This is a genomic window from Actinomycetota bacterium, assembly GCA_009923495.1.
Taxonomy (GTDB): domain Bacteria; phylum Actinomycetota; class Actinomycetes; order S36-B12; family UBA5976; genus UBA5976.
Genome location: RFTJ01000005.1, coordinates 1 through 107279, shown reverse-complemented (window position 1 = coordinate 107279; position 107279 = coordinate 1). Strand labels below are relative to the sequence as shown.

The following is a 107279-nucleotide window of genomic DNA, read 5'->3' as shown; positions in this document are numbered from 1 at the left end:
CCCAGCCAATTGGCTGGGCACTTTTTATTGGAAGATCAATTGTCTATACGTGAACTGGTGGAATCACACCCATGCGACCAGCCTGAAAATCTTCAACTGCTTGCACAAGTTCCGCATGCGTATTCATAACGAATGGGCCGTAGTGAGCAACTGGCTCACCAATTGGTTTTCCACCTAGAACCAGCACATCGAGTTTCTTGGCAGCGCCATTCTGGGAATTGTCCGCCTGAATCGTGATGGTGTCACCGGTTCCAAAGATTGCCAAAGTTGATTCGGCCAGAGGCGCTTGCTCAACGCCGACAGTTCCGCTGCCGTTTAGCGAATAGACCATGGCATTGAACTCTGGATTCCACGGCAAGTCAACGCGAGCGCCAGGCGACAAAGTTATGTGAGCGTAGGTAATCGGCGTGAAGGTACTGCCCGGACCGACATGACCCGCTAAGTCGCCAGCGATTAATCGAATTACTGCGCCGCCATCGGCACTGGTTAAAAGCTTCACACTCTGTGCCTCAATGCCCTGATACTTGGGCGGGGACATTTTGTGAGCAGCGGGCAGGTTCACCCACAATTGCACTCCATGCATCATGCCACCGTGACGCAGTAAGTACTCGCTTGGTTGTTCGATGTGCAAGATGCCCGAGCCAGCGGTCATCCATTGGGTAGAGCCGTCGGTGATTGTGCCACCGCCACCTGAAGTGTCCTGATGAGATAGTTGGCCATCCATCATGTAAGTCACGGTTTCAAATCCGCGGTGTGGATGCCATGGCGTGCCCTTTGCTTCTTCGGGCTCGAGTTCAAATCCACCCATTTGATCTAGTAACAAGAACGGATCAACATCGCGCATACTGATGCCACCGGGGAATGGTCGACGCACCATGAAGCCTTCGCCCTCAAAAGTTGTTTTTGCCTTGACCAACTTGGCAACTGGCCTTGCAATCGCTAGCGGATTGCCGACACTTACTCTTGGCAGAGTCAATACATTTTCTGGCTGGATTGCAGGCATTTTTACTCCTAGGTTTACTTTCATATTAGTTCAACTTTCAACTACTTGCACAACAAGAAGTATTCCCACTATCAGCGTATATTTGGCAATCACCATGACAGTTGTACTTTTACCCCCTTCTGAAACCAAGAAATCATCGGATTCTGGCCCGAAATTGCGGCTGACTAGCCTGGCCCACCCGACATTAACTGCCAAGCGCGAAATCTTGACCAACCAGCTACAAAAGGTGAGTGCTGGACCGCCGAAAAAGGCCAGAGAGATTTTAGGACTCAGTGCTAAGCAGGATTTTGAATTGGAGCGCAATCAGCAATTGTTTAGCATGGGTACCGCTCGGGCATGGCAGATTTACACTGGCGTGCTCTACGAAGCGCTTGATCCAAGTTCGCTAACCCAGACGCAACTGCAGAAAATTTGTGACCTGACCTTTGTGCAGTCCGCTCTCTTTGGGTTAATTTCGCTAGCTGATGCAATTCCTGCGTATCGACTGTCCGCTGATTCGGTTTTGCCCCAAAAATTCTGCAACGCATGCCATCTGGGCCGCCAAAAGTTGTTTCACATCACAACAAGGCAACTAAAGGCAGAATTCTTCGAGCAATTGCGAAGTCACAAAATTCAATTGACTCGGTTATGGATCTCACCAAAATCATAGGGGCGCTAGGTTTGGATGTCTCGATTCGAAATTCAAGTGCACGACCGAATTGTCAAATACTGGACATAGAAGTAGACATAATCTGAATTTTAGAAGTCGATTTTTCTTGCCGGTTAACCGTGAGAATGAACATCAAGTGGCCAGAGTTGGACATGCCAGCTCATAGTGGAAAGAGGGACTCTTCAGGAGTCTGTTGCTCTGTAATAGTAGCCCCATCATCTCGAAGGACTTTGTCGTAGGCTTCGATAATGTCGGACTTAGCCAGACTCATGTGTGCCACATTCATGCCACTAAGGGAACTAAAGTCAAGGCGGCTAAAGCGTTGGCGAACTTCAGGTACCTTGGGAGAAATGAACCAATAGCTTCCTTGTGTTAGTTGCCAAGGATCTTTTGGTTCAAAATTAGAGCCAACCTGTGCGATGGCAAACTCATGATTTTCCCTGAGATTAGCCATCTCTATTTCGGAAACCCTAGAAAGGTGAGCATGCTTCATTTGAAAATGAGGATGTTCATTTTTCCGTCTAGTTTTCTCCCGGGGTTCATTCTTAAGTTCCCAGATCTGAAAGACAGTGTTGACCTTAGTCTGACCGCTCGGTGTGCGAAATGAATCTGAACAGTTGAAGGATTCCACTAGATGAAACATAGGTGAAATTCGATCTTGAAATGTGTACTTATTAAAACTCATAGGCAAGATGAATGCTATGACATCCGAAAACGAAGCTGCATGATTCATGAACTTCACGGCAACTGCTGCTCGCGCACCAAATGGAGGATTGCCAATAGTCAATATTCGCTGCTTGCTCATTCTTGTTTCGGGAGCCCATTCAAGAAAATCTCCCTTAATTATTTGAGGATTCTGTGGATCTATATCAATGCCAATAGACCTATCGGTTGGAAGAGAGTTTAGAAAAGCGCCATCACCCGCACTCGGTTCGATAATTAGGTCAAAATGGGTTAGCCCAAATCTTGAGTCAACTAAAGAAATGCATTTTTTCGCCAGTTCATTTGAGGTGAAATACTGCTCTTTTTCAACTTGTCTCTTCACTTAATGTCCTTGGCATTCAGCTTATATTGCAGTGTTCCGTCTTTCCACATGGCGAGTGATAAATTATTAAATACTACTGATTTATTTTTTAGAGTAACGTTGATGATTGAACTACCAGGCTTGTATTTTAAGAGCAATTCAACTCCTGGATTTAAGACTTTATTGAAAGCCTGATAAACCGGATGATCCAAGCTGTTGTGAATCTCGATAATCTCACCCTGCTCATTAGCAATTACATCTATGACGAGCATTTCGGGATTGCCAAGAATGAATCGAAGCGCAGAAATGAATACTTCAGCATGTTCTCCACCGGTATCAATTACAGTTTTGCCATAATTAAATAAATCCACGTAAAGCTCCGCTAAGCGATGTTCAGGCTTGTATCCGTGCAATGCAATAAAGTAATCGCCGACTTCTTTTCTTCTAAGCGGGTTGTTTACCTTTCGGGTTCCTTTTCTTGCCTCGTAGGCGTCTAGAAATGGCTTGCTAAGGTACGAGTTGTAGAAATCGTCAGCAGTCTGCTTAAACTTCTTTAACTCCTTCAAGAAGCTTGCACCTTTGTCGCCAAAGAAGGCAATGAATTCCTCGTCCGAGACCGATTCAGAATTCAAGAACATCCGACACAAGGTCGCCCGAGATGACTTACTGCCAAGACTTGATTCAGGACCTTTGTACGCTTTGAGACTGATCGCTAATGTTGTGAGAATTGAATTTCGGTGAATTTCAATTATGAGGTCGGTCGGGTCTCCACTATTTGTTTCATTTCCCACCGTTGACACCTTAATTACGTCCGTGGAACGATTGAGATGGAAGTCTTCTAATCCAATTGCCCTCGGGTCTGAGGTTAACTGTTCAAAAATGTAGACGGCCGAAGCCTCACCCTGCTTAAGTGCTCGTTCAATCTGCGAAGTAGTTAATTCATTTCCTACCCTGGCAATTGCAGCAGCTAGATTGGCTTCCAGTTCCGACTGATTTGTAGCCAGTTCAAAACCATCATTGGCTAGCAGAAGATTTAAAACAGCTGCCGATTTGTATTCCGCTATTAATCCATTGGCACCTTTTTGATTAATAGCCATTTAGCCCCCTTTTGTGCTCTGCCCTTTAGTCAGACTCGGGTTCTCGCATTCTGCGTGGAGTCAAAAGCGATATAAAGAGCAAACAGAGAAGCGCAAAGAGGCCCGTCAGCACATAACGATTTAGCGAAACTAACGGCACAATACTTGCTGGAATGCTGCTAACAACCACTGGCACCTTCCGGGAAGTAATTGTTAACTTCCATGGATCAATAACTGGATTAGCGTCTCCCTTAGTTTGCACCTGAACTGTGTTGTTGGTTCGCTCAACATTAATGATTCGGTGCGCAAACTGAGATCCTGGCTCCCCAAGAATAGGCAACACTGCAATGTCACCTTTTTCTAACGAAAGTCTGTCGACTGGCTTAACTAGCAGTAAATCTCCGCGCTTAAATTCAGGCTTCATGCTGTCGGAAAGAACACGAGAGAAATGAATCTGCTTGACCATGATGTAAGTGGCGCTGGCCACACTCGTTAAAGCTATGCCCATTAAAAGAAAAAGGGTGATTGCGGCAAGTATGGTTCTTTGTTCATTGGCTACTGCTCGCCTTCCTAGTCTTGTTTTTGTTTTTGACCTATACATATATTTTCCTTCTAGTTATGAGTTAGTTGTGATTGCCGCTCGAACCTGAGCTCTGCCAGTTAAAACATTGATTGTGGTGGTCCAGGAGATTTTGGTTGTCTTACCTACTGTGAGTCGAACGGAGAGGCGCGCGTTTGCGCCTATCACAATCGAACTGTTAACAGTTCCGCCAGTACTAGTGCCCAAGTTTGTGATGGTGCCTGAACAAGTGTCAGTCGTTGCATTCCAGGTAGCGCCTACGCATACATCGAAAGTGACCCTGGGTACGTTTTGTCGAGAACTGTTTGGCTCGACTGAACTTAGATTGAAGTTCACTCCAGATAGCGCAACGGTGTTCGGATTGAGCAAATCTAGATATGCCAATTGAGTTCCAGGGGTCGCAATCCAAGTATTCACATAAGGTCCCGGACTAGGCGTTGATCCCGCCGGTGCCAAATATGCCCCCCAGCCGGTACTGGTTACTACCTGGGCTTTACTCGAAGTACCTTTCACTGCAGCCAAACTCGGATTACAAAGCGAGGCGGTGAAAGTAAAGAGAATTGAGAATGCGAGCAACGCAAAACTATTTCTTGCGGAATCTCTCTTTGAATATTCAAACATTACTCACCTCCGGGTAGAGGCTGTGAGCAGGTTTTACCCAGCTCACAGCCTCATTGTCTATTGCAAATTAACTATTGGTTGTGGTGGAGGTTCGCTGCGCTTCGTAAAACAAATACGACAGATTCACTGAACCGTTCTGCACAGTGTTAGCTGGAGGAGTTCCATCAGTAGTGGTCTCGTCCTGATCTGGCAAAGTGACCTTGATCTGCAAATTCAGGCCTGCTAGTGAGGCCAGAGTTGGATTTGCTGCGAAATCTTGTGCTGTCGCGAATGTAGACAGCGGAGTAGCAGATATTTCACTCTGTACCGTTCCACTACAAACACCTGTAGCTACTGTCCAAGTACCCGTGCAGGAGTTAACCGTAACTGTGACTGCTTTGGTAGTTACTGGTGCTACACCATTGGTAATCAGACTTGCTGTACCAGTTGAAGTTATTTTCAGTGACAAAGACTTTGCGTCGAGACTGCCACCATTTGTGAGGTTCACATAACGATTAACTACATCACCAGGTGCGAGGTTAGACACACTCTGACTAAAGCCAACTCCACGATTTGCACTTGTCAGTGACAAGGTTCCGGCACTAGCTGAGTGACTTGCTGAAGCTGTTGCATTTAGTCCAGCAAAAGTGCCAACTCCTACAACTGCCATTAATGATGCTCCGATAAGTCCCATAAGAACTAGTCGCAGCGATCGGGTATTTCGAATGCTTGCTTTCGGCATACTGATTTTCTCCTTTTAGTTCGCAGAATTGCGATTAGTTTTCATAACACCAGTGCTGTCTGGCAAGGTGCTGAAGTTTTGCTCACAATTTGCTTGAGATTTCTGTCAGGACGCTAGCCATAGTGCTAACTCCTGTTTCTGTGAGTTTTCTGCAACACGACCGCAACTTATTCCTAAGGTGAATATTTAAAGCCGAGGTTTTCAATTCGGATGAAGTCAAAATAAAAAGAGAAAGGCAGTGCAGTGCTTCCCCAGATACTCATTGTTAATGACGATAAGGAACTAAGTTCATTAGTTGCTTCAACTTTGCAAGCCGAAGGGTTTAGCACCATTGCGGTTGAATCTGGTCGAGAAGCGATTCAGACCTTTCATAATCATCAGCCTGCTTTGGTCATTATTAGTGCCCGTAATACGGACATGGATGGCTATGAATTGTGCCGGCGCTTGAAGAGTGTTCGCAATGTGCTCATCTTGTTTCTATCCTCAAGGGTTGATGAAATTGATCAGCTAACTGGATTTGCAGCTGGGGCAGACGAATACATGGCCAAGCCATTTTTTCCCCGAGTTTTGGTTGCTCGGGTGAAGTCACTGTTGCGCCGAAATCTCGAGGAAGTATTGCCAGTTTCCCAGTTACGAGTGGGACCAATTCTGCTTGATCTGGAAGAGCGTACGGCTGCCATCTATGGACAAGAAGTGTCGCTAACCAGAATTGAATTTGATCTATTAACGGTGCTGATGGAAAAACCCAAACGCGTTCATTCGCGCGATGAGTTGATGGTACGGGTCTGGGATGGCTGGCATTGTGGTGGCCATGTACTTGAATCGCACCTTTCCCGATTGCGCAGCAAGATTCGCGAACACGGAGGTCCGACAATTGCAGTTGCCGTCCGAGGATTTGGCTACAAACTGGGAATGGAAGCCGACGAACTGGCTCAGGAATTAGTGATTGCTAGCTAGCCAGCAATCGCAATTCGAGTTTAGAAATTAATGTGTGTGAATCATTGAGTCAGTTGACAAGTCGACATCTACATTTTCTGGACCGTTGTTAAGCAATGTGTCAAGAAGTTCATTGACTTTCACCGTGGCAATTCTGGTACCGGTGTCACTAAATCCATAGGGTAAGAACAAGGTTTCATTATGGATTAGTCCGCCGCATGAGTAGATTACATTTGGCACATAACCATTTCGCTCTTCTGCGTTTGCCGATAGTAATGGGCGAGACAAACGACCGATTATTTTCGTAGGATCCTCAAGATCGAGCAGAATCGCACCAAGGCAGTATTCGCGCATCGGGCCAGTGCCATGTGTTATTACTATCCAACCTAGGTCAGTTTCTAATGGTGACCCACAATTTCCGATGTGCACGATCTCCCATGGCTGAGTTGCCACCTGAATTGTGGTCGCATCTTGCCAGTGGTATCCATCCTCTGAATAAGCGATTGAATTTGATTCTCGATCCCATCTGGATAGTGCCAGATATTTGCCACTTATTGTTCGCGGAAACAGCGCAACACCCTTATTTGTGATGGCCTTACCCGTGAGGTTTGTTGAAGAATATTTTTGAAAGTCCTCAGTTTCAAACACTCGAGTAGAAACAGATTGACCATCGTAAGCCGTATAAGTGGCAAGGTACTTAGTGGTGAAGTCCGGGTTGGTAAATTTTACCCACCTGGCATCCTCAATTCCTCTACGCTCATCAGGCGAAGTTGGCCAAAGCACTTGCTCGCTTATAGGCGTGCGCTTATCAAAGGTCAGCTCGTAACCGTTTTGCACAATATTCTGAAGCACTGAACGAACATGATCCACTGTTGATTGAGACTGTTGTGCTGGAATTACTTGGGCTAGGGCGACTTCTAAATCCGCTGGCGTGAACTGATTAGGCAACAAGCCCAATACTAAATCTAGTCGTTCTGAATCAAGTCCACTCTCTATCGCGCTTTGCCGAACCACTCGGTTATTTAAGATTGAATTTCGCAGAGCATGGGTGGTTGCGTAATGCGGGCTGGAATCAATCAGGATTTCACCAATGGGGTTGATGATGCCGCTACGAAATACCAAACTAGATATGTGACCTTCGCCAACTGCTCTCACACTCATGATGATGCGCAGGTAGCCCGAACTTAAACCTGATTGATCGGGATGCGCAACAATTGATGGATTGAAATAGGCGGCTGATTCAAATGAATATTCTTGTGTGAAGTAAGCGCCAATTAATAATTTGCGCTCTTGAGAAATAGGTGTGCCTTTGGTGTCAACCCAATTTTCAACAGCGCTGTAATGCGTTAAAAGTTGCCCCTCTAGATCTCGATGCCGATATCCATACTTGGCCAAAGTTGCAGTCAGAGTTTCTTGCACCGCTAATTCTGACAAGCTCAGACACCGGGCGACAACGTCTTTAGCTCTGCTAGTTCCAGCTATTAAGTACTCTTCACCCGGAATGAACAATCGTGCCAGTACTCGGGCTGGATTCGGTCGTAGTAATACACTCGTACGCTCAACTAAAGACATGTTGCCTCATTAACTGGCGTTGGTACTGATCCATCACGGATAGGTAGGCAATTGTCGATTCGGCTCCACGGTTATGGTTACGCCCAGTAGCAGTAAGGCCATCAAAGCCAGCGCCAGTTAGCGGGTCGTACATCATGGTTTTTGAATCATTTGACCCAGAAAACCAGTTTGCACCTCGGGCAATATAAGCCAACCACACCGGGTCGTTAGTCACTTTGTAAGCGGAACTACAGGCATCAACTAGTGCGGCAATTTCAATAGGCTGCTGATCAAAGGTACTTCGTTGTTCGGTTGGTCCGTAGCCGTTTGTTGGCGTTACCGAAAAATGTGAAGCTGCTGATTCAATTTTGAGCAGCCAGCTGAGCAACTCAATACCCAATGTCAAATAAGCCGAATTGTCCAAATGAGTTCCTGCCAAAATTAAGACTTCAGGCAAAATCGCATTGGCATATGTCAAACGCGGTTCTGGCCAGGGCCAATTTTCCTGTGGTGTAGCACTTTGGCTCAGGGCGTCTATTCGATCAGTAGTCGATCGAAGCAATCGCGTTGCTGGCTGATTGTCAGGATCAATCTCAAGTATGGTTGAAGCGCCTAATGATGCGAAAAGCATACTTCGTAAATGCGCACTGCGATTTTGAACGCCTAACTCGAATCGTTGCAAAGCTTCGTAGGCAATGTCCCGGTCTTGGTCATAGGCGAATGCTGCTCCCAACGCCCACAAGGCTCGACCCCAATGATCCGAAACTTCTGGTTCACCGTTCCAGTTGCCAGCGATGTCGCGACGATTGATGAATGCGCCATCGGGACTCTGCGCTTGTCGAAGGAAGTCAAAGTAAATGTGCCGCAGATTCAAGACAATCGAGTCATCTGGCTGATTACGCTCAATTAAGAGCAATGCTCGAGCAACATCATCAACGCAGTAACCGTGGTCCAATCTAGCTTTGTTGTATTTTGCATGTTCAAATATTCCTACGGTGTCAGTGAGCGAAATCAAATGAGAGTAGTTAAGAGCCATTAATTTTGTCTACCCAACTAATTTCTGTCCGGATTTAAGGTCAGATGAATCAGCCAGTCCTGAAAGCACATCTAGGTATCTTCGGCCGACTTCTGGCCACAGAAAGCCAGGTGATTTCCGGCGAAGTCGCGACCGCATAGCATCGGCCCGATTCTTACTAGTCAGAATGGCCCGAATCGCCAAAGCAATACCGATGGCATCCTTTTGATTTACTAATAGACCGGAATTGTCTGAAAGCACTTCGCGCGCATGTGGAAAATTTGTCGCTACTATGGGCACTCCAGCAACGACTGCCTCGACCAACACGCCAGAGGTGACCTGTTCAACCGAATCGTAGGGCAATAAGACGATATCAGCAGTGGCGATTAAATCATCAAGTTCAGGTTCTGTGAGATAGTGGTCGAGAAAAAATACGCTGCCAGTTAGGTTCTGTCGGGCGATGCGATCTCTAAGCCAGTGGCGGTAACTTTCACCACTTCGTTGTTTAACGTGCGGATGAGTTTGGCCAGCAATTATGTATTCAGGTTTGGGGTCTAAATCTGTCAGGATGGCTAACGCATCAATTGCCCACTCGATTCCTTTTCCTGGCCCAATCAAACCCCAAGTGAGAATTCGTGGTCGCTTGACTTGGTTCGCTTGCTCAACCAGTTTGCTGTGAATAGCTCGAGCGCCATGGCCGATTACGTGCACATTGGCGACGTTGGCAGCGTAGTTGGCAATCAACTTCGCTTTACCAGTTTGGGTCATGGTGATCAGGGCATCTGAATTCTTGGCAATATGGTTGAGAATTGTCCGTTGATTCAAAGTTGGTTCAGTTAAAACTGTGTGCAAGACAACCGAGACCGGCACGGACAGCCCATCAATAATGTCAGTGACTTCTTCGCCATCGTTGCCAGCAAAAATACCGAACTCATGCTGAATCAAAACGTGGTCATAACTATTAAGCAATTCACAGGTAGCTGCAAGGTCTTGCTGTCCGTTGTGATCTGCAACTACATTTGCAGGCGATGGTTTGGATTCACCATTAGTTAGCCGCACGATGTCCACCGCTTGGCCGTTTGCCAAGAGTGCTGACTCTAAAGATTTAGCAAATGTTGCTATCCCACATTCCGTTGGTGGATAAGTACTCAGGATGGCAATTTTGCCTAGATTTGGTGTGGATGTTTCGCGGGTTCTGTTAACTAGGCTCTGTGTCATAAGACGAAGTTATTTACCAGAATTCACCAATCAATCACAGTTTGCTCACGAAAGACTTACAGTAAGTGCCTACTTGGAAAGTTTGTAGAGACCGGAGCCGATTATTTGTTGGTCACCGTTTCTTCTTTGCAAAACCTTGGCCCAACTAAATTGTTTGATTCCGCAGATCTCGATTGACTGCCGAAACGACTGCTTTAAGAGACGCAGTAACAATTGACGAGTCGATGCCTACTCCCCAAAGAGTTCGACCAGAAATTGAACACTCTAGATAGGCAGCTGCTTGGGCATCGCCACCGGCGCTCATTGCATGCTCGTGGTAATCCAGAACTTTTACATCAACGCCTACTTTGCTTAACGCATCACAGAATGCTGCAATCGGACCATTGCCCGTGCCCTCAGCTTCAACAACTCCCACCAATGACTCGGTGTCGCTCATGCCAATTTTTACTCGGGTATCGCCATCCACATCACTATCGACGGCGACAGTCTTGAGTTTGAACCGACCCCAAGGAGCTGCACTGCTCGGCAAGTACTCATCAAGGAAAACGTTCCACATATCCTGAGGGGAAACCTCGCCGCCTTCAGTGTCGGTAACTTTTTGAATGACCTGACTAAATTCGATCTGTAAACGCCTTGGTAGCTCTAGGTTGTGTTCGGTGCGCATGATGTAGGCGACCCCACCTTTACCCGACTGTGAATTCACGCGAATTACCGCTTCGTAACTACGACCGACATCTTTGGGATCAATTGGCAAATAAGGAACTGCCCAAGTGATGTCCTCAATATTCTTGCCAGCGGCCTGCGCAGTCTTCTGCATTGCAGCAAGACCCTTATTGATTGCATCTTGATGCGAACCAGAAAATGCGGTGTAAACCAAGTCGCCACCATACGGATGGCGTTCAGGCACATTAAGTTGGTTGCAGTATTCAACTGTTCTGCGAATCTCATCAATGTCGCTGAAGTTAATCTCTGGATCTATACCTTGACTAAATAGATTCAAACCCAGTGTCACAAGGCAGACATTGCCTGTGCGCTCGCCATTGCCAAATAGGCAGCCCTCAATGCGGTCTGCGCCTGCGAGGTAGCCCAGTTCAGCCGCGGCTACTGCGGTGCCACGGTCATTATGTGGATGCAGACTCAACACGATTGAGTCTCGATACTTCAGGTTGCGATTCATGTATTCGATGCTGTCGGCGTAAATATTTGGTGTGGCCATCTCGACAGTTGCCGGCAAGTTAATAATGACTTTGCGTTCCGGCGTCGGCTGCCACACATCGTTGACCGCATTGCAAACTTCAATTGCGTAATCGAGTTCGGTTCCCGTGAATGACTCGGGCGAATATTCGAAGTAAATATCTGTGCCAGAAATTTGTTCGGCATACTTTTGACAAAGTCTTGCGCCGGTCACTGCAATTTCCTTGATGCCATCTTTGTCGAGCCCAAACACTACCTTGCGCTGCAATGTTGAAGTCGAGTTGTAAAGATGAACAACTGCCTGCTTAGCGCCTTCAATTGCTTCGAATGTGCGCTCAATCAAATGCTCGCGAGCTTGCGTCAAAACTTGGATAACAACATCGTCAGGAATTAAGTTTTCTTCGATAAGCATCCGGACAAAGTCAAAGTCCAGTTGACTGGCAGAAGGAAAGCCAACCTCAATTTCTTTGTAGCCCATAGACACGAGCAACTCGAACATCCGTCGTTTGCGATCAGGCGTCATTGGGTCGATAAGTGCTTGATTACCATCGCGCAGATCAACCGCGCACCAGCGAGGCGCTTTAGTCATTACCTTGTCTGGCCAGGTGCGATCTGTGAGGTTTACTGGAATAAAGGGCGCGTATCGGGCAAACCTCATTCCAGAAGAATTCTGCGGATTACGTTCATCGTGTTTAGTCATTGGAACTGCTCCAGTTAAATGTAGTGAGTTTTATGGGGACAAAGGCTCGGCACAACAAAAACTCCGCGACGAGTGGACCGACTTTTAGGCCTCGTCGCGGCTGCGAAGGAGCAGGCTCACGTACATTGGTTTTAGGCTATCAGCATTCTGGCATTTGCGAAAAATTCATTTCTAGAATCAGCGGTTTTTCAGTTCTAGCCCGCGACCGATAATCTTGAACGCATGGCACGAGACATCAAACTTGCAGTAATTCCAGGCGACGGCATCGGAACCGAGGTTGTGACTGAAGGACTCAAGGTCCTTTATGCAGTCGCTTCCTTTGCAAACTTGAGCATTAGCACCAATGAATATGACTTAGGTGCTCGTCGTTATCACGCCACTGGCGAGACTTTGCCTGATTCTGTTGTTTCGGAGCTAAAGGGCCATGACGCCATTTTGCTCGGTGCAATTGGCGATCCATCCGTTCCACCAGGAGTGCTTGAGCGCGGAGTTTTGCTACCACTTCGATTCTTACTCGATCATCATGTGAATCTGCGCCCAGTCAAACTTTTCGCTGGAGTGCAATCGCCGCTTGCTGGTAAGGGCCCGAAGGACATCGACTTTGTTGTTTGTCGCGAAGGAACTGAGGGACCGTATGTCGGTGCCGGTGGTTCGTTACGTAAAGGCACGGTACAGGAAGTCGCAACCGAAGTGAGCATCAACACTCGATTTGGTGCCGAGCGCATAATTCGCGACGCCTTCGCTCGCGCAACCAAGCGTCGTGGCAAAGTAACACTGGTTCACAAAACAAACGTCTTGGTTTATGGTGGCGATTTGTGGCAGCGCACGTTCAACGAAGTTGCTGCCGAATTCCCGGAAGTTGAAACCGACTACTGCCATGTTGATGCCGCAAGCATGTTCTTCCTTACTCAGCCCGAGCGATTTGATGTTGTTGTCACCGACAATCTATTTGGCGACATCATTACCGACATTGGCGCAGCAATTGCCGGCGGAATTGGATTGGCAGCTAGTGGCAACATTGACCCGAGTCGCACCAACCCAAGCATGTTCGAGCCAGTTCATGGCAGTGCGCCAGATATCGCGGGCCAGGGTAAAGCAGATCCAACAGCAACAGTTTTGAGTGTTGCAATGCTTCTTGACCACATCGGCGAGACTGCCGCGGCTCAGAAAGTAGAGTCTGCAGTTGCCGCTGACCTAGCCAGCCGAAGCTCCGTTAGGTCTACTAGTGCGATTGGTGACGCATTAGCCACTGCCGTTACTGCCTAAAAACTAGTAGCGTGTACTTATGACTGAAACTGTTCACTCCAATTTAGATGTCGCGGCTGCTGCTGTGGCCGCTTCGGGTGCGCAGGTTTACCCAGTTAATGACCGACTGAGCGCAGTTTCAGAAATTCAGGTAAACCCCAATCCAAATCCAGTTTCTGATCAAGAGCGAGCCAAAATTCTCGAAGATCCCGGCTTTGGTAAGTACTTCACCGACAATATCGTTCGGGCAGTTTGGACCGCCGATGGTGGTTGGCAGCAAGCTCAATTGGTTTCCGGTTCAATGCAGGTTGGTGGATTTGCACTTAACGCGTTGCATTACGGCCAATCAATTTTCGAGGGACTTAAGGCGTACCGACATGCAGATGGTGGAATTTACCTCTTTCGCCCAGAGGCCAATGCTCTCAGATTTCAGCGTTCGGCATTTCGCCTAGCACTTCCACCTGTGCCAACAGATTTATTTCTCGGCTCAATTGAAGCTTTAGTCCGACAGGATCAAGAATGGGTTCCAGAAGGTCCAGAAAAGTCACTTTATTTGCGCCCGCTTGAATTTGGGTCCGAGGATGCACTCGGCGTTCGCCCATCAACTCATGTGACGTATGTTTTGCTAGCCTCGCCCGTTGGAGCGTATTTCCCACAAGGCGTTAAGCCGGTTTCCGTCTGGATTTCAGACGATTTTGTTCGGGCCGCGCCAGGTGGCACGGGTGAGGCTAAGTGTGCTGGCAATTATGCGGCAAGTTTGGTGGCGCAAGCAGAGGCTGCTACGCAAGGTTGCGATCAGGTTGTTTGGCTAGACGCCATCGAGCGCACTTACATTGAAGAAATGGGTGGCATGAACTTGTTCTTCATTTATGGAACTGGTGCTGGAGCAAGAATCGCCACGCCGAAATTGACTGGAACTTTATTGCCAGGAGTTACCCGCGATTCGCTATTGAGTTTGGCCAGTGATTTAGGCTTTCCAGTTTCTGAAGAAGCTATTTCTGTGGCGCAGTGGCGCGAAGGTTGCGCGAGCGGAGAAATATCTGAAACCTTTGCCTGCGGAACAGCTGCTGTGATTACGCCAGTAGGCCGGGTCCAAAGTAAAAACAGCGGCTCCTGGACCATCGCCGATGGTGAGCCCGGAGAAATCACGATGAAACTTCGTCAAGCTTTGGTAGATATTCAAACAGGCAGAGCAGAAGATAAACATAACTGGATGCATCGGGTGGTTTAAGGTGCCGTTATCAGACGACTTCCATGTTTATGACACAACTTTGCGCGATGGAGCTCAGCGCGAAGGAATTACCTACTCGGTTGAGGACAAACTTGCAGTAGCCAAGTTGCTAGATGAATTTGGAGTTGGATTCATTGAAGGCGGTTGGCCAGGTGCGCTGCCTAAAGATACTGAATTTTTTGCCAGAATGGCTGCCGGTGAGGTCGAACTAAAACACGCCAAGCTAGTTGCCTTCGGTGCAACGCGAAAAGCTGGAATAAGCGCAACCGAGGATCCCCAAGTTCAAGCCTTAATTGATTCTCAGGCACCAGTTATCACATTGGTGGCCAAGAGTGACATCTGGCATGTTGAGCAGGCGCTAAAGACTACTCGCGAAGAAAACTTGGCCATGATTTCAGACACGGTTTCTTTGCTTACTTCGCTAGGTCGACGGGTATTCGTTGACTTTGAACACTTCTTTGATGGCTATAAACACGATGCCGATTACGGTGTGGCAGCAGTAATGGCTGCAATTGATGCAGGTGCTGATGTGGCAGTGCTCTGTGACACTAATGGTGGCATGCTGCCAACTGGCATTCACACAATTGTCAAAGATGTTTTGGCCCGAACTGGTGCTCGGCTCGGTATTCACTGTCAGGATGACACAGGCTGCGCAATTGCAAATACGATCGCCGCAATTGAGGCTGGGGCAACTCATGCACAGTGCACCGCCAATGGCTATGGTGAACGAACTGGCAACGCAGATTTATTCTCGGTGGTTGCAAATATTGAATTAAAGCTGGGCGTCGCGGTGCTACCCGAAGGTGCACTTAAAGAAATGGTCCGGGTTTCCCATGCAATTGCTGAAATCGCGAACCTCACCCCTGATACGCACCAGCCGTATGTTGGCATTTCTTCCTTTGCGCATAAAGCTGGACTTCATGCCAGTGCCCTCAAAGTGAATCACGAGCTCTACAACCATATTGACGCTGCAGTGGTTGGCAATGACATGCGAGTTTTGGTTACTGAAATGGCTGGTCGGGCATCGATTGAACTCAAAGGCCGTGAACTTGGTTACGACTTGTCGACAAATCCAGCGGCCATAAGTGAAGTTGTTGAGAAAGTAAAAAATCTTGAGGCACGCGGTTGGTCATTCGAAGCCGCCGATGCATCATTCGAACTATTACTGCAAAGTGCGTTAACGGGAACCGACACGCATAAGTTCACCGTCGATTCTTGGCGGGCCGTAACTGAACAACTCGCTGACGGCTCCGTCGTAAGTGATGCCACAGTAAATGTGCGCTTTGGTGATGAGATCATTAGTGAAACTAGATCTGGAAATGGCCCGGTGAATGCGCTAGACAATGCTTTGCGTTCTGCGCTAATCCAACGATTCCCCGAACTTGCATCACTTGAGCTTGTTGATTACAAGGTCCGAATCTTGGATGGCGGTCAGGGCACTGGAGCGGTCACCCGGGTTTTGATTGAAACGGCCGAAGGCACCAAGCGTTGGAATACCGTAGGAGTCCATGAGAATGTGATTGCGGCATCGTGGCTAGCGCTGGAAGATGCCATCACGTACGGACTTTTGGGCCACCAGAACTAATTCATTAGGTCAACTTGCCCGATAGGGTTAGAACATGCGCTTTGTTCGAGTGATGATTCCTAATACTGAAACCCCGGTTTACGGAGTACTTGAAGGAACCCAGGTCGCACTATTTCGGGGGTTACCATGGGGCGAACCAGATTTTGTTGGGGTAGCCGTTGAGCTTGACGAGCTGAAGGTTTTAGCCCCGACTATTCCGAGCAAAATAATCTGTGTTGGCAAAAATTATGCGGATCATGCCGCAGAAATGAATAGTTCGGTGCCAGAAGAACCGGTGATTTTTCTCAAACCAAACACCAGTGTGATTGCTGATCAAGATTCCATTGTCTTGCCCGAGCAGTCGCAAGAAGTTCACTACGAAGCAGAACTTGCAGTTGTGATTGGTGCGGTTGCCAAAGATGTTCCAGTTGAGCGAGCCGGTGAAGTAATTTTCGGATACACCTGCGCAAATGATGTAACGGCTCGTGACCTGCAGACTAAAGACAAGCAGTGGACTCGGGCCAAGGGCTTCGATACTTTTTGCCCGCTAGGCCCATGGATTGAAACCGAACTCGATCCAGACACGTTGGCTATCACCTGCGAAGTAAATGATGAAGTGAAGCAGAGTAGCAACACCAAAGAGATGATCCGAGGTGTTTACGAAATGGTTTCTTGGATTTCGAAGGTCATGACCTTAATCCCGGGTGATGTAATTTTGACTGGCACACCTGCTGGCGTTGGCCCAATTGTCGCTGGCGATAGTGTGAGTGTGACCATTCAAGGAATCGGAACGCTGACCAATCCAGTAGTTGCCCGCAACTGATAGGAAATATTTGTGACTAAGGTAAGAGTTCGATTTTGCCCTTCGCCAACTGGTAATCCGCATGTTGGTATGGTGCGCACCGCACTTTTCAACTGGGCTTATGCTCGCCACACTGGCGGAACTTTTGTCTTTCGAATTGAAGATACCGATTCAGCACGCGATAGTGAACAGTCCTACCAAGACCTTTTAGATTCATTGCGGTGGCTTGGTTTGGACTGGGATGAAGGACCTGAAGTTGGTGGTCCATTTGCACCGTATCGGCAGTCGCAGCGCATGGATATTTACGCCGATGTCGCACATAAGTTAGTTGCGGGTGGCTATGCATACCGTTGCTACTGTTCTCCGCAAGAACTTGAAGAACGGCGCGAACAAGCAAAAGCGGCCAACAAGACTCCGGGTTACGATGGCAAATGTCGCACACTCACCGCTCAGGATCAAGCTAAATTCCAGGAACAAGGCCGAAGTGCAGTTGTCCGCTTCCGAATGCCCGATACCGACTTCACTTGGATTGACTTAGTTCGTGGCGAAGTCACTTTTGCTGCTGAACATGTTCCTGATTACGTCATTGTTCGAGCAACTGGTGAGCCACTTTACACATTGGTTAATCCAGTAGATGACGTGCTTATGGAAATAACACATGTGCTTCGCGGCGAGGATTTATTGAGTTCGACGCCAAGGCAGCTCGCACTATTTGATGCGCTAGCTGCACTTGGCATCGCAAAGGGTGAACGCCCACAGTATGGACACTTGCCGTATGTGATGGGTGAAGGCAATAAGAAATTATCTAAGCGTGATCCAGAGTCAAGCTTGTTGATGTATCGCACAGAAGGCTATCTTCCCGAGGGACTTATTAATTACCTAGCGTTGCTGGGCTGGTCGTTTGGTGAGGATCGCGAGTTCTTTTCCAAAGAAGAGATGGCAGACGTTTTTGAAGTAAGTCGGGTCAATGCCAATCCAGCCCGATTTGATTTGCGAAAGTGCACAGCAATTAATGGCGAGTGGATGCGAGCAATAGCGCCAGAAGATTTGGCCGCTCGCTTGGTTCCATATTTAAAGCAGGCCGGGGTCTTCTTAACTGATCCAACTAGCGATCAACTAGACACTTTGGCCAAGGCAATTCCGCTAGTGCAAGAGCGGATGGAAACCCTTCGTCAGGGCGTAGGCATGCTTGGCTTTCTGTATTACGACGAACCGGGAAGTCCCGCTTTCGCAGTTGATCCAGAGGAAGCTGAAAAAGTTTTAACCGCCGAGGCACAGCCAGTACTTCATGCCGCACAACAAGCACTTGAACAAATTACGCTGTGGAATACCGAAAATATCGAACAGGCATTGCGGGTTGCCTTAATTGAAAAACTTGGATTAAAACCCAAGTTTGCATTCGGCCCAGTACGTGTCGCCGTGACAGGACGCAGGGTCTCACCACCACTTTTTGAGTCACTGGAACTTCTGGGTAAAGATCGGGCTCTTGCCCGCATCGGTCAGGCAGTCAGTGACTAATTTCGCACCTACTATCTCTCTCAGGTAGACTCACTAAGTCGCTAGACCAAAGCCCATGGGGTATGGGGTAATTGGCAGCCCAACTGATTCTGGTTCAGTTAGTCTTGGTTCGAGTCCAGGTACCCCAGCCCTTGGTGAGGATGGCGATGCACGCTAGGGCCCCGTTGTGTAGTGGCCTAGCACGCCGCCCTCTCAAGGCGGTAGCGCGGGTTCGAATCCCGTCGGGGCTACGAAATTCCGAATCTATTCTGGAATTTTGATTGAAGGAGTTTGAATTGGGTCGCACACTTGCTGAAAAGGTTTGGAATGACCATGTGGTCCGAAAGGCTGAGGGCGAACCCGACTTACTTTTCATCGACCTTCATTTAGTACACGAAGTCACAAGTCCACAGGCTTTTGATGGCCTTCGAGCCGCTGGTCGTCCGGTGCACCGACCCGACCTCACCTTAGCTACTGAAGATCACAATGTGCCAACGGCAGACATCTTGCTTCCGATAGCCGATCCAGTAAGTCGGGCGCAGGTTGATGCCCTTCGCAAAAACTGCGCTGAATTTGGAGTGCCAATATTCTCACTTGGAAACAAGGAGCAGGGAATTGTGCATGTGGTTGGCCCGCAACTAGGTTTAACTCAGCCGGGTATGACAATCGTCTGTGGCGACTCACACACTTCAACACACGGCGCATTTGGCGCCTTAGCTTTTGGGATCGGCACAAGCGAAGTTGAGCATGTTTTAGCAACCCAGACTTTGCCGCTAAAGCCGTTTAAGACCATGGCAATTACCGTAAACGGATTGTTGCCAGCAGATGTCACAGCAAAAGATCTGATTCTGGCCATCATTGCCAAAATTGGAACTGGCGGTGGACAAGGTTACGTAATTGAGTACCGCGGTGAAGCGATTCGGGCCCTATCAATGGAAGCTCGAATGACTATTTGCAATATGAGTATTGAAGCCGGTGCTCGCGCAGGCATGATTGCGCCAGATGAAACAACCTTCGATTACATCAAGGGTCGAGAGCATGCTCCATCAGGCGCAGATTGGGATGCTGCTGTTGAATACTGGCGGACATTGCCATCTGATGCTGATGCCCGTTACGACGCAGAAGTCCTTATTGATGCCACTGCCTTGAGTCCATTTGTTACTTGGGGAACAAATCCAGGGCAAGGCGTCCCACTGTCTAGCGTTGTTCCATCACCAGAAGATTTCGATAGTGAGACTGAAAAAGCAGCAGCAATAAAAGCGCTTGATTACATGGCTCTCACCCCAGGAACTCCAATCAAAGACATCAAGATTGATACCGTATTCCTCGGTTCCTGCACCAATGGGCGCATTGAAGATTTGCGGGCCGCGGCCGCAATCATCAGAGGCCATAAAGTGGCTGAAGGTGTGCGCATGATGATAGTTCCAGGTTCAGTGAAGGTTCGCCTAGCTGCCATGGAAGAGGGGCTAGACAAGATTTTCATTGAAGCTGGTGCCGATTGGCGTGAAGCGGGTTGTTCAATGTGTTTGGGCATGAACCCCGACAAGCTGGTACCGGGCGAACGCAGTGCCTCAACTTCAAATCGCAACTTTGAAGGTCGTCAAGGTCCAGGCGGTCGCACTCATCTGGTTTCACCACAAGTGGCAGCTGCTACTGCACTTCGCGGCACGCTTTCTTCGCCAGCAGACCTCGAAGTTAAGGTTGGTTAATTCCATGGACAAGTTCACAGTTCACTCTGGCATTGCAGCACCGCTACGAGCAAGCAATGTTGACACCGATCAAATCATTCCAGCCGAGTACTTAAAGCGAATCACTCGCCACGGTTTTGAAGACGGCTTATTTGCTGCGTGGCGCAAGGATTCAGCATTTGTTCTTAATCAACCGCAATACGCCAATGCAACCATCTTGGTCGCAGGTCCAGATTTTGGAACGGGTTCTAGTCGAGAACATGCAGTATGGGCGCTGATGGACTACGGATTCAAGGTGGTTATCTCCTCGCGCTTTGCAGATATTTTCCGTGGCAACTCAGGTAAGCAAGGCTTGCTCACAGCAGTAGTTGAGCAGGATGTCGTTGAACGCTTGTGGGAACTGGTAGAGGCAAATCCAGAAACTCACGTAACAGTAGATTTAGAAAAGTCAATGGTTACCGCTGGAGACATTTCGGCAAAATTCGAAGTTGATAGCTATGTGCGCTGGCGGTTACTTGAAGGCTTAGATGATGTAGGACTAACTATGCGCCATGTCGATCAGATTGCCGACTTCGAAACAAAGCGCCCAGCCTTCAAGCCCACAACTAGCTCCTAAGCAACTAAATGGTGGCCATAACCATTCTCGGTGAAGTCGTTTTGGACTGTGTCATGAGCGATGGGGCCATCCAGAAGGTGCCTGGCGGTTGTGCCGCCAACCAAGCTCTAGCCCTTGCCAGGTTTGGCGCGCAAGTAGATTTGCGGGCGCGGTATTCGGTCGATGAAAATGGGCAATTCTTAAAATCATTCATTGCTTCACAAGGAGTATCGGTGGCTAACAGTATTGATGCCACCCAACCAGCATTAGTAATAACCATCACCAAGGATGAAACTGGCCATCCAACCTTCAACTATGGCGAGTTACTTTCCTGCGCTGATTGGCATTGGACCGCAGATGAAATTTCTCTTCCACTTCCAAAAAATTGCGATGGCATCATGACTGGTTCAATGGCCAGCGTTTTTCCGCCAGGGGCGCAGGTCTTGCTGGACTGGGCGACTCAAAAGAAAGAACAAGGGTTGCCAATTTTTTACGACTTAAATGTTAGATCTGGCGCTTTTGCTGAACTTGATGAAGCTAAGCTCCGACTGACTTACTCAACGTGGATTGATATTGCCACCGTAATAAAAGTGTCGGACGAAGATCTGCTGTGGTGGGCGCCAGGAGCCACCGCCACCCAGGCAGCTAAAGAGTTAAGTCTGCGGGGGCCAGATCTGGTAGCACTGACCCAAGGTGCTAGCGGAGTCACAATTTTCGCCAGTGGTGAGAACTTATTCTCGATTGCCGCACCTAAAATCAAGGTTTCAGATACGGTCGGCGCAGGTGACACCTTTTTCGGTTGGCTAGCCGGTGGATTGTTGGAACTTCCACCCGAACTGCGCAATGATCGAACACTGCTTTACTCAGTAGTTCACGATGCGGTATTTGCTTCGGCATACAACTGCACTCAAGCTGGGTGTAATCCACCAACTGCCCAGCAACTAGCAGAATTTATCGCTTAGTCGTTAGGTTTTGCCCGACTGAGGATTTGCAGGAGACTGTCCAAAATCGGCAGAAAACGGTCTAAATTGCCCAAAAATCCCGAAAGTTGGCGATTTTTATCGTTTTTTACGGCGTGTTGCTGCTAAAACCCTTGTGTTTGGTGCGTAAAGTCATTCTTGAACCGGGCGGGGAAGTCCGGTTCAAGCAAGACATCGCCGGCTCCCGTCGGGGATGACCCACAAAATCGGGGCCAGGGCCTCGGGTAACTATGGAGGTTCCACGTGAACAAGGCAGAACTTATTGATGCAGTAGCAGCAGCAGCTGACATCAGCAAGAAGGATGCTACCGCAGCAGTTGACGCTGTATTCGGAAGCATCACCAATGCAGTTGCTAAAGGTGACAAGGTTTCACTCACCGGCTTCGGCATCTTTGAGAAGTCAGACCGCGCAGCTCGCACAGGTCGCAATCCGCAGACTGGCGCTACCGTCCAGATTGCAGCAACCTCAGTGCCAAAGTTCCGCGCAGGCGCAGAATTCAAGAAGAAGGTTTCAGGTAAGTAAAGCGACCTATTTAATCGGGCTCGTAGGGGTAACCCTGCGAGCCCGATTACTTTAGGTATGCAAGGATTTCACTATGAGTAAAACAAAACCACAGTCCAAGCCTGGTGCTTGGTATCAGGTTGTTAAAGCTCTATTGCGACCTCCACTGCAATTACTCACTAAGCGCGACTGGCGTGGTGGCGAAAATCTGCAGCGCCCAGGTGGCGCCATTTTGGCCATGAACCACCTTTCTTGGTTTGACCCATTTGCGGCAGCGCACTTTTGCAATGATCAGGGCCGGCCGGTTCGATTTTTAGCCAAAGCGGAAATTTTCAAAATCCCAGTAATTGGCAAGATTCTAAAAAGTGCCGGTCAAATTCCAGTGCATCGTGGCTCGGTTGATGCTGCATCATCATTGCACTCGGCTATCGCGGCAGTTAATCAAGGTGAGTGCATCATCATTTACCCAGAAGGCACGTTGACTCGCGATCCAAATCTTTGGCCAATGACGGCCAAAAATGGTGTAGCTCGAATCGCTTTGGCTACTCGAGCGCCAGTTATTCCAGCAGCGCAATGGGGGCCCGAGAAAGTCCTTGCTCCGCAGGGTGGAAAGCTTCCGAAATTTTTTCCAAGAAAGACCATGCGCATCCTTGCTGGTCCACCTGTTGATTTATCTGATCTACTAGACCAGCCAGTGACTGCTGAAAATCTCAAGCTGGCAACGGAACGAATCATGGCAGCAATCACCGAGTTGCTTTCCGAACTGCGAAATGAGCCACCTCCCACAACAGTCTTTGACCGACGCGTAGCCTTGAACAAGAAACCTTCCGACGAAAAGGGCGAGGCCTAAATGCAAGTTGCCGTAATGGGTGCTGGTTCTTGGGGAACCGTATTTTCCATGATCTTGGCGGACGCTGGCTGCGATGTGGTGCTCTGGACCCGGTCTGCTGAAATCGTAAGTGAAGTGAACGAGCAGCGAACGAATGCTCTCTATCATCCCGGACTTGTGTTGCCGCAGAATATTTGCGCAACTGATGTGCCAAGTGAGGCTTTGAAAAATGCTGAGCTTGTAGTCATTGCGTTACCTTCGCCAACTCTGCGGTCAAACCTAGAAGAGTGGGGCTCACTCATTCCAAGTGATGCGGTCGCAGTCTCGCTGATCAAAGGCATTGAACTTGGCACCTCTAAGCGCATGAGTGAAGTGATTGCTGAAGTTGCGAATATTTCAGTAGATCGCATTGCCGTAGTTTCTGGACCAAATCTGGCTCATGAAATTGCTGCTCGTGAGCCTGCAGCAACCACTGTTGCCTGTGTGAATGAAGACTCTGCTCGTAAAGTCCAAGATGCGTGCACTACAGAATATTTCCGCCCCTACTACACCACTGATGTACTTGGCGTGGAATTAGCTGGCGCACTGAAGAATGTTATTGCACTGGCAAATGGCATGGCAGTTGGATTGGGCTACGGCGAGAACTCGCAAGCGGCAATTATGACACGTGGCTTGGCCGAACTATCTCGACTAGGCGTAGCCCTAGGTGCACACGCTTACACTTTCTCTGGATTATCTGGCGTTGGTGACCTGATTGCTACCTGCCAGTCGCCGCTCTCGCGCAACCGTACCATCGGAGTTTACCTAGGTGAAGGCATGACCATCGAAGAAGCCGAGATTGCAACTAAGACCACTTCTGAAGGTGTTAAGAGTTGTGGTCCGCTACTGGAACTAGCTAAACGATACAAAGTGGACATGCCAATTACTGAACAGGTAGTGAATGTGATTCACCACGGCAAGAGTCCATCTGAAGTGTTGCAAGCCTTTATGGCTCGTTCAACTCGGTCCGAGACCGGCCATAAAGAACACGAATAATCAAACCGCACAGAAGTAGTTAGCTAGTTATGTACGCTGTAATTATGAAGCGCTCACTCGGTTTAATGACATTACTAGTCATTGCTATTTCCTGTCTGGGGCCGGCTAACAGTCAGGCCAAAACCGAAAGTCCGTGCAAGCGCATGGGTAAAAGCGTAAAAGTTGGAAAAGTTTCCGTGCCAACCTGTACCAAGTTTTATCCATCAAAGCCGGCAATCAATTTTCCTTCGGATAGCAAAACTGCAAAATACGGAATCGTAATTGTTGGCGAGTCAGGCTCTGATTCTTTAGGGACTTTATTTGATCGCAGGAATAAGCGGACATCCTTTTCAGCGAAATTGGTACCTGCAGGTCTATCCGGCAAGCCTGAGGCAGCGCAGTACATTTTTAAGGCGAAGTTAAAAAAGTCCCGAGTCGTATCTTTAACGCCAGTTCTTTATGTGCCAACTAGCACGATGGTTCAGCCATTTGTTGGGACTCAGTTCCTTGGCAAGGTCAATAATTTCTCACCCGCGGATAGCATAAATGACACTGATTTGATTCGTTGGAAGTTCGATTCTCTGTCAACTGATGGATTGGTTGCTGGAAAATTTCTGAACCTGAAGAATTCAGTAAAAATGAGCCAGATGGTCGAGCCACCAGCTCCGTGTGCTACCTCGTTATCCCAATTGGAAGGTGCAACCGGTTGGTACACCAATCTTCTTGGAACTGACGATGCCATTTATCTGGTTTGGTATCCGGCCATGCATACTCGCATGGATTCAGAGTATGTCGTCAAGATGAATGGTGGGCTCGGAGTTACCTACATGTCTGCTGCGCCAACCATCAACACTTTGCTGATCAAGAAGTTGGACATCACGCTAATCACAACTTGGACAATTCATGGAAATCCCGTGGGAACTCCATACAGTTTTGATACTCAAGGTGTCGGGGGCTTTCCGGCTGGGTTTGTACCGCAAACACCTGCCGATCCCTGTCCATTCCGATAGTCAATTCTTCGCTGATTCGATTGCCGACTAATTCTGGGAAATCCAATTAAACTAGGACCAATCGTCCGTTGAGGCATCCAAATATGGTGCCGGTATCGAGGTAAACCGTGAGAGTGCTGGTCATCGGCGCTGGTGGAGTTGGTAGTGCAGCCACGAAAATTGCACAGCGTCGAAATTTCTTTGAATCTTGGGTCCTTGCTGACTACGACCGGCAACGAGCCGAGACAGTTATTGCAGAACTGAAAGATTCCAGATTTGTGGCGGAGCAAATTGATGCTTCGAATGCCTATGAAGTGAGTTCACTTTGTAAAGCGCACCGAATAACGCATGTGCTAAATGCAGTGGATCCACGTTTTGTAATTTCCATTTTCAATGGAGCATTTTCAGCTAGCGCACATTATTTAGACACCGCAATGAGCTTGTCGAAACCACATCCGACAGATCCCTTCCATCAGACAGGTGTAAAACTTGGCGACGAGCAGTGGGAGCAAACGCAAAAATGGCAAGATGCAGGCTTGCTTGCATTGGTCGGCATCGGGGTAGAACCGGGTCTGGCGAATATTTTTGCAAAGTATGCATCCGACCATCTGTTCAGCGATATTGACGAAATTGGAATTCGAGATGGCTCGAACATAACGGTTTCTGGGTACGAGTTTGCCCCGTCGTTTTCAATTTGGACCACGATTGAGGAGTGTTTGAATCCGCCAATCATCTGGACAAGCAACCAAGGCTGGTTCACTACCGAGCCATTTTCTGAACCTGAAGTCTTTGATTTCCCCGATGGCATTGGACCTGTTGAGTGCGTAAATGTTGAGCATGAAGAAGTGGTGTCAATCCCAAGATTTATCAAGTGCAACAAGGTCACTTTTAAATTTGGCCTTGGAAGTGAATTCATCTCGATTCTGAACACTTTGCATAAATTGGGACTCGATAGCACTGAGCCAGTTACGGTCAACGGCCAAAAAGTTTCACCACGTGATTTAGTTGCTGCCGTTCTGCCAGATCCGGCAAAAATCGGGGACCGGATGTCTGGAAAGACTTGTGCTGGAACTTGGATCACAGGAATTGGCAAGGATGGAAATCCGCGCGAGGTTTATCTGTATCACGTTGCTGACAATGACTGGACGATGCGCGAATATCAAACTCAAGCCGTTGTTTGGCAAACAGCCATCAATCCAGTAATCGCATTGGAGCTTTTGCATCGTGGTGACTGGCAGGGAACAGGAGTATTGAGTCCCGATTACTTTGATGCAGTGCCATTTTTAAACATGATGGATGCTGAATATGGTCAGCCGTTCGGGATGCGTGATTCCTCGGCAAAATCTTGATTTTTCTTGAAAACACAGACCGCAAGAGTGGTGCCACTTCAGGCATTTTTCAATCTATGCGACTAAAGTTACTAGCGATGGCATAAATGGTCATCGCCTAATTCGTTGGCAGAGAAATGGAGTTCCCCGTGTCCTACACCAAACTCGAAATCCTAGAAGAAACCGGATATGTAGTCTTAGACAGTTATGACCAGTCACAGGATCCAAAAGAATGGTTGGATCTAACATTCGTTGACTGGAAGTCATCGGGTGATACCAGGTTTGCTCCGCTCGCATCCGCGTATGGAGACATGGAATGCGATGGCTTTTGGAATCACACTCCACCAAAGACCGACAAAGATGGTGTCTGGGTGCCAGACAATATTGCCGTTGCTCCAATCTTGAAAGCCCGTGCTGAAGAGCCAGGCTCGAATATTGGCCGTTGCCGAGTCATTGAACTTAAGCCAAATGCCTATGCAGACTGCATCTACAACTTGCACATCGACGACAACAACCGTCTTAATCCAGAAGGCACTGGCTGGATTGTTCGTGGCTTCTTTAACTTGACCGACAATCCTGATTCAGTGATGATTCTTCGCGAAGATCGTGACGATCCATCAACTGAAACTCGCATCCCATTGCCAGCTGGCACTCAGGTCATCATTGACACTCAGCGTTTGTGGCATGCAGTGTGGCATCAGGGTGATGCAGTTCGTTACTGCCTCATCACTTCATGGGAATCAGGCGACAATCTAGATGCCTACATCAAGAAGTACCACGGTGTTTCCAAGGTTGAGAACGCGCCACTTGATCAGGCGACGATTGATGCAGCAACTGAAGAAGTTGCTCGTCGTCGTGCCGAGCGCGCCGCTCGTTTAGCCGAGCAGGGCAAAGTGCATGTTGAGGTAATGTCCGAGGCTTAAGTCGTCTCGTAAAATTTGCAGTCGTTTAAGTTGCCGAACTTTGTTGCGGGCGCTTGTTTCCGCTCGTTAAAGGATTAGGACTTACCCTTCGATACGGCACAATGGACTTTAACGAAAGGCATTTGCCGTGGCACCGCGCAATCTAATTAACATCGAGAATGTTTCGCTCGATTATGGAAAAGGCGCTGTCCTAGATCAGGTATCGCTTGGCTTGGCCGAATTTTCTCGGATCGGTATCGTTGGCCGAAACGGTGGCGGCAAGTCCTCACTGTTGAAAGTAATGGCTGGCGATGACACTCCAAATAGCGGTCGGGTTTCGCAGGCAAACAACATTGTGGTTGGTACGTTAAATCAGGTTGATAGTGCCGATCCCGCTGCTACCGTTCGAGATGTTGTCTTAGGCGATCAGTCAGATCACGAGTGGGCAACAAGCGCTGCAGTTCGTGATGTACTGACTGGCCTCTTTGGCGGTTTTGGCGAACAAATCTTAACTCGAACAATGGGACCACTTTCCGGCGGTGAACGACGCCGAGTGGCCTTGGCAAAACTTCTAATCAGCGATTTGGATGTGCTACTGCTTGATGAACCAACTAACCATCTTGATGTAGAAGCTGTTGCTTGGTTGGCACAACATTTGAAAGCTCGGCGCAATCTGGCCTTGGCAGTAGTTACCCACGACCGTTGGTTCTTGGATGAAGTAAGTGATCGCACCTGGGAAGTGGTTAACGGGCAGGTCGAAGAGTACGACGGCGGCTACTCAGCGTTTGTTTTGGCAAAGGCCGAGCGAATGCGACAAGCCTCGGTTGAAGAGCAAAAGCGCAATAACTTAATCAAAAAGGAACTGGCTTGGCTGCGCCGAGGTGCACCGGCCAGAACCTCTAAGCCGAAGTTTCGAATTGATGCCGCAAACGAACTAATCGCCAACGAGCCACCACCGCGCAACAACGTTGAACTATTGGCATTTGCCAACGCACGACTTGGTCGCACGGTTTACGAACTGCATAACGCCCGAGTGACTTTGGGTGAACGCAATCTATTTGACCATCTGGATTGGAATGTTGGTCCGGGTGATCGAATTGGGATTGCAGGCGTTAATGGTGCCGGCAAAACAACCTTGCTTCGCGTGTTAACTGGCCAACTTGAATTATCTCAAGGCAAGTTAGTGACGGGCGTAACCGTTAAGCCGGCCTTTCTGTCGCAACATCTTGAAGAACTTAATCCCACTTGGCGCGTCCTTGAGGCAGTTGAGCAAGTTGCTGCTCGAGTTGAAATTGGTAAAGGTAAAGAACTTAGTGCCTCGTCACTATGTGAACGACTTGGTTTCGCTAGTGAAGCGCAGTGGACACCAGTAGGGGATTTATCCGGCGGTGAACGAAGACGACTTCAGTTAACGCGGTTACTTATGGGTGGGCCGAATGTCTTGATTTTGGATGAGCCGACAAATGATTTCGATGTTGAGACTCTTGCCAGCCTTGAAGACTTACTTGATAGTTTCCCTGGCACATTGCTCGTTGTCTCGCACGACCGTTATTTTCTTGAGCGGGTCTGTGACCGATTTGTCGGCGTAATGGGTGATGGGGGATTACGGGATCTGCCCCGTGGCTTGGATGAGTTTTTGGAATTGCGAGCGTTGCAAGACCAAGAATCATCTGTGGCCGATCAGTCGCCTATGAAAGAGAAACTCAGTGGCGGGGCAGTGCGTGAGCTGCAGAAAGAATTGGCCAAAATTGAACGGTCAATTGCCAAGGCTGATACCTCGATCAAGCAGTTGCTTGAACAGATGGAAGTTCACGCGACGGACTTTGTGAAAATCGGTGAACTTTCGCCACAACTAACCGAACTCAAATCCCAAAAGTCTGAACTTGAAGATAAATGGCTCGAAATTTCCGAGCAGTTATTGGATTCTTGAAGCTAGCGCTAATTACTCATTTGCGCCAAAGTAAGCTCCAATGATTCCGATGACACCACCAAGCGCAGTTTGAACCAGTGTCATCACTGCTGACGAAACATCCTGGGGCTGGCGGGTAATAGTCGTCTCCATGGCGGCAGTCACATAGTCTCCAATGATTGCCAAACACACTGCGGACATTGTGCCAATAGCCAGAATGGTCACGATTTTGCCAACCAAGGCAGCCTGTTCGGGACCTTGCTCATTATCTCTACCTGCTTTCGCGCCGAAATAGCCGCCAAGGACACCAATTACGCCACCAAGTGCAGTCTGAGCTAGTTTCATCACGTCAGAGGAAACTTCTTGGGCTTCGCCGGTAGTGCTGGTCTCGAGACCAGAGATTATGTAGTCGCCAGTTATGGCAAGGATTAGAGCGATAACTACACCGATTGATAAAACGAACATGGTTCGGTCTTTTAGGTTTTTCATTGCCATCCTGACGGTTATCTAAAACTTTTGACTGACGATATTATTCCGACAATCAAAAAGGCTCGCAACCCATTTGCTTTGTTTAGTCAATGTCTTTTCTTGACCTCACAAGAGGCGTACTTAGTTTGAAAAGAAGTCGCTGTAATTTACGAATTCGAGCCCGTTGCTTCTCAAAAAATCTGCGGCAAATTTTCCTAATTAGACAGGAAACATCGCCAAATTTAAGGTAAAACTTCGATAGCTTGCTTGAGATCAGACCACAAATCTTCAACATCCTCGATGCCGACTGATACTCGGATCAGGTTTTCGGGCACATCTTGATTTTCATGGGTCCAACGACGACGGCGTTCCAGCAGCGATTCAACGCCACCTAGCGATGTTGCATTCGCCAAGATTTTGGTTGATTCACATACTCGGTCAGCATCACTAGCCGAGTTACCGACTTCGAATGAAATGATGAAGCCTGGACCACTGGCTTGCGTTGTATGAACATCGGCATTTGGATGACTAGCCAAGCCTGGGTAGTAAACCTTAGAGACTTTTGGATGTTCAGATAGTAGCTGAGCCAAGACCTTGGCATTTGCCTCTGCGCGATCAATGCGCACGGTCAGTGTGCGAATTCCGCGAAGCGCTAAGAATGTATCAAAGACACTCGGCACTGCGCCAAGAATGGTTCGACGGCCGTGAAGTTGCTTGGCCACTTCGGCGTCCTTGGCAATTGTTGCTCCCATCAGCAGATCGGCATGACCAGACAGGCCTTTGGTGACACTATGCATTACGATGTCGGCGCCGAGGTTGAGCGGACGCTGGCGCGCGGGAGTCATGAACGTGCTATCAACTGCAAGTAGCGCACCAACTTTATGGGCGAGCTTGGCAGTTGCCGCAATGTCGCAAATTTCTAGTAGCGGATTAGTTGGCGTTTCAATCCAGACTAAATTGGCAGGCTTGTCAGGACCCGAAATCTTAGCTGCGATATCTGCTTGGTCGGTTACATCAACTAACCGCAATTCAATCTGACCGCGCTGGGCTAATTCATTTAGTCGCGTTCCAACTGCTGCGTACGAGTGTTTGCTAGCAACAATCACGCCACCAAGTGGCACCAAATCAAAAACCGCATTAGCGGCAGCCATGCCACTGGCAAAAACAGTTGCAGTGCCAGCTTCAATTGCGCCAATTGTTGTCTCAAGTGCTTCGAAAGTTTCATTGCCATGTCGCAAGTAACCAATTGGACCACCAGCATGCACAGTGCTAGACGGGACGATTGGAGGATTAATGGAACCGTCTGGGGTGCGCTCAGGGCGCCCTGCATGCACGGCGAGCGTATCAATAGTGAATTCCGGTTCCTGCGACGAATTGCTCATAGGTAAGAGAGTAGTGCCTATGAAACTAGAGCACATCGGCTAGCGTGGACTCATGGAAAATCGCACCCGCGTGGTCGTGCTATTTGGCGGAATCAGCAATGAGCACACCATCTCGTGCATTTCGGCAGGAAGTGTCCTGCGAGAGATTGACCAAACCAAGTTCGAGCCCATCCCAGTTGGCATTACCCAAGCGGGCGAATGGGTTCCCATAGAGCTATCGAGTCCGCTACTTGCAATGACCGCGGCCCAAGAACCAGTGGTTCAAGCGACCAGTCAAAGTGTCCAACTAGTTTCAGTTGCTGGCCAGCCCACACTTGAAATTAGCGATCAAGATTCGGTCGTATCGATTCCAGTTGATGTAGTTTTCCCGGTGCTGCACGGCACATATGGCGAAGATGGCACGATTCAGGCAATTTTAGAATCTGCTGGGGTACCTTATGTGGGTTCTGGTGTCTTCGCGTCGGCCGCCTGCATGGACAAGGCGTATCTAAAGACGATCTTGTACGAAGCAGGATTTTCGGTTGGTCAGTATGAGGTGATTACTGACGAACAGTGGCAGAGTGACTTCGATGGATCCATTGCTCGAGTCAATCAACTGACCTATCCGTTATTTGTTAAGCCATGTCGCGCCGGCTCAAGTGTCGGCATCTCAAAAGTTAAATCTCCATCTGATCTAGTTGTCGCAATTGAAGCAGCTCGAATTCACGACCCCAAAGTAATAATCGAGGCAGGCTTGGAGAATGCTCGCGAAATTGAATGTGGAGTTCTGGATAGTCCAACGGGTCCACGAGCAAGTGTCTGCGCCGAGATTGTGGTGCAGGGCAAACATGAGTTCTACGACTATGAGGCAAAGTACCTTGATGATTCAGCTCAGCTGATAGTCCCGGCACAACTTCCTGAATCAATTCATCAGCAGGCACAGGAGCTGGCTACCTCTGTCTTCACAATGATGGATTGCGCCGGATTAGCCCGAGTAGACCTGTTTCTCGTGGCCAACGAACTTATTGTGAATGAGGTCAATACGATGCCTGGCTTTACTGCGATTTCAATGTTTCCCAGAATGTGGGCCCAAAGTGGAATTGAATACCCGAATTTGATTGATGAACTTATTTCGGACGCTCTGCGCCGCGGCAATAACTCTAGTCAACTACTCGGCAGAAGCAGAGATTATTAGAGGCCGCAAACTCGTGGTTAAATCCACCAATGCATTTGCTTCTGGTTGAAATTCTTTCGGGACACTAACTTCGACTCGAACCGAAGTGTTCGTTGAGGTGAAGCGCCAGCCTGCGCTTAGTTCCTGTGGGAACCAGTCGATTTCATTGACCGATACTAATTGTGATGCGGGTGTCATATTTGCTGGCTCAGATACCCCACAGCGCAACGTGATTGCTGGATTGCCCCAAGCTGCAGTGAGAGCTGAATCCCCGTTGACATCACGCTTGCTTTTATCGGCAACCTTCATTGGAACTCGGCCAAGAAAATGTGCGCAAATTTCCCGCGCTTGGTTATCTGGCGTGGGTGCCGTAATTTCCACTTTAGAATCTGCGCAGGCAGTGAAAAGCAAAAGTCCAGCGATTGTCCAGACGATGCCTTGCTTCACGCTATCCACTTTATAGAAATCCGACCTAACTAACTCGTCTACCCTCGATCCCCGATACCGTTAAGGTGTGAACATCCAGCAAAGCGTTGCCGAACTTGGTGAGTTTGCGCTAATTGCAGCCATAAGTGAGCGCCTGGGCAATGTAGAAACTGACACAATCATCACACCAAATGGTGATGATGCCGCGGTGACACTTGCGGACAAGCCCGTGGTCTCATGTCTAGATGTCTTGGTGCAGGGCGTACATTTCCGCCTTGACTGGTCAACGGCATTTGAGATTGGTCGCAAAAGCGTTGCTGTTAATTTGGCAGATATTTTTGCCATGGGTGGAGATCCAAAGTATTTTTTGGTGGGCCTAGCCATTCCAGCAGAGACTAAAGTTCAATGGGTGCTAGAACTGGCCGATGGCATAAAACATGAAGCGGAACTAGTTGGCGCTTCAGTGATCGGCGGCGATGTAGTCAAAGCGGATCAAGTAATGATCACTATCAGTGCCTTTGGCGAACTCCAAGCAGCAAAGCCAATCACCCGATCGGGTGCAAAAGTTGGAGATGTAGTTGCAGTTGCCGGTCGTCTCGGATATGCCCAGGCTGGCTTGCTCATGCTTTCACGTGGATTTCGTTCACCAAAGTCAATTGTCAGTGCACATCGAGTACCGGAGCCTCCTTATGAACTGGCCAAAGCTGCTTTGGCCGCTAACTCGATGATTGATGTAAGCGACGGATTGATTGCTGATGTTGGCCACCTAGCCAGGGCATCCACTGTGGCGATCAACATTGAATCAGACAAACTTGAAGTAACCGAGGAGCTTCAGGCTATGGCCTCTGCTTTCAACGGAGATGCTCTTACTTGGGTGCTACAAGGCGGTGAAGACCATGCCTTCGTTGCAACATTTTCCAGTGCGTTGGATGTGCCACCTGGTTGGGTAATCATTGGTTCAGTCAGCACTGGAGAAGGTGTCAGTTTAGATGGCGAGGAAATCACCGCCACAGGCTGGACTCACTTTAGTTAATTTAAATTATTGTGACTTGAAATCAGCAATTAAAAAACCCCGCACGAGGCGGGGCTTTTTAAGATTTAGTAGTTATGCGCGTGCAACCTTGCCCGCTTTGATGCAGGAAGTGCATACGTTCAAACGCTTAGGGGTCTTACCAACTAGGGCGCGAACGGTCTGAATGTTGGGATTGAAACGACGCTTGGTGCGACGGTGTGAATGTGAAATGGCATGACCAAAGCCTGGGCCTTTGCCACAGACATCGCAGTTAGCAGCCATGATGAAACTCCTTGCGGATAATGATTTAACTAGCCCCACAACTGTACCTGTCGGGCAAGGGAAATACCAACTCAAGGTGTTCGCACCGAGTTGCTCATGTTGCGCCAAGCCTAGATTTCCTAAGGAAACGGTAATCTTGGTGTGTGTCTGCAAGCCCATCCGCCCATGATGTTGGTCGGATTTTGACCAGTGATTTTCTGCAGATACTGCAAATCTTTGCCGACCAACTTGAATTACGAGAGTCCGAGATTAATGCCCTGAATGTATTTCCTGTTCCTGATTCGGATACTGGAACCAATTCCTTGTTAACCGTTCAGGCCGGAATCATGGGATTGTCGGCTAATCCTGTGGACCGAGAGTCCCTCACCCTAACTGTTCGCCAGTTTGCTCAATTCGCAAGTGCGAATGCCCGTGGCAACTCAGGCACCATCTTGGCTGAGTATTTTCGTGGCCTGGCCATGGCTGTCGGCGATCAAGCTGATGTGGCTAACTGGTATGCGGGATTACAATCGGCGGCAAAATGTGCTTTTGAAGCAGTGCTCAATCCTTCTGACGGCACAATCCTGAGCGTCGCACAAGCAGTAGCTAAAGTACGGCCAACATTTGAATTGTTCGCCTATCTGGGTGATGTCACCCATGTGGCCAAATCTGCACTACTACGTACCACTAGTCAGTTGGCGCAGTTGCAGAATGCGCAAGTAGTAGATGCAGGAGCTTGTGTCTTAGTGCTATTTCATGAATCGGTTTCAAGCTTTTACAACAACCATCAGGTGAATATTTCATTCATGCACGAGCGAACCAACTTACCGCCACTGATCGAATATGTCGGCCCTAGCTTTGAGTTAACTTTTCTATTAACAACCAGCAAAGATGCGCGCGAGCAACTTCGAGTCGCATTAGCTGAGTTAGGCGAGTCGATAACTATCGCTGGGATTACGCCGGAGTTCAAAGTGCACATACATACTGATGAAGTGTCACGAGTATTAGATGTTGCAGAATCTCTCGGAGCAGTATCAATGATTACAACCACTTCATTAGCAGGTCAGTTAAGCGAATCATGACTGAATTAGCTGAACCACTTTCTACAGTAATCGGGGCAAAGACTGCTGACCTATTGAACTCTGAATTTGGCATGAACACTGTGGAAGATCTATTACGCCACTACCCGCGAAGGTATGAACAACGTGGCGCACTTACTAACTTGAATAGTTTAGAAATAGGTGAGCATGTAACCGTACAGGCGGAAGTTGTCACTTTTAAGTCTCTGCGGAATCAATCAAAGCCTGGTAATCGCCAGGAAGTTGTCATTAGTGATGGAACGGGTCAACTGACGTTAATGTTTTTCAACCAGCATTGGCGAGAAAAAGAGCTGACTCCGGGCAAACGCGGGTTGTTTGCCGGCCAAGTTTCGGTCTTCAATAACAAGCGTCAATTGACCCACCCTGATTACGAGCTATTAGGTGAATTTACCCAGATTTCGGCCGATGATTACGCAGAGCAATTCTTGCCGGTTTATTCGGCAACAAAAAAACTGCCAACCTGGACCATTGCTCGATGTGTCGAGTCAGTTTTGCTCAAACTAGGCGACCTAGACGAACCGTTGCCTGAAGATGTGTTAGTTGCTCACGATCTACTTGATCTGAAAACGAGTCTCAAGGCAATTCATAAACCAACAAGTACTGCAGAGTTGGAGCAGGCGAAGCTGCGCCTCAAATGGGATGAAGCGCTAGCTTTGCAAATCATTTTGGCGCAACAAAGGTATGAAGATGCCAAGTGGCCAGCAATAGCCAGAACTCCAAAAGTTGGCGGATTGCTTGATTCATTTGACCAAAGTTTGCCATTCTCATTAACCCAAGGTCAGGTTGAAGTGGCAGAGACGTTAGCTGCTGAACTTGCAACTGGCCATCCAATGCACAGACTTCTCCAGGGTGAAGTCGGTAGTGGGAAGACCGTTATTGCTGTTCGAGCAATGCTCACTGTGGTAGATAGCGGGGGACAGGCGGCTCTACTTGCGCCAACAGAAGTATTGGCAATGCAACATTATCGGGCCGTCACTAACTTACTTGGACCGCTTGCAAGGGCAGGCGAACTCGGGGCTGCCGAAGGCGCAACCGGAGTAACTTTGCTCACGGGATCGTTAAATACCGCGCAACGACGCAAAGCTCTGCTGGATATCACGAGCGGCCAAGCAGGCATCGTCATTGGTACTCATGCACTATTAGAAGACCGAGTAGATTTTTTTGACTTGGGCCTTGTCGTCATTGACGAACAACATCGATTTGGCGTTGAGCAACGGGCCACCCTAGTTTCTAAAGCTGGAACCGAACGCAGGCCACATGTCTTAGTAATGACCGCAACACCAATTCCGCGCACTGTTGCAATGACGGCCTTTGGCGCTCTAGCCGTCTCCACTTTGACCGAACTACCTAAAGGTCGTCAGCCAATAACCACTCACGTAGTTGCGGCGGCAGAGAAACCCGCACACTTAGAGCGAGCTTGGCAACGAATCCGCGAGGAAGTGACTCAGGGCCATCAGGTTTATATCGTTGTGCCGCGCATCGCCAGTCAGCAGGACAAGGACGCTGAAGCTAAAAGTCGCCCTGCCGTTGCTTTGGAAGATCTATTTAACGAACTAACTACAGGACCGCTTGCAGATTTGCGCGTTGGCGCCTTGCATGGACAAATGTCGCCGGCCGATAAAGATGCAGTGATGCAGCGATTTACTGCTGGACCGAGCAGTCCAGATGGAATTGAAGTCCTGATTTCAACCACTGTTATTGAAGTTGGTGTCGATGTCCCCAATGCAACAACAATGGTGATTATGGATGCAGATCGATTTGGTATTAGCCAATTACATCAATTGCGCGGTCGTGTTGGTCGTGGCTCTCTACCTGGCCTTTGCCTATTAGTTACTGAATCAAGTCAGTACAGTCCAGCTCGAGCGCGGCTTGCTGCTGTAGCATCCACCACAGATGGATTTGAATTAGCAGCGCTTGATTTAGAGCAACGTCGCGAGGGTGATGTGCTGGGTCGTGAGCAATCAGGTGTGCATTCCAGTTTGAAATTAGTGAGCATCATCGCAGATGCCCCATTGCTAGAACAAGCTCGTGAACTGGCCCAAGCGATAGTGCAGACCGATCCAAACTTGGAAAACCAACCAGCACTAGCTCGAGCAGTAACTGCATTAGTTGCGAGCCGTGCGGAGTTTGTGAAGAAATCATGACACGAATTATTAGCGGGCGACACAAAGGCCGAAGGTTGATTGTCCCGGCATCTGTTACCCGACCAACATCAAGTCGAGTTCGGGAAGCGGTATTTTCAACGGTGCAGCACGCACTTGGTGACTTTGCCGGAACAAAGGTGCTCGATTTGTATGCGGGCTCTGGTGCGATGGGCCTTGAAGCAATGTCGCGCGGTGCGCTGCAGTGCACATTTATTGAAAAGGACGCTTCTGCTGCAGATTGCATAGCGGCAAATATTAAGGAGTTGAATCAAGAGCGAGCGGTAATCAGCAAAGTGGATGTTTCGGTCTCCACTTCAAATCCGCCAAATTCTGGGCCTTATGACCTAGTTTTTTTAGATCCGCCTTATGCATTGCCAAACTCGGCATTGGTTGATGTGATTTCAGGTTTAGCCAACAACAAATGGCTTTCCCAAGAGGCATTCATAGTTGTTGAGCGCAGTGCTAAGTCGACACTGGCTTGGCCGGATTCAATACATGAATACGCGCAAAAAAGTTATGGCGATACGGGAATTTGGTATGGAGTCTATGCACCTGACAGAGTAGAGGTGTAGGAGGTCTTATGCGTAAAGCAGTTTGTCCGGGGTCATTTGACCCGGTAACAAATGGACACCTTGATGTATTCGCTCGCGCAGCCGATCAGTTTGATCACGTCACTGTTGCAGTCTTGATTAATAGCACTAAGTCTGGCTTGTTCTCAATTGATGAACGAGTAGCAATGCTTCGCGAATGCACCGCGGATTATTCAAACATTGTTGTGGATACCTTCGAAGGACTTTTGGCTGATTACTGCGCTAATCACGATATCAAAGCAATCGTTAAAGGACTACGAGCCGTTTCGGATTTTGATTACGAACTACAAATGGCGCAGATGAATTCAACACTTGGCGTTGATACATTTTTCGTGGCGACGAATCCTGAATTCAGCTTTCTTTCCTCAAGCTTGATTAAAGAAGTCGCCAAATTTAATGGTGATGTTTCAGGCTTGGTGCCAGTAGCTGTCCAAGAGGCACTAAAAAATAAATTCACCGCTCAGGCGTAGAGGACCCGAGATGACTTCATTAGACCCACATGTTCCCTTAGTACTAGACGTTCGTGATTTGGGTCGCCGAGCTGGAGCAATGAAAACCAAGACTTTTAATGTGACTTTGGTTGAGGAATTGGGAATTGGCGTAATAAGCGTGGCTCAAGATTCGGAAGTTGAATTCGACCTTCGGCTGGAGTCGGTAATGGAAGGTGTGCTTGTAACTGGCACTGCTCTAGTGACAGTGACCGGTGAATGTTCGCGATGCCTCGAGCCACTTTCATACGATTTAGAAGTTGATCTGCAGGAACTCTATGAGTACCCAGATACCGATCATCGTGGCCGGGTAGTTGAGGACGAGTTAGATAACGAAGATGTTCTCAAAGTCGAGGACGATTTAATCGATCTCGAGCCGTTACTGCGTGATGCGGTAGTTCTAGCCCTGCCAATCCAGCCACTTTGTAAGTCTGACTGCCTTGGCCTCTGTGTCGAATGTGGCCAGAATCTCAATGAACAGCCCGAACATCAGCATGAAATTACAGATCCGAGGTGGTCTGCACTTGCCGATTTGACCAGACCCGAGCCTAGAAGCCAAGATTAGAGGGGCAAAAGCCCAATTTAGGAAGAAAAGGAAGGCGTAAAGTGGCCGTTCCAAAGCGTAAGACTTCACGCAGCAACACACGTCATCGTCGTTCTGCATGGAAGACCACAGCAGCAAATCTTGCTACCTGTGATCGTTGCCGTGCACCTAAGTTGCAGCACACCGCTTGCACAACTTGTGGCACCTACGACAAGCGTCAGGTTCTCAGCGTCTAATCTCATGTCTGCGTCGTACGACGATTTATTCGCTCGGCTCGGATTATCAATTGACGAACAACTGATAGCACTTGCTCTCACCCATCGATCTTTTGCATACGAATCAGGTGGAATCCCAACTAATGAGCGACTGGAATTTTTAGGCGACTCAGTCTTAAGCATCATAATCACAGACTTTCTTTACCAAGAACATCAGGATTTACCAGAAGGTCAATTGGCCAAAATGCGCTCAGCTGTTGTTAATGCTCGCGCACTCGCTTCCGTTGCTCGCGAATTACGCCTAGGAGATTATCTTTTACTAGGTAAAGGTGAAGAGGCCACAGGTGGCCGCGACAAGTCCTCAATACTTGCTGACACCGTAGAGGCAGTGATTGGCGCAATCTACTTGAGCAATGGATTGGCTGAAGTTAAGTCATTTGTCTTAGGCAATTTTGCTTATTTACTTGAGCAAGCTCAATCACTAGGCGCGGGTCTTGACTGGAAGACTTCGTTGCAAGAACTTACTGCTGAATTAGGAGTAGGAGTACCCGCATACTCCATTACTGAACAGGGACCGGATCACGAAAAGATGTTCCATGCCCAAGTGGTTCTTGGTGAGCGTCTCTACGGTCACGGAACTGGCTCAAACAAGAAAGAGGCGGAGCAACTTGCCGCTGCTAGTGCGTACGCCGAACTCAAGGCTGAACACGCCGAAAAGTAATTTCACGGGTACATTACAGACATGCCCGAGTTGCCCGAAGTTGAAGTTGTACGCCGGGGCATCCATGAATATGTAGTCGGCAAAACTATTTCGAAAGCAACCGCCAGGCATCCCCGCGCAGTCCGCAGGCAAATCGGAGGTGCTCGAGAATTTGCGGCAAGGCTGTCAGGACGATCGATCATCGACACAAATAGACGTGGCAAATTCCTTTGGCTGGTTTTGGATAATGGCCAGGCGCTGGTGACTCATCTAGGTATGAGCGGCCAAGTGTTAATCCAACCGATAACCGCTAAGCCCGAGAAGCATTTACGGGTGCGCTGTGTGTTTACTGAAGGTGAGAACGCGGTGCACTTTGTTGATCAGCGAACTTTTGGCTGGATGAATGTCGAGGAACTAGGTCCTGATGCGCGTGGAATCATTGTTCCAGAATCTGCATTCCACATTGCCCAAGATCCATTAGACCCACTATGGGATAAGCAAGAGTGCATTGCTGCGATTCGCAAGAAGCCAACTCAAATCAAACGGATTTTGCTTGACCAAACTCTGGTAAGCGGCATTGGAAATATTTACGCCGACGAGGCACTTTGGTTAGCCAAAATTCATTGGGCTACCCCTGCCAGCTCAATAAGCAAACAAAAATTGGACCTACTTCTTACCAGTGCGCAAAGTGTGATGCGAGATGCATTGGCCGTAGGCGGCACCTCTTTTGATGCCCTTTATGTAAATGTGAACGGTGAGAGTGGCTATTTTTCCCGCGACCTTAATGCCTACGGACGAGAGGATGAGCCCTGCAGTCGATGTGGCCGGCCGATAGTTCGGGACCACTTTATGAACCGCTCATCCTTTAGCTGCCCAAAGTGTCAACAGTTATCCACAGTCAGCTAAGTGCCTGCCGTTTCTAAAGATTGACCAGCGGGCACGGTAAACTGAAAGTCGCACATCGCTAGATTCCCCGCTGGCCCGATCAGGAAGACCTGCGTGTACCTCAAGAGTCTTACCATCCGCGGCTTTAAGTCGTTTGCTTCGTCAACGACGCTAAATTTTGAGCCCGGTATTACTGCCGTAGTTGGCCCTAACGGTTCTGGTAAATCAAACGTGGTAGATGCCATCGCCTGGGTAATGGGTGAACAAGGCGCTAAGTCACTGCGCGGCGGAAAGATGGAAGATGTAATCTTCTCGGGCTCAAAGGGACGCGCTCCATTAGGTCGTGCTGAAGTATTGCTGACCATTGACAATACTGATGGCGCATTACCCATTGACTACACCGAAGTAACTATTTCGCGCACCATGTTTCGAAATGGTGGATCAGAATATGCAATCAACGGAACTGCCTGCCGACTTTTAGATATCCAAGAATTGCTTAGCGACTCTGGAATCGGTCGCGAGATGCATGTCATCGTTGGCCAAAACCGACTTCGGGAAATTTTGCTAGGAACCCCAGAGCAACATCGAGGCTACATCGAGGAAGCTGCCGGCGTTCTAAAACACCGTAAGCGCAAAGAAAAGGCATTACGCAAACTAGCAGCAATGGATTCAAACTTAACTCGGCTTGAGGATTTAACAAATGAACTTAGGCGCCAGCTAAAGCCATTGGGTCGCCAAGCGGAGGTCGCCCGTCGAGCGAATGTAATTCAGTCTGATGTGCGCGATGCACGACTGCGGCTACTTGCTGACGATTTAACCCAATTGCGTGAGGCTTTGGACGCTGAAATCGCAGACGAGACTGCTTTGCGAGAACGTCGTCGAGAGGTTGAGAGCGAACTAACTGCTGCTAAAGCACGGGAAGCGATTCTGGATGCTGCCATCACCCAGGCGAATCCCTTGGTTGAGCAGGCTTCACACACCTTCTATCAATTAGGTGCATTACAAGAACGCCTTCGCTCCACCTTGGCATTGGCCCGTGAACGGGTGCGATTAGGACAAGCACAAGAGGAAGAAGTACCTCCAGGTCGAGATCCCGAGGAGATTGATCGTGAGGCGTCCGAGTTACGCGTAGCACTTGAAGCGTTAAACGCAAAAGTTGGTGAAGAGCGGACAGCTCTTACTGCTGCAATCAATGAGCGAGTTTCTGCGGAGTCTGCATTGGCTGCAGAAGACGCACGCTTACAGCAAGCAGCTCGCACTATCGCCGATCGTCGCGAGGGACTGGCGCGACTAGCTGGACAGGTTGCTGCCGCTACTTCAAGAGTGGAAACTCGCACCTCAGAAATTGAGCGCCTTGCTAGTCGATTGGCCACTGCACGAGAACAAGCAGCGCAGGCCGCCGGAGAATTTGCCGTAATTGAAGGTCAAGTAGCCGGTCTCGATGAGGGCGAGGTAAATCTCGATGACAGTTACGAACGGGCACAGGCCGTTCTGGCAAATGCTGAATTAACTTTGGCTAATGCTCGCAGTCGTGAAGTTGAAGCCGAAAAGGAGCGAACTGCTGCAGCTGCCAGACTCGAAGCACTAGAGCAAGGCATGTCCCGTCGCGATGGCGGCGCTGCAATTTTGGCAGCTAGCAATTCCATGTCGGGAATCTTAGGCTCCGTTGCCGCGTTGATGCAGATTGAATCTGGCTGGGAACTGGCGATTTCAACTGCACTAGGTAGCGCGGCTGACGCAATTGCTGTTGCTTCGCCAGATGCAGCCCAGCAGGCAATACAAATGTTGCACCGCGATGAAGCTGGTCGGGCAACTTTAGTTGTTGTTGGTCAGGATCTGTCGGAAACTGCGGTTTGGCCTCCGTTAGCCGCAGGACAGCGTTACGCAATTGATTTAATTCGCTGCGATTCAGATTTGCATAAAACATTGGCCAACCTTTTGGCTCGAGTAGTAGCAGTACAGACTCGCGAGGAAGCAATTTCCATTACAAACAGCAATCCGAATTTGACCGCAGTCACTCGAGGCGGAGACCTTTACAGCCTTGGCTTAGTCCAAGGTGGAACGCACGGAGCGCAGTCACTTATCGAACTACAGGCTGCTGTCGATGAAGCCCGTGTTCGTTTGGAATCAGCAGCGCATGAACTTGATCGAACAAAGTTCAACGTTGCTTCAGCCCTGCAAGTTCATGCTGAAGCGGTTATCGTGGTAGGCCACGCACTGGATCGCCTGCACGAGTCAGACGCAAATATGGCTGCTATCGCAGAGCAGCTTGGCAGCCTGCAGTCTGTAGTTCGAAGTGCGACGGGCGAAGCGGACCGCTTGGCAGCTGCTATGGATTCAGCGATGAAGGCGCGCGAAGACGATCTTCGGGTAGTTAATGATTTACAAGCTCGACTAACTTCCGCTCAGCAAGAGCCAGCCGATGACTCGGCTTTGGATGAATCTGCCAGAGAGGCCCTAGCCAGTGCCGCAACTGCTGTGCGCCAGATTGAACTCGACGCGCGATTAGCATTGCGCACCGGCGAAGAACGACTTTCTGCCCTTGAATTACAGATTGAACAACTCGAACACGCAGCACATGTTGAACGCACTACCCGAGCCCGAGCAATTGAATTGCGCGAACAACGCCGTCGCCAAGCACAAACAGCTGGTGCGGTGGTCGTTGCCAGCGAGAGCGCACTTGCACTTTTAGGCGCATCCATTGAGCAAGCGCAACGGGAACGGGAGAAGGCTGCTACCGCAAAGACTGAGCAAGAGTCAGAAGTTCGTTCAGTACGTGATCGAATTCGCGTGCTTACTGCTGACTTAGAAGTATTGACTGATACTGTGCATCGTGACGAGGTAGCGCGAGCAGAACAGCGTTTGCGAATCGAAAATCTCGAGAATCGATCAATTGAAGAGTATGGCGTCTCGCCAGATGACTTATTGACTGAGTATGGCCCGACGGTATTAGTGCCACCGAGTCCACCTGCACCAGGCGATGAAGAGGTTGATGAAGATCCGCAACCTTACCCTTATGTTCGAAGTCAGCAGGAATCTCGGTTGGCCACTGCTGAACGTTCGCTAGCGTTACTGGGCAAAGTTAACCCGCTAGCACTTGAAGAATTCTCCGCCTTGGAAGAACGGCATAAGTTTTTGGGTGAACAACTTGAGGATCTACGCCGGTCTCGAAATGACCTGCTAACCGTTATAAAAGATGTTGACGAGCGGGTCCAAACAGTGTTCGCTCGAGCTTTTGCTGATACTGAAAAAGAGTTTAAGCAAGTGTTTGCTGGACTGTTCCCAGACGGTGAAGCTCGGATGCGCCTGACCGACCCCGAAGATCTGCTTAATTCTGGCGTTGAAATTGAGGCCCGACCACCGGGCAAGAATTTCCGTAGATTGTCATTGCTTTCCGGTGGCGAGCAATCGCTCACAGCGGTGGCATTCTTAGTTGCACTTTTCAAGGCTCGGCCAAGCCCGTTCTACATCCTTGATGAGGTCGAGGCTGCACTCGATGAAGTAAATATGCTTCGCCTACTGAACATTTTGGCTGACCTTAAGTCCAGTTCGCAGTTGATTATCATTACGCACCAGAAGCACACAATGGAGATTGCAGATGCTTTGTATGGCGTATCTATGCGCGGAGATGGCGTAACTCATGTCATTAGTCAGCGGATTGTTCGGGAAGAACAACCTGATGACTCCGCATTGGTGTAACAGGTTTAGTCTTTAGTTAATAGTCCTTCTGGTGAAAGCGCAGCCGAATGAACACCAACGCCCTGGTCATAATTATTGCCACAGTCGGCTTAGTTGCAGCCGTGCTTTTCTTCGTGCTTCGGGCGCGAAGCCAAAAAAGCGGTAAGACTGCAGAATCTATTCAGGGTGCTGACCATCCTGAAAGTCTGGTTGAGGCACCAGTATCGCAGTCAGTCACATCTAATTCGAGCAAGAAATCTGCCGCGGATGACTTTGGCAAGTCCCGCGGATCACTGACCAGCATTTTTCGATCAGTGTTTAATCGTTCCGCAATTGATGAAGATGCCTGGCAGGAGCTCGAAGATGCCTTGATCATGGCTGACATGGGAGCGCAGGCTGCATCCGAGTTTGTTGCTGGTCTGAAGCGAATTGTTCGCAGCGAAAACATTTCTAATGCTGACGAATTATTTAATCTAGCCCGAACCGAATTAGTGAAAGTTGTGGATGGTGGATTAGATCGCACACTCCAACTCACTCGAAGTCAAACCATTCCTGCCGTTGTGCTCACAGTTGGAGTCAATGGAACCGGTAAAACCACAACCACCGGCAAGCTGGCCAAATTCATTTCAAATCAAGACAAAGAAGTATTGCTTGGTGCTGCCGATACATTTCGAGCCGCAGCAGCCGATCAGTTAGCAACTTGGGGCGATCGAGTTGGTGCGCTTGTAGTTCGAGGCGCTGAAGGTAGTGATCCAGGTTCTGTTGCTTTTGATGCAGTAACTAAGGGCTACGAACAGGAAGTAGATGTGGTTCTAATCGATACTGCGGGTCGGTTACATACCAAACAAGGTTTGATGGACGAGTTGGGCAAGGTATATCGGGTGTGTGCAAAGCGTGGACCGATCGCCGAAGTCCTTTTAGTAATTGACGCCACTACTGGTCAAAATGGATTAATTCAAGCAAAAGTTTTTAGCGAAGTTGTGCCCGTCACAGGTGTTGTGCTCTCAAAACTAGATGGCACGGCAAAAGGTGGCATCGTAGTAGCCGTGCAGCAGGAGCTTGGTGTGCCGGTGAAATTAGTCGGCCTTGGGGAAGGGCCAGATGATCTTGCGGTATTCGAGCCAGCAGAATTTGTCGCTGGACTCCTTGCTTAACCTGCAATCGTGAAATCAGGCTAACTGATTGTGGGTAGCTGGCGAGCTTGGCAGGGCAACTTGATTTGGGTAAACCCGGTGGTACTCGCGTAACTGGCTATTGGCAGCTTCAAATTCAGCATTAGCAGTCTTGTAGAAATCTCCCAACATTGAAACAGTCGCATCAAAAGCGCCTTTGAGCGCAGATTTGATTTCCTCAACTGAGGCCTTCCCTGAAGTGTCTAGTTTGCGATCGCTCAGTTCATCTACCGCGCCGATAATTGCATTCACCATCCACATGTCTACTCTTGATGGAAATACTGCACCCCAAATCGTGGTTTTCTTACTGTCTGCAAATGTCATTCGGTCGTATTCACCTTGGGCAGCAATAAGTGATTTGAATTCGCTATGCCTTGTGTACTTGCTGCCGACAAACGAAATACCACGTGAAGTGACTATTAAAGCGCCTGAGTCAACTGATTGCACAATGTCTTCAGCTGGAGTAGTTATTGAAGTTGAATGACTAGTTGATCCACCAGCTCCACCGACGAAAAGTGGTCCGACTTTGGTTCCTATGAATGGACGACCACCAGAGCGAGTCTCACGCTGAGTAACTGTTGGCCCCTTTCGCGGTTCAAAAAGTTCGCAACCGTCGATTGTCAAAAGTGTTTCTTCGGAATCGGTATCTTGGCCGAATTCAATCTCAGGAAAACTAGTTTTGAAAGTCTCGACATCACGATAAAAGGTGTTTATGCCATCAACTCGAGCCCGTTGTGCCCGTTCAATTGCCACGACTTGAGCTTTGGCCTTAAAGAAATATGAAATTGCATTGCCGCTGCCATCGGCTTCAGGAAGTGCAAAAGAAGCTAGGTCTGAAGTTGTTTGTTGCAGATGGAACTCAACTGAAGCTTCAATTGCGGGTGGAACTAGCTGCCTAGTAAATAGCGCCATAAATCCAAGTACGACACCGAACATCACCGCGCCTTGGGTTCCGAGATTAAAGATTTTTATCATCCACAAACCAAGAAGTAAGGTAATTAAATATGCAGGTGTTTTAGCTGCCCGGCGCACACTGCCAATCAGTGGACCGAGAAAATATCCGAGCGACAAAATGGCCAGCACACCGAGTATGGATCTGCCTACCGGCCGAAACCAAAAGAGCTCTTTCTGGGGTGGTGCAATTTGAGTAGCCATGATGACCTTTCGCTTTTGCAATTCGAAACCGTATTGTTATGTCAATCCTAGATATTTCCCCCGACAAAAATGGTTTTAGGCAAGTAGTGGGCAGGGAAGTCGGCTACCAACCTCGCAACTTCCTTGCTTTGGGTCATCAAACTGGCGGATTATTAACATTGATTAATACTTTGTAACACGCGGGAAACATTTCAAGTCACTTTGCGCAACACAACCCATTAAAGATAGGCGTATCGACAGCGCTGTCGTAGTTTTATTCGTATTTAGCGCTTTAGCCACAAGGGGAAGAGTTGCTAAGCACATTAGTGGAGGACTAATGAACAATGGAGATATCGCTTGGGTTCTCGCGTCTACTGCCCTCGTACTGTTGATGACGCCAGGTTTGGCGTTTTTCTACGGTGGCATGACTCGGGCCAAGAGCACGCTCAACATGATGATGATGTCATTTGTGACCATCGGAATCGTAAGTGTCCTGTGGGTCATTTACGGTTTCGCCTTGGCATTTGGCAATGACACCAGCACAAGCCAATTTTTCGGAGCTTTCGATCTCTCTCGCTTGAGTAGCGGTATCGATGCAGTTGTGAATAACGGAGGCGAGTACACCATTCCGGTACTCGTATTTGCCGCATTCCAGTTAATGTTCGCGATCATCACACCAGCTTTGATTAGCGGTGCAATTGCAGATCGCACCAAGTTCATTTCTTGGGGAATTTTCGTAACTATTTGGGTAAGTGTTGTTTATTTCCCAGTTGCGCACTGGGTCTTTGACTTTGGTACCAAGCTAAAGGATGGCACAATCATCGGTGCTGGCTGGCTGGCTTCAGGTGCTGGCATTCTGAATGGCAAAGCTGTAGAGGACTTCGCTGGTGGCACTGCCGTTCACATTAATGCTGGTGCTGCCGCACTTGCATTGGCAATAGTGCTCGGCAAGCGCGTTGGCTGGCGCAAAGACCCGATGCGCCCACACAACGTGCCATTGGTTCTGATCGGTGCCGGTCTACTTTGGTTCGGATGGTTCGGATTTAATGCAGGCTCTTCACTGGGTGCAAACGGTATTGCTGGACTTGCATTCATGAATACGCAGGTTGCAACTTCAGCGGCCCTTCTAGGCTGGTTGATTGTTGAAAAGATTCGCGATGGTCATCCAACAAGTTTGGGCGCTGCCTCTGGTGCGGTCGCAGGCCTAGTTGCAATCACTCCAGCGTGCGCTTTCATTACTCCTTGGGCTGCAGTAATTCTAGGTTTGTTAGCTGGGGCAATTTGTGCGCTTGCCGTTGGCTTGAAGTACAAGTTTGGCTTCGATGACAGCCTTGATGTCGTCGGCGTGCACTTAGTCGGCGGTATCGTCGGCTGCTTGTTCATCGGCTTCTTCAGCACGTCTAAGGTGAATTCACTTGCATGGGATGGCGTGTTTTACGGCGGCGGGTTTGCCGGCCTTCGTTCACAGGCCATCAGTGCCGGATCAGTATTCCTGTATTCATTCACCGTCGCTCTGATTCTTGGGTTCATCATTGAAAAGACCATCGGCTTCCGCGTCGCTCGCGATGCAGAAATTGAAGGTGTTGACTTAACTGAGCACGCCGAATCAGGCTACGAATTCGAAAACCGTGGCGCAGGTGGCTTCGGTTCAGTATTGTCAGGCTCAGCTAAGGAAGGGGCATAAACATGAAGCTCATTACAGCAATTGTTAAGCCATTTAAGTTGGAAGATATCAAAGTGGCACTTGAAAACCGTGGCCTCCATGGCATGACCGTGTCAGAAGCTTCAGGTTACGGCCGCCAGCGCGGTCACACTGAGGTGTACCGTGGTGCTGAATACACTGTCGATCTCGTGCCAAAAGTTCGCATCGAAGTACTCGTTGACGATGCTGATGCAGATTCAGTCGTGTCAACAATTGTCGAGGCAGCCAACACTGGTCGAATCGGAGATGGAAAGGTCTGGGTAGTACCAGTCGACTCTGTCGTGCGAGTTCGCACTGGCGAAAAGGGTAGCGAAGCTCTTTAAGTAATTTCAGGTGGCACTCGAGACGACTGATGTCACGAGTGCCACCTGTTTTTTTGGGTCAGTTTTAGAAAGGAGTTACTGTGGGCGAGTTTTCGAATCAGCGAAAAGAGTTTTTAGCTCAGAAAATCAAGCCAAGTGCCAAGCGGCGTAGCGAACTCCTAGCTTTAACAGATAGTTGGATTAAGGAGCTAGCTCAAGCGGCTGGTGTTAGTCAGTTAGGCGGGGCTGTTGTCGCTGTTGGCGGTTATGGTCGAGGTGAATTAGCTCCAGGTAGCGACCTGGATCTAGTGCTGCTAGTGCCACCGTCAGCTAATCCAAATTTGATTCCCCAAGTCGCAAACAAATTGTGGTATCCGATTTGGGATGAGGGAATGAAATTAGATCACTCGGTGCGCACTGTTGCCCAAGCCCGCACCATGGCGGCTGATGACTTAAAGGTCGCTCTGGGCTTACTTGATGCGCGCACTGTTTATGGCGACGAATCTCTTTGCGAGAAACTCAAGGAGCAGGTTCTGGCAGACTGGCGGGCAATGGGCCAGAAGAGGTTACCGGGACTGCGAAGCTATGTTCAAGATCGAATAACTCGAAATGGCGAACTTGCCCACCTTCTGGAACCTGATTTAAAAGAATCGTTCGGTGGATTACGTGATTTAGGCATCCTCAATGGCGTTGCCGCAACAGGAATAGCCGAAGTTGACCAAACAGGTTTAGCCAGCGCTTATGCATTCTTACTCGACGTGCGTGATGCCCTGCACCTAGTCACCAGCCGACCGAGTGATCGGTTAACTTTGCAGGAGCAGGCCGCAGTTGCCGAACTTTTAGAAATTGAATCTGATGATGCTTTACTTCGCCAAGTTTCGAGTGCCGGCCGTACCATCAGTTACATTTCTGAGCTAACTTGGCACCGAGTCAAGCATCAAGGAGTAACTGAGCGCAAGGGAATACTGCGACGCAAAGTAGTTGTGCCGGTAATGAGTGATGAGACACCATTGGCACCTGGTGTTATGGTCCGCGATGGAGAAGTGGTGCTGGCTAAAACGGCAGACCCCAGTACCGATCCAGTATTGGTGCTTCGGGCCGCCGCCGCTGCTGCCCAACACGGCCTGCGCTTGCAACCAGAAACGGTGAATCGATTAGCAAGTGAATCCGCACCTATGCCAACCCCATGGCCAAGAGCTGCCCGAGAGGCTCTGGTTTCGTTAATCGGCGCTGGTAGGTTGGCGCTGCCAGTCTGGGAGGCACTTGATCAATTTGAAATCTTTAATCGTTTGATTCCAGAGTGGGCGGTTGTCAGGTCAGCACCACAACATAACCCACTGCATGTTTTCACGGTTGACAGACACTTAGTCGAAACTGCGATCAATGCTTCAACCATGACCAGACGTGTTGCTCGGCCAGACTTACTCTTAATTGGTGCGCTGTTTCATGACATCGGCAAAGCTCAAGATCGTGACCACACCGAAGTCGGTGTTGAGATCATGCCAGGGATTGCCCAGCGCCTTGGTTTCGACGACAGTGAATCTGCCACCTTAGTCAAGATGGTGGAGCATCACCTGCTGCTTCCAGACGTCGCAACTAAGCGTGACCCCGAAGATGATGCGACGATAAATTTTGTGGCTCAAATTGTGCAGGAACACGATTTCCTTGAAATGCTGCACGCTTTGACAGAGGCAGATTCACGCGCCACGGGACCAGCAGTCTCATCAGAATGGCGACTTTCGCTTATTTCGGATTTGGTTAGTCGAGTTCATGCCGTACTTAGGGGAGATGAGATTCCACCACCACCAGAACTTGATCCAGAGCGCCTCGAGGTCGGTGCGTCAGGAGACATTGAAGTTTTGCTCGATTCAATGTCCAGCCTGCCAACAATAACAATCTCGGCTCCCGATGCCACGGGTTTACTTGCTGCTTGTGCTGGGGTATTGGCGCTCCATCAGTTAAGTGTTAGAACCGCAACTACACAAACAGTTGGCGAGCGGGCGGTCAGTGTTTGGGGTGTGACCCCACAGTATGGCGACATGCCAGACATTCAGGAAATCGCTCGAGATCTTGGTTTGATTTTGAATGGACAGTTGGATGTTTCTGCCCGACTAGAGCGTCGGCGACAAGATATGCTTGGCGCTGGGTTCACCTACCCTCCAGCACAAGTAAAAATCCTCGAGGATGTTTCGGCGCGCGCAACCGTGATTGAAGTGCGAGCTCACGATTTCCCTGGCCTATTGCGAATCGTGGCTGGCGCAATCTCAGCAGTGAATGTCGACATTATCGCAGCCCGTGTTGCAACCTTAGGATCAGAAGCAGTGGATGTCTTCTATGTGATTGAAAAGACGGCAGGTGGCGCTCATCTGACTCCAGCACGCGCTCAGGAAGTGCGGTCCACTATTTTGGATGCTCTTGAGCTAAGCAATTCAGTGACTTGATGGCCTAAGCTTGTCGCCTACAGCCTAGATAGAATTGCGGTATGTTCGCATCGCTATCTGACAGATTGTCGGCAACCTTTAAGCAACTTAGGGGAAAAGGCCGACTCACCGAATCGGACATCGATGAAACCGTTCGTGAAATTCGCATTGCGCTACTAGATGCTGACGTTGCTCTTGAAGTCGTACGTCCATTCTGTTCTCGGGTCAAAGAGCGAGCACTAGGAGCTGAAGTATCCGCTGCGCTAAATCCGGCGCAACAAATAGTAAAAATAGTCAATGAAGAATTAGTTGAAATTCTCGGGGGCCAAACGCGTCGACTGCGGTTGGCAAAAACTCCACCAACCGTAATTCTGCTTGCGGGCTTGCAAGGCGCTGGTAAAACTACTCTTGCTGGAAAGTTGGCGCTGCATCTGCGCAGCCAGGGGCATCAACCGATGTTAATTGCTGCCGACTTACAGCGACCAAATGCTGTAGATCAATTGAAAATTGTTGGAGAACAAGCCAACACTTTGGTGTATGCACCAGAGCCGGGCAATGGTGTGGGCGATCCAGTTCAAGTTACTCGAGACGGTATCGCATTTGCAAAGCAGAAACTTCACGACGTTGTAATTGTTGATACAGCTGGTCGTTTAAGTATTGATAACGAATTGATGGCGCAACTAGCCAAAGTGCGTGATGAAGCTGGGCCAACAGAAACTCTGCTCGTAATTGACGCAATGACTGGTCAGGACGCGGTTAACACGGCGCAGACTTTTGCTGAGCAAATCGGAATTGATGCAGTTGTACTAACCAAACTTGATGGCGATGCTCGTGGTGGTGCTGCACTTTCAGTGGCAACCGTAACAAATAGACCAATAATGTACGCATCAACTGGTGAGAAGTTAACCGACTTTGAGATTTTTCATCCAGATCGGATGGCATCACGCATTCTTGACATGGGCGATGTTTTAACCCTCATAGAGCAAGCTGAAGCAACATTTGATGAAGACCAAACTGCAAAACTGGCAGCTAAACTTCAATCAGGCGATAACTTCACATTGAGCGACTTCATGGAACAAATGAAGCAAATGAAAAAACTTGGCTCGATGTCAAAAATCATGGGAATGATGCCTGGCATGGGCGACATGAAAAAGCAGATTGAAAACATTGACGATCGCGAGATTGATCGGGTGACCGCAATCATCTCGTCCATGACTCCGTCCGAACGTGATGATCCAAAGATTCTGAACGGATCGCGTCGCGCTCGAATCGCCCGAGGCTCGGGCACGCAAGTTAGCGATGTGAATGGCTTGATTGACCGATTTAGTCAGGCGCAAAAAGTTATGAAGCAGATGGCCAAGGGTGGATCGGTGCCTGGCATTCCAGCGATGCCAGGCTTACCTGTCCGACAAGCAACTAGCAAAAAGAAGCCCGGAAAAGGAGCAAAGCGTTCAGGAAACCCAGCGAAGCGAGCCGCCGAGGCAGCTGGCATTAGCCCAGAATCACCGGCGAATGAACTTACTGAATTACCTAGCGCCTTTAAAGATTTACTCGGTCCCCACTGAGTTTCGGCCCTGATTTCACTGATTGCCCGAAATCTGGCAGACTATCTCAAGTAATCCCGCCTAAAGCGCCGGCCCTCTACCTGTGTCTTTTTGCGGATTCATCCGAATTGTTGCGCAGTTCTTGCCCCACATGAACCGCAAAACCGTTCAAACCATACTCAGGAGAAATAAATTTCGTGGCTGTAAAGATCAAGCTCAAGCGTCTCGGCAAAATTCGTAATCCCCAGTACCGCGTGGTCATTGCTGACTCGCGTACCGCACGCGATGGCCGTGCAATAGAAGAAATCGGTTTGTACCATCCAAAAGAAGAACCAAGTCTTATTCAGATTAACTCTGAGCGGGTCCAGTATTGGTTAGGCGTTGGCGCTCAGCCAACTGAGCCAGTGCTTGCCCTATTGAAAATTACTGGCGATTGGCAAAAATTCAAGGGCCTGCCAGGCGCTGAAGGCACACTAAAAGTTGCCGAGGCCAAGACCAGCAAACTCGACAACTTCGCTGCGACTGTATTGGCAGTTGCTGATGAGCCACGCACTCCAACTATTAAGCCAAAGGCTGAGCCAAAAGTTGAAGTTACCGAAGCAGAAGTTGCCGCAGTAGAAGCAATTGAAGAAGTGCCAGCAGTTGAGGTAACAGATGCCGAAGTTGTTGCTCCAGCCGAAGAAGCACCTGCCGAAGAAGTTGCTGCTCCAGCCGAAGAAGCACCTGCCGCCGAAGAGGCTCCAGTTGTTGAAGTTGTCGCCGAAGAAGCACCTGCTGAAGAGGCTTAATCCATGCTTGACGATGCCTTAGAACATCTCGTTCGCGGGATAGTTGATTATCCAGATGACGTTGTTGTCCGCGAACGTCAAGGTCGCGGCACAACACTGGAAGTTCAAGTTAATCCAGAAGATATGGGTCGAGTAATTGGTAAGGCTGGTCGTACCGCTTCCGCACTGCGCACAGTACTAAACGCAATTTCTACAAAAGGTAATGTGCGTATAGATATTCTCGACGTTGACGAGCGCTAATTAATGCTGCTCGTTGTCGGGCGAATCGGTCGAGCCCATGGGGTTCGTGGCGACGTATTTGTTGAACCATTTACAGATGAACCAGAGATTCGCTTTGCCCAAGGAAGTAACCTCACGACGAGCAACAAACGAACCCTAACGGTGGCTTCAACCAAGTGGCATAGCGGGAAATTCGTGGTCCATTTCGTCGGCATAGATGATCGAACAATGGCTGATGAAATAAAATCTCTCGAGTTATCAATCGATGTTGATCCACTACAGTTACCCACTGATCCAGACGAGTTTTACGATCATCAACTCATCGGTCTAACTGCCAAGTTGGTTGACGGTTCGACTGTTGGAAAAGTGAGTGAAGTTGTTCATTTGCCTGCTCAAGATTTATTGGCCATTGTGGCGGAACCTGGAAATGAAGTTTTGGTTCCATTTGTGAAACAAATAGTTCCAGAAATTGATATCCTGGCCGGTATTGTCACGTTAAATCCGCCACCAGGTTTATTGGATGATTCCGAAGCAGAAGTTGTCCGAGGTGAAGCTGATGCAGATTGATGTCGTTAGCATTTTCCCTGAATACTTTGAGCCATTGAAATTGTCACTAATTGGCAAGGCTACGCAAGATGGTCTACTCCAAGTTGCAATTCACGATTTGCGAAGCCATACCTATGACAAACATCACACCGTTGACGACACCCCTTATGGTGGTGGGCCAGGCATGGTCATGAAACCAGAGCCTTGGGGTGAAGTGCTTGATGAGTTAGTGCAACCAGATTCGATTCTGGTAATTCCAACTCCTTCGGGAAAGGTTTTTGATCAAAAAGTGGCGCAGCAACTTTCAGGCGCCGGACATGTGGTTTTCGCCTGTGGTCGCTACGAGGGGATTGATTCACGAGTAGCAGAACACTACGCCACCAGAGTCAAAGTGATGGAAGTTTCTATCGGAGACTATGTCCTAGCCGGGGGCGAAGTAGCAGTGTTGGCCATGATTGAGGCTATGGTGCGATTAGTCCCTGGCGTTTTAGGCAACGAACAAAGTTTTCAAGACGACTCATTCGCAGAAGGCGCTATGGAGAATTTAGTCGAAGGTCCGGTCTACACTCGACCACCTAGTTGGCGCGACTTGGTGGTTCCCGAAATTCTAACTTCTGGCGATCACGCCAAGATTGCAGCCTGGCGACTCGCTCAAGCACAGCAGCGTACAGCGCAGAACCGTCCAGATTTAGGCAAATAACTTCCCGAATTTGGCGCAAACTAGCGGTTTATGGCAAACTCAGATAGTTGCAACTAGCACCTCTGCCGTAGGGGAGTCGCTAACAAAGTTGATAACGAACATCGGGCAAGACCTTTATTGAGGTATGCGACCTGCGGCGACATGTCTCCTGGAGTAGTTATGCATTACTTAGACGATCTAGATTCCGCTTCACTTCGCAGCGATATTCCTGACTTCCGCGCCGGTGACACCGTCAAAGTGCACGTTCGCGTTATTGAAGGCAACCGCTCACGTATTCAGATTTTTCAGGGCATCGTAATCCGCATCCATGGCGGTGGCGTTCGCGAGACTTTCACAGTTCGCAAGGTTAGCTTTGGAACTGGTGTTGAGCGCACCTTTCCAGTACATTCACCAATCGTTGAGAAAATCGAACTCGTCAGCCGTGGCGATGTGCGCCGTGCGAAGTTGTACTACTTGCGCGATCTTCGTGGCAAGGCTGCCAAAATTCGCGAAAAGCGCGAAAACTCCTAATTTGAATCCCAGGCGACTGTTTGGGATTGGCAATTAGTTACTCACTAGTTACTCGGTTTCCTGCATTTACCTGTCCATTACGGAATAATTACTTAGTAAATGGAAAGCAGAACTATGACTAAAAAGCCGGGTGGTTTTCTCCGCGAAACTGCAGTCGTCCTTGTCTCGGCTTTGGTGCTTTCAGTCTTGGTTCGCACTTTTATTTTTCAAGCGTTTTATGTTCCGAGTGCGTCAATGGAAAGTACTCTGCAGATCAACGACCGAATTGTGGTTTCCAAAATTTCGACAAAAATTACTGGTGTTAACCGGGGCGATGTCATTGTTTTTCATGACCCAAGCAGTTGGCTGGGCGTTGGATACACCAATCCCTACAGCGGAAAGCTTGGACACTTCCTGCAGTATGTCGGCATTGTTCCAGCTAATTCAGGCAAGGATCTAGTGAAGCGCGTTATTGGTGTGGCCGGAGATCAAATTCAGTGTTGCGATACCAAAGGGCGCATCGTGCGAAATGGTGAAGGGATTGATGAGCCCTACATACGGGCAGGATCGAGCACTAACCAAGTTGACTTCAGCGTGCTAGTTCCTGACGGCCATGTATTTGTTATGGGTGACAACCGTGGCAATTCGGAAGATTCAAGATTCCATCTAGACCTGAACAATGGCATGGTTCCATTAAAAGATGTAGTGGGCAGAGTTTCAGTGCGGATATGGCCACTCGATCGAATCGGTGGCATCGAGCGCTAATGTCAGTCGCGCCATCCTTGATTGAAGAACATTTGTTGTTCACTCAAGGAGTTAAGTTTGTCGCTGGCGTTGATGAAGTTGGCCGTGGCGCTTTAGCTGGACCGGTAAGCGTGGGTGTAGCAGTAATTGATGTAGACGTAGCTCAACCACCAGCACAATTACGGGACAGCAAGCAGATGAGCGCCAAAGCGCGCTTAGAAAATTACCTAGCAATAAAGCAGTGGACCAAATCATGCGCGGTTGGCTCAGCCACCGCTGCCGAAATAGATGAAATCGGAATAATAAATGCCCTTCGCCTTGCATGGACAAGAGCGTATTCAGGGTTGGCAATCAAGCCCAACCACATAATTCTTGATGGCAAGCACAACTGGCTGCAAGGCAAAGAATCCGACCTATTCACAATTGACATCCCAAGCATAGATTTGCCAGTAACGCTCAAGATTAAAGCCGATGCAAGTTGTGCTTCAGTAGCGGCTGCAAGTGTCCTTGCCAAAGTCGAACGCGACGAATATATGCAAAAACTTGCGTTAACCTTTCCCCAGTATGGCTGGGCCTCAAATGTTGGTTACGGCGCCGCTAAACATATGACAGCAATTCGTGAAGTTGGACTAACCGAATATCACCGTAAGTCGTGGAGCCTGTCATCGTCGGCTGGGGCATAGGCTAGGAAGTATGAGTGCTGAAGAATTAGAGCGTAAAGAAACTGAACTTGAGTTAAACCTTTACGAATCTTATGGCGATTTAGTTCACGCATATCGCTACATAATTCACACCGAGCGCCGAATGTATTTGGCTAATGGCCACGACTTGAAGGTCTGCACCAATGACTCAGGAGATGTTTATTTCGATTTAACGATTCTGGATGCCTGGGTATGGGATTTGTACGGGCAGGCCAGATTTGTGAAACAAGCACGGATTTTGACCTTCAAGGATGTAAATATCGAGGAACTACTAGGCGCTGACTAGCTTTTACTCTCGTTAGCCAAATATTCTTATCGCTAAATTTTGCTAAATTTTGGATCATTTTTGGATGCCTTCAACCTGCTTTTTGGCTGACTTTCGCCTAAGTTGAGAGCAGTACCTCAACCCGTCTAGGAGTAGTTAGTCATGAAAAAAGTTTTAGGAATAGTGGCCATAACTGCACTAGCTACTGTGCAAACTGGCATCACAGCACATGCAGCAGTTGCCACTTGCAACGGAGTCACGGCAACAATCACCTCGAGTGCGCCAACGATAAACGGAACAAACGGAAACGACGTAATTGTGGTGACTGGAACCGGTGACCATGTAGTGAATTCAGGAAATGGCAATGATGTCATCTGTGATTCAGACGGCAACGACACCATCAACTCAGGTGCTGGCAATGACACGGTATCTGGAAATGGGGGAAACGACACCATTGATTCCGGATCAGGAAATGATGTGGTCAATGCCGGCGATGGTGCTGACAAGGTTTCTGGCCAGGATGGCAACGATGCATTAAATGGCGGCACTGGCAATGATTCTGTCGATGGCAATAGCGGTAACGATGTAATCATCGGTGGCGACGGCAATGATGCAATAACTGGTGGCGAAGGCAACGATGTTGTAGCTGGCGGGACCGGCAATGATTCTGTAAGTACTGCATCAGGAAACGACACTGTCAACGGTGAAGATGGTGATGACACACTTTCAGCTGGCGAAGGAAATGACAAAGTTAATGGTGGCTCGGGTAAGGATTCAATTGACGGTGGCGATGGCAACGACAGCATTGACGGTGGCGATGGTGATGACGTTGTCAACGGTGGCAATGGCAATGACACCGAACTTGGCGGCAATGGTAATGACACGCTAAATGGCAATTCCGGCAACGACACTGAAACAGGTGGCGCTGGCACCGACCTGATTAACGGTAACGACGGCGCGGACAAACTCTATGGCAGCGACAGTGATGACACTTTGAACGGCAATGCCGGCAACGACACTTTGACGGGCAACGCAGGTAATGACAAGTTAAATGGTGGCGCTGGAGATGACTCTCTTGATGGTGGCGATGGCGATGATGAACTTGATGGCAACGAAGGATCAGATCGAATAAAGGGAAGTGCGGGTCATGACCGTAAGCACCTTGACTCAGGCGACAGAGATGAAGATTCTCGCGATTCATCCGATTCAAAAGATCGTGACAGTAAAGAACGTGACGATTAACTAATCCAAAACTAAAGCCCACCAGGACGCTGGTGGGCTTTAAGTTTTTCACAGCAAGTTTTACTTAACAGAAGCGAAGTAGGGCAATTCCGGAACCAGCAAATTTGCCATCCTAAGGCAATGTCCCTCTCCACAAAAGAACTAGGCGCATTTGGCGAACAACTAGCTGCTGAGTATCTCGTTGACCAGGGCTTTGTGATTCTGGCTCGAAACTGGCGCAGTAATTCGGGCGAATTGGATATTGTTGCGCTGACAGAGCACACCTTAGTTTTTTGCGAAGTTAAGACCCGTCGAAGTACAAGTCGGGGCTTTCCAGCTGAAGCTGTGACTCCAGCTAAATTAACGCACTTGCGCGCAGCCGCTCTTAATTGGCTTTGTGAGCACAAAGTTTCGCACCATAGTATGCGATTTGATGTGATTGCAATACTTGCCACTGATTTAACATCACCCAAAATTCACCACATCGTGGACATCGGTCAATGAGTCTGGCCCGGGCGCATGGCGCAATCATTAATGGCGTTACTGGTCTAATCGTCACGATTGAGGCTTACTTGAGTCAGGGCTTACCTGGTTTAACTTTGGTTGGACTTGCGGACACTGCAGTGGGCGAATCGCGAGATCGAGTGCGAGCGGCCATTCAAAATTCACGCCTTAATTGGCCGGGCGAGCGCAGAATCACCGTGGGATTGTCACCAGCTTCAGTGCAAAAACGTGGTGCCATGTTAGATCTGGGCATAGCACTTTCATTATTAGCCGCCCACGAACAAATACCCCAGCGCTTAGATGTCGCAGCGATTGGTGAGCTCTCACTCGATGGGTCGATCAATGAAGTAAGGGGCGTTTTAGTTGCAGCCATGGCTGCACGCAACTATGGCATAAGCACCCTCGTGCTACCTCATTCGCAGGTTGCCGAAGCCAGACTCGTACCAAATTTGAAGGTTGTTGGTGTTAGTTCACTATCTGATGCGGTTGCTTTTTATAAAGGGGAACCATTCGAAGTCCAGCAGATTGAGGTCCCGCCAGTTGACCCTGTTGAAATTCCCGACTTAGCAGATGTTCGAGGGCAAACTGATGCCCGATTAGCCCTAGAGATTGCCGCTGCCGGTGGGCACCATTTGGCAATGGTTGGCAGTCCTGGTGTAGGTAAAACCATGTTGTCCTCGCGGCTACCAGGTTTATTGCCAGAACTAAGTGATGAGCTTGCCGTGGAAGTGACTGGAATCCATTCAATCGCTGGCTATCTTAACCCAGCCCAAGGCTTGATTCGTACTCCACCGTTTCTCGCACCCCACCACAGTGCAACTACAACGTCTCTAATTGGCGGCGGGTCAAGGCAGGTGCGAGTTGGCATGGTCACTCTGGCCCATGGCGGTGTGCTTTGTTTAGATGAAGCCGCCGAATTTAATCGAACAGTTCTGGATGCATTACGAGTGCCACTTGAATCTGGCGAAGTTGTATTATCGCGCGCTGAATTCAACACAAAATTACCTGCAAGATTTCAGTTGGTCCTAGCTACAAATCCTTGTCCATGCGGAATGTACGTTGATTTAGGCGACCAGTGCACTTGTACAGTTCAGGTGCGAAGAAAATATTTCGCTCGGCTTTCCGGACCACTTTTAGATCGAATAGATTTGCGAGTAGCGCTATCCAAGCCAACGATGGCAGATTTTGAATCTGATGTGCAGGTTGAGAACACAGCACAAGTTAAGTCCAGAGTATTGGCTGCTAGAGCCCAGGCGCGGGCAAGATTTTCCAATCTGCCCTGGAAAACGAATGCAGAACTACCTGGGCCAGTGTTGCGAAAAGATTTTCCCATTACCAATTCGGCAATGCGCTATCTTCGTCAAACCTGTGGTGGATATTCTGCTCGCGGCATTGATCGCGTACTTCGCATTGCGTGGACTATTTCCGATTTACGCCAAGGTGGCCCGCCTGAGAAATCCGATTTAGAACAAGCCCTATTTTTTCGTGATGCCGGTGCTTTATGGACGTAGTAGCCGATGATCAAACTGCACGAATTGCGATCTGTTCTCTGCAATTACCTGGAGATGAACGAATTGGCCAAGAGGTTGCCCAGTTTGGTGCTGCCGAATCTGTCAATCGCTGGCTTGCTGGCTTTGGCCCGAAAGTAATAGTTCAGCGAATTAGCGATGCTGTCCTGCAAATTCCGAGAGTTCTTGCATCAGCCGAAAAATGTGGCGCTAAGTTCATCACGCCCACAGACGCTGACTGGCCGGAGCAACTTTCTGACCTTGATTTTGCTGCCCCAATAGGGCTGTGGGTAACCGGCAAAGTGAATCTGGCAGATGTAGTCCAGAACTCAATCTCCGTTGTTGGCGCAAGAGCAGCTACTGCCTATGGCCAACGAATCGCCAGCGAGATCGGGACATTAGCTGCTGATCTGGATCAATGTGTAGTTTCCGGTGCTGCATTTGGCATTGATGCGTCAGCGCATCGTGGTGCGCTTGCTGCTAACGGCCAAACCATCGCCGTACTTGCGTGCGGTGTAGATATCGCTTATCCGAGTGCGCATCAGGGGTTGCTCGAGCGAATCACAGCAAGTGGCGCGGTTGTTAGTGAGGCTCCCATAGGCGCTGTGGCACGGAAACAGAATTTCTTGGTGCGCAACCGCATCATTGCAGCACTTGGCCGCCAAACCGTTGTTGTTGAGGCAGCGTTGCGTTCTGGCGCCTTATCAACATCTAACTGGGCAAATGCGATTGGTCGGCAAGTGTGGGGCGTACCTGGTCCGATTACCTCGGCGAGTTCGGCTGGGACTAACCAAGAAATCTTCACAGGCAATGCAAAATTATTGCCCAATCCAAATTTGCTGTTTCGTTGAGGCTAAATTCCCTAATTTTGTTGGCACTCCTTGTAAAATAGCCGATAACTCGTTTTGAGAAATTTTTTAGGAGACTTTCATGTCAGAGACAAATTCACCATTTCCCCCTCCACCAATGCAGCCAACCTACAATTTTCAGGCGCCGCCTAAGGACTTTGTGGTTGCATCAGTTCTATCTTGGTTGCTGGGAGTTTTTGGCGTTGACCGGTTCTATCTCGGCTATACCGCATTGGGTATTTTGAAACTGATAACTTTCGGTGGCTGCGGAATCTGGGCACTGATTGATTTCGTCCTGCTAATCACTGGAAACCTGCCAGATGCACAAGGACGGCCACTGCAGTTCCGCACCAGGAATGTGACTACCATCTAGTTTTAAGCGACAAAATAGTGGCCAAGGTTTGCTTGGCCACTATTTTTTTGGGGTTCAATGCTTGCAATTTTAGTTTGATGTTGTCAGGGTGGGACAGTGACCGAGAAATTGCAGGAATTTGATTCTGCTTGCGCACGATTCTTGCAATATGTCGAATTAGAGCAGGGTAGAAGTCCAAATACAATTGCTGCCTACCGCAAAGACATTCACAGTTTTTTCGAATTCGCCCAATCTGCGCACTGCGCTCGCGTAGCAGATGTTGGAATATTTGAATTGCGCGGCTGGTTGGCTCAGCAGCGAACATCTGGATTAAGTTCAGCCACTATCGCCAGGCGAGCTACCGCCATAAGAGCATTCTTTGCCTGGGCTCATCGAACCAAAATAATTGATTCCGACCCAGCAAGTGCACTGGTAATTCCAAAGGTTGGTAAAAAACTGCCACACGTACTTGCGCAGTCCCAAGCAACTGATGCAATGGACCTTGCGCTACTTCGCGCTGATGACGAATCGCCAGTTCACGTGCGAGATGTGGCGATTTTGGAACTGCTCTACGCAACAGGTATTCGAGTCGGCGAATTAGTTGGACTCAACATTTCTGATATTGATCAAAGTCGCAGGACACTCCGAGTGATAGGTAAAGGTAATAAGCAGCGCGTAGTGCCCTTTGGCACGGCTGCCAGCACAGCACTAGCAAAGTATCTTGAGCAAGCACGTCCAGAATTGACCAAGATGGAAAGTGGTAACGCAGTATTTTTGGGTGCTCGCGGAAAAAGAATTGATCAACGCGTTGTGCGCACCATGGTGCACGAGGTGTTGCAAAGTCTTGGCGGGGCTCCCGACTTAAGTCCACACGGTTTGCGCCATTCGGCTGCGACGCACTTACTCGAAGGCGGAGCCGACATTAGAGCAGTCCAAGAAATGCTTGGCCACGCTAGCCTGGCAACTACGCAACTTTATACGCATGTATCCATGGAACGACTGCGCGCAGTCTTTGAACAGGCGCATCCCCGTGCCTAGCTAGATTTTTTGTAAGCGGAATTAACGTAACCTCGATTTCGAGTCTGCTGAGCGGATTTAGATATTTGAGGCCGCGCCGCAAACCCCAATGTAGACAGGTGACATGACCTAGCGTGCAGCAGTGTGATTTGCCACATCGAAGCTGACCAATCAGTGAACCGCGATTCACCAGATCTCCGACTCGCAAATTTGACTGCACGGGCTCATAAGTGGAACGAACATCTCCATGTTTTAGCACTAAAACTTCCCGTCCGGCTAGGTCGCCAACGAATGTAACTTGACCAGAAGTTGGCGCAAAAACTGATTGCCCAGTTCGGGCCATTAGGTCAACTCCTCGATGCCCTGGTAGCCAATTCGGTGTTGGCGGTGAAAAACTTCTGGTAATTTCAAGATCCTGATTTAGTGGCAACCGCCAGTATGGTTTGGGCTGAGCCTGACTCTGGCCGGCAAGCCAGAGCAAGCAGGTCGTCAATAACCCAATCAACATAGGCAAAACAAGCTTTTTGGACATAAATAGATTGTTTATCGCAGAGCAAGTCGATTGAGCCAACGATTGCAGATTGTGGACAGGGTCTGCCTGTGGCCTAGGGTTTTGCGCCCGACAAAAACCCCTCTAAACTAGGTCAAGCACTTGTTCAACGAGTGACTTCACAGGTTCAACTGTGGCGCACCAGACCATCGGTCCTTGAGTAATCAAGGTGGACGGGAACGCCGAACCTTAGGGCATTAGCAACCGCTAGTGCACAAACCGCAATGGAGTGAGCGCAAGCTTGCTCAAAAGGAGAAGAATCATGGCTGTAATTTCAGCACGCCAGCTACTCGAAAACGGTGTTCACTTCGGTCACCAGACTCGTCGCTGGAACCCAAAGATGAAGCGCTTCATTTTCACTGAGCGTAATGGCATCTACATCATCGACTTGCAGCAGTCACTTTCCTACATCGATCGCGCACATGCTTTCGTTAAAGAAACTGTCGCTAACGGCGGAACTGTTCTATTTGTTGGAACAAAGAAGCAGGCACAAGAGGCAATTGCTGAGCAAGCGACTCGGGTTGGTATGCCGTATGTTAATCATCGCTGGCTTGGTGGAATGCTCACTAACTTCCAGACCATATCAAAGCGCATTGCCCGCCTCAAAGAACTAGAAGCGATGGATTTCACAAACGTTGCCGCATCTGGCCTAACTAAGAAAGAACTTCTAGTGCTTTCTCGTGAAAAGGAAAAGTTAGCTACCTCACTAGGTGGATTGCGAGACATGCGTAAAGTGCCGAGCATCATCTGGGTAGTCGATACCAACAAAGAGCACTTAGCCGTTTCCGAAGCACGCAAACTAAATATCCCCGTTGTTGGTATTTTGGACACCAATTGCGATCCAGATGTAGTTGATTTCCCGATTCCAGGCAACGACGATGCACTTCGTGCAGTTGGCCTACTTACTGGTGTCATCGCAGACGCAATTGCTGAAGGTTTGCTTGCCCGGTCAGGCGCTGCCGAAGCAGGAACCGAAGCTGACGTTGAGCCACTGGCCGAATGGGAAAAGGAACTTCTTGAAGGTTCAGCAAGCACTGATGCAGCACCTGCCGAGGTATCTGCCGAAGTTGTGGCCGAAACAACAGCCGAATAATTTCCGGCCCACTCAAGTTACCGATTTATCAAGTATTCAAACAACAGTTAAGGATCAATAACACATGTCAATTTCAGCCGCTGATGTAAAGAAGCTTCGCGATGCGACTTCAGCCGGAATGATGGAATGTAAGAAAGCACTTGAAGAGGCAGAAGGCGATTTCGATAAAGCCGTAGAGATTCTTCGCATTTCTGGTGCCGCCAAAGCTGCAAAGCGCGGTGCTGAGCGTGAAACATCAGCTGGCCTAGTTGCCGCAGATGGCTTAGCGCTCGTTGAACTGCTATGCGAAACTGACTTCGTGGCTAAGAGCAGTGAATTCCTGTCTTTGGCTTCAGAGATCGCTGCACTGGTAAACAGTACAAAGAATGCAGACCATGAAGCAGTCCTTGGATTGACACTGGCAAACGGTGCGACCGTAGGAGCAGAAATCGAAAGTCGCGCTGGCGTCATTGGCGAAAAGCTTGAGTTGGGCCGAGTCGCACTTCACGATGGTGACGTCGCACTCTACCTACACCGCCGCGCTTCTGACTTGCCACCAGCAGTTGGTGTAATGGTTCAGTACTCTGGCGATGAAGAGGTTGCTCGCTCAGTGGCGATGCAGATTGCCGCTATGCGCCCAACTTTCCTAACTCGCGATGAAGTTCCAGATTCAGTCGTGGACAACGAGAAGCGTATTGCAGAAGAGACTGCCAAAGAAGAAGGCAAGCCAGAAGCTGCATTACCAAAGATTGTTGAAGGTCGGGTAAATGGCTTCTTCAAGGAAAATGTTCTACTGGAACAGTCTTCGGTCACCGATAATAAAAAGACTGTCAAGCAGATTCTTGATGAGGCTGGCACCTCAGTCACTGGGTTTACCCGTTTCGAGATTGGCGCTTAACTCCTAAGCAAAAATTAAGCCGCGCCCGCGCCCGTAACAATTTTGGGGGAGTGTGGCGCGGTTTTGCTTTGCCATACGGCAAGATAGAGGCGTGACTTCATCGCAATCCCAAGGCAGCCCTACTGGTTGGTCGTCCGTGCCAGTAAGAGGTTGGAATCGAGTGCTCCTGAAACTCTCCGGCGAAGCATTCGCTGGCGACGGCAAACTTGGAGTTGACCCAGAAGTAGTTCGTGACATTGCCAGACAAGTAGCTGGTGTGGTTCGCGAAGGCCGGCAAGTTGCCATCGTGATTGGCGGTGGAAATTACTTCCGCGGAGCTCAACTTTCAGACGGAGGCATGGATCGGGCTCGTGCAGATTACATGGGCATGTTGGGTACAGTAATGAACTGCTTAGCCTTGCAAGACTTTTTGGAAAAGCAAGGCATAGAAACTCGGGTGCAAACTGCGATTCCCATGAGCCAAGTGGCAGAGCCTTACATTCCCCGCAAGGCACAGCGTCACTTGGAAAAGGGTCGCGTGGTGATTTTTGGTGCAGGCTTGGGCGCCCCTTATTTCAGTACCGATACGTGCGCCGCGCAACGAGCATTGGAAATCGGCGCCGAAGTTGTCTTGATGGCCAAGGGCGTGGATGGTGTCTATGACAGTGACCCGCGAACAAATCCAAATGCGCTTCGCTACTCAGATTTAACGCACGACGACGTGTTGGCCCAGAACTTAAAAGTTGCGGACGCAACTGCAATCAGTTTGTGTCGAGATAACAATCTGCCGATTGTGGTTTTCAATTTATTAGAAGATGGCAACATTGCTCGAGCGGTTCACGGTGAATCAATCGGCACAATAGTTAGTTCCTGATCCGGAGAGGGCATCATGATTGATGACATTTTGTTAGACGCTGAAGAGAAAATGACTAAGGCGCTTGAAGTAGCGCGTGAAGATTTCACCACAATCCGTGCTGGTCGCGCCTCAGCGGCAATATTTAGCAAAATCATGGTGGATTATTACGGCTCGCCAACCCCTATTCAGCAAGTTGCCTCGATTCAAACGCCAGAAGCTCGCATGGCAGTGGTAACCCCATTCGACAAGAGCGCGATGGGCTCAGTTGAGCGAGCAATCCGAGATTCTGACTTGGGCGTAAATCCAACAAATGACGGAAATGTGATTCGAGTTTCATTTCCTCAGCTAACCGAAGAGCGACGCAAGGAATATGTAAAAGTTGCTAAGGCTAAAGCAGAAGAAGCTCGCGTATCGTTGCGAAATATTCGCCGAAGCGCTAAAGAGGCGCTTGAGAAACTAAGTAAAGATGGCGATGCAGGCAAGGACGATGTAGCCCGTGCCGAAAAAGCACTTGAGGAACTCACGAGCAAGTTCGTTAGTTCTATTGATGATCTGCTCAAGAATAAAGAGTCTGAACTTCTTGAGGTTTAGGTTATGAGCGAACAAGCCGATACTGGTTACGGCAGAGCGGGCCGAAATCTACCCGTTGCAACTGTGGTTGGGGTCGCACTTTTTTCCATTTTTGCAGCAAGTATTTGGTTCAAGCCCGTGGTCTTTGCGCTATTAGTCGCTTTTGTCATGATGCTGGCGGTAGTCGAATTGGCTCGGGCAATTTCAACTGACCTGCCGGCGCCATTACGCAAAGTCCTATTGTTGTGTGCGCCGAGTTTGGTGTTATCGGCCTATTTTGGTGGACCGCAATGGCTTCTTGGCGCTTTTGTAATTTCTATCGGCTTTGTCCTGGTAGCAAGGTTATTTTCGGGTCAAGAAGATTACGTATCACACGCAAGCAAAACAATATTCATTATTAGTTATGCGCCACTTCTTGCAAGTTTCGCCGTTCTTTTGGCCGCTCAAGAGGATGGCGCTAAAAAAGTTTTTGCCTTGGTCTTGCTAACAATTGGCGCAGACATCGGCGGCTACTTTGTCGGGATCTTTTTTGGCAAGCATCCGTTAGCGCCAAAGATTTCACCTAAGAAGTCATGGGAGGGACTAATCGGGGCTATCGTGCTTGAAATTGCAATTGGTATTGCTATCTGGCACCTGCTCTTCGAGCAATCTTGGTGGAAAGGTGCGATTGTTGGTGCGGTATTGGCCGTTACGGCAACTTTTGGCGACCTGATCGAATCCATGATCAAGCGAGACATCGGCATTAAAGATATGTCTCAATTAATTCCAGGTCACGGTGGCATTATGGACCGACTGGATTCTTTAGTATTAAATGCTGCCGTTGCCTGGCTACTATTCGGTTTATTTGTTTAACCTGCCAAAGCCAATAGGCTGAAGACATGCTTGAACCCGGTGAGTTAATTATGGTTGCGCCAAAGCGCCAGAAGCCGCCAACTCATTGGCTGGATTTATCAGTTGCCGAGCGCAAGGAAAAAGTAGTCGAACTCGGACTGCCAGCTTTCCGAGCAGATCAAATTTCACGGCAATTCTTTGGTCGGCTATCCGATGATCCTATGTCGTGGACAGATATTCCTACTGAGTTGCGTGGTGATGTTGCAGCTCAGTTGTTTCCACCACTGTTAACTTCAGTGAAGACTTTGGATTGTGACGGTGGCACCACAGTTAAGCAAGTGTGGAAACTCTTTGATGGCGCTTTGGTTGAGAGCGTGTTGATGCGTTACCCAGAGCGGGTTACTATGTGCATATCGTCACAAGCCGGTTGTGGAATGAACTGTCCATTTTGTGCCACTGGTCAAAATGGCCTGACTCGTAATCTTTCCACCGCAGAAATTGTCGAACAGATCATGGTTGGCGCGCGGGCTTTGGCTAATGATGAAATCGCTGGTGGAGTTGGCCGAGTAAACAATATCGTGTTTATGGGCATGGGCGAGCCTATGGCGAACTACAAAAATGTAATCAGCGCCATTCGCAGACTTACCGATGACCAACCTGCCGGGCTTGGCCTGTCAGCTCGTGGCATCACCGTATCCACTGTTGGATTGGTTCCCCGAATTTACGATTTAGCCAAAGAGGGAATTCCAGTAACACTGGCCGTTTCATTGCATTGTCCCGATGACGAACTCCGCGATACTTTGGTGCCGATAAATAACCGATTTAAAATCGCCGAAGTATTAGAAGCATGTTGGAACTATGCCGAAGTCACCGGTCGGCGAGTCTCAATTGAGTATGCCTTGATCAAGGACATTAATGATCAGGCATGGCGAGCCGAACTCTTGGGCAAACTACTTCAAGGTCACCTGGTACATGTAAATCTAATTCCATTGAATCCAACACCAGGTTCGATTTGGACGGCATCTCGCCCGGAAGATGAGCGGGCATTTGTGCGCATTTTGCAGGAACACGGGGTAGCAGCCACTGTTCGAGATACCCGGGGCCGGGAAATAGACGGCGCTTGCGGACAACTTGCAGCCAGCGTTTAGTGTGCGTGTCACATCATGTTTTGTCTAATTTTCTGACCCGGCAATCTAATCTGGGGCTATGAAGATTTCAACAAACACGCGGAAGTGGCTTTTTGGCATAAATGCAGTCTCGGCTTGGCTCGGACTGGGAATGTCTGTTGTTCTCGAAACCTTAGGCTTAGTAAAGCCGGAGCCACCAAAAACACCCATTCCAACTTCCCAGTTTGCTTATTATGGTCATTACGCAGACGGGATCGCTGGTGCGCCAGCAAGATTAATCGATCTATTTAGCTACTTCACAATCTGGAGTCAGGTCGTCGTTGGTGTCGTTGCCACTTTGCTATTTCTCAACATCTCTCGAGATGGAAAATGGTTCCGGGTATTTCGCTTAGATAGTGTGCTGATGATTGCCGTTACTGGCATTGTCTACAACGCCATGATTGCCCCAAGTTACCCGCCCGTTGGTCTGTATGTTTATTCAAGTTTCTTTGAACACACACTCACACCAATACTTACCATCTTGGTCTTTTTAATTGCCGGACCGCGCGGTTGGATCAACTTAAAGACTTTTGGCTTAGCGCTCTTGTTGCCAGTTGCTTATGCGGCTTACACCTTGCTGCGTGGCGCAGTCATCAACATGTATCCGTACGACTTTCTCGATGTTGTGACCTACGGCTACGCTGCAGTGCTTCAGTTCGTGGCCATTATCTTGACTGCGGCTGCAGTTTTAATGGCAATTTTTTGGGCAATCGACCGGTGGTTGCCAAATAATCAGACTCAAGGTCACCCTGAATTCCCGTTGCCTTAGCCACCAATCAGTCGGTTTAAAACTTTTACTGCCCTGGCCTCACGACCGCGCCTTAATTCAACTCGATCGGCGAATTTCACCGCGGCTAATGCTGAATTAATGCCGAGCCAGCGCAGTGGCTCTGGTTCCCATTTTGGACTTTGATGGTTAACCCAAGCTAAGGAAGTTATTGGTGTATCTAACCCGGAAATTAAAGCAGCTAGCGTCTGTCCAGCTAGCGAACTCGTAGTAACGCCATCACCAACATAGCCACCAGCCCAAGCAAGGCCAGTTTTTGGATCCAAACCACACGATGCCATCCAATCGCGCGTAATACCTAGCGCGCCACCCCACTGGTGCGTGATTTGAACCTCGGACAGTGCTGGAAATAGCTCAACCAAAGTTCGTCGAAGTAATTCATGTACTTTCCGCACTTGATCAAAGCCTGGACTTATCCTTGAGCCAAAATGATATGGAGCGCCACGGCCACCAAAGGCGATTCGGTTATCGGTAGTGCGCTGTCCGTAAATTACTAGGTTTCTAAAATCACTGAAAGTCTGCCGATTTGCTAATCCTAAATCCGACCAAACTTCCCCGGGAATTGGTTCAGTTGCAACCATAAGCGAATACACCGGAACGACTTCTCGCTTTTTATCTGCCAGGGCCGAGGTGTAACCTTCGGTCGCTCTAACCACATATTTTGCTTTCACTACATTTTTCTCTGTGCCAATCAGGTTTGGTTCGATTCTGTCGACACGAGTTTGCTCATAAATCTTTACACCAAGATTTTCTACAACATTGGCAAGACCATGTACTAATTTGGCCGGATTAATTGCGGCGCAATGTGGCGTGAATGTTCCACCGAGCGCGCTAGAAAAATGAGCTTGGTTTTCCAATTCAGCGGCCGTAAGTAACTGCAAATCGCTTTCTGGCAGGCCGTTACTCCGATGTTCAGCAACCTCGGCTTTGGCTCTGTTCAACTGCACCTGATTGCGAGCGGCGACGATGGTCCCACCCAGCGTCCAGTCGCAATCAATTTCTTCAACAGTTATGACGTTCTGGATTTCTGAAATATTTTGTACCATTGCGTCGTACATTCGTCTGGCTTGTACTGGCCCATGGGAATTGGCCAACTTTGAAAATGCCGTGGGAAATAAGGCAGAACACCACCCACCATTGCGGCCGGAAGCGCCAAAACCAACTTCATTGGCCTCAAGGATTACCACTTTTAACTGCGGTGCTCGTTTGGCCAAATAGTAAGCAGTCCATAGTCCAGTGAATCCGGCCCCTACAATTGCTACGTCAACCGCTAAGTCTTCGGAGAGACTTTGTCGGTGAACGCGATTGAGCCCAGCCGTATCCGACCACAAAGAATTGGAAACGGCTGGGCTCATCAATTAATTAGAGGTGATTCATCGCGGTACTAAGCACGTGGCGCAAAGTTTGTTCAATCAGGTCAAACTCTGGCTGGCCAATAATCAACGGTGGAGCCAGTTGTACAACTGGGTCGCCACGATCATCTGCACGGCAGTAGAGACCTTCTTCAAACATCGCCTTTGATAGGTAGCCACGAAGTAGGCGTTCAGCTTCAAGGTCGTTAAATGTCTCTTTAGTTCCCTTGTCCTTAACCAGCTCAATGCCGTAGAAGAAGCCATCACCACGCACATCACCGACGATGTCAAGATCTTTTAACTTCTCTAAAGTCTGACGGAAAGCATTTTCGTTATCCCGAACATGCTGATTAATGCCTTCCTTTTCAAAGATGTCCAAATTGGCAAGCGCAACTGCAGAAGAAACTGGATGACCACCAAATGTGTAGCCGTGGTAGAACGCAGTTTTATCCACTTTGAACGGCTCAAAGACTTTATCGCTGACAATGCAGGCACCGATAGGCGAGTAGCCCGAGGTCATACCCTTTGCGCAAGTAATCATGTCCGGTTCAACACCAAACCGGTTCATCGCAAACATGTCACCAATCCGGCCGAATGCACAAATGGTTTCATCGGCAACTAGCAATACATCGTATGTGTCACAAATCTCCCGAACCCGCTCTAGATAGCCAGGTGGTGGTGGGAAGCAGCCACCAGAGTTTTGGACAGGCTCCAGAAATACGCAAGCAACCGTATCGGGACCTTCAAACAAAATCGCTTCTTCGATGCGATCAGCAGCCCAGCGACCAAATGCTTTGTAGTCGTCTTGGTGATATTGCGCCCGGTAGAAATTGGTATTTGGAACGCGAAAACCGCCTGGGGTTAACGGCTCAAAAAACTTCTTAGCTTCGGGAATCCCAGTGATCGCAAGGGCACCTTGCGGCGTGCCATGATAGGCCACTGAACGACTAACTACTTTATGCTTCATCGGCTTACCAGTTAACTTGAAGTACTGTTTCGCGGCTTTCCAGGCAGTTTCAACTGCTTCACCCCCGCCGGTTGTGAAGAATACACGATTTAGATTTGGCGGCGCATAACTCACGAGACGCTCTGCAAGTTCAATCGCCTTTGGATGTGCGTATGACCAAAGTGGGAAGTAAGCCAGTTGCGACATCTGCTTGGCAGCAGCTTCAGCTAACTCAGTGCGGCCATGACCGATCTGCACGGTAAACAAACCTGCCAAGCCATCCAAATAGCGCTTCCCATTACTATCCCAAATGTATGCTCCTTCCCCCCGAACAATTACTGGGACGTCGGCGCCGTTCTCGTACACTCCATGTCGTGCGAAGTGAAGCCAGAGATTGTCTCGTGCCTTCTGCGAGAGTGAGAAGGTGTCGTATTCGTGATGTGCTTCCATGATTATTCCAATGTTTAGTGGATTGCGTAGTTGTAACTTTGCTTGCGCAGATTTAGGTAGACGAAAGTTTCGGTGCGAATAACATTTGGTAAAGTTCGTACTTTGTTATTCAGCACGTCCAACAACGCTGCGTCATCTGCGCAGGTAACTTCTATGAGTAAGTCAAAACTCCCTGCAGTTATCACGACGTAATCGACTTCAGGAACTTTTGCTAATTCGTCAGCAGTTTTTTCCAAGTCCCCTTCAATCGCGATACCGATCATTGCTGCACGGTTGTAGCCAATTTGCAATGGATCAGTAACAGCAACAATTTGCATTACGCCAGAATCAACCAATTTGGTGACTCGTTGGCGCACTGCAGCTTCGGAAAGTCCAATCGCCTTGCCAATAGTTGCATAGGGCCGACGACCATCTTCTTGTAGTTGCTCGATGATTCGAAGCGAAACATCATCAACTATCCGAGACTTACTCATAACCTCATTTTCCGCGGTTTTAGCAAACAAATCAAGCGATTTCGTATTAAATTTCGCTAAATTCTACGAAATCCGTATTTGCTCGTACCGAATGACTAGGAAATCGTGGAAAACCTGCAGACAATGCGCAGGGTATTCACTAAAGTGCTATTAAATAACTAGATTTTCCGCACTAAGGAGGCCGCAGCAGTGGCAAAGGTATTGAAAAACTTCATCAATGGCGAATTGGTCGAAGGTGTAACCGGCCAGACCACCGACCTTATTAACCCGTCATCTGGCGAAGTCTTCGCACAAGCACAGCTATCTAACGCCGAAGATATCGACCGCGCCTACTCTGCTGCAAGTAAGGCATTTGAATCATGGCGAGACACTACGCCGGCTGAGCGCCAGAAAATGTTACTCGACATCGCCGATCTATTTGAAGCGCATGGCGACGAGTTAGTCGCGATCGAATCGGAGAACACTGGCAAGCCGATTCCTGTGACAATGTCGGAAGAGTTGCCGCCGATGTTAGATCAGATTCGCTTTTTCGCGGGCGCAGCTCGGGTTCTTGAAGGACGTTCATCAGGTGAATACATGAAGGGCTTTACTTCAATGATTCGACGCGAACCCGTAGGGATCGTTGGTCAAGTAACTCCATGGAATTATCCGATGATGATGGCTGTGTGGAAGTTCGCGCCAGCTCTAGCTGCTGGCAACTGTGTTGTCTTAAAGCCATCGGATACAACGCCAGCCTCTACAGTGCGAATGGCCGAGCTGATGGGACAAATCTTGCCACCGGGCGTATTCAATGTAGTTACTGGTGATCGCGATACTGGTCGAACCCTTGTTGAACACCAAACGCCACAAATGGTAGCAGTTACTGGATCAGTTCGTGCTGGCATGGAAGTTGCAGCGAGTGCTTCGCGCGATGTGAAACGAGTCCACCTAGAGCTTGGTGGCAAGGCCCCAGTTGTAGTTTTTAATGATGCCGACATCGCTGCAGCAGCAGAGTGGTTGGCAGTTGCCGGCTACTTCAATGCGGGTCAAGACTGCACTGCAGCAACCCGTGTTCTGGTCCAAGAAGGAATTTACAACGAATTCGTGGCAGCGCTAGCAGAGCAAGCTCGCAAAACTGTTACAACTTTTGAAAATGGACCAAGCGATGAAGATGCATTAGTTCCCCCAGTTAATAATGCCGCACAACTCGAGAAGGTACTTGGCTTCATCGATCGCACACCCGGTCATGCTCAAGTAGTAGCAGGTGGAAAGCGGATTGGGGACAGGGGTTACTACATTGAACCAACGGTGATTAGTGACCTACAGCAGACTGACGAGATGATTCAAAGTGAAATCTTTGGCCCAGTCATGACAGTTCAGAAGTTCACAGACGAAGCCCAAGCGCTCGCTTGGGCAAACGATGTCAAATATGGTCTGGCATCTTCGGTCTGGACTCGGGACATTGGAGTTGGTTTGCGCATGTCGCGACTTTTGGACTTTGGCTGCGTTTGGATTAATACTCACATTCCAGTGGTGGCCGAAATGCCGCATGGTGGTTTCAAACATTCGGGCTATGGCAAAGATTTGTCCATGTATGGCCTTGAGGATTACACCAGAATTAAGCACGTAATGGCTTCATTAGATTAATTCGTGTCAAAGGCAAGGATTGCTTCACTTTCTGAGTTACCATACGAGGGCAAGGGGTAGTCTGTTTGACTGCCGATTGGTGGCTAGGCATTAGGGCAAGCCACGCATAGTGAAAGGGACTGGTGGGATCCGGGGTTCGCTTTAGTGCGACGACCCGAAATACAACAGCCTGCTGATGTATTCAGCAATTTATGTTGACACCAGTGAGCTAATGCTCACCCAAATAAAGGACTTTCACTATGGTTTTTTCTCATTCGGCATCCACCAAAGTTTTACCGTCATTGGCTGACATCAAAAATCAGTGCTATTGGCTGGATGATATTGATGCACCAAAAGATAGGTCTCGGTTAATTGGCACGATAACTTCAGATTTAGTCATTGTTGGTGGTGGATTCACGGGATTATGGGCCGCCATAGAGGCAAAGACCGGTAATCCAGAACTCGATGTTGTGCTGGTGGAGGGGGAGGCGATTGCACATGGAGCAAGTGGTCGAAACGGTGGTTTTGTTGCCGCTTCTCTGACGCACGGTTTCGCTAATGGACTCGCTCGCTGGCCTACCGAACTTGAACGGTTAGTTGCCGCCGGACACGAAAATCTCGACGCCATCGAAGACTTTGTCATCAAACACAACATCGACTGTGACTGGCGACGAGTCGGGGAAATTGACGTGGCAACAGAGCAGTATCAAGTTGATGTCCTTCAATCATTTATTGAACAGGCAGCAAATTATGGCGAGCAGTTAGTTTGGCTTGATCAACCTCAAGTACGAGCAAAAATAAATTCACCAACATATGTCGGGGGTCTTTTTGACCCAGACAGTGTCGCGATTTGCGATCCCGCTCGACTTGCCTGGGGACTACGCGATGTTGCAATTGCCCTGGGCGTTCAGATCTATGAGCACACACCAGTTCGGGAAATTTCTGACAAAGCAGACTTTGTTGAGCTGCAATGTGAGTTTGGCACTCTGCGTACGCCTAAGGTGCTACTAGCAACTAATGCCTACCCAGCACTACTAAAGCGGCTCAAAAATTTGATAGTTCCCGTTTATGATTCGGTTTTAGTAACCGAGCCACTATCGCCCCAAATGCGCGCAGACATTGGTTGGAAATCTAACGAGGGAATTAGCGATTCAGGTAATCAATTTCATTACTATCGGCCAACAGAAGATGGTCGAATTCTTTGGGGGGGATATGACGCCACCTATCATTATCGAAGCGGATTCGGAAAGGAATTTGAACAATCCACCGCTTCTTGGCCAAAACTTGCCGACCACTTCTTTATCACGTTTCCCCAATTAGCAGACTTGAAATTTGAGTACGGCTGGAGTGGTGCTATTGATACCTGCACGCGCTTTAGTGCATTTTGGGGTTTGGCCATGCAACGTAAAGTCGCTTATGTCGCTGGGTATACGGGATTGGGAGTTGGCGCCTCTAGGTTTGGCGCACGTGTTGCGCTAGACCAACTTTTTGATTGGGCCAATCCCGATCTAGATTTCGAAATGACTAGAACTTTGCCAAAACCATTTCCGCCCGAACCATTGCGTTCTGCAACGATTAATTTCACTCGTTGGTCGCTCGATCAAGCTGATCGCAATCAAGGCAAACGAAACTGGTGGTTACGCCTATTAGATCGCCTCGGCATGGGCTTTGATTCCTAGATTTAGTCTTTTTTGAAAGGTTCGACACCTGGCGGGATAACCGTATTTTCATCAATTGCGGCATCTGGCACACCAAAACGATCCGTAGCGGCATAAACATGCTCGGCCACGATGATTGGTGTATGGCGATTAAGAGTTTTGCCGGCAAAAAAAGCTGGAGATACCTGGGACATAATCAACATCAAAATAGCGCCAAGCAAGAAAGTCCCAACCGCAATAACAAAAATTCCACCGAGTTTGGTGCCAAAAATCGATACCACGGTGGAGCTATTCTCTGGGTCCAGATCGTCAGTGAGGGTCTTCAAGAACACGCTAAGTAAGGTGGCGCCACCAATTAGCGGCATTAAAACTCTGGCCGCAACTTGACGCAAGCCTGAGCCAGGGTTCTTGCGGAAGTGCCAGGCCGCTGAAAATCCAGTGAGTCCGTAATAGAAAGCCACGAGCAAACTAACAACTTCGAGAGCATCGCCGAGTACATTTTCGCTCACTGCAGTTAAGCCAGCGTAAAACAAAATAGAGATAGCTGCCGTAACCAGTGTTGCAAAGCCTGGAGTTTTGTAATTGCGATGAATCATTGCGAATCTCCGTGGCAGCGCGTCGTATGCTCCCATAGAGAGTAGGGTGCGCGCATTTGGCATGATTGTGGTTTGCGTTGTTGCCGCAGCCGAGGTAAGTACTGCAAAAATCAAGAATTTATCAAGGTTTGTTCCAAGCACTTGGGCACCAATGAACGCAAGTACATCATCTTTTTCTTCAAGTGGCGTAGCGCTAGCAAATGCTAAACAAGCAACAGCAACTAGCGCGTAAGTAACAAGCAGAATTAAGGTGCTAATAAGTGCTGCGCGACCTGGAACTTTATTAGGCTCGTCAGTCTCCTCGTTGAGTGAAACAGTAGTATCCCAGCCCCAGTAAAGAAAGATTGCTAGAAGTACGCCGGCAGATAGTGCACTAAACGATAGGCCGGCACCATTTGTGGTGGCAAAGGGATTAAACCAAGCCAAGGCCGGCTTAACTGCAGCTTCACCGGCTTTGCCCGTGTAAACCTTGTAGAGAGCAACAACACTAAACCAAATTAAAACCACCATTTCGGCAGCCAGTAGCCATTGCTGCAGTCGTGCAGAAACATTGATTCCCCGATATGAAACCCAACTCAATAAAACAATCCAGCTACAGCCAGCAGCTGTTACCCAAAGAGTGCTATCTGCCAGCGAACTACCGAACATTAAGAAAAAATATTGACCAGCAATTTGGGCAACACTTGCCATGCTGATCATTCCGGCAGCGACCAGACCCCAGCCACCCATCCAGCCAACCCAAGGATTGAATACTCGGGTTGCCCAAGTGAATGTTGTGCCACAATCTGGCGTCTCGCGATTTAATTCGCGATAGGCGTAGGCAATGAACAAAATTGGAATAAAGGCGAGCAAGATGATTGCTGGAGATTGGTAGGCAACGCAGGTAACAACAAATCCCAGAGTTGCTGCTAGTGAATAACCTGGGGCAGTCGAGGATACTCCGATTGCGATACTTGAGAACAAGCCAAGGCTCTTCGACCGCAAGCCTTTTTCGTGCGCTACTTCAGATTCAGGGTTCACCCATGATTCATTGCTCATCTGCAAAACTTTAGCAATTATTGAAGGCAGACTCTCATAATCGGTAAAACTTTTACCATTTTTGCTACCAACTTGGCATGCTGAAAACAGCAATCAAATCAAGTGAGGTACCAATGAAATCAAAACTTCCAGTCGCCACCTATGAGCAAGTAATTGCTGCACTATTCTGTTTTGGCTGGCTAGCTTCGCTAGTTGTGACAACCCATAAAAGCGCTTTTTTGGTTCACCCGTTTGATACCTCCGATATGCTGCGTCGCGCTGAGCTCATAGCGTTCATCGCTGGGTGGATTCTGCTCTGTGTCGGCCCAGTCGGGATAGCCATTCGAATGCTCTTGGTAGATGACGCTCAGTTGCGGTACTTGTGGTTTGTGGCGTTACTGTATCCGGCTAGCGTATTAGCGATTCAATTTACTTTGTATTTTCAAAATAATCGCTGGTACTTCAGTTACTTAACGGAGAATCCATGGTTTGCCGTCACTGATATTGTTGTGCCACTCGGACTGCTTTTAGTTGATCGGGTCGTTCGGAATTCTCGAGTTTTGATTTCGAGTGAGGATTTGGCCACTGAGTTTGAACCCCATCTAACCCACTGATATTTCCTCAATTCAGACACAGGGATTTGGCCAAAATTTGGGTTTAGCCCGATAGGGCAAGGGGAAACTAGCCCTTGACGAGATGTCGGGGGTAGGGTGTATGTTATTCGAACAAATGTTCGAAAGGCTAAAGATGGCACATAGCTATCGCACCCAAGCTTTGACTGATGTCGCTGTAGACGAATCGGGGGTGCCAACGAGGTTCGCATGGCGAGGCCGCAAGTACGTGGTAATCGCCGTGCTGCTGAGTTGGCTCGAGTCTGCAGTTTGGTGGCGAGATGGTCGCGACTACTCAGTCTGGCGAGTAGAAGCTAGCACTGCATCAGACGCTGCTATCCGCCAAAGCGACTCTTCCCGTGCTCAGTCACGCGCTACTCAAAAGCTGCCAACTTCCTCAGGCATTTATGACATTGCCCAAAGCGATGCCAGTTGGTCTATTCGTCAAGTTATGGATTAGTGAGGAAACGAAATGAGCGCACAACCAACACATGAAGCACGCGTAACTCCAGTCAGTATCGATTTACTTTCCAGCGCATTACGCAGTTTAGACGAAGCAATCGTCGCCCAACGAGCTGGTGAAAAATATGTAACTGCCCATCTGTCTGCCTTATCTGCCGCCGCCGCATTACTTGCCGCGCACGCGCAACCCAACACCCGTAAGCCAACAAGTGCTTGGGTGCTCATTGCAAAAGTAGTTCCGGAATTTTCTGAGTGGGCAGCATTCTTTGCTGCTGGATCTGGCAAGCGAGCTGCTGCTGCCGCTGGCCTAGGTGGTGCGGTTACTCCACGAGAAGCTGATGACCTAGTTCGTGATGCCTACGAATTTATTTCGCTAGTTGCAGAAAAACTTGGGGTAACTCAACAACTCATATTGCCTAAGCATGTTCAAGACTTGGCCCGGCACCAAAGCCAAGTTGGTCAGCCAGGAAATGTGATTGCAATCAATCGAAATAAAAAGCAGTAAGGCATCTGGTTAATGGTCAATGTCGATAAATTCCTTTGTTCACCTCCATGTTGCTTCCGCATTCTCGCTTCGGTACGGAACTACCACCCCCGAGCAGTTAGTTGCGCAAGCAGCCAGACTTGAACAACCAGCATTGGCACTGACCGACCTGGACAGTGTGTCTGGTGCCGTTAGATTTGTGCAGGCATGTCAAAGCGCAGACATTTCTGCCATTTTGGGCTTGGACTTAACTATTGCAATCGACCATGATAGAAAAGTCACACCGATGCATGGCGGGACTTGGCTACGTAGCGTTCAGCCTAGAGTTACTGTCTTAGCTCACGATAAAACAAGTTGGGCAGGCTTATGCAAAACCTTGAGCGTCGCCCAAAGTTCTGAACATAGATTTGCGGAGATATCCGAATCAGATCTGATGCAGTTGGCTAGCGAATATGGTTTAACAGTTTTACTTGGACCCCAATCAATGCTCGGGTGGCATATTGCACAGCGTCGCTTTGATCAAGCAACTAATTATTTGAATGAGTGGCGCGCTCATGATGTGTTGCCACACGTTGAAATTGTCACACATCGCGCTAAGCCAACTGGCATGCAACTCTCTGATGCATTTGCAGCTCGTATGTTGCAGTGGGCAATTAGTCAGCGAACGCCAGCAGTTTTAACCAATATGGTTCGCTATTTAGTCCCGAGTCAAAATCGGCTGGCCGATGTACTTGATGCTGCCAGGTTGCAAGTCCCATTAAGTGAAAAGCATCGACAGGGTAGTACTGATCAAGCTTTCCTTGCTGATTCCATGCATATGCACCAGGTCGCGTATCGCCTAGCAAACATGGTTGGTGATCCGCGAGATATTGCAAAATTGCTGTTAACCAAAACCCAAGATTTAGCCGAAAATTCAGTGTTAGATCCACAAGCTGACCTAGGCCTAGGCGCTGTTTATGTCCCAGAGTTATCAATGGTTACCGAACGAATCGACCTATCCGCAATTGAACTATTACGAAGTCAGTGTGCTGTCGGCCTTGATTCGTATTTAAGTCGAAATCCTGATCGCCGCCACGAAGCGCACAATCGTGCCGAAGCCGAACTTGAGGTGTTAACCCGAATGGGACTAGCTGGTTACATCCTGACTATTACCAAAGTGGTAAACATGATTCGCAAAATGGGCATTCGAGTAGCTGCGCGAGGTTCTGGTGCTGGCAGCTTTGTAAATCACCTTCTTGGCATCGCCGGGGTAGATCCAATTGAACATAACTTATTAATGGAGCGTTTTATATCTACTCTGCGACCCGGTCTGCCTGATGTAGATATTGATGTCGAGTCACATCGGCGTCTTGAAGTTTATGATGCAATATTTTCTGAATTTGGTGACGAGCGAGTTGCTTGTGTAGCGATGTATGAGACATATCGAGTGCGTCATGCAATCCGAGATGTTGGCGCAGCACTAGGTATGCCTGCTGGTGAAATAGGCGACATGGCAAAGTCTTTTCCGCATATCAGAGCAAAGTATGTCCGAAGCGCCTTAGCCGAACTTCCAGAATTACGCCGTACTGGATTAGCAGCTCGGGCTAGTCGTGGTTACCTAGATCAGTTTTTAGATTTAGTTGAAGGTCTTGACTCATTGCCTAGGCAAATTGCAATGCATCCGTGTGGAATCGTACTTTCAGACTCGTCACTACTTGACCGTACCCCAGTTCAGGCAAGTGCCCAAGGCTATTCAATGACACCATTTGATAAAGATGATGTTGAAGTTATGGGGCTACTCAAACTAGATGTCCTTGGTGTCCGGATGCAGTCGGCATTAAGTTATGCAGTTTCTGAAATAGATCGATTAGGAACTGAATCTGGAAATCTAGAGTCAATAAATCTTGATGAGATTTCATTGACTGATACCCAAACTTTTTCACTGATTCAAAGCACTAAGACTTTAGGGTGCTTTCAGATCGAATCACCAGGACAACGCGAACTAATTGGGAAATATGAGCCAAAAGAGTTCCATGACCTGATTGTAGATATCTCACTATTTCGCCCTGGTCCAGTTAAGAGCGACATGATTGGTCCATTTTTACGAGCTCGCCAAGGCTGGGAGCCCGCCAGATATTTACATCCCGACCTAGAGCCAATTTTGCAAGAGACATATGGCGTAGTGGTTTTTCACGAACAGGTAATGCGAATAGTCGCGAAGATGACTGGCTGTTCACTTGAGTATGCAGATTTGGTACGCCGCAATATGGGCGATCACGGAAAATTAGATGAAATACGTGAATGGTTTTACGCAAAATTGCGTAGCCGCAATTATTCATTGCAGGTAACTGAAGATGTTTGGGAAGTTCTACGCGCCTTTGCATCATTTGGGTTTTGTAAAGCACACGGTGCTGCTTTTGCATTGCCCACTTATCAGTCTGCTTGGCTAAAGACGCATTACCCAGCAGCTTTCTTTGCTGGAGTGCTGACCCATGATCCCGGCATGTATCCAAAGCGGTTGATTGTCGATGATGCTCGTGGCTGTGGCATTGAGATTCTTGGGTTGGATGTCAACGCCTCAAAGTCCAGCTATGTTGTCGAAGTGATTGAGCAAAATGAAGTCATTAAGTATGGCGTGCGGATTGCACTTAGTGAAGTAAAGGGGATCAGCGAAGCCGAGGTAGTAAGTATTGTTGCTGGCCAGCCATACAAATCTCTTTACGATTTCGTTTATCGCTCTGGGGCATCTCAGCCAATAGTCCAAAGATTAATCCTGGCTGGCGGATTCGATAGATTGCACATTGGGCAAGCGGCGAGAAACGATTTACTTTTCCATGCACTAGACCTGACTGGCACAGATTCTTCAAAAAGAGTTGGATTACAACTAGCGTTCTCGGATGAAGAAGTTTGGCAGCCAGAGAGAACTGGCTTAAAGCCAATGTCGCTAGCAGATCAGGTAAAAAATGAAGTTGAAATTTTAGGGATTGATGTTTCAGCACATGTTGTCAGTTTCTATATCCCGATGCTTAGGGACTTAGGAGTAATTCCAGCAAGTCATTTATTAAAAGTTAGATCGCAATCTCAAGTGCTTGTTGCTGGAGTGAAAGTATCCACTCAGACTCCACCAATTCGATCAGGTAAGCGAGTAGTTTTTGTCACACTAGATGATTCAACTGGCCCGATTGACGTTGCATTTTTTGATGAAGCACAAGAACATTACGCCACAACACTTTTCCACTCATGGCTGGTTTTAATTAAGGGAAAAACTAGGCGAACTGGGCCTAGGGGAATTTCAGTACAAGCAGTCGGTTGCTGGGAACTAGCTACTGTGTACGAGCATTGGCGTAGTGGCGGGGTATCGGCAGTGCACGAATTATTGAACCAGCAGCCCTACGATGGAACTGAAACGCCTCCGACTAGTCAGGTTTGGGAGCATGCCAGTGGATTTAAGCAATCTTTATTTAGCGACGTTATTCCAGTTGGAAACACTCAAGCCATTAGTCGGCAATCTGCGGGGGTCGGCGGCTAATGTCTAACCAGAACAGCACTGCCGAGCTAAATCTGAAAGATGCGCCCTGTCATATTCTGCACATCGACATGGATGCTTTTTTTGCATCGGTTGAAGTCAGTAGCCGACCTGAACTTGCTGGCAAGCAGGTAATTATTGGCCATGAAGGTGGACGTGGCGTTGTACTTTCTGCCACTTACCCAGCCCGAGCTCGCGGAGTACACAGTGCCATGCCGATGTCTAGAGCGCTTCGCCTTGCACCGGATGCAGTAGTAATCGCGCCTGACATGAGCAAGTATGCAAAGGTGTCAAAGCGTGTGATGGAAATCTTTCATCAGATGACTCCATTAGTTCAGCCACTATCAATCGATGAGGCTTTTTTAGATGTAAGTGGCGCAACAAAGTTAATTGGTAGTCCCTTGCATATTGCTCGTGAAATTCGCAAACAAGTATGGAATCAAGAACAAATTACCTGTTCAGTAGGGATCGCGCCCACGATGTTCGTTGCAAAGCTAGCCACGAACAAAGCAAAACCCGATGGCATTTACGTGATTACCCCAGATCAAGTTATTGAGTTTTTACATGCGTTGCCGATAACTGCCATGTGGGGAGTTGGAGCAAAAACTGCCGAACAACTTGGGCGACTTGGGTTGACTACCGTGGCTGATATAGCAAACACACCAGTAAAAACTTTGGCCCGAGTAATCGGCCAGGCACACGCAACGCAGTTACACGAACTGTCTTGGGGGCGCGATTTGCGAAACGTAACTCCAGAGCATACCGAGCGAAGTATTGGGGCAGAGCGCACTTTTGATAGCGATACCGATGACCTTGCCGAGTTAGCAAATCATTTCATGGCACTAAGCGATACTGTTGCGCGCAAACTTCGTCACTCGAATAATGCTGCTCGAACGATTTCAATTAAGGTCAGATTCTCAGACTTTAAAACGGTAACTCGCAGTAAAACATTGGCCAATCCAACAAATTTGGCCCATGAGATTTTTCAAGTGACCCAGAGCCTAATCACTAGTATGAATTTGCAGCGAATCCGCATCCGCCTTGTTGGTGTTAGGGCCGAAAACTTAGTCCCAGATTCTGACATCTCCACGCAGTTGCAACTAGGCGATCGAGCAGCGGGCTGGCGGGAAGCCGAAAGTGTCTTAGATAAAGTCGCGGGTAAATTTGGCCAGAATAAGTTGCGCCAAGCGCGGCTGATTTCGCCAAATTATGTAGATAGTCCAGATTTCATAGGCGATGCTGGTGAATGAGCGAAACCCCTGCAACCAAATTTTTTGGGGTGCAAAAAGTCAGAAATTGGTCGTATCCTAGAGATAGGGAATCTGACTAGAAATTAAGGAGTTGAAGGATATGCCACTATCTGAGCATGAACAACGACTGCTAGATCAGATGGAGCGGGCAATTCTGACCGAAGACCCGAGATTTGCTTCGACGTTTCGCGACACCATCAAGCAAGTCGGCAAGAAGTCGCAATCGGCGTTACATCCGGGTGTCATTATTACTGGCATCTTGGTGGGTGTCGTAGCTTTACTGACTGCCGTGACAATCTCACTTCCAGTTCTAGGCGTATTCGGATTTGTCGTTATTGTCTTTTCGGTAAGTGCCCTAGTAAGCGGACTAGGAAAGAAAGAAAAGCCAGCAACCAAGTCAAAAAAACCTAAAAAATCATTCATGCAGGGTCTGGAAGAGCGCTGGGATAACCGCTCTGAAAACTAGTCTGATCAGAGTACATCTTGCGCCGATTCTTTAGTTGCGCTGTCACGGTTTTGGCTCTGGCCGGATTTTCACTCCTTGCATATTTAGGTATACAGACTTGGCTGGCCTCAAATACAAACTTAGGAATAACAACTCCAAGCATTGGCATTGAAAGCTATCAACTGCCAAAGTTTTCTGGATCCATCGACAACAGTGGTTATGACGTTTCATTCCCGCAGTGTCATCAAAAACTTTCTCAGAGGTCTGTTGGCTTTGTGATTATTGGGCTCAATAACGGTCGGCCTTTCACTGCTAATCCATGTTTTGCACGACAATGGACCTGGGCGAATTCGCACAGTGCTCGTGCCATATACATCAATGTTTCTGATCCCGGAAAAGGGTCGCCGGTTAAGCGAGGAACTCAAATTGGTCGCGACACACTTGATCGGTTAGCCGATTTGCAGATAGCTCAAGATGTACCAATTTGGCTAGACATTGAAATAGATAATGACTGGACTAGTCCGAATCGTGCAGTTGCGCTCATCAATGAAGTGCTTCGAGTGCTCTCAACAGGCGGCCATCCTGTTGGCATTTATTCGGTGCCCGTGCACTGGTTTAACATCACATTGTCAGCGCCAGTCACTATTCCAACCTGGCTCGGACTAGGCAAGTACCAACAGATCTCAGCTGGAGTTGCTGCTGCTAAGGCAGCATGTTCCCGCGCTAACTTTGGCGGTCGCAAACCTGCCATCGTGCAGTTTGTTGCCAGGTATGAGTCTGGTTGGCTAGACCGAAACATCATTTGTGGGTCGCCAGCAGGACTTGTTTCTCGCCCTTAAGCGCCGGCTAAACCTTACAGTTTTTAGTTCAAATCTTGGTCCGCGGTAAATTCTGGGCATTATTAGCCAATCTGCGAAAAATTACTCCATTATGCTCCACCAATAATTAACTGCTTTTTATGGACATATCTGCGACACAAGGGAAAATTGTGGCAAAAAAGTGCTTGACAGTGGAGTGAAGTGGAGTATTCTGGGACAACACGGTGACCTGGGGAAGGGTCGCCATTGTCGGGGAAGTAGGTGTCACCTTGTTTTTAGGCACACATACCCCGAAATTAGATGAAAAGGGCCGCCTGATTCTTCCGGCCAAATTCCGCGAATCACTAACAGCTGGCCTGGTGATGACCAAAGGCCAAGAACGATGCTTGGTTATTTGGGCCCAAGAGCAATTTGCTGAATATGCCGAATCATTACGTGCCCGCTCACAAAATAACGAAAAGGTTCGCGCATTTACTCGCGTCTTCTTTTCATCGGCCTTTGATGATGTTGCTGACAAGCAGGGCCGAGTTACTATTCCCGCACAACTGCGCCAATGGGCGGGATTAGATCGCGAACTAGTAGTAATCGGTGCGGATACCCGTATTGAAATTTGGGATTCAGTCGCGTGGAGTCAGTACCTAGCTGTCCAAGAACCGGGCTTTGCATCTCTTGATGAGGAGATTGTCCGACCATGATTTTTTCGGAAACCATCTGTGGCCTTCGGCCATTGTTTGACTCCTGTCACACCTTCCCCGGTGCCAGGCTCAGCAATGGCCGAGGACTAGAGGTGGCTTTCCAGTTAAGTGGTGGCAAGTGTTGAAATTCGAACATGTGCCAGTAAAACAGGAACGCTGCCTTGAGTTGCTTGCCCCTGCATTGCAAAGCCAAGACGCAGTTTTCGTAGATGCAACGGTTGGTCTGGGCGGGCATAGCCTGGCAGTTCTAAAAACCTTCAAAGACGTGAAAATTATTGGCCTTGATCGCGACGAGTCTGCTTTGGCAATCAGTCGCGAGAGGTTGAGCGAATTTGAAGGTCGCGTTACTTTGGTGCACGCCGTATACGACCAGATTGAAAAAGTCCTTGCTGAATTAGAAATTGAGGCAGTCCATGGAATCCTCTTTGATCTTGGCGTGTCCTCAATGCAACTAGATAACGCGGAGCGTGGCTTTGCCTATTCGAAAAATGCACCACTTGATATGCGAATGGATAGTTCAACTGGCCAAACAGCGGCAGATGTGGTGAACAATTACTCGCACGCCGACCTAGCTCGGATATTACGAACTTACGGTGAAGAGCGATTTGCTGGACGAATCGCTAGTGCCATAATTCGGGAACGTGAAGTCCAGCCTTTTGCTGACAGCGTTCGACTGGTTGCAGTTGTGCGCGATGCAATTCCAGCGGCCACTCGCCGCACAGGAGGCAATCCTGCTAAACGAACTTTTCAGGCGCTGCGAATCGAAGTGAATGATGAACTAGCGGTTCTGGAACGCGCAATTCCAGCAGCGCTTAATTGTTTAGCGCTCAAGGGTCGCATCGTGGTTATGTCCTATCAGTCACTAGAAGATCGCATCGTTAAGTTGGCACTTCGAGAAGGTGCAACATCAAAGACGCCGATTGACTTACCTTTTTCTACTTCAGAAGATCAGCCCTGGCTTGAGTTGCTTACCCGCGGAGCCGAAACTGCATCAGACGAGGAAGTATCTCGGAACTCCCGTGCGGCGTCAGTTCGACTCCGTGCGGCTATGCGAATAGGAGTGGCCGCATGAGCGCGATGCCGGCAAGAGCACCACAAATCACTCGGCCAGTGAAACCGCAGCCAGTAGCAAAGAAATCTCAGCACAAACGAACAGTTAAACAGTTCAAGCAGGTAATCAGCCCTACGCTTGAAGTAATACATGATGCAGTACCTGAAGGTCGCGCTAACACTAAGGTATTTAGTTTTATTGTCCTTGGCCTGGTGAGTCTTGGACTTCTTGGATTGTTACTTGTAAATACCTTCACCGCGAAGGCCTCATTTGAGAAACGCCAACTCCAACGACAGGTTGCGCAGCTAACAGCGCAGGAACAGCAGTTGCAACGGCAAGTTGCCCTCAAAGAGTCACCCGGCCAATTGTTAATAGTTGCTCAGAAAATGGGCATGGTTCCAGCAGCAACACCAGCATTCTTGCGTCTTTCAGATCACAAGATTCTAGGAGTTCCGCAGCCTGCGGAAGCGGGGAAGTGAAATGGCTAACCAGGGAGTTCCGCCAGCGCCTTATGGCCCGGTAGCAACTGCTCCCGCTGTGGTGCACCTTGGTAATCCAGGCAAGCGAATCAGAGTATTTACTGCTTTAATAATTTTTTTTATTCTGCTTTGCCTACTCCGACTTATTGATCTGCAGGTTATTCGCTCTTCGGAATTAGCGAAGCAGTCCGAAAATTCACGCCTCCAAACTTACGTAGTGCCGGCTATTCGCGGCTCCATCACCGACCTAAACGGCAGCCCAATCGCTATGACGATAAAGGCACGCAATGTCACGGTAGACCAAACCTTGATTTTGGATGCTAGAAAGACTGCTGAAGCATTAGCGCCTTATCTGAAAATGCCGGTTCGAGTAATCCAAAAAAAGTTAACCGGGAAATTGCGGTTCAATTATGTAGCCAGGAATGTCACGCCAGAGTTGTGGGACAAAATTGACAAGTTAAATCTGCGAGGAATCTTAAGTGAACCGAGTTCCTTGCGGATTTATCCAGAGGGGAGCCTGGCCGCCAATTTACTCGGATTTACCGGATTTGATGGACATGGATTGGTCGGGCTAGAGCAAACCTATGACTCAATTTTGGCGGGAACCGATGGCAAGCAAACTGTTGAAATGGTCAATGGTGCACAGATTCCTACTGGTCCAAACTCAGGTATCGAGGCTGTTGATGGCGGCTCACTTCAATTAACAATTGATCATTCAATTCAGGCGGTTGCCGAAGGCGCTCTTGCCCGACAGGTTCGAGCCGAGAAAGCAATCGGTGGCGATGTCATTGTTATGGACCCAAAGACTTTCCAAATTTTAGCTATGGCTACTTATCCCACATTCAATCCGAATCATCCAAGTCAGTATCGGACTTCTCAAACTAGGAATAGCGCCGTTCAAGACACCTTTGAGCCTGGTTCGACTAGCAAGGTTATGACTATGGCAGCAGTGCTGGAAGAGCGTGCACTCAAACCAACTAGCAAGATGATTATTCCGCCAAGGATTCGAAAAGGCGGGACAAATTTCACCGACCATGATCCACACGGAACGCTACGGTTAACACTCAACGGGGTTTTAGCTCAGTCAAGCAACATCGGCTCGATTATGGCTGCTGATAAAATTGGTCAAGACAAGCTAGTCAGTTACCTTCGCAAATTCGGAATCGGCCAGACAACTGGGTCGAAAATTTACGGCGAACAGGCCGGACTCTTACCTGACCCAAAAAACCCAAATCAGTGGTCAGATACCACGTTTCCAACACTTGCTTTTGGCCAAGGCCTATCGGTCACGGCATTACAGGTAGCCGCTATTTACTCGACCATCGCCAACAATGGAATTCGGATGCAACCTCAAATAATCGCTGGAACAACTAGCAATGAAGGAGTGTTTACGCCAGCTGATCCACCCACTGCTACGCGAGTAATTAGCGCTAAGACCGCCAAGACGGTTCGGGAGATGATGGAAAGTGTTGTCTCTGCAGAAGGCACGGCGCCGGCGGCCCAAATTCCTGGATATCGGGTTGCTGGTAAGACTGGAACTGCAAACCGGTCTCGCGTTGATGGACCCGGTTACAGCGGTTATACAGCCTCGTTTGTCGGTATGGCCCCGGCGGAAAATCCAGCGCTAGTGGTGGCAGTCATGATTCACACTCCCGGCGGATTGCATTTCGGTAGTTTGTTGTCAGGTCCAGTTTTCCGTGAGGTGATGATGTATTCATTAGCTCATCGCAAAGTTCCGCCATCAAGTCAAAAGCGGCCAACCATTGCTGTTAAGTGGTGACACAGTGTCCGCGAATTTGGTGCAGCCAACGACTCTTGCGCAGTTAGCCAGAGAACTTGAATTTGAACATGCATTAGATGCACAAATAGTTGGGTTGACTCATGATTCTAGAGCGGTTCAACCTGGTTTCCTTTATGTCGCCATCCCGGGACTAACTCATCATGGAATCGAATTTCTTGCTGAGGCGGTTAGCCGAGGAGCGGTTGCAGTGGCTAGCGATGCACATGGTTGCGAGATTCTTGCAAAAGAGAATTTCCCTTGGCTAAAACTTTCATCACCTCGAGCCGACATGGCTACCATTGCCGCTGAGCTATACGGGAATCCGCAGTCTAAATTGCGGATAATTGGCGTCACGGGAACTAATGGAAAGACAACTGTCACTCAGATGATGCAATCTTTACTTAGCGAACATGGGAGTAGCGTTGGTACCATCGGCACGCTTGGCGCTTTCATTGGCGAATATAAAATTCCAAGCGCCAGAACTACTCCCGAATCCACAGATCTTTTTTCAATCCTTGCTGAGATGGTGGCAAAAAATGTGGACACTGTTTGCATGGAAGTTTCAAGCCACGCATTGGAGTTAGAGCGAGTTGCTGGTATCACTTTCGATTTGGCAATCTTCACAAATTTAACGCAGGATCATTTGGATTTCCATGGAACAATGGAGCATTACTTCTGGGCAAAGGCCAAACTATTTACTGGCGGAAAAAGCAAGATCGCAGTTATTTACAGAGATGATAATTGGGGCCGGCAGTTACTCAATGTTACTGACGCAGAATCCATCATCTCGGTTGGCCAAGATGGTGATTGGCAGATTACTTCAGCAAAAACGGAACTTGCTGGCAGCACCACTTTCACGCTACACGGACCCAGTGGGGTTTATTCAATTGAACTTCCAATGTATGGATTATTTAACACCGTAAATGCATCGCTCTGTTTAGCGGCGTGCGCCAACTTAGGTATTGATCCTGATGAGGTGAAAGTCGCGTTCGCAAATTTGGCTCAAGTCCCGGGTCGGATGCAGATAGTCGGGCAACGAAATGGTGCATTAGCCCTGGTGGACTACGCACACACACCGGATGCGGTCGAAAAAGTGCTAAGTGAAATTAGAAATGCAAACCCAACTCGCTTAATAACAGTTCTGGGTTGTGGCGGTAACCGCGATTCCAGTAAACGGGCAATAATGGGTCAAGTATCGGCTGAATTATCGGATGTCTTGATAATCACCGATGATAATCCACGATTCGAAGATCCAGCAGAAATCCGGTCCGCAATATTTAAAGGCACCGTTGGTCTGCCAACCCAGGTAATTGAAATTGGTGATCGACGGGCTGCTATTAATCACGCACTTTCTATAGCGCAGACTGGAGATGTGATCGCAGTTTTGGGTAAAGGGCATGAGCTAGGTCAAGAGGCAAATGGTGTGATTGCTGAATTCGATGATGTTGCCGTGATTTTAGAAAGTCTTTCGGATGCTTAACTTCACTCTTGGTCAAATTGCGCAAATTACTGGTGGGCGAGTAGTTGGCGATGCAGATTTAGTTATAAAGTCTGTTTCGACCGATTCTCGGACGAAGAGTTCAGATGGACTATTTGCTGCAATTGTCGGCGAGCGAGTTGACGGACATGACTTTGTGGCGCAGGCTGCCAAAAATGGCGCACTTGCCGCGCTGGTCTCGCGGGAAATTACCGGTCCTGGAGTGGTAGTACCAGCTCTAAATTCGGAAATAGATCCGGTCGTTTATGCCCTAGGAAAAATCTCAGCACACTACCGGGCAGAACTTTCAAAGGCCAATGTAATTGGCATTACGGGATCGTCGGGTAAGACCTCAACGAAGGACATAATTGGACAAGTCTTGGCTACTTCGGGAGAAACAATTGCCCCGCCAGGTTCGCCGAATAACGAATTGGGTTTACCTCTGACCATTCTTTCGGCACCTACAACGACGAAAAATTTGGTATTAGAAATGGGCATGCGCGGACTTGGCCACATCAGTTATCTATGCGAAATTGCCCGACCCAACATCGCTGTGGTAACAAATGTTGGCCAGGCACACATCGGTGAAGTTGGGTCTATTGAGAACATTGCAAAGGCGAAATCAGAAATCGTCCAAGGGCTCGGACATTTTGACTGGGCAGTGCTAAACCATGATGACCCAAATGTAATCGCAATGCGCGAAGTGACCAGTGCCCAGGTAATTACATATGGTTTCGGTACTGGTGCGGATATTCGTGCCACGAACTTACAGACCATGCCAGACGGTACATATGCCTTCGATGTTCAATTTGAAAACGAAGAAAATAATGTGCGACTTCCCTTGCTCGGTGAACATAATGTGCTCAACGCTTTAGCAGCGATTGGCGTTGGATCGATTTGCGGTATGGAAATTGCTCAGATTTGCCAGGCACTTTCTACGGTTAAGTCAAAGAGTCCGTGGCGGATGGAAAAGAAGGTACTTCCATCTGGTGTCACCATCATTAATGATGCCTACAACGCGAATCCAGAATCTATGGCGGCTGCACTGCGTGCACTGTCGGTTATCGCACCAACTGGTCATTCGTGGGCAGTACTGGGCGAAATGGCCGAACTTGGTGAGTTCTCCCTGGAGCAGCACGATGCGATAGGTCGACTTGCAGTTCGTCTTGATATTGCGCATCTCGTGGTGGTGGGACTGTCGGCTAAGGCGATGTACTTGGGGGCACTTCAAGAAGGTTCATTCAACGCAGAAGCGGTGTGGTTTCCCGAATTTAGTTCTGCCTGCGATTACATTTTAGAAAGGGTTGCTAGCCCGGACGTATTGCTCTTCAAGGCATCTCGTATTGGTCGCTTTGAAGAACTGGCCCAATTAGTCAGTGAATCTTTAACAGATGAGGTGAGTTCCCAATGAAGTTGGTTGTGCTCGCCGGAGTGTTTTCTGCAGTTTTCTCGCTAATTTTCACTCCCGTTTTTATTAAGCTACTTAACAGAAGGGGACTTTCCCAAGCTATCCGCGAATCGGCCGAAGGTCTACCTTTTCCCGATCATGCCGAAAAAAAAGGAACCCCGTCAATGGGCGGTTTGCCCATCCTGGTCTCGGTAGTTCTTGCCTACGCCTGTACTCACTTAGTTACTTGGACTGCTCCCACCGCATCTGGATATTTAGCGATTTATTTAATGGTAGGACTTGGGCTAGTCGGTGTTGCTGACGATTATTTGAAAATCTTCAAACAACGAAGCACTGGTATCAGGGCGAGAACAAAATTAATCGGCCAAGCTATTGTTGCTCTGAGTTTCGCTTGGCTTGGCTTGCAGTTTCCAGACGAGCAAGGTCGTCATCCACTTTCTCATGCGATTTCAATTGTGCGCGATCTGCCTTGGCTTTTGCCAACAGCGGTTATTTTGCTTTGGATCTGGCTGTTGATTGCAAGTATCACTAATGGAGTTAACTTAACTGATGGGCTAGATGGCCTTGCCTGTGGCGCAGCCATTATGGCGTTTATCGCATACACAGTTTTGTCCGTTTGGCAGTATGGACAAAACTGTCAGTTCGGTGATGTGGCTCGCTGCTACACAGTTCGAGATCCACTGGACTTAGCAATTTTCGCTGCGATCTGTGCGGGTGCCTGTTTCGGTTTCCTGTGGTGGAATACCAGTCCAGCGAAAATCTTCATGGGCGATACGGGTTCATTGGCTCTTGGTGGAGCGATTGCTGCGCTGGCAACCCTAACGCGCACGGAATTACTGTTACCTCTTTTCGGTGGACTGTTTGTCATCATCACATTGTCGGTTATTGCCCAAGTGGGTTCATACAAACTCACGGGCAAGCGTGTCTTGCGAATGGCGCCACTTCATCATCACTTTGAAATGCTTGGTTGGCCAGAGATTTTGATTGTGGTTCGATTTTGGATCATTCAAGGCGTTTGCGTAGCGGCGGCTATGGCCATCTTTTATGCCGAGTGGGTCAGACAGTGAGGCGCGTACCTAATGAATGATGTAGCGCAACTGAACAGATCTTCTGATTGGCGGTTAATTCGTGCTGGCGTAGTTGGCTTTGGCTTAGCAGGATTTGCTGCCGCTGATGCACTTCTGCAATTAGATGCCAATGTTGTAGTCATTGAAGGATCGGGCCGAGAAAAGTTTGCGGATAAGGCGCAACTTCTAGAAATCCTCGGTGCCACCTTTCAATTCGAGGACGACAAAACATTGCCTGACAGGCTGGACGTCTTAATTGTCTCACCTGGTGTCTCGCCAAATTCAGACATTATCCAAGCGGCTAAAGCTAAAAACCTGCCCATTTGGGGTGAACTTGAACTCGCCTGGCGCTTACGCGATTTGGAAAACCCTGCTCCCTGGTTGGCAATCACTGGAACTAATGGGAAGACAACGACAACGCGAATGTTGGAATCAATTCTGGCCGAGAAATTTGGTGCTGAATTTGTAGTGGCAGCCGGAAATATCGGAGTCCCGATGTGCGAGGTCGTCATGAACCCGACTCCGTTTGCGGCCATCGCTGTTGAAGTTGGCGCGCCGCAACTACCTTTCGTCGAATCAATGTCTCCCGTAGCATCAGTTTGTCTCAATCTGGCAGAAGATCACATCGATTTCTTTGGCAGTTTTGCGGCCTACCGCGACGCCAAGTCTCGGGTTTACAACAAGACCCAAGTGGCTGCAATTTACAATGAGCAGGACATTGAAACTGAACGCATGGTTGAGCAAGCAGACGTCATCGAAGGTTGCCGGGCGATCGCTTTCACCTTGAGTATTCCGCATAAATCAATGGTCGGTTTAGTAGATGAAATTCTTGCTGACCGCGCATTTCTGGCCGAGCGGGAAAGTACCGCAATTCCGATTATGGATCTCGGTGAATTGCCCAGCATTGCGCCACATAATGTGCAAAATGCATTAGCTGCCATAGCGCTGGCTAGATCAATTGACATTGAGCCAGCCATTATCAAGGCCGGTTTAATGAAATGGCAACCAGAGCCACACCGAATCACACAAATAGCAAGAGTGCACGATGTTGATTATGTGGACGATTCAAAAGCAACAAACACTCATGCCGCATTTACTTCCATTCGGGCATTCGAGTCTGTCATTTGGATTGCCGGTGGGCTAGCCAAGGGTCAGGATTTCGCAGAACTGGTCGAAAAATCTGCAAGCCGGCTTCGTGGGGTAGTGCTTCTCGGCGAAGATCAGGAATTAATTGCTACCGCACTTGCCCTACATGCTCCGACAGTCCCAGTTCGTCGTGTGCACAGTACCGAAGTTTCAGCAATGAAGATTGTGGTGCAGCAGGCAGCTGAATTGGCAAGTGCGGGCGACACCGTTTTACTCGCACCGGGATGTGCGTCTTGGGACATGTTCCGTGATTACGCACATCGAGGCGATGCTTTCGCTCAAGCCGTTCGAGAGTTAGGAATGCTATGACCACCACCCAAGATGTTCTTAAACAGAATGAGTCCCAAACGGTATGGCAGAGATTAGAACATCCACATGCTCTGTACAAACTCATTTATGGGTGCACCGTAGTGCTTTTGATTTCTGGACTGGTGATGGTGGCATCTGCCTCGAGCATCTTTGCCTACAACACTTACAACGGGAATCAATGGGCGCTTTTTGAAAGACAATTCGTTTTTGCCATTATTGGTTTCTTTTTCATGGTGATTTTAATTCGATGTGACACTAAATTTCTTAAACGCATATCGGCCCTTTACTTAGCAGGCGTAGTTGTACTTCTTGTTGCAGTCTTACTCATCGGAACCTCGGTTAATGGTCAAAAAAACTGGATTGAATTCGGATCGTTTATCAGATTTCAACCTTCTGAATTTGCAAAGCTTGGCATTGTTCTGTACGGTGCGACGATCTTTGCCAAACGAGAAAACGAACTTCACATCAAGAAGAGATTGCTCAGCCCTTACGGCATAGCCTGTTTAACGGTGATTTTTTTAGTCGGAATGGAAAAGGATGTAGGCACAGCAATGATCTTGATGCCGATTATGGCATCGGCTCTCTACTTTGTTGGAGCGCCCAAACGCTGGTTTGCCTACATTGGCGCTGCCTGTCTGGGATTGATTTTGCTAGCTACAGTTGTGGCCCCGTACCGAGTTGCTCGCTTCACTTCATGGCTCAATCCTTATGCCGATCAGCAGGGTACGGGATATCAGTTGATTCATGGCCAACGAGCTTTGGGCTCTGGCGGTTTACTTGGCGCTGGACTAGGTGGTTCGAAGGAAAAGTGGGGGACACTTCCAGAGGCGCATACCGATTTCATCTATGCAGTGATTGGTGAAGAGGCCGGATTGTTTGGGACAGTGACCATTCTGGGTCTCTTCGCTGCAATTATTTTGGCTGCCTTGCGGATTGCTCGGTTGAGCGATGACCTTTTTACTCGATTAGTTACGCTTGGCATCGTGACTTGGATTGCCACTCAAGCCTTTGTCAACATTGGTGCAGTGTTAGGAATTATGCCTATCACTGGAGTTCCGCTGCCATTAGTTAGTTACGGAGGCTCTTCATTGATTCCAACCTTGGCTGCACTCGGCATTTTATTGTCTTTTGCCAGAACGCAAGCCAGAGCCTCGGAACAGCCCGTATGAAAGTAGTTGTGGCTGGTGGCGGAACTGCTGGACACATAGAACCAGCATTAAACGTGGCCGATGCTATCCGACAAAGACATCCGCAGGCCCAGATTGTTGCACTTGGAACAGTTCGCGGTTTGGAAACATCTTTGGTGCCAAGTCGGGGTTACCAACTAGAACTAATTGAAGCTGTGCCCCTTCCGCGAAAACCCGATGCATCGCTATTTGCATTACCAAGGAAACTGAGAACAGCTATTAAACAATGTCGGCAAGTTTTGGCCGGGGCAGATGCCCTGATCGGATTTGGTGGATATGTGGCTCTTCCTGCTTACTTAGCAGCTCGGGGCAGAGTTCCAATCATTGTTCATGAGGCAAATGCTCGGGCTGGACTAGCTAATCGAGTCGGCGCAAAGTTTGCGACGGCAGTAGTGGAGACAGTTGCTGGCTCACTGCCAGGTGCTCGGCGAATTGGTATCCCACTAAGGGCAAATTTAGCTAATTTTGATCGGACACATTTGCGTGAGCAGGCGCGTGCACATTTCAATCTCACTGCGCAAACGCCAGTACTTCTAGTTTTTGGCGGCTCGCAAGGTGCGGTTAAGTTAAATACTGTGTTGCAGACTTGCCAAGACCAGGGACTTTTGACCAATGTGCAAGTGATCCACGCAGTAGGCGTAAAAAATCCGCTACCTGAGGCAGATTCCCAGACCTACCACGCACTCGCGTACATCGACCGGATGGACCTGGCTTACGCTGCCGCCGATTTTGTTATCGCCCGCTCTGGGGCAATGACAGTCGCTGAACTTTCAACAGTAGGCCTACCTGCTTGTTATGTGCCTTTACCGATTGGCAACGGTGAACAGCGGTTGAATGCTCAGCCGGTAGTAGCTGCCGGTGGAGCGCTCTGTATTTCAGATGCCGACTTCACTGCTGAATATGTAGCACGAGAAATTCTTCCGATACTGCAACACCCGGATCAATTAGCGCTAATGGCAAAAAAAACGGCTGAACTTGGGAATCCAGATGCCAGTGCGCAAATTGCTGATTTAGTTGATCAGGTAATTGCAGGTTCCCGATGAGCGTTTTAGCAGGTCGAGTTCACATAGTTGGCGTTGGCGGAGCTGGTATGAGTGGGATTGCCCGAGTACTCCTTGCGCGCGGAGTGAGCGTTAGTGGAAGCGATGCAAAGGAATCTCGCCGGTTGACTTCATTAATTCCACTAGGCGCGCAGGTTTATGTTGGTCATAGCGTCGAAGCAATGCTACAAAGTGGCAAACCAGATGTATTGGTAATTTCTACCGCAATCGGACAGAACAACCTAGAAGTTAAAGCTGCCCATGATTTAGGTATTCCAGTAGTGAATCGAGCAACCGCCCTAGCTGAACTGGTCAGTGGTTCAATCGGCATCAGTGTTGCTGGAACTCATGGCAAAACGACAACCACTTCAATGCTGACGGTAATTCTGCAGAATGCCGGCAAAGATCCATCATTTGTCATCGGCTCTGAAATGAATGAATCTGGTAGCAACGCACATCAAGGCACTGGCGATTTGTTTGTGGTCGAGGCAGATGAGAGCGACGGTACTTTTCTTACTCTGCCGACAACTGCAGCCATCGTCACCAATGTTGAACCCGACCACCTGAATTACTGGAAGACTTTTGAAGCTCTTGAACAAGCATTCGTAGACTTCGTTGTCAGTACCGCAAAGTACGAAGGATTTGCAGTTGTCTGTGGTGATGACCTAGGCGCGCGCAAAGTGGGTGAACTTGCAAGTTCAAGAGGGGCTCGAGTTATCACCTATGGCGTGAATGCCGAAAATGACGCAAAGGTTGCGATTTTGCCAAGCGAAACTGCAGGTGCAGTTTTCACTATTACTTATCAAGGACAGGTGTATGGTCCAATCCAACTTGCAGTACCCGGAGAGCACAATGCGTTAAATGCCTCGGCTGCTTTCTTGACAGCTCTAGAGTTGGGTTGTTCGGCTGAACTAGCAAAAACTGGACTATCAGAATTTACTGGAACACACAGACGGTTTGAGTTTCGTGGCGAAGTTGCTGGCGTACGTGTTTTTGATGATTACGCGCATCATCCCACTGAAATCAACGCAGTTCTGAAAGCTGCTCGGGTAGTTGCAAATGGCGCGCGAGTGCTGGTCGCTTTTCAAGCGCACCATTTCTACCGCACCGCACTTTTCTCAAAAGAATTTGGTCAAGCTCTGGGCCTTGCCGATTTTGTTGTAGTCCTAGAAGTATTTGCCCCAGGCGAAACTCCGATTCCAGGCGCATCAGGCAGCGTGATGGCAAGCAATGTGCCGCTAGAGGACGATGCAGTGGTGTTTGAACCTTCTTGGTCTGCCGTTCCGAGCCACTTAGTGAACAATGCCCGAAACGGAGACCTCATCATTACCTTAGGAGCTGGCGACATTGGCATGATGTGTCCACAGATCTTGGACTTATTGAGTAGGCGAGAACAATGAGCGGGACAACAATACGACAGGGACAAGTGGTTCGAAAACGCCGGTCAAGGCTACCTTGGTTGTTGTGGCTAGTTGGCATTCTGTTAATCGTTATCTGGTGGGCCCTATACCAGTCTCGCTGGTTCCTGATTGAAGACATCAAAGTTCAGGGTGTAAAACGCCTAAATCAAGCTCGGGTAATTCAACTCGCCGATGTACAAATAGGCCAGCCATTGATATCGGCTAATCCTGGCAAGATCTCCCGTCGACTTGAGAAAATCACGCAGATAAAGAGCGTTCAGGTGGAGCGGGGTTGGCCACACTCCGTTTTACTGAAAGTGACTGAGCGTTCACCAGTTGCCGTTTCAGTAGCCAAATCAGGGTTCAACTTGATTGACGATGAAGGAATGTTGGCTGGCACAACTGCTAAAAAACCGAAACGAATGCGGATTATTTTCGCAAAGCCAAACTCGGCTGCGATGAAGTCGGCAGTGCAGATTGCCCTAGCCATTCCACAAACTTGGAAGGTCAGCAAAATCACCGCTGAATATCCAAATAGCGTTGTGGCTACGCTGACATCTGGCGAGACGATTATTTTTGGATCAGGGGAGCAGGCCCGATTGAAAGTTCGGGTTGCCCGATCTTTATTGTTAAATAAATTCACCCACATAAATGTGAGCACCCCAACTAATCCAACGTTGCGCAAATAACCATTCATTCCGACACGCCGACTAGATAAATACCCAGTTTTAAAGCCTCGCCCGCTAACTTCTACTTGTTACAGGTTGACATAACTATAACGCTCTTGTAGAGGTTCATAGTTTGTCCGCAACACCAAGGAGGCAAAATGCCGGCACCACAGAATTATTTGGCCGTTATCAAAGTAGTTGGCATCGGCGGCGGCGGCGTCAATGCTGTTAATCGCATGATTGAGTACGGACTCAAAGGTGTTGAATTTGTCGCAATCAATACCGACGCGCAACATCTGCTAATGAGTGATGCTGATGTGAAACTCGATATTGGTCGTGATCTCACTCGTGGACTTGGTGCTGGCGCAGATCCTGAAGTCGGTCGACAAGCCGCTGAAGATCACCGACAGGACATTGAAGATGTGCTCAAAGGTGCAGACATGGTTTTCGTCGCTGCTGGGGAAGGTGGCGGAACGGGAACCGGTGGCGCACCAATTGTCGCAGAAATTGCGCGCAGTTCTGGAGCACTCACTATTGGCGTGGTAACACGTCCATTTGGATTTGAAGGCAAAACTCGTGCCGAGCGGGCTAGCGTCGGCATTGAGGCTTTGCGAAGTGAAGTCGATACGCTCATCGTCATTCCAAATGATCGACTACTTGAAGTTTCAGATAGCACCATCAGCGCAGTTGATGCCTGGCGTCATGCTGACTCGGTGCTATTTCAAGGTGTCAGCGGAATTACGGATGTAATTACCACCCCAGGCTTAATCAACTTGGATTATGCGGATGTGCGCAGCATCATGAAGGACGCAGGCTCTGCATTGATGGGCGTTGGAGAAGCGCGTGGACCGGAACGAGCTATCGAAGCTGCTCGCCTGGCCATTGCTAGCCCACTTTTGGAGGCAAGTATTGAGGGCGCGCGCGGTGTACTAATTGCGGTATCTGGCGCAAGCGACCTTGGTCTTTTCGAAATCAATGAAGCTGCTCGCATGATCCAAAATGCCGTTCATCCAGATGCCCAGATCATCTTCGGCACTGCCATCGATGACACCCTAGGTGACATGGTGAAGGTAACTGTGATTGCCGCCGGCTTTGATGGCGGCGAGCCACCTTCTTACAAGGGCTCATCACCTTACTCTCGAAAAGTTTTGGCCGAGACTCCGCTTGCCGCAGCAGCTGCCCACGCGGTAGCAAAAGAAGGTGAAACGCCAGTTATTCCAGTTGCCTCTGAATTGCAGCCAACTGAAGTGGATGTGCAAAGGGATACTTTTGATGCACTCTTCGGCGATCCAGAATCAGCTGAGCAAGAAGTTGTTGCTGAGGCTGAAGACGACGGTTTGTCAGTTCCTGATTTCTTGCGGTGATTCCACACCTTTTCGCAAGTCGAACCTACGGTTCAATTTCAGTACTAGTCACCAACACCTTTGGTGGCCAAAGCATTGCTCCATATGGCCAGTTCAATCTTGCGGATTACGTTGGCGACGACAGTCGTTCGGTAGCAGCGAACCAGCAACAGTTGAGGTCATTGTTGGAAGCAAAACAGTTAAAGATCTTGTCCGCCACACACGGGAACCAAGTCCAGGTTGTTACCGATGAATCTAAAGTGCTACCGGGCGATGGCTTGGTAACCAACTGCGCCGATGTTGGCTTAGTGGCACTAGCAGCCGACTGCGTCCCCTTGGCGCTCTTGGACGAACATTCTGGAGTCATTGCTGTTGGTCATTGTGGCTGGCAAGGGCTTGTTAACAAGTTGCCAATGTCATTAATTCTCGAATTTGAACGACAAGGCGGCCGAGCTGATACTTCAGTGGCAGTTATTGGTCCGGCGATCTGTGCTTCTTGCTATGAGGTACCTGCGCAACGCGTTGACGCAGTGGAAAGAGTTTGTCCGGCGGCAGTTCGAGATCAAAGACATCTGGCAATTGCAGCTGGAGTACGAGCGGAACTCCAATCATTTGGCTTTTCAATAGACGAGATTGCGGCCTGCACATTTGAATCCAACGAACTCTATTCATTCCGTAGAAATCGAGTTACTGGACGGCATGCACTTGCTGCTGTCCGCCACGGAGGCGACAATTAGTTGTGACTGACCGTTTAACAGAATTGGCCACAAACTGGTCTGAGGTAACTGGGCAGGTACTGGCCACGTGCCAACAACTTGGCCGGGACTTCTCCGAGGTGCAGATAATTGCAGTCACAAAAACTTGGCCGGCTAGCGATGTTGACCTGCTCGCAGAGGTCGGCGTTCAAAACATTGGGGAAAATCGCGATCAAGAAGCCGCTACCAAGAAACTTGAGGTATCGGCGAGGGACTTGACTTGGCATGCAATTGGCCAGATTCAGACGAATAAGGTCAAAAGTATTGCGCAATGGGCCAATGTGGTCCACAGCGTCGACCGTCCCGAACTCGTTTCGGCTTTTGCCAAAGTGTTTGGTAACCAGAACACTGAGCTCGGGGTGTTCATCCAAGTGAATCTGGACCCGCAAACAAATGATATTCGCGGGGGATTGCGTCAACAGGAAGTTATGGCGTTGGCTGAGCAGGTTCTTGAGGTGCCAAACTTAAATCTGCTTGGCGTTATGGCGGTAGCGCCATTGAATGAGGACCCCGAACCGGCTTTTGCTAAGTTGGCCGACATCTCAGAAGACCTTGTTACGCAAATACCGACTGCCAAATTCATCTCCGCGGGAATGAGTGCAGACTATGAAATCGCCCTGAAATATGGCGCGACACACCTACGGTTAGGCTCGGCAATACTCGGTCATCGTTGATTTTGCAGGTAACTTCGTAGGGAGAACTTTCCCCGATAGGAGTTGGCAATTATGGCAAGTGCATTGCGCAAAGTTGCAGAGTATTTAGGCCTAGTTGATGGCGATGGCTATGTAGCTGAAGAGACTTATCAGCAGGTAGATCACCAAACACAGGCGGATCGACCTAACCTGCAGGCAGTAACCGAACAGAATGCTCCAGTGATAACCGCTTCGCTACCCCCAATTGACCCTTACCGGATCGTCAGCATTCAGCCAACTACCTTCAACGATGCTCGTCGCATTGGCGAAGAATTCCGTTCAGGATCTCCAGTGATTCTTAACCTGAGTGAACTCGAGCACGCAGACGCAATTCGATTAGTCGACTTCTCTGCAGGCCTAGTTCATGGCCTACAGGGAACGATTGAAAAAGTTGCCAAGGAAGTGTTCTTGCTATCACCTGCAAACATCGATGTTTCAATGGCGGCACGGGCTCAACTACGCGACGAGCCGTTCTTTAATCAGCGCTAAGGACAGACAATGTCCGCAGTTGCCGGCCCAGTTTCGTTTGCCCTGGGCATCTACTGGTACATCCTGGTGGCTCGGCTGATCTTTGAGTGGATTCCAGCTTTTTCTCCTTCTTGGCGCCCGCGTGGGCCACTTTTGGTACTCGCTACCGCGGTTTATTCGCTGACAGATCCACCAGTGCGTCTGGTTCGCAAGATTGTTCCAACGGTGCGGATTGGGTCGGTAAGTCTCGACATCACCTTCATAATTTTGCTACTCGGAATCAACTTCCTGCAATGGATTTTGGGTAGTCGCTAATTTTGCCCAAGGCAAAACGGGTTCACCTAGCGCTGGCCAGCTGTCTAACTTGAGTGCAGTTTCACATTCTGAGCAGATATCTCTACGCTAGTGTCCAGCAGTTTGGTAGAGTGTCTGCTCTGACCGCAGTACGAAATGAAAGGGTCCGACTATGGCGCTGACTCCCGAAGAAATTCACAACAAAACCTTCAATGTCTCAACATTCAAAAAGGGCTACGACTTAGACGAGGTTGATGATTTCTTAGATGAAATCGAAATTACGGTTTCAGCGTTAGTTCGAGAAGTAGCTGACTTACAGTCAGCAACTCGTGGCGAAATTCCGGCATCAATCACAGCCAAGATTGATGAGTTAACTTCAGAGAATGAAACGCTCAGCGCTAGTCTTGCCAGCGCACAAGCAGAAGTAGAAACTTTACGCGCTCAAAATGCACAACTTGCAGTTGCAAGCAGCGAAGGTGATGCTGCTGTCTCAGAAGAACTGAACAATCAGCTAGCTGCTACCGCACAAGAGCTAGCAAATGTGCAGCAGGCACTCGCTGCTCTCGAAGCAGAGAAGCAGTCCTTAGAGAATGAGAAGTCCGAGTTACTTTCTCAGGTCGAGAAGTTAACTGCCCACAACGAGGAACTTTCTCAGGGCACCGCAGTTGCGAACATTTCCGGTAACGATGCAAGTACAGCCGCCGTTCGCCTTCTTGAGATTGCCCAGCGCACCGCTGACGAGACTATTGCGAGCGCTCGGGTGGAAAGCGATCAAGTTCTTGGTGCCGCATCATCAGAAGCCGAGCGTCTTCTGGCGGAGACCACGAGCAACATCGCCAACATCACTCGCGAATTTGAGGAAAAGCAACTCAGCTTCGATCGCAAGATTGAAGAGCTACGGGCTTATGAGCGCGAATATCGTGGTCGTCTGCGCAGTTACCTGGAAGGCCAGTTGCGCGAGCTTGAGGCTAAGCGTCTCGACATTGAACTCGAATCAGGTCCTGATCAGTCCCACGAAGGTTAAGCTTTCGTCAGGGTAAACGAAACCCCTAATTCATCATCTTGCAGGGTGGCACCACTGGTGTCACCCTGTTTCCATGTGGTAGCCAACACTTCCGCAGCAATCTTGTCGCCATAACTAGTGAGGGCTTGAAGTGAATTGCGCGAATTAGCGTTCCAGGTAACTTGAATGCGATCTGAAATGTCAAAGCCAGCCGACTTCCGGGCATCTTGAATCATTCGCGTAATGTCCCGCGCAATTCCTTGCGCAATTAGGTCGTCGGTTAACGCTAGGTCAAGAGCCAAAGATTCACCATCGGCTGAAGCAACTGTCCAGCCTTCACGAGGAGCTTCCGTAATTACGACATCGTCGAGGGAAATTTGCTGTTCTTGCCCACCGATTAAGATGACTGCACTGTCTGATCGAAGCGCTGCGACAAATTCGGCAGGAGGCTGTTCAGAAATTGCTTTGGCGACCTCAGGAGTTTGCTTTCCGAATCGCGCGCCTAGCGATTTAAAGTTTGCCTTTACGGTCACTTCGACTAACTCGCTAGATTCACCGAGTTCTTCGAGTGCGAGGACATTTACTTCATCACGAATTTGCTCTTGTAGGCTCTCCGGAATGTCAGACCAGCCGGTGGCTGCAACTAATGCTCGTTGCAAAGGCTGACGAGTTTTAACGCCTGAAGTCGCTCGAGCCGCCCGCCCTAATTCAACAATGCGGCGAGTAAGCGCAACCTGATCTCGTAGGTCATCATCAATCTGAGCACCCTGCCAATCGGGCCAAAGAGTCAAATGGACTGATGTTTCGTCATTGGTCACAAAGAGATCTTGCCAAACTCGCTCAGTGATAAATGGAGTGAACGGCGCCATCACTTGTGTCACAATCTTTAGACAGCGATGAAGAGTACTAAGCGCTGCAAAGTCGCCATCCCAGAATCTCCGTCGAGATCTGCGGACGTACCAATTGGATAAGTCATCTACATACTCGGCGATTAATCGACCAGCTTTTTGCGTATCAAAATGTTCGAGCGAATTATCGACATCGCGCGCTAGTCGGTAGGCCTCACTGATAGCCCATTTATCAAGGTCGGATTGGTTTGAAAAATCTAACTGCGTGCCATCCCAGTTACTGCTTCGTGCATAGAGACTCTGAAACGCTACGGTGTTCCAGTAGGTCAGTAACGTTTTTCTCACAACTTCAGCAATCGTGGTATGGCCAACTCGACGGGCTTGCCAGGGTGAACCACTTACGGCCATGAACCAGCGCAACGCGTCCGCACCATGCTCATCCATCAATGGAATTGGCTCAAGGACATTGCCAAGATGCTTGCTCATTTTGCGGCCATCTTCATCAAGAATGTGACCGAGACACAAGACATTCTGGTATGCCGACTGATCAAAAACCAAGGTACCGATTGCCATCAATGTGTAAAACCAACCACGAGTCTGGTCAATTGCTTCGCAAATGAAATCGGCGGGGTAAGCGACTTCAAAAATATCGGCATTCGTTTTCGGGTAACCGTATTGGGCAAAAGGCATGGCTCCAGAGTCAAACCAGCAATCAATCACTTCAGGAACCCGATTGGCGGGCAATCCGCACTCGGGACAAGGGAAGGTAATCTCATCGACAAACGGGCGATGCGGGTCTACCGCTAAGGCTTGGTCGCCTGCGAGCTTGGCTAATTCCGTCCGGCCGCCAACGCAGGTTAGATGTGATTCATCGCAGCGCCAGATTGGCAGTGGCGTTCCCCAATAGCGGTTTCGGGATAACGCCCAATCGACATTGTTGTTTAACCAGTCACCGAAACGACCATTCTTGATGGTCTCAGGGAACCAGTTAGTCTTTTCGTTCGCTTCGAGTAACTGATCTTTGATCGCGGTGGTCTTGATGTACCAAGATGGTTGTGCGTAATAAATCAACGCGGTGTGACAACGCCAACAATGCGGATAAGAATGTTCGTAAGGTAGGTGGCGGTACAACTTGCCTGAAGTCTGCAATATTTCTACCAGTTTTAAGTCAGCTGTTTTGAAAAAGACTCCGCCAACCTCCGGTATCTGTAGATTGAATTCACCGTTTGGTTCTACAGGATTAACTACGGGCAATCCATAGCGTCGACAAATCTGCATGTCCTCAGCACCGAATGCCGGGGATTGGTGGACAATTCCAGTTCCATCCTCGGTCGTCACATAATCCGCAACTAAAACACTATGGATAGGTGCATCTGTCTCAGGAAATTCCACCCAATCGAACGGCCGCTCATAGGTGGTTCCCTCAAGATCTGCTCCGAGGACAGTGTCCAAAACGATGGAATCCTCACCGAGCACGGATTCGCGCAATTGCTGAGCAACAATAAAAACTTCACCATTACTGGTGCGAGATATTTCGTAGCTGACCTTTGGATTTACTGCTGCGGCAGTATTCGAAACTAATGTCCATGGTGTCGTTGTCCAAACAAGCAGCGAGATGCCGGGAAATCTCTCAAGCAACGGACCAGATGTGATCGGAAATTTGACGTAGACAGAGGCATCTGTCACATCTTCGTATCCTTGTGCAAGTTCATGGTCGGACAGTCCTGTGCCACATCGTGGACAATAGGGCGAAACTCGGTGATCTTGAACAAGTAAGCCCTTCTCAAAAATTCTCTTTAAACTCCACCAAACACTGTCCACATAATCGGCATCCATAGTCCAGTACGCCTGGTTCATGTCTACCCAATAGCCCATGCGTTCAGTCATGGCTTCGAATTCGTCGACGTGTGTTAGCACTGATTCGCGACAGCGAGCATTAAATTCAGCTATCCCATACTTTTCAATGTCTTGCTTGCCGGAGAAGCCAAGTTCCTTCTCAACTGCTAGTTCGACAGGGAGCCCGTGGCAATCCCAGCCTGCCTTTCGTGGAACGTGATAACCCTTCATTGTCCGAAATCTGGGAAATACATCTTTGAAAACCCGTGCTTCAACATGATGAGTTCCGGGCTTGCCATTTGCGGTTGGGGGACCTTCGTAAAAAACCCAAGTCGGTCCGCCTGCACTTTTGGCAAGTGACTTTGCAAAAATTTGCTCCTGCTGCCAAAACGCAAGAATTTCGCGTTCCATCGCTGGAAGGTCGATTTTGGCTGGGACTTCGCGATAGGTCATTTAGTGGCCAGCTCCAAGTTGTGGGTAATTTTTAATGCTTAACTCAAGTAAGATTACTCAACAATCTGCCCGATTAGCCAACGTGCCCTCGCCAATCCGCTAAGGATTACAGCGGGCAATAGCCATTGGGGTTAGCGCTCAAAGTTGCAATTTCACCCCAATTTCAGCGGGAAAATTGGAATTTTGTCTAATTTTCGCGTAACGTGCTCCAAAAAGTTCGCAGAATGTCGGTAGAGTCAGGCAATTGGAAGTAACTAAAGGATAAGGATTATGGCGAGTAACTCGGCAAAGAAGGCACCGGCAAAGAAGGTTGCCAAAAAGGCAGCTCCAGTAAAGAAAGCTACGCCAGCAAAGAAGGCGACTCCAGTAAAGAAAGCTGCACCAACAAAGAAAGCAGCCAAGAAAGCAACCCCAGTAAAGAAGGCAGCCAAGAAAGCTGCACCAACAAAGAAAGCAACCCCAGTAAAGAAGGCAGCCAAGAAAGCAGCACCAACAAAGAAGGCAGCCAAGAAAGCAACCCCAGTAAAGAAGGCAGCTCCTGCCAAGAGAGCAGCTCCCGTAACTAAAGCGCCGACGATCAAGAAAGAAGCGAAAGCGACAAAAGCTACTGCAGTTAAGTCGGCTTCTGAACCTAAGGCGAAATCGGTTAAAGAAGTTGCAGCGCCTATAAGCGACCGCAAAGCAGGGGTGTCTTCAACGGGTTCGGGACGCTCAATTATTCTGATTGCGAGAAGTATCTTGGTTGTCTTATTCAATTTGCATTTCAATATCGTTAAATTGTCTGATCAAGAGGCTTCGTTGGAGACCAATATAAGCCCCTAGTTAGTTCGATTGTGTTGTTTATTAACCCAGAAGGCAGACTAGAAGAACAACTTCAGCATCAGGAGATCAAAATGAAAACAGCAGTGATTGTCG

101 protein-coding genes, 2 tRNA genes and 2 pseudogenes are annotated in these 107279 nt (G+C 48.8%); 84 read left to right on the top strand and 21 right to left on the bottom strand.

The genetic code is table 11. The annotated features are described in order from the left end of the window. Window positions 1–43 precede the first annotated feature (43 nt). On the bottom strand, window positions 44–1003 hold the full coding sequence (locus EBS36_03680; protein NBU32254.1) for a pirin family protein: 960 nt from the start codon (window positions 1001–1003) through the stop codon (window positions 44–46). Between the two features lie 94 nt (window positions 1004–1097). Between EBS36_03680 and yaaA the strand changes: the two genes are divergently transcribed. Further along, a complete protein-coding gene (yaaA, locus tag EBS36_03675) occupies window positions 1098–1652 on the top strand; it encodes a peroxide stress protein YaaA (protein ID NBU32253.1) in 555 nt (184 codons plus the stop codon). Window positions 1653–1812: 160 nt separating this feature from the next. Here yaaA and EBS36_03670 read toward each other — a convergent pair whose 3' ends face one another. From EBS36_03670 to EBS36_03650, 5 genes are all read right to left on the bottom strand, one after another. After that, the gene (locus tag EBS36_03670) at window positions 1813–2697 is read right to left on the bottom strand and encodes a hypothetical protein (GenBank protein NBU32252.1); all 885 of its coding nucleotides are present in this window, start codon (window positions 2695–2697) and stop codon (window positions 1813–1815) included. Continuing rightward, the gene (locus EBS36_03665) at window positions 2694–3773 is read right to left on the bottom strand and encodes a hypothetical protein (GenBank protein ID NBU32251.1); all 1080 of its coding nucleotides are present in this window, start codon (window positions 3771–3773) and stop codon (window positions 2694–2696) included. The genes EBS36_03670 and EBS36_03665 overlap by 4 nt, the downstream gene beginning before the upstream one ends. Before the next feature lie 25 nt (window positions 3774–3798). Then, window positions 3799–4353 (bottom strand): signal peptidase I, encoded by a 555-nt coding sequence (locus EBS36_03660; protein NBU32250.1) that lies wholly within the window; start codon window positions 4351–4353, stop codon window positions 3799–3801. Window positions 4354–4368: 15 nt separating this feature from the next. Then, complete coding sequence (locus tag EBS36_03655; protein NBU32249.1) at window positions 4369–4953, bottom strand: hypothetical protein; 585 nt, start codon at window positions 4951–4953, stop codon at window positions 4369–4371. Window positions 4954–5020: 67 nt separating this feature from the next. Further along, a complete protein-coding gene (locus tag EBS36_03650) occupies window positions 5021–5674 on the bottom strand; it encodes a hypothetical protein (protein ID NBU32248.1) in 654 nt (217 codons plus the stop codon). A gap of 243 nt (window positions 5675–5917) precedes the next feature. Between EBS36_03650 and EBS36_03645 the strand changes: the two genes are divergently transcribed. Then, window positions 5918–6631, top strand: coding sequence for a DNA-binding response regulator (locus EBS36_03645; protein NBU32247.1), 714 nt, complete (start codon window positions 5918–5920; stop codon window positions 6629–6631). 27 nt (window positions 6632–6658) lie between these two features. Here EBS36_03645 and EBS36_03640 read toward each other — a convergent pair whose 3' ends face one another. The 4 genes from EBS36_03640 to leuA all read right to left on the bottom strand — a co-directional run bounded on the left by EBS36_03640 (window position 6659) and on the right by leuA (window position 12246). Next, window positions 6659–8182, bottom strand: coding sequence for a hypothetical protein (locus EBS36_03640; GenBank protein ID NBU32246.1), 1524 nt, complete (start codon window positions 8180–8182; stop codon window positions 6659–6661). Beyond that, the gene (locus EBS36_03635) at window positions 8169–9197 is read right to left on the bottom strand and encodes a glycosyltransferase (protein ID NBU32245.1); all 1029 of its coding nucleotides are present in this window, start codon (window positions 9195–9197) and stop codon (window positions 8169–8171) included. Before EBS36_03635 ends, EBS36_03640 begins: the two co-directional genes overlap by 14 nt. Window positions 9198–9206: 9 nt before the next feature. Next, a complete protein-coding gene (locus EBS36_03630) occupies window positions 9207–10394 on the bottom strand; it encodes a glycosyltransferase (protein ID NBU32244.1) in 1188 nt (395 codons plus the stop codon). A 145-nt stretch (window positions 10395–10539) separates the two neighbouring features. Then, window positions 10540–12246, bottom strand: a complete 1707-nt coding sequence (gene leuA, locus EBS36_03625; protein NBU32243.1) for a 2-isopropylmalate synthase — start codon at window positions 12244–12246, stop codon at window positions 10540–10542. A 264-nt stretch (window positions 12247–12510) separates the two neighbouring features. On the opposite strand from leuA, the gene EBS36_03620 reads away from it, so the two are divergent. The 17 genes from EBS36_03620 to EBS36_03540 all read left to right on the top strand — a co-directional run bounded on the left by EBS36_03620 (window position 12511) and on the right by EBS36_03540 (window position 29383). Continuing rightward, on the top strand, window positions 12511–13554 hold the full coding sequence (locus EBS36_03620) for a 3-isopropylmalate dehydrogenase (protein NBU32242.1): 1044 nt from the start codon (window positions 12511–12513) through the stop codon (window positions 13552–13554). A gap of 19 nt (window positions 13555–13573) precedes the next feature. Further along, window positions 13574–14764: a branched-chain amino acid aminotransferase gene (locus EBS36_03615; GenBank protein NBU32241.1), complete on the top strand. Its 1191-nt coding sequence runs from the start codon at window positions 13574–13576 to the stop codon at window positions 14762–14764. Next, window positions 14751–16349 carry a citramalate synthase gene (locus EBS36_03610; protein NBU32240.1) on the top strand — a complete coding sequence of 533 codons (1599 nt, stop codon included), beginning with the start codon at window positions 14751–14753 and terminating at the stop codon, window positions 16347–16349. Before EBS36_03615 ends, EBS36_03610 begins: the two co-directional genes overlap by 14 nt. Before the next feature lie 34 nt (window positions 16350–16383). Next, window positions 16384–17151 carry an FAA hydrolase family protein gene (locus EBS36_03605; GenBank protein NBU32239.1) on the top strand — a complete coding sequence of 256 codons (768 nt, stop codon included), beginning with the start codon at window positions 16384–16386 and terminating at the stop codon, window positions 17149–17151. Window positions 17152–17157: 6 nt separating this feature from the next. Further along, window positions 17158–18648 carry a glutamate--tRNA ligase gene (locus EBS36_03600; protein NBU32238.1) on the top strand — a complete coding sequence of 497 codons (1491 nt, stop codon included), beginning with the start codon at window positions 17158–17160 and terminating at the stop codon, window positions 18646–18648. Between the two features lie 56 nt (window positions 18649–18704). After that, window positions 18705–18779: transfer RNA gene (locus EBS36_03595), tRNA-Gln, on the top strand. A 26-nt stretch (window positions 18780–18805) separates the two neighbouring features. Beyond that, window positions 18806–18881 (top strand) — tRNA-Glu (locus EBS36_03590). Window positions 18882–18923: 42 nt separating this feature from the next. Beyond that, window positions 18924–20336 carry a 3-isopropylmalate dehydratase large subunit gene (leuC, locus tag EBS36_03585; protein NBU32237.1) on the top strand — a complete coding sequence of 471 codons (1413 nt, stop codon included), beginning with the start codon at window positions 18924–18926 and terminating at the stop codon, window positions 20334–20336. A 4-nt stretch (window positions 20337–20340) separates the two neighbouring features. Then, window positions 20341–20931 carry a 3-isopropylmalate dehydratase small subunit gene (leuD, locus tag EBS36_03580; GenBank protein ID NBU32236.1) on the top strand — a complete coding sequence of 197 codons (591 nt, stop codon included), beginning with the start codon at window positions 20341–20343 and terminating at the stop codon, window positions 20929–20931. A gap of 8 nt (window positions 20932–20939) precedes the next feature. Next, window positions 20940–21872 (top strand): hypothetical protein, encoded by a 933-nt coding sequence (locus tag EBS36_03575; protein NBU32235.1) that lies wholly within the window; start codon window positions 20940–20942, stop codon window positions 21870–21872. Between the two features lie 261 nt (window positions 21873–22133). Beyond that, window positions 22134–22412: an HU family DNA-binding protein gene (locus EBS36_03570; GenBank protein NBU32234.1), complete on the top strand. Its 279-nt coding sequence runs from the start codon at window positions 22134–22136 to the stop codon at window positions 22410–22412. 73 nt (window positions 22413–22485) lie between these two features. Beyond that, window positions 22486–23241, top strand: coding sequence for a 1-acyl-sn-glycerol-3-phosphate acyltransferase (locus EBS36_03565; protein ID NBU32233.1), 756 nt, complete (start codon window positions 22486–22488; stop codon window positions 23239–23241). Beyond that, a complete protein-coding gene (locus EBS36_03560; protein ID NBU32232.1) occupies window positions 23242–24255 on the top strand; it encodes an NAD(P)-dependent glycerol-3-phosphate dehydrogenase in 1014 nt (337 codons plus the stop codon). Between the two features lie 29 nt (window positions 24256–24284). Then, a complete protein-coding gene (locus EBS36_03555) occupies window positions 24285–25244 on the top strand; it encodes a hypothetical protein (protein ID NBU32231.1) in 960 nt (319 codons plus the stop codon). A gap of 107 nt (window positions 25245–25351) precedes the next feature. Then, window positions 25352–26572, top strand: a complete 1221-nt coding sequence (locus tag EBS36_03550; protein ID NBU32230.1) for an ATP-binding protein — start codon at window positions 25352–25354, stop codon at window positions 26570–26572. A gap of 116 nt (window positions 26573–26688) precedes the next feature. After that, window positions 26689–27474 carry a hypothetical protein gene (locus EBS36_03545; protein NBU32229.1) on the top strand — a complete coding sequence of 262 codons (786 nt, stop codon included), beginning with the start codon at window positions 26689–26691 and terminating at the stop codon, window positions 27472–27474. A 145-nt stretch (window positions 27475–27619) separates the two neighbouring features. Beyond that, entirely contained in the window at window positions 27620–29383 is a 1764-nt protein-coding gene (locus EBS36_03540; protein NBU32228.1) for an ABC transporter ATP-binding protein, read from the top strand. A 12-nt stretch (window positions 29384–29395) separates the two neighbouring features. Here EBS36_03540 and EBS36_03535 read toward each other — a convergent pair whose 3' ends face one another. After that, window positions 29396–29857, bottom strand: a complete 462-nt coding sequence (locus EBS36_03535) for a hypothetical protein (protein ID NBU32227.1) — start codon at window positions 29855–29857, stop codon at window positions 29396–29398. A gap of 215 nt (window positions 29858–30072) precedes the next feature. Then, window positions 30073–31212, bottom strand: coding sequence for a PLP-dependent transferase (locus EBS36_03530; GenBank protein ID NBU32226.1), 1140 nt, complete (start codon window positions 31210–31212; stop codon window positions 30073–30075). A 52-nt stretch (window positions 31213–31264) separates the two neighbouring features. On the opposite strand from EBS36_03530, the gene EBS36_03525 reads away from it, so the two are divergent. After that, a complete protein-coding gene (locus tag EBS36_03525) occupies window positions 31265–32386 on the top strand; it encodes a D-alanine--D-alanine ligase (protein ID NBU32225.1) in 1122 nt (373 codons plus the stop codon). Here the strand turns inward: EBS36_03525 and EBS36_03520 are convergent. Continuing rightward, on the bottom strand, window positions 32360–32821 hold the full coding sequence (locus EBS36_03520; protein ID NBU32224.1) for a DUF3515 domain-containing protein: 462 nt from the start codon (window positions 32819–32821) through the stop codon (window positions 32360–32362). The genes EBS36_03525 and EBS36_03520 overlap by 27 nt on opposite strands. Window positions 32822–32879: 58 nt before the next feature. On the opposite strand from EBS36_03520, the gene EBS36_03515 reads away from it, so the two are divergent. Beyond that, window positions 32880–33824 (top strand): thiamine-phosphate kinase, encoded by a 945-nt coding sequence (locus EBS36_03515; protein NBU32223.1) that lies wholly within the window; start codon window positions 32880–32882, stop codon window positions 33822–33824. 72 nt (window positions 33825–33896) lie between these two features. Here EBS36_03515 and rpmB read toward each other — a convergent pair whose 3' ends face one another. Then, window positions 33897–34085 carry a 50S ribosomal protein L28 gene (rpmB, locus tag EBS36_03510; protein ID NBU32222.1) on the bottom strand — a complete coding sequence of 63 codons (189 nt, stop codon included), beginning with the start codon at window positions 34083–34085 and terminating at the stop codon, window positions 33897–33899. Between the two features lie 143 nt (window positions 34086–34228). On the opposite strand from rpmB, the gene EBS36_03505 reads away from it, so the two are divergent. From EBS36_03505 to ftsY, 10 genes are all read left to right on the top strand, one after another. After that, a complete protein-coding gene (locus EBS36_03505; protein ID NBU32221.1) occupies window positions 34229–35146 on the top strand; it encodes a DAK2 domain-containing protein in 918 nt (305 codons plus the stop codon). Continuing rightward, window positions 35143–37308, top strand: a complete 2166-nt coding sequence (gene recG, locus EBS36_03500; protein NBU32220.1) for an ATP-dependent DNA helicase RecG — start codon at window positions 35143–35145, stop codon at window positions 37306–37308. The genes EBS36_03505 and recG overlap by 4 nt, the downstream gene beginning before the upstream one ends. Next, window positions 37305–37880 carry a 16S rRNA (guanine(966)-N(2))-methyltransferase RsmD gene (gene rsmD / locus EBS36_03495; protein NBU32219.1) on the top strand — a complete coding sequence of 192 codons (576 nt, stop codon included), beginning with the start codon at window positions 37305–37307 and terminating at the stop codon, window positions 37878–37880. Before recG ends, rsmD begins: the two co-directional genes overlap by 4 nt. Before the next feature lie 8 nt (window positions 37881–37888). Then, window positions 37889–38368, top strand: a complete 480-nt coding sequence (locus EBS36_03490) for a pantetheine-phosphate adenylyltransferase (GenBank protein NBU32218.1) — start codon at window positions 37889–37891, stop codon at window positions 38366–38368. A 10-nt stretch (window positions 38369–38378) separates the two neighbouring features. Continuing rightward, window positions 38379–38951 (top strand): DUF177 domain-containing protein, encoded by a 573-nt coding sequence (locus tag EBS36_03485; GenBank protein ID NBU32217.1) that lies wholly within the window; start codon window positions 38379–38381, stop codon window positions 38949–38951. A 41-nt stretch (window positions 38952–38992) separates the two neighbouring features. Next, on the top strand, window positions 38993–39166 hold the full coding sequence (locus EBS36_03480; protein NBU32216.1) for a 50S ribosomal protein L32: 174 nt from the start codon (window positions 38993–38995) through the stop codon (window positions 39164–39166). Window positions 39167–39170: 4 nt separating this feature from the next. Then, window positions 39171–39866 (top strand): ribonuclease III, encoded by a 696-nt coding sequence (locus tag EBS36_03475; protein ID NBU32215.1) that lies wholly within the window; start codon window positions 39171–39173, stop codon window positions 39864–39866. A gap of 21 nt (window positions 39867–39887) precedes the next feature. Next, the gene (locus EBS36_03470; protein ID NBU32214.1) at window positions 39888–40751 is read left to right on the top strand and encodes a bifunctional DNA-formamidopyrimidine glycosylase/DNA-(apurinic or apyrimidinic site) lyase; all 864 of its coding nucleotides are present in this window, start codon (window positions 39888–39890) and stop codon (window positions 40749–40751) included. 93 nt (window positions 40752–40844) lie between these two features. Next, window positions 40845–44429, top strand: a complete 3585-nt coding sequence (smc, locus tag EBS36_03465; protein NBU32213.1) for a chromosome segregation protein SMC — start codon at window positions 40845–40847, stop codon at window positions 44427–44429. A gap of 47 nt (window positions 44430–44476) precedes the next feature. Beyond that, window positions 44477–45562, top strand: a complete 1086-nt coding sequence (ftsY, locus tag EBS36_03460) for a signal recognition particle-docking protein FtsY (GenBank protein ID NBU32212.1) — start codon at window positions 44477–44479, stop codon at window positions 45560–45562. Between the two features lie 15 nt (window positions 45563–45577). Here ftsY and EBS36_03455 read toward each other — a convergent pair whose 3' ends face one another. Beyond that, entirely contained in the window at window positions 45578–46735 is a 1158-nt protein-coding gene (locus EBS36_03455) for a hypothetical protein (protein NBU32211.1), read from the bottom strand. A 301-nt stretch (window positions 46736–47036) separates the two neighbouring features. On the opposite strand from EBS36_03455, the gene EBS36_03450 reads away from it, so the two are divergent. The 18 genes from EBS36_03450 to EBS36_03365 all read left to right on the top strand — a co-directional run bounded on the left by EBS36_03450 (window position 47037) and on the right by EBS36_03365 (window position 62605). Then, complete coding sequence (locus tag EBS36_03450) at window positions 47037–48398, top strand: ammonium transporter (protein NBU32210.1); 1362 nt, start codon at window positions 47037–47039, stop codon at window positions 48396–48398. Window positions 48399–48400: 2 nt separating this feature from the next. After that, window positions 48401–48739 (top strand): P-II family nitrogen regulator, encoded by a 339-nt coding sequence (locus tag EBS36_03445; GenBank protein ID NBU32209.1) that lies wholly within the window; start codon window positions 48401–48403, stop codon window positions 48737–48739. A gap of 80 nt (window positions 48740–48819) precedes the next feature. Next, complete coding sequence (locus EBS36_03440; protein ID NBU32208.1) at window positions 48820–51159, top strand: [protein-PII] uridylyltransferase; 2340 nt, start codon at window positions 48820–48822, stop codon at window positions 51157–51159. A 41-nt stretch (window positions 51160–51200) separates the two neighbouring features. After that, on the top strand, window positions 51201–52703 hold the full coding sequence (locus EBS36_03435; protein ID NBU32207.1) for a signal recognition particle protein: 1503 nt from the start codon (window positions 51201–51203) through the stop codon (window positions 52701–52703). Between the two features lie 176 nt (window positions 52704–52879). Next, the gene (locus EBS36_03430) at window positions 52880–53470 is read left to right on the top strand and encodes a 30S ribosomal protein S16 (GenBank protein NBU32206.1); all 591 of its coding nucleotides are present in this window, start codon (window positions 52880–52882) and stop codon (window positions 53468–53470) included. A gap of 3 nt (window positions 53471–53473) precedes the next feature. Next, entirely contained in the window at window positions 53474–53710 is a 237-nt protein-coding gene (locus tag EBS36_03425) for an RNA-binding protein (GenBank protein NBU32205.1), read from the top strand. A gap of 3 nt (window positions 53711–53713) precedes the next feature. Continuing rightward, the gene (gene rimM / locus EBS36_03420; GenBank protein NBU32204.1) at window positions 53714–54256 is read left to right on the top strand and encodes a ribosome maturation factor RimM; all 543 of its coding nucleotides are present in this window, start codon (window positions 53714–53716) and stop codon (window positions 54254–54256) included. Further along, the gene (gene trmD, locus EBS36_03415; GenBank protein ID NBU32203.1) at window positions 54246–54935 is read left to right on the top strand and encodes a tRNA (guanosine(37)-N1)-methyltransferase TrmD; all 690 of its coding nucleotides are present in this window, start codon (window positions 54246–54248) and stop codon (window positions 54933–54935) included. The genes rimM and trmD overlap by 11 nt, the downstream gene beginning before the upstream one ends. 159 nt (window positions 54936–55094) lie before the next feature. Then, window positions 55095–55445, top strand: a complete 351-nt coding sequence (locus tag EBS36_03410; protein NBU32202.1) for a 50S ribosomal protein L19 — start codon at window positions 55095–55097, stop codon at window positions 55443–55445. A 99-nt stretch (window positions 55446–55544) separates the two neighbouring features. Beyond that, entirely contained in the window at window positions 55545–56189 is a 645-nt protein-coding gene (lepB, locus tag EBS36_03405; protein ID NBU32201.1) for a signal peptidase I, read from the top strand. Then, a complete protein-coding gene (locus tag EBS36_03400; GenBank protein NBU32200.1) occupies window positions 56189–56851 on the top strand; it encodes a ribonuclease HII in 663 nt (220 codons plus the stop codon). Before lepB ends, EBS36_03400 begins: the two co-directional genes overlap by 1 nt. A gap of 10 nt (window positions 56852–56861) precedes the next feature. Continuing rightward, window positions 56862–57155 (top strand): DUF2469 family protein, encoded by a 294-nt coding sequence (locus EBS36_03395; protein NBU32199.1) that lies wholly within the window; start codon window positions 56862–56864, stop codon window positions 57153–57155. Between the two features lie 141 nt (window positions 57156–57296). Further along, window positions 57297–58376: a calcium-binding protein gene (locus EBS36_03390; protein ID NBU32198.1), complete on the top strand. Its 1080-nt coding sequence runs from the start codon at window positions 57297–57299 to the stop codon at window positions 58374–58376. Window positions 58377–58496: 120 nt separating this feature from the next. Beyond that, on the top strand, window positions 58497–58859 hold the full coding sequence (locus tag EBS36_03385; GenBank protein ID NBU32197.1) for a YraN family protein: 363 nt from the start codon (window positions 58497–58499) through the stop codon (window positions 58857–58859). Further along, a complete protein-coding gene (locus EBS36_03380; GenBank protein NBU32196.1) occupies window positions 58856–60370 on the top strand; it encodes an ATP-binding protein in 1515 nt (504 codons plus the stop codon). The genes EBS36_03385 and EBS36_03380 overlap by 4 nt, the downstream gene beginning before the upstream one ends. After that, complete coding sequence (dprA, locus tag EBS36_03375; GenBank protein NBU32195.1) at window positions 60361–61218, top strand: DNA-protecting protein DprA; 858 nt, start codon at window positions 60361–60363, stop codon at window positions 61216–61218. The genes EBS36_03380 and dprA overlap by 10 nt, the downstream gene beginning before the upstream one ends. 115 nt (window positions 61219–61333) lie before the next feature. Further along, on the top strand, window positions 61334–61588 hold the full coding sequence (locus tag EBS36_03370; GenBank protein NBU32194.1) for a TM2 domain-containing protein: 255 nt from the start codon (window positions 61334–61336) through the stop codon (window positions 61586–61588). Between the two features lie 108 nt (window positions 61589–61696). Beyond that, on the top strand, window positions 61697–62605 hold the full coding sequence (locus tag EBS36_03365; protein NBU32193.1) for a tyrosine recombinase XerC: 909 nt from the start codon (window positions 61697–61699) through the stop codon (window positions 62603–62605). Here the strand turns inward: EBS36_03365 and EBS36_03360 are convergent. After that, window positions 62532–63116, bottom strand: a complete 585-nt coding sequence (locus EBS36_03360) for a M23 family metallopeptidase (protein ID NBU32192.1) — start codon at window positions 63114–63116, stop codon at window positions 62532–62534. The genes EBS36_03365 and EBS36_03360 overlap by 74 nt on opposite strands. A 280-nt stretch (window positions 63117–63396) precedes the next feature. On the opposite strand from EBS36_03360, the gene rpsB reads away from it, so the two are divergent. The 7 genes from rpsB (at window position 63397) to EBS36_03325 (ending at window position 69275) form a co-directional block, all read left to right on the top strand. Then, window positions 63397–64227, top strand: a complete 831-nt coding sequence (rpsB, locus tag EBS36_03355; GenBank protein ID NBU32191.1) for a 30S ribosomal protein S2 — start codon at window positions 63397–63399, stop codon at window positions 64225–64227. Window positions 64228–64291: 64 nt separating this feature from the next. Beyond that, entirely contained in the window at window positions 64292–65104 is an 813-nt protein-coding gene (locus tag EBS36_03350) for an elongation factor Ts (GenBank protein NBU32190.1), read from the top strand. A gap of 160 nt (window positions 65105–65264) precedes the next feature. Beyond that, window positions 65265–65957, top strand: a complete 693-nt coding sequence (locus tag EBS36_03345) for a UMP kinase (protein ID NBU32189.1) — start codon at window positions 65265–65267, stop codon at window positions 65955–65957. Between the two features lie 15 nt (window positions 65958–65972). Then, the gene (locus tag EBS36_03340) at window positions 65973–66530 is read left to right on the top strand and encodes a ribosome recycling factor (GenBank protein NBU32188.1); all 558 of its coding nucleotides are present in this window, start codon (window positions 65973–65975) and stop codon (window positions 66528–66530) included. A gap of 3 nt (window positions 66531–66533) precedes the next feature. Next, window positions 66534–67361 (top strand): phosphatidate cytidylyltransferase, encoded by an 828-nt coding sequence (locus EBS36_03335; protein ID NBU32187.1) that lies wholly within the window; start codon window positions 66534–66536, stop codon window positions 67359–67361. A 26-nt stretch (window positions 67362–67387) separates the two neighbouring features. Beyond that, a complete protein-coding gene (gene rlmN, locus EBS36_03330) occupies window positions 67388–68488 on the top strand; it encodes a dual-specificity RNA methyltransferase RlmN (protein ID NBU32186.1) in 1101 nt (366 codons plus the stop codon). A 58-nt stretch (window positions 68489–68546) separates the two neighbouring features. Next, a complete protein-coding gene (locus EBS36_03325) occupies window positions 68547–69275 on the top strand; it encodes a hypothetical protein (protein NBU32185.1) in 729 nt (242 codons plus the stop codon). On the opposite strand, the gene EBS36_03320 is transcribed toward EBS36_03325, so the two are convergent. Genes EBS36_03320 through EBS36_03310 form a run of 3 tightly spaced genes read right to left on the bottom strand, consistent with a single transcriptional unit; the run spans window position 69272 to window position 72514 of the window. Then, on the bottom strand, window positions 69272–70648 hold the full coding sequence (locus EBS36_03320; protein NBU32184.1) for an FAD-dependent oxidoreductase: 1377 nt from the start codon (window positions 70646–70648) through the stop codon (window positions 69272–69274). The genes EBS36_03325 and EBS36_03320 overlap by 4 nt on opposite strands. A 7-nt stretch (window positions 70649–70655) precedes the next feature. Continuing rightward, window positions 70656–72041, bottom strand: a complete 1386-nt coding sequence (locus EBS36_03315; GenBank protein ID NBU32183.1) for an aspartate aminotransferase family protein — start codon at window positions 72039–72041, stop codon at window positions 70656–70658. A 14-nt stretch (window positions 72042–72055) separates the two neighbouring features. Continuing rightward, on the bottom strand, window positions 72056–72514 hold the full coding sequence (locus EBS36_03310; GenBank protein NBU32182.1) for an Lrp/AsnC family transcriptional regulator: 459 nt from the start codon (window positions 72512–72514) through the stop codon (window positions 72056–72058). 201 nt (window positions 72515–72715) lie between these two features. On the opposite strand from EBS36_03310, the gene EBS36_03305 reads away from it, so the two are divergent. Beyond that, window positions 72716–74140 carry a gamma-aminobutyraldehyde dehydrogenase gene (locus EBS36_03305; GenBank protein NBU32181.1) on the top strand — a complete coding sequence of 475 codons (1425 nt, stop codon included), beginning with the start codon at window positions 72716–72718 and terminating at the stop codon, window positions 74138–74140. A 239-nt stretch (window positions 74141–74379) separates the two neighbouring features. After that, the gene (locus EBS36_03300) at window positions 74380–75798 is read left to right on the top strand and encodes an FAD-dependent oxidoreductase (protein ID NBU32180.1); all 1419 of its coding nucleotides are present in this window, start codon (window positions 74380–74382) and stop codon (window positions 75796–75798) included. 2 nt (window positions 75799–75800) lie between these two features. Here the strand turns inward: EBS36_03300 and EBS36_03295 are convergent, their stop codons facing one another. Then, entirely contained in the window at window positions 75801–77411 is a 1611-nt protein-coding gene (locus EBS36_03295; GenBank protein NBU32179.1) for an APC family permease, read from the bottom strand. A gap of 77 nt (window positions 77412–77488) precedes the next feature. Between EBS36_03295 and EBS36_03290 the strand changes: the two genes are divergently transcribed. From EBS36_03290 to EBS36_03170, 25 genes and pseudogenes are all read left to right on the top strand, one after another. Next, window positions 77489–78004, top strand: a complete 516-nt coding sequence (locus tag EBS36_03290) for a hypothetical protein (protein ID NBU32178.1) — start codon at window positions 77489–77491, stop codon at window positions 78002–78004. Between the two features lie 100 nt (window positions 78005–78104). Then, the gene (locus EBS36_03285; GenBank protein NBU32177.1) at window positions 78105–78461 is read left to right on the top strand and encodes a hypothetical protein; all 357 of its coding nucleotides are present in this window, start codon (window positions 78105–78107) and stop codon (window positions 78459–78461) included. Between the two features lie 12 nt (window positions 78462–78473). Further along, window positions 78474–78845 (top strand): annotated as a pseudogene (locus EBS36_03280) (hypothetical protein). Between the two features lie 142 nt (window positions 78846–78987). After that, entirely contained in the window at window positions 78988–82455 is a 3468-nt protein-coding gene (locus EBS36_03275) for a DNA polymerase III subunit alpha (GenBank protein ID NBU32176.1), read from the top strand. Then, on the top strand, window positions 82455–83702 hold the full coding sequence (locus EBS36_03270; GenBank protein NBU32175.1) for a DNA polymerase IV: 1248 nt from the start codon (window positions 82455–82457) through the stop codon (window positions 83700–83702). Before EBS36_03275 ends, EBS36_03270 begins: the two co-directional genes overlap by 1 nt. 100 nt (window positions 83703–83802) lie before the next feature. Then, a complete protein-coding gene (locus EBS36_03265; protein ID NBU32174.1) occupies window positions 83803–84168 on the top strand; it encodes a DUF3040 domain-containing protein in 366 nt (121 codons plus the stop codon). A gap of 17 nt (window positions 84169–84185) precedes the next feature. Further along, entirely contained in the window at window positions 84186–84986 is an 801-nt protein-coding gene (locus tag EBS36_03260; GenBank protein ID NBU32173.1) for a hypothetical protein, read from the top strand. Between the two features lie 248 nt (window positions 84987–85234). Further along, window positions 85235–85660 carry a transcriptional regulator MraZ gene (gene mraZ / locus EBS36_03255; GenBank protein ID NBU32172.1) on the top strand — a complete coding sequence of 142 codons (426 nt, stop codon included), beginning with the start codon at window positions 85235–85237 and terminating at the stop codon, window positions 85658–85660. Window positions 85661–85781: 121 nt separating this feature from the next. Continuing rightward, entirely contained in the window at window positions 85782–86732 is a 951-nt protein-coding gene (gene rsmH / locus EBS36_03250) for a 16S rRNA (cytosine(1402)-N(4))-methyltransferase RsmH (protein ID NBU32171.1), read from the top strand. Beyond that, window positions 86729–87190, top strand: coding sequence for a hypothetical protein (locus EBS36_03245; GenBank protein ID NBU32170.1), 462 nt, complete (start codon window positions 86729–86731; stop codon window positions 87188–87190). Before rsmH ends, EBS36_03245 begins: the two co-directional genes overlap by 4 nt. Before the next feature lies 1 nt (window position 87191). Further along, complete coding sequence (locus tag EBS36_03240; protein ID NBU32169.1) at window positions 87192–88970, top strand: penicillin-binding protein 2; 1779 nt, start codon at window positions 87192–87194, stop codon at window positions 88968–88970. Continuing rightward, the gene (locus EBS36_03235) at window positions 88915–90450 is read left to right on the top strand and encodes a UDP-N-acetylmuramoyl-L-alanyl-D-glutamate--2,6-diaminopimelate ligase (GenBank protein NBU32168.1); all 1536 of its coding nucleotides are present in this window, start codon (window positions 88915–88917) and stop codon (window positions 90448–90450) included. The genes EBS36_03240 and EBS36_03235 overlap by 56 nt, the downstream gene beginning before the upstream one ends. Beyond that, window positions 90443–91858, top strand: coding sequence for a UDP-N-acetylmuramoyl-tripeptide--D-alanyl-D-alanine ligase (locus tag EBS36_03230; GenBank protein ID NBU32167.1), 1416 nt, complete (start codon window positions 90443–90445; stop codon window positions 91856–91858). Before EBS36_03235 ends, EBS36_03230 begins: the two co-directional genes overlap by 8 nt. Further along, on the top strand, window positions 91855–92922 hold the full coding sequence (locus EBS36_03225; protein NBU32166.1) for a phospho-N-acetylmuramoyl-pentapeptide-transferase: 1068 nt from the start codon (window positions 91855–91857) through the stop codon (window positions 92920–92922). The genes EBS36_03230 and EBS36_03225 overlap by 4 nt, the downstream gene beginning before the upstream one ends. Before the next feature lie 12 nt (window positions 92923–92934). After that, window positions 92935–94377: a UDP-N-acetylmuramoyl-L-alanine--D-glutamate ligase gene (locus tag EBS36_03220; GenBank protein NBU32165.1), complete on the top strand. Its 1443-nt coding sequence runs from the start codon at window positions 92935–92937 to the stop codon at window positions 94375–94377. After that, window positions 94374–95546, top strand: a complete 1173-nt coding sequence (gene ftsW, locus EBS36_03215; protein ID NBU32164.1) for a putative lipid II flippase FtsW — start codon at window positions 94374–94376, stop codon at window positions 95544–95546. Before EBS36_03220 ends, ftsW begins: the two co-directional genes overlap by 4 nt. Further along, entirely contained in the window at window positions 95543–96607 is a 1065-nt protein-coding gene (gene murG / locus EBS36_03210; GenBank protein ID NBU32163.1) for an undecaprenyldiphospho-muramoylpentapeptide beta-N-acetylglucosaminyltransferase, read from the top strand. Before ftsW ends, murG begins: the two co-directional genes overlap by 4 nt. Further along, window positions 96604–98004, top strand: a complete 1401-nt coding sequence (locus tag EBS36_03205) for a UDP-N-acetylmuramate--L-alanine ligase (protein ID NBU32162.1) — start codon at window positions 96604–96606, stop codon at window positions 98002–98004. Before murG ends, EBS36_03205 begins: the two co-directional genes overlap by 4 nt. Next, complete coding sequence (locus EBS36_03200; protein NBU32161.1) at window positions 98001–98693, top strand: FtsQ-type POTRA domain-containing protein; 693 nt, start codon at window positions 98001–98003, stop codon at window positions 98691–98693. Before EBS36_03205 ends, EBS36_03200 begins: the two co-directional genes overlap by 4 nt. Before the next feature lie 137 nt (window positions 98694–98830). Then, window positions 98831–100036, top strand: a complete 1206-nt coding sequence (gene ftsZ / locus EBS36_03195; GenBank protein ID NBU32160.1) for a cell division protein FtsZ — start codon at window positions 98831–98833, stop codon at window positions 100034–100036. Continuing rightward, entirely contained in the window at window positions 100033–100752 is a 720-nt protein-coding gene (locus EBS36_03190) for a laccase domain-containing protein (protein ID NBU32159.1), read from the top strand. Before ftsZ ends, EBS36_03190 begins: the two co-directional genes overlap by 4 nt. 2 nt (window positions 100753–100754) lie before the next feature. Beyond that, window positions 100755–101444: a YggS family pyridoxal phosphate-dependent enzyme gene (locus EBS36_03185; GenBank protein ID NBU32158.1), complete on the top strand. Its 690-nt coding sequence runs from the start codon at window positions 100755–100757 to the stop codon at window positions 101442–101444. A gap of 51 nt (window positions 101445–101495) precedes the next feature. Continuing rightward, on the top strand, window positions 101496–101951 hold the full coding sequence (locus EBS36_03180) for a cell division protein SepF (protein NBU32157.1): 456 nt from the start codon (window positions 101496–101498) through the stop codon (window positions 101949–101951). A 9-nt stretch (window positions 101952–101960) separates the two neighbouring features. Continuing rightward, window positions 101961–102245 (top strand): YggT family protein, encoded by a 285-nt coding sequence (locus EBS36_03175; protein ID NBU32156.1) that lies wholly within the window; start codon window positions 101961–101963, stop codon window positions 102243–102245. A gap of 151 nt (window positions 102246–102396) precedes the next feature. Then, window positions 102397–103248 carry a DivIVA domain-containing protein gene (locus tag EBS36_03170; GenBank protein ID NBU32155.1) on the top strand — a complete coding sequence of 284 codons (852 nt, stop codon included), beginning with the start codon at window positions 102397–102399 and terminating at the stop codon, window positions 103246–103248. On the opposite strand, the gene EBS36_03165 is transcribed toward EBS36_03170, so the two are convergent. After that, a complete protein-coding gene (locus EBS36_03165) occupies window positions 103245–106364 on the bottom strand; it encodes an isoleucine--tRNA ligase (GenBank protein ID NBU32154.1) in 3120 nt (1039 codons plus the stop codon). The two genes, EBS36_03170 and EBS36_03165, sit on opposite strands and share 4 nt — an antisense overlap. A gap of 270 nt (window positions 106365–106634) precedes the next feature. Between EBS36_03165 and EBS36_03160 the strand changes: the two are divergent. Continuing rightward, window positions 106635–106913: pseudogene (locus tag EBS36_03160) on the top strand (DNA-binding protein). The last annotated feature ends 366 nt before the right edge of the window (window positions 106914–107279 follow it).

Excerpts from the sequence above, each read along its gene's own strand:
- EBS36_03565 (NBU32233.1), top strand. The coding sequence starts at position 22,486 with ATGAGTAAAACAAAACCACAGTCCAAGCCTGGTGCTTGGTATCAGGTT.
- EBS36_03445 (NBU32209.1), top strand. The coding sequence starts at position 48,401 with ATGAAGCTCATTACAGCAATTGTTAAGCCATTTAAGTTGGAAGATATC.
- EBS36_03615 (NBU32241.1), top strand. The coding sequence starts at position 13,574 with ATGACTGAAACTGTTCACTCCAATTTAGATGTCGCGGCTGCTGCTGTG.
- EBS36_03560 (NBU32232.1), top strand. The coding sequence starts at position 23,242 with ATGCAAGTTGCCGTAATGGGTGCTGGTTCTTGGGGAACCGTATTTTCC.
- EBS36_03290 (NBU32178.1), top strand. The coding sequence starts at position 77,489 with ATGCTGAAAACAGCAATCAAATCAAGTGAGGTACCAATGAAATCAAAA.
- EBS36_03265 (NBU32174.1), top strand. The coding sequence starts at position 83,803 with ATGCCACTATCTGAGCATGAACAACGACTGCTAGATCAGATGGAGCGG.
- EBS36_03575 (NBU32235.1), top strand. The coding sequence starts at position 20,940 with ATGGTGGCCATAACCATTCTCGGTGAAGTCGTTTTGGACTGTGTCATG.
- EBS36_03630 (NBU32244.1), bottom strand. The coding sequence starts at position 10,394 with ATGACACAGAGCCTAGTTAACAGAACCCGCGAAACATCCACACCAAAT.
- EBS36_03310 (NBU32182.1), bottom strand. The coding sequence starts at position 72,514 with ATGAGTAAGTCTCGGATAGTTGATGATGTTTCGCTTCGAATCATCGAG.
- EBS36_03175 (NBU32156.1), top strand. The coding sequence starts at position 101,961 with ATGTCCGCAGTTGCCGGCCCAGTTTCGTTTGCCCTGGGCATCTACTGG.
- EBS36_03490 (NBU32218.1), top strand. The coding sequence starts at position 37,889 with ATGCGTAAAGCAGTTTGTCCGGGGTCATTTGACCCGGTAACAAATGGA.
- EBS36_03320 (NBU32184.1), bottom strand. The coding sequence starts at position 70,648 with ATGAGCCCAGCCGTTTCCAATTCTTTGTGGTCGGATACGGCTGGGCTC.
- EBS36_03640 (NBU32246.1), bottom strand. The coding sequence starts at position 8,182 with ATGTCTTTAGTTGAGCGTACGAGTGTATTACTACGACCGAATCCAGCC.
- EBS36_03555 (NBU32231.1), top strand. The coding sequence starts at position 24,285 with ATGTACGCTGTAATTATGAAGCGCTCACTCGGTTTAATGACATTACTA.
- rsmD (NBU32219.1), top strand. The coding sequence starts at position 37,305 with ATGACACGAATTATTAGCGGGCGACACAAAGGCCGAAGGTTGATTGTC.
- rlmN (NBU32186.1), top strand. The coding sequence starts at position 67,388 with ATGCTTGAACCCGGTGAGTTAATTATGGTTGCGCCAAAGCGCCAGAAG.
- EBS36_03425 (NBU32205.1), top strand. The coding sequence starts at position 53,474 with ATGCTTGACGATGCCTTAGAACATCTCGTTCGCGGGATAGTTGATTAT.
- EBS36_03410 (NBU32202.1), top strand. The coding sequence starts at position 55,095 with ATGCATTACTTAGACGATCTAGATTCCGCTTCACTTCGCAGCGATATT.
- EBS36_03205 (NBU32162.1), top strand. The coding sequence starts at position 96,604 with ATGAGCGTTTTAGCAGGTCGAGTTCACATAGTTGGCGTTGGCGGAGCT.
- ftsY (NBU32212.1), top strand. The coding sequence starts at position 44,477 with ATGAACACCAACGCCCTGGTCATAATTATTGCCACAGTCGGCTTAGTT.
- yaaA (NBU32253.1), top strand. The coding sequence starts at position 1,098 with ATGACAGTTGTACTTTTACCCCCTTCTGAAACCAAGAAATCATCGGAT.
- rpsB (NBU32191.1), top strand. The coding sequence starts at position 63,397 with ATGGCTGTAATTTCAGCACGCCAGCTACTCGAAAACGGTGTTCACTTC.
- EBS36_03455 (NBU32211.1), bottom strand. The coding sequence starts at position 46,735 with ATGGCTACTCAAATTGCACCACCCCAGAAAGAGCTCTTTTGGTTTCGG.
- EBS36_03390 (NBU32198.1), top strand. The coding sequence starts at position 57,297 with ATGAAAAAAGTTTTAGGAATAGTGGCCATAACTGCACTAGCTACTGTG.
- rpmB (NBU32222.1), bottom strand. The coding sequence starts at position 34,085 with ATGGCTGCTAACTGCGATGTCTGTGGCAAAGGCCCAGGCTTTGGTCAT.
- EBS36_03530 (NBU32226.1), bottom strand. The coding sequence starts at position 31,212 with ATGAGCAATTCGTCGCAGGAACCGGAATTCACTATTGATACGCTCGCC.
- EBS36_03225 (NBU32166.1), top strand. The coding sequence starts at position 91,855 with ATGAAGTTGGTTGTGCTCGCCGGAGTGTTTTCTGCAGTTTTCTCGCTA.
- EBS36_03545 (NBU32229.1), top strand. The coding sequence starts at position 26,689 with ATGGAGTTCCCCGTGTCCTACACCAAACTCGAAATCCTAGAAGAAACC.
- EBS36_03285 (NBU32177.1), top strand. The coding sequence starts at position 78,105 with ATGTTATTCGAACAAATGTTCGAAAGGCTAAAGATGGCACATAGCTAT.
- EBS36_03165 (NBU32154.1), bottom strand. The coding sequence starts at position 106,364 with ATGACCTATCGCGAAGTCCCAGCCAAAATCGACCTTCCAGCGATGGAA.
- dprA (NBU32195.1), top strand. The coding sequence starts at position 60,361 with ATGGACGTAGTAGCCGATGATCAAACTGCACGAATTGCGATCTGTTCT.
- ftsW (NBU32164.1), top strand. The coding sequence starts at position 94,374 with ATGACCACCACCCAAGATGTTCTTAAACAGAATGAGTCCCAAACGGTA.
- lepB (NBU32201.1), top strand. The coding sequence starts at position 55,545 with ATGGAAAGCAGAACTATGACTAAAAAGCCGGGTGGTTTTCTCCGCGAA.
- EBS36_03220 (NBU32165.1), top strand. The coding sequence starts at position 92,935 with ATGAATGATGTAGCGCAACTGAACAGATCTTCTGATTGGCGGTTAATT.
- EBS36_03535 (NBU32227.1), bottom strand. The coding sequence starts at position 29,857 with ATGGCAATGAAAAACCTAAAAGACCGAACCATGTTCGTTTTATCAATC.
- murG (NBU32163.1), top strand. The coding sequence starts at position 95,543 with ATGAAAGTAGTTGTGGCTGGTGGCGGAACTGCTGGACACATAGAACCA.
- EBS36_03650 (NBU32248.1), bottom strand. The coding sequence starts at position 5,674 with ATGCCGAAAGCAAGCATTCGAAATACCCGATCGCTGCGACTAGTTCTT.
- EBS36_03245 (NBU32170.1), top strand. The coding sequence starts at position 86,729 with ATGAGCGCGATGCCGGCAAGAGCACCACAAATCACTCGGCCAGTGAAA.
- EBS36_03300 (NBU32180.1), top strand. The coding sequence starts at position 74,380 with ATGGTTTTTTCTCATTCGGCATCCACCAAAGTTTTACCGTCATTGGCT.
- EBS36_03230 (NBU32167.1), top strand. The coding sequence starts at position 90,443 with ATGCTTAACTTCACTCTTGGTCAAATTGCGCAAATTACTGGTGGGCGA.
- EBS36_03475 (NBU32215.1), top strand. The coding sequence starts at position 39,171 with ATGTCTGCGTCGTACGACGATTTATTCGCTCGGCTCGGATTATCAATT.
- EBS36_03525 (NBU32225.1), top strand. The coding sequence starts at position 31,265 with ATGGAAAATCGCACCCGCGTGGTCGTGCTATTTGGCGGAATCAGCAAT.
- EBS36_03620 (NBU32242.1), top strand. The coding sequence starts at position 12,511 with ATGGCACGAGACATCAAACTTGCAGTAATTCCAGGCGACGGCATCGGA.
- trmD (NBU32203.1), top strand. The coding sequence starts at position 54,246 with ATGCAGATTGATGTCGTTAGCATTTTCCCTGAATACTTTGAGCCATTG.
- EBS36_03655 (NBU32249.1), bottom strand. The coding sequence starts at position 4,953 with ATGTTTGAATATTCAAAGAGAGATTCCGCAAGAAATAGTTTTGCGTTG.
- EBS36_03180 (NBU32157.1), top strand. The coding sequence starts at position 101,496 with ATGGCAAGTGCATTGCGCAAAGTTGCAGAGTATTTAGGCCTAGTTGAT.
- EBS36_03395 (NBU32199.1), top strand. The coding sequence starts at position 56,862 with ATGAGTGCTGAAGAATTAGAGCGTAAAGAAACTGAACTTGAGTTAAAC.
- EBS36_03340 (NBU32188.1), top strand. The coding sequence starts at position 65,973 with ATGATTGATGACATTTTGTTAGACGCTGAAGAGAAAATGACTAAGGCG.
- EBS36_03270 (NBU32175.1), top strand. The coding sequence starts at position 82,455 with ATGTCTAACCAGAACAGCACTGCCGAGCTAAATCTGAAAGATGCGCCC.
- EBS36_03315 (NBU32183.1), bottom strand. The coding sequence starts at position 72,041 with ATGGAAGCACATCACGAATACGACACCTTCTCACTCTCGCAGAAGGCA.
- EBS36_03485 (NBU32217.1), top strand. The coding sequence starts at position 38,379 with ATGACTTCATTAGACCCACATGTTCCCTTAGTACTAGACGTTCGTGAT.
- EBS36_03325 (NBU32185.1), top strand. The coding sequence starts at position 68,547 with ATGAAGATTTCAACAAACACGCGGAAGTGGCTTTTTGGCATAAATGCA.
- EBS36_03350 (NBU32190.1), top strand. The coding sequence starts at position 64,292 with ATGTCAATTTCAGCCGCTGATGTAAAGAAGCTTCGCGATGCGACTTCA.
- EBS36_03470 (NBU32214.1), top strand. The coding sequence starts at position 39,888 with ATGCCCGAGTTGCCCGAAGTTGAAGTTGTACGCCGGGGCATCCATGAA.
- EBS36_03380 (NBU32196.1), top strand. The coding sequence starts at position 58,856 with ATGAGTCTGGCCCGGGCGCATGGCGCAATCATTAATGGCGTTACTGGT.
- EBS36_03400 (NBU32200.1), top strand. The coding sequence starts at position 56,189 with ATGTCAGTCGCGCCATCCTTGATTGAAGAACATTTGTTGTTCACTCAA.
- ftsZ (NBU32160.1), top strand. The coding sequence starts at position 98,831 with ATGCCGGCACCACAGAATTATTTGGCCGTTATCAAAGTAGTTGGCATC.
- recG (NBU32220.1), top strand. The coding sequence starts at position 35,143 with ATGACTGAATTAGCTGAACCACTTTCTACAGTAATCGGGGCAAAGACT.
- EBS36_03275 (NBU32176.1), top strand. The coding sequence starts at position 78,988 with ATGTCGATAAATTCCTTTGTTCACCTCCATGTTGCTTCCGCATTCTCG.
- leuD (NBU32236.1), top strand. The coding sequence starts at position 20,341 with ATGGACAAGTTCACAGTTCACTCTGGCATTGCAGCACCGCTACGAGCA.
- EBS36_03635 (NBU32245.1), bottom strand. The coding sequence starts at position 9,197 with ATGGCTCTTAACTACTCTCATTTGATTTCGCTCACTGACACCGTAGGA.
- EBS36_03605 (NBU32239.1), top strand. The coding sequence starts at position 16,384 with ATGCGCTTTGTTCGAGTGATGATTCCTAATACTGAAACCCCGGTTTAC.
- EBS36_03335 (NBU32187.1), top strand. The coding sequence starts at position 66,534 with ATGAGCGAACAAGCCGATACTGGTTACGGCAGAGCGGGCCGAAATCTA.
- EBS36_03360 (NBU32192.1), bottom strand. The coding sequence starts at position 63,116 with ATGTCCAAAAAGCTTGTTTTGCCTATGTTGATTGGGTTATTGACGACC.
- EBS36_03295 (NBU32179.1), bottom strand. The coding sequence starts at position 77,411 with ATGAGCAATGAATCATGGGTGAACCCTGAATCTGAAGTAGCGCACGAA.
- EBS36_03385 (NBU32197.1), top strand. The coding sequence starts at position 58,497 with ATGTCCCTCTCCACAAAAGAACTAGGCGCATTTGGCGAACAACTAGCT.
- EBS36_03370 (NBU32194.1), top strand. The coding sequence starts at position 61,334 with ATGCAGCCAACCTACAATTTTCAGGCGCCGCCTAAGGACTTTGTGGTT.
- EBS36_03680 (NBU32254.1), bottom strand. The coding sequence starts at position 1,003 with ATGCCTGCAATCCAGCCAGAAAATGTATTGACTCTGCCAAGAGTAAGT.
- EBS36_03435 (NBU32207.1), top strand. The coding sequence starts at position 51,201 with ATGTTCGCATCGCTATCTGACAGATTGTCGGCAACCTTTAAGCAACTT.
- EBS36_03660 (NBU32250.1), bottom strand. The coding sequence starts at position 4,353 with ATGTATAGGTCAAAAACAAAAACAAGACTAGGAAGGCGAGCAGTAGCC.
- EBS36_03240 (NBU32169.1), top strand. The coding sequence starts at position 87,192 with ATGGCTAACCAGGGAGTTCCGCCAGCGCCTTATGGCCCGGTAGCAACT.
- EBS36_03170 (NBU32155.1), top strand. The coding sequence starts at position 102,397 with ATGGCGCTGACTCCCGAAGAAATTCACAACAAAACCTTCAATGTCTCA.
- rimM (NBU32204.1), top strand. The coding sequence starts at position 53,714 with ATGCTGCTCGTTGTCGGGCGAATCGGTCGAGCCCATGGGGTTCGTGGC.
- leuA (NBU32243.1), bottom strand. The coding sequence starts at position 12,246 with ATGAGGTTTGCCCGATACGCGCCCTTTATTCCAGTAAACCTCACAGAT.
- EBS36_03200 (NBU32161.1), top strand. The coding sequence starts at position 98,001 with ATGAGCGGGACAACAATACGACAGGGACAAGTGGTTCGAAAACGCCGG.
- EBS36_03665 (NBU32251.1), bottom strand. The coding sequence starts at position 3,773 with ATGGCTATTAATCAAAAAGGTGCCAATGGATTAATAGCGGAATACAAA.